The organism is Ruminococcus sp. 1001713B170207_170306_F1 (genome assembly GCF_015668065.1).
Lineage (GTDB): Bacteria > Bacillota > Clostridia > Lachnospirales > Lachnospiraceae > Blautia_A > Blautia_A faecis.
In genome coordinates, this window is the sequence record NZ_JADPEX010000018.1 from 1 (window position 1) to 97,740 (window position 97,740).

Below are 97,740 nucleotides of genomic sequence, written 5' to 3' on the forward strand. Positions count from 1 at the left end.
CACCTTCATAATTATGTGTTCTCCTTCTTATTATATTATTTTATGGTATAAAAATAAGACCGGTTACACGGTCTCGCTCTAACTTCGTTCATATTCAATCCTTTCTGACTATATTAGATTTATCCAATTGCAAACGTTGCTGAAAATGGCAGCCAAACTTTTCCTGTAGCATTCACCCACCCAGATCCGTTAGAATACCGTGAAAATGTCACAGTTCCATCGGTTCTTACAGAGAGCAGCCATTTATTTGTGCCACTGCCTTGCGATAATATATGTAGCGTTGAGCTTGGTCTATATCCTTCCGCAAGTGTGAATATAGTGCTTTCCGCAATCCCACCTTCTATAGTTACATCCGATTTTAACGTGCAAATTCCTTGTATCAGCACTACCTTTCCTACTTTTCTATATCTTACCTGGTTACTATCAGTTGAATATGCTGCAAAAAATCCACTGGATATATCTGGATAAATCCATCCTGAATCCTGATTTTTTTCATTCATTGATTGTATAAAGTCTTTTATTGCAACAACATCATATTTTCCCTGTGCGTCTGCAATGCTTATATACATATTATAGGCTGATATATAGTTAAATACGCCATATCTACCACTGACATAATTGGTAGCCCTTAATTCATCAGCAAATATTTTACTGGTAGAAATGCCTTTTGGTGCATCAATAATACAGTCCGTGTCCATTGAAAAAGCTTTCATTTTCTCAATAAAATTATACGCCGTTATTGCTCCTGGTACAGTATCTGTATCCATGTCAAAGCAAGACTGCTGAATATCTTTGTCTTGAATTGATATCACAGACTTTTGTATACTGAAAGATTCTGCTGCTACATCTCCCGAGAACGAACCTGTGGCACCTTTAAGATTCAATCCTTCAATACAGCCGGTGGCTTTTATATCTTGTGCAAAAATCCGATCTATGTTCATTGTTCCATCAGATATGATGATTTCTTTTCCGTCCGGTGACTTTATGACAAGACTTTTAGTCATCAGCTCCGCAGCCTGATCAGTAAGAGTGAATTCTGTTTTCGACTTCCCTTCAACAATCCAATTGATTTTATCTGCAGTCTGTTCCACTTTTGTAGTTTTTTGATACAGTGTCTGCTTTTCATTATTTAATTCTTCATACTCAGTTTCGCTGATTATTGAGGAAATCTTTCCTTTTTGAACTTCAAATTCAGTGTTAATAGTTTTAAATCGGTTCGTAAACTCTTCTTTCTTGAATATGTTTACTACCTTTTCAACAATCAAAATGTATCATCTCCTTTAAATAAAAAGGAGATGCATTACACATCTCCCAGTTGTTTCAACAATATATCTGTGCTGATTATTTTATAAACCTATGCAACAGATTTACGATGATTTCTCTCCTATTCTGGTGCAATATGTATATAAAGATTATGCTCCAATAAAATATCATACACTTTCACAATGTCAATCTCATCGTCACCTTCTGCCGCACTTCTAAAATTACATTTATAAGTACTTTTATCACCCTTCAGGAAATCTTTAACTCCCTTTAAAGACTTCTTTTTGATATTTAAATGACTCAGCGTTTTCATGATATCTTCTATATCATCATCTTTGCTAAACAGACTTAACTTTTGTAATTCTATGCTATCTTTACTTAAGTCCAACAGCTTTGAAGAATCTTTTCCCATATCATATACGCTCTTCTGAATATAATCCATTGCTTTTACTTGCTGTACAGATATAAATTTCACATCCGAAAGAGCCTTCCTTGTTTCTTCATTAAAAATTTTCGACTCTTCATAAAAAGTTTTCGCTTGTTCTCCGGATTTTTTACTATCTATTATTGAGTATATTGCTAATATTATGGAAACTATTCCAAGCACTATTGACAATATCGTAGAGATATTTAATATCCATTGCCACATACACATATTCACTCTCCTTCCACCGCCATTATACAGCAGAAGGAGAAATCTGCCAAGATTAATCTCCCAGGAGCAGTGCTAGCTTCTTGGCTCTTAATGCATCTCCACCACCGGCAGAGACTTCCATGTAGCAGTCTGCATCATTCTCCACAATCGTTGTTCCGGCATAAGTAGTTAATTCTTGGCAGGCTTGGATTTCGGATGGTGTTAAGTCTCGTTCAATTGGCTTGTTCAGGTTATAATATAATACAACTGGATTTCCCGCATCTTTCTTTGTCTTTAGGAACAATACAAATTTGCATTTAGTTAATTACAAACGATACACGGACACTGTGAACACATTTTTGACTTTCTCCAATTCACTTTCAGAGAAAGCCATATCAACGTGTAACAGCGTTCCTAAATTCTGCGTCCTTTCTCCGTTATAAACCTTGCAGAACTCATTTCCGAATCTTAATATATCGCCATTTTTTAAAATAGTAGTTTCTTTTTGTGCATCAAAGAACTGAATATATGTAGATGTTACATCACCTTGATTTAATTCATATATCTTTTTTGTCACATAATCTTTTGATTCCAAAATCAGTGGATATTCCATATATGGGTTAGTTGGATTATTGGTCTTTGCTTTAAATATTTCAAAAGCGTTTGGTTTTTCTTTGTAACCGATAGCACATGCAATACACAATCCGATAATATTCATGCCGTAATTCCAGTTCTGATTCATGGTTTTTACAGCCTGATTTGAACTTGGGTGTAAAACATCACCCATCAAAAAATTTGTATCCGACGGAACGCTTTTTCTACCGAATATCAGTGTCTGCATATCAAGGCTTCTAACTCTTGTACAGCTCCAAACATTTTTCAATTCGTCATACGCTTCCCACAAAATATCAGTATATTTTTGTGCCGATGTATATGGTTTTATATATTGCTCACTCACATCATCATTTCCTAGACTATTCGGAGTACGCAAAATAACTCGTCCTTTTGTTTTTGATAATATTTCATTAACGATAAAACTAATTCGTTCTTTTAGCGTTTCTTTCGTGCATAAACCTTGCCTAACATCATTGATGCCAAGACACACAACGTAAATGTCCGCATTGTCTTGAATTGCGTTGTATAAAGATCCACTATTGCTTGAATAAGAACCTATATAGGCTTCTGCTGTACTCCCATTACTCCCCCTATCTATGACTTGTACTCCGTCCAACAACTCCCCAGACTTTTGTTGCTGCGATAACGCAGTATATATCCCGATAGCTGGACCAGCTTTTCCATCGGATGTGCTATCCCCGATTAAACAAATTGAATAATTTCTATTTCTATAGTCTTTTACGAAATCAAACAATGGTTCTGGCTCTGTTAGGAACTCCTTTTTTAATGTATCAATATCTTCTTTTGTAGCCATATTTATCGGATAATACTCTTGCTCCAATACGAATGAACAAACTTTTTCACGGTCTGTATTATCATTTTTAATAGCACTAATTATTCTATTGCTATCTTTTACAATAAATAACGATTCAACATCTACACTTCGACTAGAATCACCTTGATTAAAATCAATTCGTACAGAAGAAAGCCCTTCAGCTTGTTGATCTATGCTAAAATGACCATCTAAGAAGTATTCACCGCTACCATCAACTTTAACTAAATCGCTATTGAAATTCGCTTGCTGAACATACAAGTGCACATAAGCGTCCGATGTATGCGTTACTATTTTTATTTTTGCAAAAATATAATATTTACCTACAGGAAGAATTATGCCGTCAATAACGGTAAGGTTATTACCTCCATTTATAAACTTGTCATTAGAATGAATCCCATAAGCATAATTTTTATCAAAACTATAATTAGGCAAGTTGTATAAATCGTTTAATTCATTATCTACATATTCTGTCGTAGCAACATTATCTGGATAATATTTTTTTTCAAGTTTAAAGCTACAAATTGTTTTTCTGTCTCTATCATCAAAATCAATGGATTTAACAACTTCATCACTAAAATTCACGATAATTAATGAATTGATATGCACATGTCTATTGTCGTCTAATTGGTTAATATCAAGTCTTATAATACCTTCTTTTTCTTCTGACACTGTAAAAGTATCAGATAACACATAATCACCACTACCGTTAATATTCTTTTGATTTCCTAAAAACTTAGCTTGTGAAACGTACATTCTAGCATACGCATTTGAAATAGATGTTGTTACAGAAAACTTTGCGTATACATAGTATGTTCCGATTGGTAATGTTAAACCAGGTATTAAAGTAATATTTGCTTGGTTTCCAAAATCATCAGAAACTCGTTTCTCAAATGCGTAATTCTTATAGAATGAATAGTTTGGTAGCTGTTCTAAAGCCTCATTTAGCGAAGCAACCGCTTCATCTGTCTGCTCCTTATTTTCCTGCAGCTGCCCCCTTACAGCCTCTCCTGCAGTCCCGTACACTTTTCCATTCGCGCCTACTCGAATATCTGCCAGCTCCGCATCTCCGGTAGTACTACCTGCTGGAAGCTTCGCAAGGTTGGCAATTTGAGCTCGTGCCACTGGATCGGTAGCATTATCGGCTATTTGCTTACGCATTTTTTCAAATGGGATCGTTCCTCCGGAATTATCCTCAGAATCAATAAACATCATTTTTTTACCGTCTGGAACTGTATCTACTTCTGGGAGAATATTTATATCCACAATTTCTGTTGTTTCATTTGTTGTATCGTTAGATGTACCCATCAGATCACTCCTCCATGTATAATAAATTTTCTTATATTTCTGTGCTTATCCGAAGAGTCTTTCCGCCCATTGCCAAAATTCCCTGTGCCACTGCAGGAATAGCATTTCTGTATGTGGAGAACCGTCCAACAACAACTCCACCGAACTCGTAATCTTCATTATTTACAGTAATGGTATAACCATATCCTATAAATTCTTCGTTACTTTCTGTTTTCTTTCGCCAAGAAAACCAACGTTCCGGGTAATCCTGAGTTACATTTTTGCCATCCTTATAGACAGCTGCTGTAAGAGTGGTTGTACATTCTTCACTGTTTGTATGATATGTAACATTGTATATCAGCCCATTTTCACGGACACCGGCAATTTCTTCCTTTGCTTCTGATATACGTACATTCATTCCTCTAATACCGGTCTTAATTTCAGTAATATTACTGGTCATTTCCCCGATATCTGTATGCAGAGATGAGTAAACCTGATCTAATGTCTGATTTTCAGCATCAAGCCAAATGCGGTTGCTTTTTATTTTTTCTTCACTGCCATTAATTACAGAAAAGAGGCTCTTGATATCCAGCTTTTCTGCATTAATATTAGCGCCTTCATTTACCATATCATTTACAATCAATCCGTCCGGTACTGCGCCTGGCTTTATTCCTGTATGATCAAGCAATATACCATTTCCAGTTTCATCAAATAAACAGAAGGTGAAATCATCCTTTGCATCCCTTCCTATCTGGATTCGTACAACATTGTTTTTATCACGAAATTGCTGTGTAGAACCATCTATACATACGCCACCATCATCAGACACAATGCGAAAACGATTTGTACTAATGTCCCCGGCAAGAAGATCTTCCACAGATACAGACTCCATTACTGAATTCCGAACCACTTCGTTCTCAATAGTCGCATTTTTTGTTGTGATTACAATTGTACTCAAATCTCCGATTCCGGCAGCTCCGGAAAGAAGATTCTTGATATTTCCATAGTCCGCATCCAGATTTTTTACTTTTTCCTGTTCCACTTCCAGCTTTTTTATTGTTGCATATTTTAAATCAGCGTCTTCCGCTTTAATGTAGTTGGTTTCAATTTGTCCAACAGATACTTTTAACTCAGACAGATCTCCATTCAGAGCATTATATAGTCCCTGAAGTTTTCCAACCGCACTACTTCCGGATACACCCTCTTCAAAATGCAAAATATCCGATACATTGATCGTTCCTGTGTACCGTCCATCATCACTGATCACAGTATTTATAATATCCTCTGCCGCCTGTTGCTTTTCCCTTGACTCTTCAAATGAGGGAAATTTATTCGCCAATTCACAAGTATCTTTTGTATGATTCTGTGGATACTGCGTAATCTTGATAATACGCTGTTTTTCACGAATTCCAGTAGCAGCATCAATCAGTGTGATTGTATCGCCCAGGGAAAATGAAAAATCTTTATATCCAGCTTTCTGCTTTGCAAAATCAATGATTTCTGCGCCAAATGATACAATCGGTTTTGACAAATCTTGCAGTTTCGCTTCAGCATCTTCTTTTAAAGCAGTGGCATCTGTATAGGATTCATCTTTCCAGATGTATGTCTTTATTTTTTTCGTGTACTGATAATTTTCCAGATAATTTTTCCCATCGTTTACGCTTTCAATTGTGAGTCCATTCTGTCCGATTGGGATGATTCTGGTATAGTAATCATAAGTACTGCCTCTCCTCTGCAAGCGTCTAAGGTTAAGACCTGTAAGGAAAAAGGTTCCCTTGTCCTGACCTATCTGCTCATAAAAAGAAACTTTCTTATTCTTGGTATCATAACTGACATCGCACATAAATACCGTGCATAGTTTCTGAATAACACCCAGTGTGTTTGTCTGTAATATTCCGGCATTTCTCTTTTTAGTAACTGTACATTCGCCCACCGTCCATCCGGATCCGGCGAGTGCCAACTTTGCCGCGTCTTCAATTGTGGAATCAGTTATGCTAAATGAGCTCCATGGCTTGGCTTCCAGTTCTTCCAAATTCAAAGCTGCCACAAACTGCAAGAATCCATCTGTACTTACGCTTTTTTCTTTTATTACGTATTCATCATCCTGGTCCTCAATATAATACTCTTCACAAATCTCATGATACCTAGCCAGGTATGTAAAAGAGAGTGTCTTCTCGCCGGTGGCGGCGTCACTCTCAATCATCAGATCTTTATATTTAACAATATGCCCTATGGCATTGTGGTTCGTATCGTAGATCTTAAGCATAGGGCCTCCTTCTTTTAATCTTCAGAAATCATAAAAATAAACGGTTCCAGCTCTGCGCTGGTCAGATCCAGCCCTTCAAATAATGATAATGGCACTTTTTTAGGCTCAAAATCGGTTTCCTGGATTGCCAGCTCATTAAGTTTTCTTTGATACTCCTCCATACTTTTACCTGGACGGAGACTTATGCTTATATCCTGCACAGGTCGTTTTTCTGCCTCTGCAGCTTTTTGCTCTTCCTCCCAGGCTTTCCGTTCTGCGGCTGTGTCTCTGTACTCTTCAATGATTGATTTCTTCGTTTCATCATATGGCTGCAATGCCTGAACAATTGCTGCTTTATTTTTATTAATTGAAAAAGCAAGCTGAATTTTTCCGGAAAGAATTTTCTTCCCTGATTCTTCAAATTTCTTTTGTTCCATATTCTGGAACTGCATAATCCCATTGTATGCTAATATCATTTCCTGATTTGTCACTTTCAAAAATCCTCCTTACCACACATATTTCTTTGAAAAATTTATGTTTTTTCAACATTCCTGGTGATTTTCCGCAATTACATAAATCTTGGACGGTATTTAACCGTGATATCCATCCAGGTATTATCCAATGTGATTCTATTCGTTCCCGGCATAAGCACCGGCAGGCTCCAGATGTCTACATCAGCGGATTTATTTACTCCTGCCTCTGTGATTTTTCCGGTTTCACCATCCAGGATAACGGTTTTATCCTTTGTTGTATTCCTGATTGTAACCGGCAGGCTCTCCCCTGTATCCGGATTACAATTAATTCCCTTAACCGTGAATGCTGACGCACCTGCAGCACGCGGAGTAATTTCCACTATGCAGGGCGTCCAGATATTTCCAGGGTTTGTTATTGCTATTTCCAACATTCCGGAAGCAGACTGTGAATATGGAGAACCATCCGGTTTTTCAGCGTATTCATAGCATGAAAAATCAACCGTAATCCTGCTCAGTCTATTGGATATTACCCGCAGTTTTCCAAGTGGGTTTTCAGCAAAATCATGTTTTACCATATATCCGCAAAATTTATGGTCGAACTTATCCAGTTCCAGGATGACCGACTCGGACATCATCTTGGAAAGCAAGGTGCTGCAGTTCTGCAGGATTTCATTCCGATCCGCGCCATATACCAGGAAAGTGATCTGTATTGTTTTGAACCCGATGGAACTGTTGACGAAAAATGGCAGTGGGCTGCCCCTCTGCCATTCGCTTTCATTTTCGATATTTGAAAAAGCCGGAGTCACATTCCACTGCCTGGCCTGTGCCCCGGATATATCCCAGCCATTTATTTTCATCTCAGCCGCCCCCTTGTATGCCTTGTCGCTGCCATTTCATTCTTGATATTTATGTCTTCCCGGATTTCTCCGACCAATTTGTCTTTATCCATGAATACCTTTAAGTTCTTCATGGTGCTTATCATGCTCTCCGTCATGGATTCCATGGTTCTCATCATAGAATCCATTTTGCTCAAAATATCGGCATTATCTGCCTGTGAACTTCCAGCCCGCTTCATCTGCCGTTCAGACTGCTGCCTGATCAGCCTGTTAAGCTTTTCAATTCCGGCATTCCCTACATCCAGAGATCTGTCTGCCAGGAACTGGTCCGGGTTTGTGGCAAAATTATAAAGATTTTCTGCTCCCTGTGGATTGATCACTTTATCACCGGTAAGCATATTCTGCATGATCGCTCCATCCGATTTACGAAGGACATACTCCTGTGCGTTATTTTCAAAGAGCCATGCCAGCTGATCTTCCAGGATATTCTCTGCTCCGGTTCGAAGTCCCCGCTTTTTCATTGCCGCCAGTATAGCTTTCTTCTGCTTAGATGACGGCTTTGCATCCGCTTCCACGCTAAGGGCATCTGCTATCTTCTTTACAGTGGAATCATTCACACTCCTGCCGTATTTTTTTACAATATACTGCCACAGATCTGAATGTTTCTTTTTCTCTGCATCCGACACGGATTTCTTATGTGCCTTGCTTGCATTTATCAGCTTCTGTACTTCTGCAATCTCTGCCGGTTCCTCAGTTGCGCCCACAGTCACTTTGTCCAGTTCTTTCTTTTGCGCCGGCGCAATTTCTGTCTTGGATATATTTCCAGAAGTGCCGAATCCGGAAGAAGCTGAACTGGAAGCAGTTGCTCCACTGGTTCCGAAAGAAGCTGACACATTTTTTCCAGCCGGCGATACATTTACATCAAGCAATGTCCCGCCGGTTCCTGCTTTCTGAATTCCGGCGATCAGACTCCCTACAATGTCCTCACCAATCTGGCCAGCCTGTTCCACCAGAGACTTCAGACCGGTAGATAAGCCCTCATTCAGCTTTGCAACCGCGGAAGCATTTTCAGCCGCCAGATCATCCAGCTGTTTCTTATAATCTTTCCTGGTGTCACTTATCTGCTGGTCAATAGCATCCCGCGTAGCCTGTGTATCTTTTTGGGCCTGCCGGTCTGCTATCTCCTGCTTTTCTTCCCAAAGCTTGTTAAATTCATCCAGCTGCTCTGCAGTCATCTGATTCAGGCTGTAAATATTGGCGGCTGCTTCTGGTCCTGCATCTTTCAATTCCTGCAGCAGCCCCTCTGAAAGTTCCTTTCCGCTCAGTTCCTGTAACTGGTTTTCCCACAGTTTCAGTCCCTCAACCTGGGTATTCATATTGTAAATCAGACGATCTGCAGTATATCCGGAAGCGTCCCAGGCATCATAGTTATTCATGGATGAAAGGATGTCTTTCTTCCGATCAGCTATGGCACTGTCCCTTTTTTCTTCCAGATCCTGTATGGTTTCATTTAGTTCTTTTTCAAGCTTTTCCCGCTTATCATTGTAATCTTCATCAAGCTGCAGCTTTTCTTTTTCGTAATCTTCTTTGGCTTCCAGGTACTTTTTGTCTGCTTCTATGCGCTCATCCGTACCGGCTGTGAACTGTTTTCTGGCAATATCCCAATATTCCATCTCTGCCCTGGCGGACATGGAATAATAGGTCTGGTAGGTCTCCAAAAGGGATTTCTGTACTGAAGCCTGGGTCTTTGCAGCTTCCTCTCTGGCTTTGGCTACCTCTTCCTGCTTCTCCTGCTTTTCCTCGTAAATCTGAGTGTCCAGTTCCTGGATCTTTTGTGTTGCTTCATACCAGGCATCAGTTCCGCTCTTTAAATTCTTTCGAACGGTGGTCCAGTAATTTTTCTCCTGGGCTAAAGAAGCAGCATGTAATGTCTTGTACTTTTCCAGCCGTTTTTCAGCAGCACTGAGAACCTCAGAATTATAAGTTTCTGCATCCTTAGTAGTTTTCTTTTGATTATCTCCGGATCCGGTAACTTTTTCTTTGGATACGCCAAAATTGTTCTTTATACTGCTGCTCAGTGCCTTGCTGATCGTGGAACTGCTGTTAAGCTTATTAAGCTGAGCGGTTGCCTGTTTATAGGCCATGGATCCTTTCACAGCTGTATCACGTATCTGCTGCCAGTACCATTTTTCATTGTCCAGGGAAGCTTCATGGCTCTTATTGTATTGCTTAAGCCAGCTGGTGGCGTTTTTCAACACAGCCTTTGACATTTTTCCAGCGGCTGCAGTTGCTACCTTTGTGTTTTTAGTTATACCAGACGCAGTACCTGCAGGTAACTGATAGCCGACTTCTTTCTCAAATTTCTTTGATGGAGAATGGATCTCTGCTGCTGCCTTGGCTGCGGCAATACCTGCATTGATCATTCTTATTGAAGCGCTGATGACCTGGGACTGGCCTGCTGATATACCTTGCGCTACACCAGCAGCCGCGTTGTATCCCGCAGTGTAAAAGCTATTCTGATAGGTCCGGACTGCGGCCGCTGCCTGGCTTGCCATGGTTCCGGAAGCGCTGATCGCGCCACTTTTTCCGGAATTTATACCAGTCTGATACTGCTGAGCGGCTACCGTTCCGGCTTTCTCATATTCGCCTTTTTTCTCTTCGGCCGCCTTCGCTCCGGCGGACGCCATCTCGCCACCAGCCTGTTCAACACCAGACTGCTGATCTTTAATTGAATTCTGGGTTCCTTCTCCTACAGCAGTACCAACATCTTCACCTGCAGACTGTGCATCTGCTGCCTGCTGCTGGATCAGTGTCAGAAGCTCCTGCATAGCTGATACTGCCTGCGTACCACCGGCATTAATTCCTGCCTGGATTTCTTCCGGAATCTGGATACCCGCTTTATTGGCAATTTCTGCCACGCCCTGGATTGTTCCTTCAATAGTTCCGTTCAGCTGATCTATTGCCTGCTGAGGGGTTATCTCGCCACTTGCAATTCCATCTGCAAGTCCCTCTGGGATCTGTACACCGCATTCCTGCGCCATCTGGACAGTCTGCATGAGAGATTCCTGTGTGGCTGCCGGAAGCTCAGCCCAGCCTTCTACAGCCGAAGCAACGGCATTGTCAATAGACTCGCGCAGATCAGAAAAATCATAATCTGTGGAGCCAAGCTCTCCCACTGCCAACTCATAAGCGGTCTTGTTTGCCGCCATCACCGTTGCTGTATCCTCAGAAATGTCCATGGCATCAGTCCACTTCTTGGAGATACCTTTCAGCTGTTCAACACCGTATTCTCCCTGATTATCCAGAGTCCATACCATGTGCTGGAGCATATTAGCTGCATCAGTTCCTTGCTCCTGGATTGCCTGGATAAACTCTGCGGAAAAGATCGCTTGTCCGCTCTCATCTGTGGCTTCTTTAAGGCGCTGGAGATTCTGCTGATAGTTCTGGATTCCATCAACCCAGGACTGCAGGTTTTCGTTCATCTGTTCTGTGGTTATGTCATCTCCACCATCAAATTTATCTGCAAAACTGATTTTATCCTGCAAATCAGCTTTGATCGAATCCATGGTAGAATTATACTCATCCAGAATCTGGCGCATAGCGTCCTTAGCAGCAGATGCTGCTTCCTGAGATCGCTCCATGGTTTTGTTAAAACCTTCCAGAGCTGTGCCAGCTCCTGCTGCCGCTAATCCGGTTGCCTGGATTGCATCAGCATTATCTTCCTGAGCCTTTGTATTGTCTTCTGTTGCGTTAGTATCGTCCTTTTTAACTCCCGTCAGGTTTTCCGCACTCTTAGCATATTTTTCCTGTTCTTCCGAGCATTTATCAATTGTCTTTTGATTTTCCTCAATTACTTGAGAATACCCTTCCATTTTCTCTGCACAATCTGCTATGCTGGTAGCTGCTATTCCAGTTGCATCACCATATGCTACGGTTCTTCCATCAATACCATCCAAACGTGAATCCAATTCGCTACTACTATCGCTTAGGTGTTTCATGGCATAATCAAATTCATCCTGAGTTATTGTACCTTTTTCTAATGCCTCTGTATAAAGTTTTGTTTTCTCTGTAGGAAAATCAATATCAACTTGATAGCTTGGATCCACACTGGCTTTCTGTCTTTCCTCTTGGAGCTTTACAATTAATTCTCTTTCTTTTTCCAAGAGTTCCATTCTATCTTCAATATTTTTTTTCTGTTCCTGTGCTTTATCCAGTTGTACCTGTGCCTCTAACGACTGATTAATTAAATCCTGTGTAGCTGCAACTACTGCCTGCTGAATTGCTGTCTGCCTATAATTTTCTACCAGTTTCTCCAATTCGTCATTAGTAACACTCAGTTTGTCGTTTTCAGAATCATATGCTCCTACCAATTCCGGAATAGACTGTGACAACTTGTCTACGATAGCTGCCATTTCCTGCTTCTGCACTGCAGTCCGGTCTTCAACATTATTCAGGGCTTCCAGTCTGTCGGCCAGAGCACCTACATTCTCCACCGAGTCAAGTGTTCCGGTAAACTGATCATCAATGGCCTGTACATTATCGGCAACTTTCCGTGAAGACTGTACAACTTCATCGTACATATCTTCCATTGCATCTTTCTGAGGTGTTATCACATCTGTTAATCCTGATATAATATCAGTTAACAATTCCACACCGCCCTGTAACGGTCCAGAAATATATTCATAGGCGGCAATGCCAAGCCCTTCGGTCGCAGAGCTTAACTCTGTTAATTTTCCCTGCAGATTATCCTGCATGGTATCTGCCATATCAGAAGCAGCACCAGAACAATTTCTCAGACTCTCCTCATAGCCAGCTACCTGATCAGCGCCGGTATTAAGAAGCATGTTCAAGCCCTTAATGGAGTCAGACGTAAAGGTTGACATGAGAGCCGCCTGTTTCTGTGCATCTCCCATTCCATCTGTAGCATTTTCTACATCTTTTAGGACGTCCGTCATGTCGCGGAAGTTTCCGTTGGAATCCATGACTTCTACAGAAGTATCACCAATGGCAATCTTTCCGTCCTTCATCTTACTGGTCAGATCTCTCATTATGGCAGCAAGGGAGGTACCAGCTTCACTGCTCCGGAGTCCGTTGTTTGCCAATGCTTCCAGGAAAGAGGTAGTGGTCTCAATGTCCTGACCGGCGGCATTCATATTGGCACCACAGTTCTTATATGCCTCGCCCAGCTCTGCTGCTGTAGTAGAACTGTTTGCTTGTGCATATGCCATCATATCTGCTAAATGAGTTGACTGTGAAGCTTCCAGATTAAAAGTACTGATATTGTCTGTAACAATCTGGGATGCATCTGCCAGATCCATATTGGAAGCGGCTGCCAACTGTAGAACACCATCAATTCCAGAAAGAGTCTGGTTTACAGACCATCCGGCCAGGGACATATTTGTCATCGCGTTGGCTGCTTCCGTTGCAGAGAATTTCGTACTACTTCCAAGGCTCTTTGCCTTATTTTCCAGTGCTTCCAGCTCTGATCCGGTTGCTCCAGAGATAGCCTCCACTTCACTCATTCCAGCTTCAAAGGAACTTCCGACTTCCACCACATACTCTGCTGCTTCCTTTGCCTTATCACCAATTGCCGAAATAGCTTCTCCTGCAAGTTCCAGGCCCTTTGCTGCTAAAGCTTCTCCAAAACCTTCCTTCAAGCTCTCTCCGAACTCTTTCGTAGTAGTGATAACCGTCGTTGTTTCTTTTCCATATTCGTTTATGCTCTTTGCGCATTTATCCGTAGCATTTTGTGCTTCTTGCAGATACTTTTCATTCTGTTTTAAAGCCTGGTTATTTTTTTCTATATCATTCTCGGCGTCACTAACTCTTTTAGACCAGTCCGATACTTTTCCTTCGCACTTTTGGCACTCCAAGCCCTGCTTTTCAACAGCCTTCTGAAGGCTTTCCACTTCCTTTGACTGCTGCTGATACTCTTTTGTACCATCCTTTCCAGATTTCTGCATGTTTTCCTGGGCTTTTTCAGCCTCTTTCAATGCCTTGGAAAGTTCTTCATATCGCTGTGCGGCTTTCTGCGATACCTTCTGTGCATTTTCCAGTCCTTTTTTCGCAGACTCCGCCCTTTTCTGATAACTCTCAGTCTGCTTTGACAGGTTTTCCTGCTTTTTAGTCAGAAATTCAAGAGAATTGGCATTTCCCTTATATTCTGTGCTAAGTTTTTTCAGTTCAGAATTTAGCATTGCACTTTCTTTTTTCGCATTTGATACGCCCTGTGAAAATTGTCTTTCTCCGTCCAGTGCAAGTACAATTCCAATTTTCTTTCCTGCCATAGCTAGTCCTCCCAACAAAAAATCCACATAAAAAGAGCACCTCAGACCGAGATGCTCTTTTTACATGGATTTTTATTTATACTTATTTCTTGGATATTGGGACTTCTTCAATGTGGGTTTTATACACCACCGGTGATGTAACCCATTTGATAAATTTCTTTATCAGAGCCCCTATCAGTATTGCAAATAATAACAATACAAACAATATTACCAATAACATATGCCACCCACCTTTCTGTTTTTCTTAATTATAATCCGCAGCTCTGCCAAATTCAATATCTTTTCGCAAAGCTGCGGAAGAAAATCAGAAAAATGAGTCAAGATTTAATTCTTCATCTTTTTTCTTTAAGCCGTTAAAATCTAAATACTCATTATAAATCAGATAGAATTTCCGAAGTGTCATACCGAACACTTCTTTTTCACTATAATTGAGCACCTTACATCCCACATACAGTAACCGGGCTACGTTTATAGCCCGGTCTTCTGGTTTGGGTTTTCTTCCTCTTCGTCTCCAGAATCTTCATCATCACTGTCAGGATCCGGCATAGAAAAACCGTATGCTTCCAGCAAGGTAATAGCAAGCTTCTGCATTTCAGCTGGCTTTATAAGTCCGTCAATGGCTTCTACTTTTACTTCCTTACCTGTATCCACGGTGAGAAACGCAGCCACAACACTATAAAGTGTTTTTATATCTTCCGAATCGGTTTTATAGTCAGCAACTCTCGCAATTGCCGGCATAATTTTCACTAATGCCTTATTACAGGTTTCCTGGATTGCTTCAATTGCTCCAATGGTGAACAGGATATTGTATTCCTGTCCACCCATAACAACCGGAGCTCCTATTGGTCTTAAGTCGCTCATACAATCTCCTTTAATTCTTACGCAGTAATTGTTGCCTGTTTGTTCAGCCATGCTTTCGCTTTAGCTTCGCTGTCAAATACGAGTTTTTTACCAATAGACATCTTACCATCGACTTCCACTGGGTATGCTTTACCTTCAATGGTGGCAGTCTGGAAGTTTGTAGTGTCACCTTTTGTCTCAGCATTTTCTGTAGGCTCACTGTGCTGTACTTTATACAGCCAGATAACAGTGAAACTAACCACACCATTTTTCTTTCTACGCTTATAGAAACCAACTCCAAAATATGGAGCTTCGTCTTCAGTTCCGATTTCAATACTCTCTGGAGTTTCTTCCTGTCCTGAATCTCCTGCTGCCGCTTTTACATATGTATGGCCAAGCAGTTTCGCCTGATTTTCCAGAGACAGATCATCCACCCCAAGAGATGTACCCCAGTCTCTTACAGTTTTGTCTGTTTCAGCTACTCCATCATCTGCCCGAAGTTCTGCATCATTTTTATTTGGGGTTCCATTGAAGTTGATTGCTTTTGCAACAACAAAACCTTCTGTGTACTTATTTCCGTCTGCCCACTTTGCTGCTACAGGATATTTCATACCAATATGTGCCATGTGCTATTCCTCCATATCATAATCATTTTCAAATTCACATTCGAATACAATGTGTCTTGTTTTATTATCTGGTTCCATCAATACGGTTACATCAGGATACGTTCCCCCTTCTTCCAGAATTACTCTACGAATTTTTCTTTTTGCTTCCAGGTAATCCTTAGTTGATGGCAGGAAATAATGAATCTGCATTAAGGATATATCCTCTACAGGCTGATTGTCCGCAAACAGTTCTGCACCATCCTTCACATAATTAAAAGTAATATATTCGCTATTTCCACCGCCAAAGAAATCTGATGTCACCGGAATGCCAAGAGGCTTCAACGCTTTTATTATCTTTTGATTTATTGTCACAGCTTGTCCACCTCCGCGCCAATTACCTCTTCCATAACCTGCATTACTGCATTTTCGCTTTGTGCTACTGCTGCCGCGCGTACAGGTCTTGGCTCCTGGCCGTGTGACCTTACACCATATTCCAGATAACCCATTTTTTCAGCATTTCTAAGACCATTTTTATCAGTTCCATTGGGTTTTACCACAGCAAACACTCCGAGACTATTATCTCTTGCGTTTGTAGCAGCTATGGAAGCTTCCAGTTCGCCTGTTGAATACGGTTTTCCGTATTTATCCCTTCTGTTAGCTGCGGATCTGATCTGTGTTTTCAGGTTTTTTTCGACAATTGGGGTGGCCTTATTCACTGCTTTTTCAGCCATTTCATAAGGATTTGCCAGCTTATTCAACATCTCTTCAACATCTTCAAAACCTGTTATCGTCATCCTTGCCATTGTCCTACCTGTGCTTTCCCACGTTCACGCATCTGACAAGTCAGCTGCACCTTCATGGATTTATTTTTCTGATATCTGCGCTTTATATCATAAATTTCACCTGTAGACTCATCCACCAGGAATGATTCTCCAGAATAATTACACGCCATGATCTCAACAACCTGGTCTGCTGTATAACCATTCTGTTTAGCAAGAACCTCATCATCCCTGGTACTGTCGCGGAAGTCTGCCGGAATACCACCGATAAATTCATATGTTTCCTCCATCATGATTCCATTATCATTTATCGTTGGATCATTTTTCTTTACCGGCAGCGAAATACTTTTATTCCACATCCAGACCATTCCCTTCCAATGTCATACGAAAAACCTTTTTTCGATACAGATCCAGATACATTCGTGTATCTGAACGATCATTCCCAAGATATGCTTTTACATATAATGTCACGGCAGTAAGAACTCTTGAATCATCCGTATCCTTCCGAAGAATATCAGGAGGTACACCGGAGGTTTTCATGTCCTCCAGTGCATCTGCAATATAGTCGCTGATATCATCGTTATACACATTAATACCTTCTGCGATTCCACATCGTTTTTTTATTTTTTCCAGCATTTACTCACCATCATTTCAACAGCAGATAACCATTTACAAACGCTTTCTCATCTCTTACTTTGACGTCCTCTCTTTCAATAGCACGGTAAATAGTCAGATCTTCCTCGAATGCGTTAAGTGTACCGATAGATGCAATATTGGAAGTCATGATCGTAGTTTTCGCACGATCAAAGTACCAGATACCTTCTTTCAGATCTCCGATTATAATCGGAATCTTGGTTTCACTGATTTCAAAGTAACCTGCAATTTCCGCTTTTTTAGGTTCTTCTACTTCTGTATATACTCCTTCTGCCTCTTTGTAATAAATTTTTCCTGCTTTTACATCAGTATCTGTCGTCTTTGCATATGTCGGTGTGCTTGACAAATCCTCGTTCGGGATAACTTCAACCGGTATATATGTCCCACCAACAGCAAGTCGCATCTGCATGGTATCTTTTGGATCTGGTGCAAGAAGGTATCTTCCATTGGTGTCCTTCAAGGTATCTAAGTACTGTAAGCCATCATCATTTGTAATAATTTTCGAAGACTGCTTAAACGCTGATCCGATGGTTACATTAAGCACCTTTTTAATATCATCCAACCCGCTTAATTTCACTTCTTTTTTGGTCTTAATCGCATCCATGATCAGATTATTCTCAGTTACTCTTGCCTCATCTCCAATCCACTCAATAAGTGTAGAAGCGATATTTGCATCACTGTCAGCCAGAAGCTCATTGGTCACTGGGAAATATCCTGCATATTTACCGATTTCATAATCAATGCGCTCAAACTGTGGAGTATTTTTTGCACCAATCTTACCTCCTTCACCTACTTTGGTGAATCCAGTCTGCTGAGAGCGCTTTTTAAATGTTCTGGAACCCTTTTCAGTTTTGACAGATTCTTTACGGACCAGCTGGCCTAAGGAAAACTTGGACTCTTTGTATTTGTTGATTCTGGTCTGGATATCCTCTGGAACAGTATAGCCTCCATCTGCTTTTGAGCCTTCACTCATGGAATTCTGTACGTGGAACCCTACTCTGGCAGCCTGCGCAAACTCTGCCGTAGAATCTTTTGGTGTTCCTGCAGGAACCTTACTCTCCGGCACGGCTGCTCCATCGTCCAAGTCTTTCAGAATATCAAATTTATCCTGAAGCTCTTTCAGTTCATCTTTAGCTTTTTTTGCTTCTTCCAGTTTTCCTTCATTGGCAAGGTTCTTAACTTCATCTTTTTTCGCGTTAATCTTCTCCAGAAGGTCTAATAATTTTTTGTTCACGTCTTTTTCTCCTTTCAAAAAGGGAAATCAAACACCATACCGGTCAAGATCTCCCAATAATTCAGCCTTTATCTTTTCTTTTTCCAGATTTCTCTGATTATCCTCTTTTGCTTTGATTTTTTCCATAACTGCATCTGCAATAGCGTCAATATCCAGAGTTTTATTTTCCGGTTCTTCATGCTGCTTTAATGCTTTTGGGGTCTTTGAATACTCATCAAAGTAATTACTTGTACAAGCTGCTGCCTGTACACTGTCCTCCACTTCAAAATCAAAATAATCAGTAGTATCACTTCCGACCATCCAGGTCTCTGCGTTGATCAGATTATTGATTTCCTCTTCTGTAACCCCTTCTTTTGTCTTCGACATGTATGTCTGCAGGATTGCTTTCTGGCAAATATCCAGAGTATCTGCATCTTTTCTCAGCTGATCTGCGTTCATACTGGTAAAAAAGTAACCATTTGTAGGCTTATGAATCATAAAGGTTCCATTTGCCGGAATCACAATCCGATCACCGGCACATGCAATCACAGAAGCAATACTGGCCGCAATACCATCAATATAGGTGGTAATCCTGGCATTATTGCGTTTCAACATGTTATAAATGGTAATTCCGGCAAATACAGATCCACCTCCACTGTTTATATGAAGGTTAATCTCCTGTATGTCTTCCAGATTTTTCAAGAAATCTGAAATATCAGAAGGACAGGTATCATCATCACACCATTTTCCCCAGTCATCAGATACGATATCCCCAAAAATATTCAGATCTGCTGAGATTTCTGTCTGATTGCAGATTTCCAATTTTCCTACATTCTTTTTCTGATTTTTCAGCAGTAATACTGGCATTCTACTCACCTCCTCTGGTGTACTGTGTTCCAACTTTTTCAAGCGGAATATAATTTCCATTCACAATGAGCTTATCGCCATCCGGATCATCCGGCATATCCAGATATCTCCTCGCTTCATTTGGCTTGTATATTCCATTGTTTACAGCATCTTTTAACATTTCCATCTGTGTCTTTGTATCAGTCCTCAAAATTGCCTTCTCATTAAACTTATAAAAAAATCCATTTTCTTCCTCTTTCAAGCTCAGAACTTTCGCATTGATCTCTTCTTCATACATCTTTAGTCTGTACAAAGCGGTATCAACTAAAAAAGCCAACTGCTGGGTTTCACTGTTTGAATAACTGGATTTTTCATAATTATTGATCTGATTCGGCTTAATACCGAATGCTCCGGCAATCTGAAGTGCGGAATACTTTTTTAATTCAAAAAACTGTGCGTCAGTCAGATTCATTTTCAGTGGAGTAAGCTGTAGTCCGATTGGGACAGGTATTACCCTTCCTGCATTTTTCGGGCCTGACAGTTTATCTGCAAATTTTTTCTGCAGTGCTTTTATCTTGCTCTCTTCCAAATCACCCACGTACTGTAATGCCATGCTTGCACTTAGTCCCTGACGATAAAGGTTATTCATAAAATTCTGACTTTCCAATGCTCCACCCACGGTATCTTGCAGAATTTCCCGCACAGATTTTCCCATAATTCCATTTAAGGAATACCAAGTTTTAAAGTGCATAACCTCACTGGATCTGAACAAATACTGTTCACCGGTCTTGGGATCATTGTACTGATAATACAGTTTCCCTTTTCCTCCAAACACACCAACATCATCCATATATGCAGTCACACAATTCGCCTGCATTGGCCAAAGATCCAGGACTTTGTAATGTCCTCCATATTTTTCTCTTTCAAAGGTACCATGCATCCAGATATAGCCATTTCCATAATGCTGACAGTTCATCTCTGTAGTAGTCCACAAAGTTGTGGGTGTCATTATCGTGTTCGGTCTCACAGTCAGAAGCCTGGTTATCTTGCTCGGCTCTGCCCTGATCCGACCTTTAGGCGTTTCCTGGTAGTACTTTAACGGCACTTTTCCCATGGTTTCGCTGAGCATTTTTAAGCAGGTGTAATATGTCACCTCTTTCTCAACATCTGGATTAGTACCAGTTATTCCCAGCCATTCTTTCAGATCATCGTCATCCATGTCTACCGTTGGTCGCGTCATTGCATTCCATGCATTTTTTAATCTGTCTAATATGTTCATGTTACCAGTCACTTTCCAAAAATTGATCTATTCCCTCCTGGTAGCTGGATCCGAATTCATGATACATTGCCAGCTTAAATCCACACAAGGTAGAATCCACAGGGTCAATTCTTTTTGTTGTAGCATCTTTATCTATCTTAATCAGTCCCTGGTTGGTTCTGATTACTGCATTGCTCATTGCAAAATTCAATACAGGATTGTATTCATACAGGACATTTCCGCAATATACCTGCTCACGGAATCCCTGAGTAGCTTCATTCAAGTGTTTATGGCTCTGGAAAACTTCCTCCACTGTATAACCTTCGTTTGATAGATCCATCATCAGCTTACTTGCGTTTGCTGGATCAAAGCACAGACATTCAATGTTCCAGTCATTCTCTGCACATGTATCCAATACATATTGCATTACTGCATTCTGGTCTACAATCGGAGTATCTGTCACTGTAATAAATCCCATTCTTTCCCAGGCATCATAATCCACTTTATCTTTTGCCTTTCTTTCAGCCAACTTCTCCCGATTCGGAATGAAAGAGTGGGAATACAGTATGTATTTCACAATTTCTTTTCCAGTCTGGTCAAATTCGCCTGATAGAAAGGGAATTACGAATGTAACAGATGTAAGGTCTATTTTGGCTGACATATCGAACCCCACATAAACACTCATTCCATGAGTATCAATAGGGATTTTATCAACCTGGCAGGCTTTCCACTTTGCCATGTCCATATATCCGTTTTCTTTTGCCTGAACCCAGATATTCAACATTTTTGTGAGAAATGCCGTCATCTTTTCCGGTATTTCTTTGGCTACCCGCCAGGCTGTACGGATCTTATCCGCGCCATTTTTGTAGCTCATCCTAATCGGATTCGCTTTTTTCCAGATGTTTTCGTCTTCCAGGTTACGGATATCATCCTTGTAATCCTCCGGATCCACTTCGCAGATATCCACAAGATACTCTTCATTCTCCACATCCACATCCGGATCCAGTATCTTAGAACAGTATTGATACTCCTGGACATAACATGGATAAGTAAGATCCATCCCTGCAGTTGTAATAATCATCAGCAATGGCTCTTTAGTGTTTGCTCCGAGACCAAGATCATAAAACTCAGTAGTCTTGTGCTGATGGTATTCATCCAAAATCAGTCCGGCCGGATTGGTTCCATCTCCATTCTGTCCATCCTCTTTCGACAATGCCTTTATGAAGCTTCCAGTTTTTCTGTGTATTACAGCATCCCTGGTGATTTTAAAAAGAGGTTTCAGTGGAGATTTATTCAGCATGAGCTTAGCTTCATTCAAAATAATCTTCGACTGATCCCTCTTGGTTCCAGCAGTATAATATTCGTAATTTTCTTCATTTCTCGTAGCCATAACTGATATTTCATATAAGGCTACACCAGCCTCCATCTGAGACTTGGCATTTTTCCTTCCAACCTCAATAAAAGACTGTTTGAACCTTTTATAACCGGTAATATCTTCGCGCCATCCGTAAAGTTGGCACAGATTAAATTTCTGCCATATCGTCAAGCCGATCGGCTGTCCTGCAAGGTCACCTTTAGAATGCCGTAGCATAGAAAACCAGTCTACAATTTTTGATGCTTCCTCTTCATCCCAATGATAAGGCCATACATTAGCCTGTACATTCTTTGCATCCTCTTTCTTGCAATCCCTAAGGAAGCGCATACAAGCCCATTTATGTTTTTTCCCTGATATTTCTTCCCCGGCCAGACAACGGTTGGCGTAATCTATCAGTTCTTCTTTGATGGTCATATATTGCCAAATTTATTTGTGATAGCTTCCCTTGTCTTATCAGACTTCACTGCTGCAGCTTTTAGTCTGGCGTCAATAGTGAGTCCACACAGGGAAGCAAATTTTCTCATTTCCTCTGCGTATGTGCGCTGAATATCAACCATTGGATTTTTCACCACAATAACGCCATTCCTGGTCTCTCGATCAATGTAATAAGTCTGATCTTTCAATATCTCTGTAGCCTTAACATAGTTAGCAAAAGCATTACAGTAACCGCCCAGGTTGTTACGATCCAGGTTCCCGATCAGATTAATCTTTTCCAGTTCCTTGACAATCCTGCGCCACTCTTTTTTTGCCACATTATCAATCAGCCAGGTAGGAGGACGTTTTAATTGATTTTTGTCCGTAGTCACACTGTCTTCTTCTGCTTCCCTTGTCTGCATTGTGATCACAGTAAGATTTCCCCGCTGCTCTGTCAGCGGCTTCCTCGGTCTTCCCATTCATCCTCCCTCCTTCCTTTGCCAACTTTTTATGAGTATTTAGAATTTTGCGCAAGCTATAGGGCAGGCGGGGACGACGGCATTTCCTGAAAACTTTTCAGACCGCCCCTCCCGTCTGTGTATAAAAATCCACAAGCATTTTTGCAAGCTTTTTTTCCATCACTGGTCTCTCTTTTTTATACATCTGCTCAATTTTTGAATGTGTATCGTGATGTAATGGCATCAGATTCTGCTTATCGCATCGTTTATCCCATGCTTCTTTTAACGGAATAATATGATGCACTGTATCTGCTGCCAGAATTACTCCTTCCGTCATGTAGACATACACATCAATCCCGCAAGCACTGAGAATATCAGATCTTGTCAGCTGCCATTCCCTTGAATCATAAAATGTTTTGCTTTTCTGATTTCTGGCATTCTGATCATATATCCGATAGCGTTCTTTATCTCTTTGTTTCATGCAGGGACACCTGCTGCCGGACGGAATTCTTTTTCCGCACCTGCCACATCTCTTATATATCATCTTTTTCTCCAATAAAAAACGCCCGGCCGTGCCTGCCAGACGTTTGTGGAAGTATGTATGAGTCAGTATTGTACCATTTTTATCGGCGGTACTAACCGAGTCGGAACAGATGGAACCGAACCACCGACACGCTGGATATAAGCCAGCTGCTCTACCACTGAGCTATGTTCCGATATACCTGCCAAGCCATAGTGCCTGACAAGTAAGGGTGCAACCGATTGATATTTGATTCATCCATCTGAATCTATTATAGTTATAACACGAATCAAGTATACCATTCTATACCATCTTAAAATTTTTCAATGCTGATGAATGCAGCCTATGTACCTGTGTCCATCCATAGCCCATCTCTGTTGCTACATCATCCCATTTTAAGCCTTTTATATAGCGCAAACGCAAAACTTTCCGTTCATCTTCTGAATGCATTTTGCGGATCTGGCTCTCAATCTTACGATATTGCTGAACCTTGTTCAAACGTTCTTTCTTCAACAATTCAATCTGTTCATCCAGTATCGCAATGTAATCCGACAGATCTGATTGACTGCTGCCTTTTGGCATTCCATCATTCACTACGGAAGGAAACATCTTATCAGCTCTTAATCTTTTGATTTCTTCCAGGATGTCCCGCTCTCTTTTGACTGCTCTCTGATACGATTTCAAATATTCTTTTTTCTTTTCGTTTTCTTCCTGCATGCTCCTGTCCATTGGAGTCACCTCCTAAAATACCTGTTACAAATAGTTTCTGCCGAATATCTGCATAAACTCCTTTCTGCTTCCAAGCTGATCCATAAATGCTTCCTGTCCCTGTCTGTGAAGTTCATCCATTACCGCTTTATCTCTATGTACAGCATGTTTACCTGTCGCATGGCATTCCAGGCACAAATATACTTTTAATCCATATTTCTCTGATAGTGTCCGATTCGGACCACCAAATATGTGATGTTCTTGAGTCTGGCCATACCTGCTGCACAAGTAACATCTTCCTTTTCGGCTTCCGAGAATGCTGGCCGGATGGGACATCCTTTTTTTCTTCGTTTCTTCTTTTGGAAATTTAAGTCCGCTCATATTTTTCCTTCTTTCATCTTGTCCGAGTCGGGCATTAACTAAATGGCAGTTCCTCTTCAATTCCATCCGGGATATTCATGAAACCATCAGGTCCCACATCTGGTGATTGTTGTGGAACATTCTGCTGACTGCTGCCGGAGCCAGAGCCTTTACTTTCTGCAAACTCCTGTTCTTCTACAACAACCTCTGTCGTATAAACTTTCTGTCCTTCACGGTTGGTATAACTTCCAGTCTGAATACGGCCTGCGATTGTAATCTTCAATCCTTTTCGGAAGTATTTCTCCACGAACTCGGCAGATTTTCCAAACACTACACAATTAATAAAATCTGCAGTTGCATCTCCATCTTTTCTGATCTTCCTATCTACTGCCAGTGTGTATCTGGCAATTGCAAATGAATTTTCCCCTGGGGTGTATCTCACCTCTGGATCTCTGGTTAACCGCCCCATTAATATAGCTTTATTCATATGTTATTTTCCTCCTTCACATAATCTGAACAATTAATCGCGTGCTCTTCTTTCTTCACCTCTCCTTATTGCTTATTTTCGCCATTCCTTGATTGCATCTATATCCGCAAGATTCATTACATTCACAGCAACACTGTTTCTTACAAATATCGGATAGCTCTTTATATTGCTCACTTCCCTCAATCATTTCTTGAAGCATCAGCTCTTTTGCGAAATCTCTTGCCTTGCATCCGAACGGAGTCATGTATTCACAACTCCGTTCGGTATTTATCTTCCCTTTCATATCCCTCCTGTAACAACTCTGGATTGTCGAAAATGTTCCCTTTGACTTCAACACATTTTCTTTCATTGACATAGAAACCTAGATTACAATAACAACTTCCAAGTTCCTTGCCAAACAAATAACTATAATCTAATGTCCAATCTCCATTGCTCATATTTACAATTTCTGGATATTTTTCTTTGCGATCGCAGATATCGTTCTCCCAAATTTTGTTTCCGTTTTTGTCGGTCAGACCTGTGAACTGGCAGATGGTTTCTGGATTAATAGGCGGTGCGTATAAAACACCTGATTCAACTGGTTGTATTCGATATTCAAATAAGTTTGGCCGTGAATGATCTATTACCAAACACCCCTCAATCCATTTACCATCTTCAATTCGCTTTGCCTTAAAAAGTATTTCTCTCATTCGTTTTCACCATCCTCCACTTGTCCCGATTCTTCTAACCAATTTTCAACACATGGTAAGCAAATATAGCAACTGCACCAACCTTGTCCTTCTACTATTGCTTTTTGGTTTAACATTTTTTCGCCTTTAGGTATCTGTTTTTCACATACGCAGCATAAATGAGAAGCCCTTATTTTTACGATTTTTTCTGTCAGATTTGATTCCGAACCATCCATATTCCCTGCAAATATCTGGCTATCAATATACATTTCTTCTGGATATTTCAATCAACTCCATCTCCTTCCATTTATTACAAATTCCTTAATCTTCCTTATACGGTTTCGGAAGTGGCATCCAGGCATTGACATACAAATCATGTTCAACAAAACTCTCGTCTTCGTCACCAACTCTGAATGTTCCGCCGTCATCATCGTCAACTGTATATCTTCCAATCATTGGTAGCGAAAAGTTAAAAAACGATACCAGAATGTGTTTGTCCGGGTCTGGTAATCTCTCGTCTATCGGAATCCAGTTAGTAGATTTTAAACGCTTAATAGCTTTTTTCTGTTCCTCTTCTGTCTCGCAGTGTATTACAATATCATATGTATCATCGTATGCACTAAATGAACCGTCTTCATTCTGTACAAGTGTCATTCCGTCGCTCATTCCTTACCCCTCCTTATACGGCTTTGGAAGTGGCATCCAGGCCATAATATCAATCCAATCATAACCGCCGTCGAGATAATATCCATTGGAATCAATGAAGCACGTATCTTGCCATGTTGTTTCTCCGTTAGTAACCAATATTTCTTGTCCGTCATCTGGCATTTTGCAGTCAAGCATATATTGTATGTCTTTTGAAAGGAATTCTTCTGCACGTTCTTTTTCTGATATCTGATGATATTTTACCGGAATCCAACCGTTTTCTTTCTCATCCTCTTCCAGATCATCCAGAAGACTATTTACGATATCTAGCGAACTCCCCGGCAATCCTTCCTTGTACATCGTCTGTTTCTGCAGTTCCCACTTGTACTGCAGTAATCTTTCTTTTATCCTACTTACCATCTTGCTTACCTCACTTGGTTCTGAGAAACCGAATCATAAAACGTTCTTTCCAGTCAGGCTGCCATTTTCTGCAGCTGTAATCACCTTCTACCAGTATACCCTTCCGATCACACAGACCATTATCATTATCCTTGCAAGTCTTACATGTTCTATCTTCCATCTAACCTCCTATTTTTTATTCATCAAAGATATCGCAATCCGTAGCCTCTTCTTTCATCCCTGCTATCGGTTTGCCCTTTACATATTTGTCACAGTCAATTGCGCTGCAGCCCCTTGAATGTCCGGTTTTGCATATATAGTCACAGTTTCCAAGATTAGGATTAAGTTGTCTGTATATACAGCTTGAACATTTTTTTCGACTTGTTTTCTTTTCTCCTCTTATTACCTCTGGCTTTATGCCTCGTTTTCTGAGCCAATATCCGATAGTTGCAGACCAGGTTCCGAATTTTTCCGCAATTTCCTTCTGCGTACATCCAGATTTCACCATCTTTATAATTTCTTTCTTATGTGCGTCTAATTCGTTTATTTTGTTTTTATACTCTTTCACAGTATCACCTCTGCATCTGATGGCATTTTAAAGATTTTGATCTTTTCTGGATGCTGAGCTGCAACCTGTATGGCACAGAGAGCACGAACAGCCTTTGGCTCTGTGCTATATTCTCCCAGGATAGTTCCTTTCTTTTTGTCTTTGGTGTGTGCCAGTATCTGATATGAGCCGGTTGGTGTGAGAACTGTAGTCACTTCTTTTTCAGTCATATCTATCAGCTGATTTCTCAGTGTTCGGATTTTCATTTCTGTACTTTTCTCCTTTCAGCTAATATTCGTGTTGTGTTAACAAGATTCTCTGTATTCCGTTCATATTCTATCATTTCTTTCCGGACAGCTTTAATCAACGCAAGTAGTACTTTTTTAATTTCAGCAGTCCCTACGCGTGTACAATACTCTTTCGCATTCTGATCTATAGCCTTGATCTTTATATATTCAGATTGTCTTATCATTGACTTGATGATTCTCTTCTTCATCTGTTCTGGCGGTTTCTTCCCATACATTTTTTTATATTTCTTTTTCAGTATCCTTAGCTTCATCTTTTTACACCTTTTCTCTGTTAAGCCCCAGTTCTTCATAAATGTTATAATTGGCCAGATCTTCAAACTCCACTTCAATATCCATATCTCTTTTTGCATATTCATAAGCTTTCGCCACTCCTATGCGATTCACATACTCCATTGCTGATTTCCAATTATCCAGGAATTTTTTATTTGCTTTCGTGAATCCCCATGAAAACTTTATCGCGTAAATAGAGATGATTATATTTGTGATCGTTATATAGTCTTCTGCCCGTTCCAGTTTCTCCTGGGCTTCACGGATGCAGGCGTCCGTTTCCTGCTCCGTTATTTCATCCTCTCTCGCTTTCAGGTAATTCTGCAGAATCATTGACTGTTGCCCTGTCAGTCCTGCAACCTGGCCAAGCTGCATCTTAAAGTTCAATGGGAGTCTGCATTTTTCCTGTTCTCTGGCCTTACGTCTCATTTCTGCCCTGTTCATTTGCTTTCCCTCTGTACTTCCTTTAAGAATTCAACCAATTCGCTTTCACTATTTGGGAATTTATTGTATCTTCCATGCTGTGTCCATTTAGGTATTCCTGATTTTCTTTCCGGTTCAGGTCCTCCGATCAAATGCATGTAATATGATTCTGTATTATCTGATACCCACTGGCTATGAACAGTATCCCGATCATATTCTTCTGCAATAAGTCTTGCACCATTTGCGAAATCATATTTGTAGTATCTGGCGCCAATATGTTCATCTGTATACCAAAGTCCCCAGGCTTTATAATTTCTCAGCCATTCCTTACGCTGATCATTATTTTTCATAACAGGAAGCGGTAGTTGCTCCGCTGTTTCTTCTTTGGCTCTCTCATCTGAGTCCAGACATGTGCTTATTAGATTTCTAAGCAATCTCAATCCTGCCACGTTCATCTGGGCTTTCTGTAATACATTAACTGGGAATCCTGATTCTTCTGCTGCCACAAACTTTATTTCTTCCAGGTCTTTTTCTTCTTTCTTTAAATATCTCAAAATATTTTCCAGAGTCGGAACCGGAATATCTTTCAAATCATCCGGCCATGCATCCGGTGCAAGATTACTAATCTCAGGCAATAAATCTTGCTCGCTTTGATCCAGATCCTGCTGCCTTTCATCCGCGTTTTCTGCTGCCGGTTGGCAGCGCTTTGACATGTCCGAATCGGACACATTTTCTGCTGTCTCTTCCACTGTTTTGGATTGGGCTGCTTCTGCTTTCTCCATAGCAATCTCATTCCACATTTTCTGAATGGAAGCCGCAAGATAAAACCAGTCATAGTTTCCAAGGCATTTATCACCCTCATCCCAAATCTGCACATAATCATCAAACAAATTAGCATGTGCGATTCCAAGCCCAGTATCGAACCACCAGGTTCTTCTGCTGCCTATTTTTTCTTTTAACTCATCCGGGCTTGTCACTACATTTAACACCCTTTTGTGGAAGTCCTGTTTTAACCACTCATTAAAATCGCCTATCAGCTTTCTGGTTAGATTATCAAGATATTTTTTCTCTTTCTCAGATGGTTTTTTTATGTCATCAGTATCTACCACTCTTTTTCTATATTCTTCTTTCATACGTTCTGCAGATACATGGCAGACCTTCTCCCCTTTTTCATTGTAAAATGCAAAATCTTTCTCTTTTGTTCTCTGTACTACTGCAAACTCTGTTCCCATTGCACTGAAGCGTCTGGTTGCTCCTACATACATTTTGAGATAAACATCCTCAAGAAATACCTTTATCATCCTTGCTATGTCCGGCAGAAATACTTCGTTTGCAGCATAATATGGACATTCTTTTTGTGGTTCTGGCATAGGCGCAAGCTTCACCGCCTTTTGTTTCTTTCCATACTTCTCTATCAGTGTTTCAGCCAACTGCTGCCATGTAATCAACTTTTCATCCCCACTACCAGGATTAAACAGGATTCCATTTGATTTTCCCTGATAATTCAAATATCCATTTCTGATCCGCACATCATTGTATATAATGCTGAGCATATAAATGGACATGTTCTTATCCCGCTTTTGGATTCGTTCTGTTGTTGATTTCTTTAAGCTTTCAAAGAATCGCTCGATCTGAATGTCAACATCAATTACCGTTCCATCTTCTGGCGGTCTTCTTCGTCCAATTGCTTCATCAAGTGTCAGCTGTCCAGGAACCTGACGTCCTACTTCCTGTTTTTCTTTCAAAGCTTTAACCTCTGGTAGCGTAATTGTTTCATTCTTTTTGTACAACCCCAGAGCCTCATCCTGGTGTTTATCATCCAGATCTGTCAGTTCCCTTGCCACAGATATATTGATGTTTCCATTTTGAAACTCTTGCATAAACTCCTGACTTAATTTTTTCTGGATTGCATGATATCTTTCTAACTGTGTCCCCGATGTTCCGAGAGTTGCCTGTACCATGCTTCTGGTTGTCCCCTGCAGGTCAACCAGATCGCGAAGCTCCTTAATTACCTCTTCTGTGATAAGCGCCTCCTGCATTTTCTCCCAGTCACTTTTTTCACGGAACCGGTTCGCCTGGATGATTCCCAGCTTATTGATCAGCTGTTCCACTTTTCCATCTTTATCTTCTGGGAACTTTTCTGTATTCAGACTCACTTTGGTATATTTACAGTTAATCTTCCGGAACTCTTCATGCCCCTCTTCCACAAGCATCCTGCAGCACATTGTCCTGCAGTGCCCTGATATAATCCTGTCTTTGCCATTCACGTCCTCAATCAGAACGTCCTGCATAACCCCGAATAAAAGAATTGAGTTCTTCAATCCCTGCAGTTTCTCCGGATCTGTGGAATAGAAATTATCTTTCGATGGCTCCAGTTCAAACGCATCCCGATACACTGTATCACTGATATTCTCAGTCTCCGTGGGCTTTTTACGATTATTTACCATGTCGGCCAGATTGAATGCCATCAGGCTTCCCTCCCTTCCGTCCATTTATCCATCATAACTCCTGCTGCCACCAGATACTCTTTCACCAGGCATTCATAATCTTTTGCGGCTAAAGAACGCGCGGAATACAAAGGGATAGGTTTTCTTGCATAAGTACTCTCTGATACTTTTCTGGAATATCTTATCTTCGTCTTAAGCATTGGATACCCTGCTGCCTCTATCATTTCTGTTCCCTGTGCCTGTGCAAGGTTGTTTTTGTCATATTTTGTGATAAATACCCAGTAATTTTTCAATTCTGGGTTCAGTTCCTCTTTTGTATAACCAATCTGATTCACCAGTTCTGGAAGTCCTTCCGTTGTGTTATCATCAATTTCTACCGGAATCAAAACATCATCACAGGCTGTCAGAGCATTGATCGTTGATACGTTGATATCCGGTGCATTGTCAATTATGCAGAAATCATACTGATCAGCCACACATGCCAGTGCATTTTTTATCCTATACTGCTGCGGTCGTGTCTGATCGAACATTACTTCCTGGTTAGCCATCAAAAGACGCATATTTGCCGGCAATACATCCATGTTATGGAATTCCGTATGTTTGATCAGTTTTTTCATCCAGTCTTCCGGGTGTCTTGCAGTCATGATCCGGTCTATTCCTTCTCCATCCTGTGTTCTGCAGTTCAATCCTCTTGATGCATCTCCCTGCTTATCGTTATCTACGATAAGCACTTTATTCCCCTGGCTTGCCAGAATATAGGCAACACTATTGGTAGTAACGGTCTTGGCCACGCCACCCTTTAAATTAATCACTGCAATTGTTCTCATACTCTTCCTCTTTTCTTTTTATTTTTTCTTATGTACTCTATTTCTCAGTTTTCTGTCTGCTCTTTCCATCCAATCAGGCTTCCCACCTTCCGGTTCATTATCAAAATAGATTTCTCCATCATCATCTCTGTAATAGTGAAAATGCATACCTGCTTTTGTTATTGTTCCAAGATATGTCATTGCCCTTGGATCCTGTTCTGTGCGCAGACTCCATCCTTTTCCCCACAATTCTTTAGTTTCCACGTTTTATCATCTCCTCCTGGAGCCATTGCGAATATGAATGTACTCCGGCCAACGAAGAAACTTTCAGTTTCAACCGGTTAATTACTTCATACACCTTTTTCCATTCATCTGCATTTTTGATATCTTTTCCCTTTGTATCTTTAAAGGCATCTGCTGCCAGATCTGAGATTCTCAATACTCTGGAGGTCACGAAGGTATCTCTGGTATATATGCAAATATCACAGGTAGAACGAAATCTCGAAAGGGCTTCTATAAGTGCCTGTAAGTTACACTGATGATATGTACTACTACTATTTCCGAAACCTTCTCTGGTCTCAGTCCTGCCAGCGTACACGGCTTCTATTACATATCCGTATCTGCGCTGAACTCTCGCCTGGCACTGTTTATCTGTTTCCAGATAAATATTGACTTTCACAGCTTGATTCCCCCTTTCTTTAAATTCGTCTGTTCAATCTGATCAATGTGTAATGGCGGTAATTGTGCCCAGTTACCGGATTTTTTCCCTCAAAGAGCTCTGCTATGTAGTAGCCTTTCTTAGGCTTCACTTTCTTAGGCCAACGTTTCAGCTCCTCTGGCTTTGGCTCTGGAAGCGGCATATTCCTGGAATGGCTGTAGTTTGCTTCACTAAGTCTGGGCTTTGCCAGGGTTCCGTCTTTTTTCTTTTCCCTGGTTTTCTCATCCTTGGTGATGTAATCAGCCAGCTTCTGGAAATCCTCTTCCGGGCACTTACTCTTCCTGATCTGAGTTACATATACTCCACCATAGGGCCAAGCCCTTTCAACAAGACTTGCCGTATTTCCAATATCGTTGATAATACAATGTATATGCCAGGCTCCCTTCGTCCCCCGCTCAATGTTCCGGATCCAGAAGAGCACCCTGCCTTTTTTCCTGTAAATCTTTCTTAGCTTGTCCATCATTTTCAAAAACTGCTTCTTGGCAGTGTCCATATCTGGAGGTCTGTTCTCTGGCTTGTATGTAAATGTCACCCACAGATCACCTGGTGAAAAATATTCCATCAGTCTGAGTCTTGCCCTCTTGGATTTATTCCAGGCGTTTACTCTCTGAACATCTTCAGGAGTGAGCTTTCTCTTAGGCAGTCTCTTCTTCCCCTTAGCTCCATACTTGCCATCATAATTCTCTTCCACATACAGGATATCCTTCTTCTGCAGATACCAGGTTTTACGCTTTGTTTTCATACCAAAAGGCTCCTAAGTTTAATATCTTAATCGAGTACTAAACAGGGGAATTTCACCCCTGATTTTTCATGTATTCTTGACTTTTTAGTGGCCCAATGATATTATGTAATTGGTTGATTACATATGGACCTGAGTCGATGCACCCCTTGCATCGGCTCTTTTCTTTAGTTTACATAACTTTCTTTTTTCTGATCTGTTCCAGCTCTTTTTCAACATCTTTTCCGCTGTATTCTGCCAGAAGCTTTCCAGAGATGTTATAAGTCCACTTGGTGGACTTGGTGGACATCTTAATTGCTATTCCAATCGGCAGTTTTCCCTGCTGCATCGCAACACGTACAAACTGAGGGGACGTATTGAGAATTTCAGCAGCTTCAACTGGTAATATTTTCCCTGTGTTCATTTTTCGCATCCTGCTTTCTTATTATTCCATTGATAAATCCGTAATCGGTACATTTGAAATAACCTCTGATTGATCCTGCTGCCCCCATGTGATTTCGATTGTCATATGAGGGCTCTTTCTGGTGTTTTTCACCTGTCTCTCCATTTTTCTAATGAGTTTGCTCAAGAAGCCATCCTGCAGTGCTATCTCATGAGGTATTTTGCATACGATTTTTATATGTTCCATCTTTACACCATCCTTTTCTTCCCATCACTTTTAACCAGCAGCTTTCGCTATAGCCAAAACTAATGCGATTATTGAAATTACTAATGAAATTGTTTGTAGCTTCATTCTCTCACCTCGTTTTCTGTCGATATATCTCTACTTTTTTCCTTTCTATGGTAATTTATTTCATACTGTGTTAAGATTTCCCTACCCTAAATAGAAAGGAGGAATCACTATGGATGATTTAACCAGAGAACAGCAGAAACTTCTTACCTCTATGTACAAAGAAGTTTTAAGCCGCCAGCCCGCTGTATCCTTTGACGAAGCAAATTACTTTGCTAATTCAGATGTAGTTATGGAACATTTCTATCCCGACTCTGATTCTGATCATGTATCTTCTCTTTGCTGGTCACTTGCTTCTGCCGGATACATCACTTGCGAACCTGGCGAAGATCTTGCCAATGAGATCAAGCTCACCGATAAGACAATCATTTACATGGAAAACAAATTTAAAAATGGTCTTAAGAGTGTCCTTGAGTTCCTGGCACAATTCAAATGAGTTTTTGGCCAGCCGCCTTATTCCGGCTGGCCATTCTCATAATATGCTGCATGTACATGCTCCGATGTTTTGTGAAAATTTAAAGCATATGCCACATCTTTTGTATAAGTACATGGTGGACAATCACCCTTTCTCTTTGGATTTTTGTAACATGTATTTTTCTTGCAGGTTGGAACATTTCCATCACAAAGATATAAAACCCTTTTCTGCTCTTCTCCCAACAAGTACTCCATGTTCGTTTTGAACATTCGAGATATCTTTTTCAACTTTTGGCTTGGAATATCTTTCTTTTCATTAATCCAGTTGTAATATGTTTTGTGAGATACTCCTAATTGCGAAGCAAGCTGCTCCTGCGTCAGCCCTTTTCGAACTCTTTCTGTTTCAATATTAGTTAACATTTTATTTTTCCTCGCTTTCTTTTATTGACTTTTCTTATCCGCTCTCCTATTCTTGAGTTACAGGACACTGCCATGTCTGATGGGTAATTTCTATCATGCCAAGTGCTTCCAGACTTTTATAGCTGGCTACAATTTGCATCTGAGCTATTCGCATATTTCCCAAGATCTTATCCATTTCAAATCCATCTACCTCAAATTTCTTTTCAATACTTCCATCTGCTGAATATTTGAATTTAATTTCTGTCAGAGTACTAAGCTGTCCTGCAAGATCTATTATTTTATTTTTCTTTTCTTCAATGTTCTCTAATGTTTTCTCTATTTCTCTGACATCTTTGATTTCTCTTGCATTGATTCTAAATCCAAATAATTTCATTTCTTTCTCACCTTACTTTCTTGTCTTGTTTCTACTGTCCTGAATACTTATGAAGCGCAAACCAAGAGATAAACAGCATGGCAGTTATTCTTATTGCAGTAAGGGTAACTGCCATTTTGGTTATTGCTTCTTTTTCTTCTCTGACAAGCTTTTGCGTCTGCTTCCAGATTCTGTCATCGTGATATCTTACAAATCCTTCAAGTGCAAATCTCCTGTCTCGTTCACTTTCCATCTTTTCACCTCGCTTCTGTTATCCTGCTTTCTGGGTTTCTACTTCCATTGCATCTCTGGCTCTCAGGAGTTCTGAGTTATTCTCCATCAACTTAAGGCTTACAATATCCATCTGTTTCAGATTCTGTACGATTACTGTGATACGTTCTTTCTTTTCTTTGGTCATATTTTTCGCCTACCTTTCTGTCAAACTTGACTTTCTTTTTATTCTCTCCTATCCTTTAGGTACAGGGCACTGGCATGCCCGAGTATATAGAAAGGAGTATAGCTATGTCGCATCATTTTTTATTTGACTCTGAACAAGAACAACAAGAATTTAATGATCTAGTTAAAAAAGAAGCTCATCGTCAATATTTTTATCAAAATCATCTGTCTATTATTTCAATAATCATCAGTATAATTGCCTTGATTGTCGCAATTTTTAAATAGCAGCTTTTGCTATAGCTATTGCAAGCGCGATTATTGAAATTACTAATGAAATTATTTGTAGCTTCATCTTCTCACCTCACTTTATGTTATCTATGTGACTATTATACGTCACGTTGTTTCTGTTGTCAACTTTATTTTGTTATCTTTGTGACGTTTTTTGTATTGACTTTCATTTGATGTGGTGCTATTCTGGTCTTATCAAATTAAAGAGGAGGTGTGAAAATGACGCAGGGCGAAAGAGTCAAGACTGTTCGCAAATCCAAAGAAATGACAATGGAAGAATTTGGTAAAAGATTAGGCGTGACTAGAACTGCTATTTCTAATATTGAAAAAGGTTACCGTGGACTTACTGAGCAAATGCTGAAATCTATTTGCCGTGAATTTAGTGTAGATGAGGAATGGCTGCGAACTGGAGACGGTGATATGCCCCAGAAGCTTTCTGAAGAAGAAGAGGTTGCTGCTCTGGTCAGCGATCTGCTGGAAGACGGGCGAGAAAATCCATTTTTCGGAATTATCCTTGAGATTGTACAGACGTATAATGAACTTTCTCCGGCCAGCCAGAAGGTGCTCCAGGAAGCCAGTAAGAAGTTAGTGGAAAATTTAAGCAAAAAGAAAGAGGGCTAACGCCCCCTCTTCTCTCCGAGATGTTTACGGTCTAAGTGTTTTCGGATAATCACGCTCAATTGTTTTAAAAATATTTCATCTGATTCATCCAGCTTGGCCAGCATTTCATTGATATACTGCTTTGTTTCTTCCACTTTCCTCATATGTATAGCCCCTCCGTTCTCGTTTGTTCGAACGTTTGTTTGTTTTTAATATACACCATTTATATTTGGAGTGCAATATATTTCACAAACATTTGTTCGTTCAACATTATCTTTTATACTTATTATACGATAAACAGAGGGATTAATTTTGCTTGAAAACACAATCGTCCAGTGTACTGGACACTTATTTGTACGGTGAATCAAACAGATCTACCATCCCGACTTTCAGAGCCTTGGCAATCCTTTCTAAGTTGTCCAGAGTCGGCGAATACTTCTCGATCATAATATTGTTGATCGTGGATTTCGGGATCCCGGTCATGTTCGACAGCTGCCGTACAGATACATTTTTCTCATACATGACTTGTGTAAGTAGTATTTTCATAAAACTATTATTTGCAAAAATTCTTTATATATACTCTGCTGATTGCCTTTTTGCAACCCACAGCTGCTAACGGAGGAACATATGCCTATTAATACTACTCTTTCAACTAATCCTTTAAAAAGGACTCGTGAAGAAAAGGGAAAAAGTCTTATAGAGTTTCCAGAAGATTACTGTGTTGTAGACATTGAGACGACTGGTTTTTCCCCTGAATGGGATACAATTATTGAAATCGGAGCATTAAAATTTAGAAACGGGATTCAGGTTGATTCTTTTTCTTCTCTCCTTAAACCTAATGGTTTTCGTGAGAATGTGCCTTATTTAAACGACTACATTGTTAGTCTCACCGGTATTACAGATGATATGTTGGCAATTGCTCCATCTACCTCATCTGTAATATCTGAATTTCGTAACTTTTTAGGCACTGATATAATCATTGGCCATAATGTAAATTTTGATGTCAACTTTTTATATGATAATTCCATTGATTGTGGTCTTCCAACCTTATCTAATGATTTTGTTGATACAATGCGAATTTCCAAAAAGCTTCATCCAGAATTTCCACACCATAGATTAGCCGATCTCGCAAACTATTACTGTATTGATACTTCAGGAGCTCATCGATCATTGGTGGACGTAACCATTACTGCAAAATGTTATTCATGCATTCAGCAGGAAATAAGCACACGTTATCAATCTCTTGATGAATTTAATCGTTCAAGGAAAAGAAATCATTTCAATGTATATGCGCGTGATATATCAGCCAAAGTGGAAGTGTTTGATACCGACAATCCATTTTATAATAAAACCTGTGTTTTCACTGGTGTTCTTGAAAAAATGGTTCGTAAAGATGCGATGCAGATAGTTGCTGATCTTGGTGGAATAAATGCCGATACTGTAACCAAGAAGACAAATTTTTTAATTCTTGGAAATAACGACTATTGTAAATCTATTAAAGGCGGAAAAAGTTCTAAACATAAAAAAGCTGAAAAATATAAAGCTGATGGTTTAGATATCGAAATCATTCCTGAAAATGTATTTTACGATATGATTTCTGATTTCTTAAACAATACATAATTGTTGTCGGAGGTGCAAAATGGACAACGAATACACTTCTTTTAAAAATTCAACTGAAAGAGATGAGTTTTTAAAAAAGTATAAATTATTATCTCAAAACCCACGCAAAGAAAAAATTTTTTATTATAAAGGTAGATACGTATCAGAGCCAACCATGTGCTCAATTTTAGGATACTATCGTGAATATAGTGGTTCAGCTACTCTGGTTATTGATTATGGACAAGGTCCACATTTTATCCTAAGTGATTACTTAAAACAAATGCAATCATCAACCTTTGATGTTAATAGCATTGAGGAGGTATAATGCAACAGTTAAGCCTGTTTGATACTGTTTTTAAATCTTTTTACGAACAATTGCAAGTCGTAATTGACAATATTATAGCAACTCACGACTTGCCTAATAATTCAATTCATCTATACTCTAACATTTCCTCAAAGGGAGTAAATGCTGGAAAAGAAACGTCAAAATCAATATGTATCTTCGAACCGGAATATCCGCCAAAAGCTTCTACTTCAAAAGCTCCTGGCAAAAACTTTATTATTCTAAAGGTTCAAGAAAACAAAGATTCATCTGTCACTTTGTTTATAAGAAATGAGCAAATGGCTCAAATTACAGTTCCTACTACAGCGACTATAAAAATAGTAAAATCCGATAAAGTGTTTCAGCATGTAATATTTAAAAATAATGATAGCTCTATTTACAGCTTTATACGCGAAAATATTCTATATTGTCTTGCCAATTACAAAGCCACAAGCAGTTTTGGCTGTTGTAGTCGCTTTATAGAATGTTCAAATGCAAAAAGATGTGTTCATGAAAATAAAATTTATTCAATGGGCTGTAAGTATAGAATGAATCTCGATTCAGGAAAGATTTTTTACGGTGAAAATAAAAATATATAATAAAAATCGCCCCGGTGTTACCAGCACCAGAGCGATCTGTTGAATAATTTGCAGTATAAAGAAAACTGCTATAATCATTCCATAGCAAGATTATTATAGCACTTTTCTTTACACCTGCAAAGGTGTATTTTTTATACTCTTTTTTTAGAAGAAAGGTGATGTTATGAAACTTCCAAATGGATTCGGCTCTGTATATAAGCTATCTGGCAGACGCCGGCGGCCATGGGTGGCAGCCAAAACCTTCGGATGGGAATTTGATGAGAAAGGACAAAAGGTAAAGCAGAAGCAACAGGCAATCGGATATTATGCTACCAGACAGGAAGCAATGACTGCTCTTGTACAATACAATGAAAATCCTTATGATCTGAATTTTAATAAGACAACTTTTTCGGAAGTGTACGAAAAATGGTCTGAAGAATATTTCCCCACACTCAGCAATGCTTCCAGCATACGTACAATCACTGCTGCCTACAAGTACTGCACTCCTCTTTATGATATGCGAATAAAAGATGTCCGAGTCGAACATCTTGAAGGAACCATTCATAGTGCAAACGTAGGATCCAGCACTAAGGGACGAATGAAGAGTCTGTTTAACCTTATGTATAAATGGGCTATGAAACATGAACTTGTGGATAAAAATTATGCAGCCTTATGTGATGGTGTTAAAAGAGAACGTCCTACTATTGTCCGCATTCCTTTTTCTGAACAGGAAATTACAGCCCTTATGGAACATCCGGAAATACCATTCGCAGATATGGTCCTGATCGGAATTTATTCCGGATGGCGTCCCCAGGAACTGGCAGTTCTGAAAGTTGCAGATGTAGATCTGGATAATATGACATACACCGGTGGACTAAAAACAGATGCCGGCCGTAACCGCCTGGTTCCAATTCATCCACTGGTTGCTGATCTGGTGCGTAAGAATTATGAGCAAGCAGTCGGTATGGGAAGTAATTATCTTTTCAATGATCCGGACGGTCAGCAGGGCACTTACCTTACATATGACAAATACCGTGGACGTTTCAAGAAGGTTATGGCACGACTGGGAATGGATCACAAGCCCCACGACACCAGACACACTTTTATTACGAAAGCCAAAGAAGCAAATATGAATGAATATATTCTGAAAATGATCGTCGGACATGAAATTGCAGATATCACAGAAAAGATATATACTCACCGTACTGTGGAAGATCTGAAAAGAGAAATGGAAAAGATAACAAAATGATTGGCGGCAGGCATTGTCCTGCTGCTTTTTTCGTGGTAGGTTTGTTAATTACTTGTCAGTTACGCCTGTCAGTTACCTGTTAGTTATTTGTTAGTTACCGCCATTTTTTCATGTATTTTCATGCTGTTTTGCAAGAAATCCCGATAGTAACAAAAATGCCGTAAACCCTGGAGTTTACGGCATTTTCAACGCTTTTACAATTTATATAATCAGAACTTGCCAGCCTTAGCAGCTTCCTCTACAGAAACAGCTACAGCAACAGTAGCACCAACCATCGGGTTGTTACCCATTCCGATAAGACCCATCATCTCAACGTGAGCCGGTACGGAAGAGGATCCAGCGAACTGTGCATCAGAGTGCATACGTCCCATAGTATCTGTCATACCGTAGGAAGCAGGACCTGCTGCCATGTTGTCTGGGTGAAGAGTACGTCCTGTACCACCGCCGGAAGCAACGGAGAAATATTTTTTACCCTGCTCGATACATTCTTTCTTGTATGTACCTGCAACCGGATGCTGGAAACGAGTCGGGTTAGTGGAGTTACCAGTGATGGAAACACCAACGTTCTCGTGATGCATGATAGCAACACCTTCCTGAACATCATCTGCACCGTAGCATTTTACAGTAGCACGAAGTCCGTTTGAATATGGTTTCTCATAGATTACGTTTAATTTAGCTTCTTTGTAATCGTATTTTGTCTCAACAAATGTGAATCCGTTGATACGGGAAATGATCTGGGCAGCATCTTTTCCAAGTCCGTTCAGGATAACACGTAATGGTTTCTGACGTACTTTGTTTGCTTTCTCAGCGATACCGATAGCACCCTCAGCAGCTGCGAAAGACTCATGTCCTGCTAAGAAGCAGAAGCACTCTGTCTCTTCCTCAAGGAGCATTTTACCAAGATTTCCATGTCCAAGACCTACTTTTCTGTGGTCAGCAACAGATCCAGGAATACAGAAAGCCTGAAGTCCTTCTCCGATAGCTGCAGCAGCGTCAGCAGCTCTCTTGCAGCCTTTCTTGATCGCGATTGCAGCACCTACTGTGTAAGCCCATGCAGCATTCTCAAAGCAGATCGGCTGAATTTTCTTAACCTGGTCATATACATCAAGACCAGCGTCTTTTGTGATTTTCTCAGCTTCTTCGATAGAGCTGATTCCATAGCTATTTAATACAGAATTGATCTGAGCAATTCTTCTCTCATATCCTTCAAATAATGCCATTTCTGTTCGTCTCCTTTCGCTTGTGGCTTACTCTTTTCTTGGGTCAATAATCTTAACAGCATCAGCTACACGGCCATACTGACCTTTTGCCTTCTCCCATGCAGTGTTAGGATCATCACCTTTTTTGATAAAGTCAGTCATTTTTCCAAGAGAAACGAACTGATATCCGATTACTTCGTTGTCTTCGTCAAGAGCAATACCTGTTACATAGCCCTCTGCCATTTCCAGGTAACGAACTCCTTTTTCCTTGGTAGCGTACATTGTACCAACCTGGGAACGAAGGCCTTTACCAAGGTCCTCAAGACCTGCACCAACAGCAAGACCGTCATCAGAGAAAGCACTCTGAGTACGTCCGTAAACGATCTGAAGGAACAGTTCTCTCATTGCTGTATTGATTGCATCACAGACAAGGTCTGTATTTAATGCTTCAAGAATTGTCTTACCCTGAAGAACCTCTGCTGCCATAGCTGCAGAATGTGTCATACCGGAGCATCCGATTGTCTCAATAAGGGCTTCCTCGATTACACCATTCTTAACATTTAAGGACAGTTTACAGGCACCCTGCTGAGGAGCACACCAGCCTACACCATGTGTAAAACCAGAGATATCTTCAATTTTCTTTGCATGGACCCACTGGCCTTCTTCCGGGATCGGAGCTGGCTCATGTTTTGCACCCTTAGCTACTGGGCACATGTTTTCAACTTCAGTAGTGTAAATCATTTTAAGACTCCTTTCAGTGTTGATTACTTAATCGTTGTTAAAGACCTAACAACCTAGTGTTATTTTCTCACAAAATCCTTCATTCGTCTAGTCATATTTTGCAAAATTTACGAAAAAGTTGTCGGTACCATTTATTGAACTTGTCTTGTAGAAATTTCATTTTCATGATAAACTACATAAGAACATTCCGATCACAGCTGCCACCTGGAATTTTCATAGCAAAAAACATCCGGAAATACTTTATATTCAAAACAGGAGGACTTACATAGATATGTCATCGCAAACCTCAACTTCTTTTATGCCCGAAAAACTGAGAATCCTAAGCGGAAGTACCCTGAAGATGCTGGCTATGGCGATTATGCTGATCGACCATACCGCTTCTTTCCTTCTGCGTCACTACCCGCCAGCCATTGCACCCTGGTTTCAAATAGGCAGCACCACTTATTCCCTATACCGGGTAATGCGTGATGTGGGGCGTTCAGCTTTCCCTATTTTCTGTTTCCTGCTTGTGGAAGGGTTTCTTCACACCCATAACCGCTTTAAATACGGAAGAAATCTTCTGATTTTCGCCTGTATTTCCGAAATTCCATGGAATTTTGCACAAAATGGCACTCTGCTGTATCCAGATAAGCAGAACGTTTTTTTCACCTTATTTCTGGGATATCTTGCATTCTGCCTGGTCGAACGCTTTGAAAAAAATGCTTCCATGCAGCTTTTCTGCATGTTGTTGCTTCTTGCAGTCTCCTATTTTCTCAAAGCAGATTACGGATATAAAGGCTTTGTATTTCTCCTGATCATGTACTGGCTGCATCAGCACAAATCTGCACAGGCAGTTATTGGAAGCTGCTGGCTGATCTATGAATGGAAGGCTTGCTTTGCTTTTATTCCTTTGAATATGTACAATGAAAAACGGGGATTTATTCAGGGGAAATGGGTAAAATACCTCTTCTATGCTTTTTATCCGGTACATATTGCTATACTGACCGTAATCCGCAAGATGTGGTTTGGAATTTAGAACAGCTATGATATAAAAATCATTTATGGACATGTCCAGAAAAAACGGCTTGACAGAATTCATTTTCTGCCAAGCCATTTTATTATACTAGAGCCTGTTTGAAAAATCATTCCCGCAATCTGCACGCCCCACTTTGCGGGAGATTTCACCCGAATTCGGTTGCCGTAGCCCGCTACGGCGCCCTCATCCGGGCGAAATCTCCCACAAATTGTGACGCACATCTTGCAGAAAGCCTTTTTCAAACACGCTCTAGTTTAATTCTTTGTTACAATCTCGTCTTTATTCTTATAAATGCTGTTTGCCGGAATGCATCCACGTACTGGAGAAAGCGGATAAATGTTAGTGTTTCTTCCGATCACAGTTCCAGGATTCAGCACAGAGCCACAGCCAACTTCTACATGATCTGCCAGCATGGCACCAAACTTCTTAAGTCCTGTCTCAATCTTCTCCTCGCCGTCTTTTACAACAACCAGTTTCTTGTCTGACTTTACATTGGAGCAGATGGAACCTGCACCCATATGGGATTTGTAACCCAGTACAGCGTCTCCTACATAATTGTAATGGGGAACCTGCACATTGTTAAAAAGGACTACATTCTTAAGCTCTGTGGAGTTTCCCACTACACAGCCCTCTCCTACAAGAGCTTTGCCGCGGATAAATGCACAGTGGCGCACTTCTGTATTCTTGCCGATGATGGCTGGTCCGTTAATGCAGGCGGTAGGTGCAACCTTGGCAGATTTCGCAATCCAGATATCCCCCTCCAGATAGTCATATTCATCTGGATCCAATGTTTTTCCCAATTTCACAATGAAATCACCAATCTCCGGAAGAACTTCCCACGGATAGGTTTTCCCCTGGAAAAGCTCTCCTGCGATGGTCTGGGTCATATCCAGCATGTTTGCGATGGTAAAATCTTTTAACATAATACATCCTCCTCATATAAATCTAATTTAATGAATGATTTCCTTTATTCCCCAATCTGTATCAGAGCGTGTTCTGCCTTTTTTTCATAGCAGTTTCCCGCTCCGGCTTCTTATAAAACTGCGCAGCTGCATCAAAAAACTGCCTCAGCGCATACTGAAAATGACTGTCCTCCACCTGTTTGGTACGAATCCTTACAAAGTGCTCCAGCTTATCCATATATTCCTGCTCTGTAATAGATCCCTCTGCTACATAGGTAAGTCCCTTCTCCCAGCTGGCAGTCAGTTCCGGGTTCAGAAGCTGACGGATAGAACAGTTTACCACATCATAAATCATTTCCCCCTGAAGGGTAGGTGTGATCACCTGGGTTTTCTTATTCAGAGACAGATATCTGATATTAAACAGCTTCTTCAAAATCTCTGCTCTGGTGGCGCTGGTACCAATTCCGCTTCCCTTGATCTGTGAACGAAGATCCTCATCCTCGATCAGCTGGCCTGCATTCTCCATTGCCAGGATCATAGAACCGGAATTGTATCGTTTCGGTGGAGATGTCTCTCCTTCCTTGATACCAAGACCATTTATGTTTAGTATATCACCCTTTTTCAGTTTCTGCAATGCAGCTAACAAAGCTTCGTCGCAGGAAACCTCACCTTCTCCTTCACTTTCGGGAGTTTTTCCGGAAGCTTCTGCCATACTCTTTTTTGCAAAAGAATTTGCAGCAATCTTCAGATACCCTTCACTAAGCAAAACTTTAAAAGAAGAAAAGAAAGATTCATTCTCCATTTTCGTCACAAGGCTTACCTTCTGATAAACAGCCGGTGGATAAAAAATGCTTAAAAATCGTCTCACAATCGTCTCATACACCCGCTGTGCTGTCAGAGAAAGTCCCTTTAGTGCGCCAAGTCCCTGGCCAGTAGGAATAATAGCATAATGGTCTGTAATCTGTTTGTCATTGGTGTAACGTGTCTTCGCGATATTTTTGTATGCGCCAAGCTCTAACGCACCTTGCGCAGCTTCCCCGGCCTGAGGATAATTCCGAAGCCCGGAAATATTCTTATAAATCTCCTTTGCCACAGCTGTCGATAAAACTCTGGCATCTGTTCTGGGATATGTGACCAGTTTCTTTTCATAAAGATCCTGCACAATGGAAAGAGTCTCATCCGGACTGATCTTGAACAGTTTGGAACAGACATTCTGAAGCTCTGCCAGATTAAACAGAAGAGGCGGATTCTTATTTTCCTTCTTTCGCTCAATCTTCTCCACCGTACATATAAGAGGCTGCTGTGTACTTAATTCACAGATCAGCTTCTGGGCATTTTCTTTTTTCTTAAAACCATTTTCTTTATATAAAACAGGGGACTGGAAATAGCGGCTGCCTTCTACAGCTCTCCACTCTCCTTCAAAGCTTTCTCCTTCAAGAGCAATGCTGCTCACAACTCTGTAAAAAGGTGTTTTCACAAATGCGCGGATTTCCCGCTCGCGGCGAACTACCATCCCAAGGACACAGGTCATAACCCGTCCAACGGAAATTGCCTGGTATTTGCCTCCAAGATAATTGGTTACGCTGTTTCCATAACGCAAAGTCAGTACACGTGAGAAATTAATTCCCATCAGATAATCTTCTTTTGCCCGAAGATAGGCGGCTGCGGCAAGGTTATCATATTCTGAGATATCCTTTGCCTCACGGATTCCCCGAAGAATCTCTTCTTCAGTCTGGGAGTCGATCCACACACGCTTCTGCGTCTTGTCTTTCACTCCCGCCATCTGTGCTACCAGGCGGTAAATATATTCACCTTCACGCCCGGAGTCGGTACACACATAAATGGTATCAATATCAGGTCTGTTTAAAAGCCCTTTCACGATCTGGAACTGTTTTTCCACGCCAGGTATCACTTCGTATTTAAAATCATGCGGCAAAAAAGGCAGGGTATCTAAACTCCACCTTTTGTATTTCATATCATATTTCTCAGGATAGCTCATGGTGACCAGATGTCCCACACACCAGGTCACCACGCAGGTATCAGACTCGATATAGCCATCCCGTCTTTGTCCGCCAGATTTTAAAGCTTTCGCAAATTCCTGAGCCACGCTGGGCTTCTCTGCTATGTATAAAGCTTTTGACATATTATTTATCTGCGCTCATCTTTCTTAATGGCCATGCCAGTAAAAGAGCACCTCCCACCATATTTCCAATGGTTACGATCAGCATACTCTTCAGCATGAGACCAACGGAAAGGCCATCTACCAGACCAAGGCTTACTACAAAAATTCCCATGTTTGCAATGCAGTGCTCAAATCCGCTGAAAACGAATGCAGAGATACACATTACGATCATAAGGAATTTACCGGTTTCACTTTTCAGCTTAATTCCGCAGAGTACACCAAGACATACGAAGAAGTTACACAAAATTGCACGCATGAACATCTGTCCCATAGGGATCGTCAGCTTGTTGTTAATAAAGCCTGCGAAATAATCTGCTGAGCCGGATGCACCTGCTCCTACAAAAAGAAGCGCCATAATTGCACATCCAACGAAATTGCCAAGGTAGCTTACCAGCCATACCTTGCCTGCATCCCCCCAGGATACACTCTTGTCGAAGGCGCCGAATGCCATTACCATGTTATTACCGGTAAACAGCTCGCCGCCAACCAGGCTGATCAGAAGAACAGCAATGGAGAACACTACAGCTCCAAGAAACTTGCCCCAGGCAGGATCTGATCCTGAAAATACACTTCCTATAACATTGCTGTAAATAACTGCCACATCAATAAAGAAACCAGCCATTACAGCCCGAAGAAAGTACTTCAGGAAATTGCCGTTCAGCAGCCCGATTTTGTTTTTGGCTGCGTTTGAAAGTTTTTGCACATCTTCATAGTTCATAAAAAACACCTCCGTATTGTTTTTTACAATTATAACACTTTGATGTATTTTTCACAATAGAAGTTGATAATTTTTTATCAATTAGGAACTATTTCACAAAAACAAGATGTTTCTTTTGTAAATTAATTACCCGTCCAATCACAGCACAGGGAAGCGACAGAGAAGACAGTCGACTAATTGCCCTGTCCGCATCCTGAGAATCTATACTCAGGAGAAGCCCTCCGGAAGTCTGCGGGTCAAATACTATATCCTCACGGGCAGCAAGCTCTGCTTCATTTATGATGGTTTCACTTCTGCCTGTTTCATTTTCCACAGCTTCACACCTGGTCTTTTCCAGCCAGAAATTCTCACTGCTTTCCCCACTGTGATTCTTCCATGAAAACTCGCACTCTCCCCCTGCAAATTCCCGATTGCGGTATGCACCTGCAGGAATAAATCCCATAGAAGCATAGTCAAGTGCTCCTTTCATAATCGGCAGGGAACCAAGAGAAATACAAAGGGTCTTCCCACTTCCCTTCGCCATTTCCAGGGCATGTCCGGCAAGACCAAAACCTGTTACATCCGTGCAGGCATGAATCTGCAGATCTGCCACTTTATCTCTGGCATACCTGTTCAAAGTCGCCATCACAGAAGCTGCATAGGCAGTCTCTTCCTCAGATGCCATCTCTCCTTTCACTGCAGTAGAAAGAATTCCGGTTCCAAGAGGCTTGGTAAGGATCAGAACATCTCCGGTCTCTGCTCCAATATTTTTCCACATTGAGGCAGGATTTACAAATCCGGTAACGCACAAGCCATATTTCGGCTCATCGTCCTGAATCGTGTGTCCTCCCGCAAGAGAAGCACCAGCCTCCATTACCTTGTCTGCACCTCCCCGCAGAATCTCGCCCAGAATCTCCGGATCAAGACAATTAGGAAAGGCTGCAATATTCAATGCCAGCTTAGGCTCTCCACCCATAGCATACACATCACTTAACGCATTTGCCGCTGCGATCTGTCCGAAAGTATAAGGATCGTCCACGATCGGTGTAAAAAAATCCACGGTCTGGATCATGGCCAGATCATCAGATATACGATATACAGCAGCATCGTCGGAAGATTCCGTTCCGACCAGTAAATTCGAATCATAAAACTTCGGCAGCTTACCCAGAACCTGGGCAAGGGTCCCCGGACCTACTTTCGCCGCTCAGCCAGATGTATGAGAATACTGGGTAAGGCGGATTCGCTCTCTGTCGCTCATGGACTCACCTCCTGTCAGTTCTAGAGCGTGTTTGAAAAAGGCTTTCTGCAAGATGTGCGTCACAATTTGTGGGAAATTTTGCCCGGATGAGGGCGCCGTAGCGGGCTACGGCAATCGAATTCGGGTGAAATCTCCCGCAAAGTGGGGCGTGCATATTGCGGGAATGATTTTTCAAACAGGCTCTAACGTGCTATCTATTTTAACATGAATCTCCCCTATCGTAAACGGTCAGTTTTTTATTTTAGTTGTTTATCTGTTACTATTCTTGAAAAAGGTACAAGATGTACGTCACAATTTGCGGGAGATTTCGCCTGGATGAATGCGCCGTAACGGGCTACGGCAGACGAATTCGAGTGAAATCTACCACAAAGTGGGGCGTGCTGATTGCCGACTATCCCCAAAAAGGGAGAATGCCGCCACATCCGGCAGCATTCTCCCTGCATTTATTCACTCTTCAATTTATTTCGCCTGGATATATCCCTGCGCCTTCAATGTCTCTGCGCAAAGAACAGCACCACCTGCAGCACCTCTTACAGTGTTGTGGGAAAGTCCAATGAACTTCCAATCGTAAACAGTATCCTCGCGAAGTCTTCCGATTGATACGCCCATTCCGTTCTCGAAGTTCACATCCTCTGTAACCTGTGGACGATTATCCTCCTCAAGATACTGAATGAACTGCTTCGGTGCGCTTGGAAGATTCAGTTCCTGAGGAACTCCCTTGAACTCTACAAGTGCTTTTACAAGCTGCTCTTTCGTAGGTTTCTTTCTGAATTTTACAAATGCAGCTGCAGTGTGGCCATTCAGGATCGGCACACGAACGCACTGACATGTGATAACAGGCTCTTTCGCCGGAACAATCACGCCGTCCTCAACTTTACCCCAGATACGAAGTGGCTCTTTCTCGCTCTTTTCTTCCTCGCCACCAATATATGGAATGATGTTATGCTCCATTTCCGGCCAGTCCTTAAATGTTTTTCCAGCTCCGGAAATTGCCTGATATGTAGTAGCAACTACTTCATATGGCTCAAATTCTTTCCATGCAGTAAGTGCAGGTGCATAGCTCTGAATAGAACAGTTTGGCTTAACAGCGATGAAACCTCTCTTTGTTCCCAGACGCTCTTTCTGATGTTTGATAACTTCGAAATGCTCTGGATTGATTTCCGGAATTACCATCGGCACATCAGGTGTCCATCTGTGAGCGCTGTTGTTGGAAACAACTGGTGTCTCAGTCTTGGCATATGCTTCCTCGATGGCTTTAATCTCGTCCTTGGACATATCTACAGCAGAGAATACAAAGTCAACAGTTGACGCAACCTTCTCTACCTCATTTACATTCATAACAACAAGCTTTTTCACTGCTTCCGGCATTGGAGTATCCATTTTCCATCTGCCTCCTACAGCGTCCTCGTAAGTCTTTCCAGCACTTCTCGGGCTTGCTGCAACAGTTACAACTTCAAACCATGGATGATTCTCTAACAGGGAAATAAATCTCTGACCCACCATTCCGGTAGCACCTAAAATACCAACTCTAAGCTTTTCACTCATAATATTCTCTCCTCATTCTTTCCTCTGCGTACATGTGTATTTCTATGACATACTATACCATGTTCTGAGAAAATGCAAGTACTTTCTTAAATTTTATCATATTAAAGCAATAAATTTATCTGATTTACCAAAAAAATCCTGTAAAACAAGATTCTTTCGTTACTTTCCACCGAACTGCCCAGAGCATGTTTGAAAAAGGCTTTCTGCAGGATGTGTCCTCTTTTCAGTTCGCTTCCAGATACTTTTTATTTCCTGCAATTACCTGCTCCATCACATCCGGACCGGGAGCTCCAAGAGTCATACGTTTCTCCACACAGGTCTTCATGCTGATAGCCTCATAAATATCCTGTTCAAACACAGGACTGATTTCTTTATACTCTTCAAGGGACAGTTCATCCAGGGAAATTCCCTTTTCAATACATTTTAAAACCAACTGCCCAACGATTCCATGCGCATCACGGAAAGGCACGCCATGATTTACCAGGTAATCTGCCGCATCAGTAGCATTGGTAAAGCCATTCTTTGCGCTTGCTTCCATGTTCGCCTTGTTAAACTGCATGGTGGATATCATGCCGGTAAAAAGAGCCAGACAACCTTTCACAGTATCAATAGCATCAAATGTAAGTTCCTTATCCTCCTGCATATCCTTATTGTATGCCAGCGGAATTCCCTTCATGGTAGTAAGAATTGATGTCAGTGCTCCATAAACACGTCCTGTTTTTCCTCTTACCAGCTCAGCAATATCCGGGTTCTTCTTCTGAGGCATAATACTGCTTCCGGTACTGTATGCATCATCGATTTCCACAAAACGGTACTCATTGGAATTCCAGAGAATAATCTCCTCGGAAAAACGGCTGAGATGCATCATAACCGTAGAAAGTGCGGACAACAGTTCAATCACATAATCTCTGTCAGATACAGAGTCCATGCTGTTTCTGGTTGGCTCATCAAAGTCCAGAAGCTGTGCGGTGTATTCTCTGTCCAGCGGATAGGTAGTTCCTGCAAGAGCTCCCGCGCCAAGAGGACAGGTGTTCATTCTCTTGCGGATATCAAACAGACGTCCTCTGTCACGGCGGAACATTTCAAAATATGCTCCCACATGATGCGCCAGCGTAACTGGCTGGGCTTTCTGGAGATGGGTAAAGCCGGGCATATACGTATGCACATTCTCTTCCATGATCTTCTGAAGAGCCTCAAGCAGTGATTTTACTTCCTGGTCAATCTCATCGATCTCATCACGCACATAAAGCTTCATGTCCAGTGCAACCTGGTCATTACGGCTTCTTCCCGTGTGAAGCTTCTTACCCGGATCACCAATACGGTCGATCAGGTTTGCCTCTACAAAACTGTGGATATCCTCATATTCTGATGTGATTGCAAGTCTGCCTGCTTTCACATCTGCCAGGATTCCCTCCAGTCCTTCTAATATCTGATCTCTCTCTTTCTCTGTCAGAATCCCCTGTTTTGCAAGCATCTTTACATGTGCCTTGCTGCCACGGATGTCCTGTTCATAAAATTTCTGGTCAAATGAAATGGATGCATTAAAATTATAAACCAGTTTATCGGTTTCCTTAGTGAAGCGTCCGCCCCAAAGCTGTGCCATAATATTTTCCCTCATTTCCTGCAAAGTTCCACGAATTTTTCAATATTTTTATTCCAAAAGCAAGATGCTTAAGAATTTTACAGAAATACACTTTGAAGTATTATAGGAACCTTACAAATTCTTTCTAACTTTACTACAATCAAGTGCTAGTTTATCACACTTTCTGCTAATTGCAAAGAGTCTTTCATTATGATTTTCGCTATACATTACTGCATCAAACCGTTTTGCAATGCACAAAATTCATGCAAGTGCATGACTCTGCACTATTGTTTGCAAAATATCAGATGGTTTCACTGACAGTCCATGCAGCTCTGTTGTTTCTGCTTTTCCCGCTCCATGCTCTCCCGCTTAGAAAACACACACCCGCAATAATTCTGCCGATACAGCCCATATTCATGGGAAAGTTCTATAGACCGCTTATATCCGTTCTTTTTCTTGAAATCAGACGGAAGATGCTCCACTTTATAGATTTGTGCAAGTTCCTGGCCTATCTCATTGATCTTTCCTGCATTTTTTAAAGGACTGATGGAAAGTGTGGTGGTAAAATAATCATATCCGCCCTCCTGAGCCAGCTTTGCTGCTGCCTCCATTCGAAGCCGATAACATTTGAAACACCGTTCTCCTCCCTCCGGTACATCCTCCAGCCCTTTTGCCATGGCATAAAAATCCTCTGGTCTATACGCGCCTTCCACCAGATCGACTGGATGAAGAAACTCCATCTCGCTGATCAGCCTGCGGATTTCTGCCACCCGCTTCTCATATTCCTCCTTGGGAGAAATATTGGGATTATAAAAAAATACTGTAACAGAAAAAAACCTGGAAAGATATTCCAGGACATAACTGCTGCAGGGCGCACAGCATGCATGAAGAAAAAGTCTGGGAACCTTTCCTTCTTTCTCATGCTGTTCGATTAATTTTTCAAGCTCTTTTTGGTAATTTACATTTGCCAATTCTCTCACCCATTCTTACAATCGTTTCATATCCATTTTCAGAATTCTCTATCAAATCAGAATCCAGCCTTACCTTTCCATGCTGAAGAAGCAGGACAATGGTAGAACCTCCGAATTCAAAATAACCTTTTTCTTCACCCTTTTTCACTTCACAGGCACCAGGTTTCAGATTGGTAATTTTCCCCACCATCATAGCTCCGACTTCCATCATAGCAATGGTTCCAAACTGCTCTGTTTTTAACAGGCAATACTCTCTGGTATTCTCATGATAAATCTGGCATACGTCATTAGCAGCAGGATTTACCGTATGAAAAACACCGGGGATCTTTACATCCGGAGTTTTCTCTCCATCTGCCACATAGCAGTAATGGTGATAATCATCGACTGTCAGCCTGAGGATCACTGCATAACCGCCAAGATACCGCTTTGCCAGCTTTTTATTCTTCAGCAGGCGTTCCAGAGTATACAGAGTATCTTTTATATAAAATCTGGAATCACTGCCAATACGGCTCACGGTAACCTTTCCGTCACAAGGACTGACCAGTACGCTGTCATCCGCTGCTACAGGCCGCTGCCCCTCTTTAAGCCTGCGGGTAAAAAAGTCGTTATAGGAAGCAAACACCTGTCTGGTGCAGCCGGAAAGATCAATGTGATTGCGCTCCACAAATCCAGAAATCATCCTCGCAGAAAGCCTGGTATTCAAAAACCAGCCGCCCAGTCTGGTAACAAAAGGCTGTATTATGATCTTCAGGCAAAGACGTCCGCCCCAGTCATTATACAGATGGCGCAAAAATTTGTCCTGTCCGTTCTCCTCTATTGTGATGTTGCCTTTTCTGTCTATATATTTCATAATACCTCCCCTGCATTTGCTATAAAAATTCCCGATGGCATCCACAAATGAGCCATGTCTGCATGAGCGAATTCATGGATATCGTCTGGCGACAGCCCGGATTACGAATGCAGCCGGCAGCTGCAGAAGCGCCACAGACGCCAGACAACTGACTTTCATATATGGTGAATGTCCGTTTTATAACAGATGAAACATCATGGAAAGTGCCAGTGCCACAAGGGCAACCAGAAGGATCACCATTGGATTCTGAGGTTTTTTTACCTTAAAATCACTGATAAACAGCACTCCGACTACTACCACTGCCACATGGATCATCAGAAGGAAATTTTTTCCGCATCCTCTTCTCAGCAGGTAAAGGAACGGAAGGATGATCGCCATCGAAGTGATTGGCAGACCCTGGTAATAGTGACGAAGCTCGGAGGTCTCGTTCTGTCTCTTCTCTTCCATTACGTTAAAGTAACCCAGACGGATTACAGAAGCTACACAATACAGGCAGAGAATGATCACTCCTGGGATATGGTTCATTCCCAGACAATAACAGATCATTGCCGGAAACACACCAAAACATACCACATCACACAGGGAATCGATCTGAATTCCAAATTTCTTCTCATCCTCTGTACGGTTCTTCTTTGTACGGGCAATTTTCCCGTCAAACATATCACAAAGTCCGGACAGTGCCAGACACAAAATTGCAACTTTAAAGTCTCCCTCCAGTGCTCTTGTCATTCCAAATACGGAAACAGCGAGACTGATGTATGTAAGCACCACCGTATAATCATAAAATCCAAGCATATCCTGTTTCTCCTTTTTCAAACGTTCTTCCTTCATTGCAGTTAATTACATCCTTTGTATCTCTTCGTTTTTCCTTCCAATGGTAAGATGTGCCACACAGGTCATAAGTGCACTGATCAGCATCTGTCCGTAATAGGAAATCCCACGGCTGAGCAGCATAGATGGCAGCAAAAGCGGTCCAAATACGGGTACAAACATCACCATATATAATGTCTCGCTGATTCCCATGCCTCCCGGAAGAGGAAGCATATCCACAGATACGGAAATCACCGCCTGTAAAATAGTAACGGTCAGGATTCCATACTCATGGAGTCCCAGGGCGCGGTACACCCAGTAAGTGACCGTGAAAAGAATACACCTCTGCACAAATGTAATGATAAATACATTCAGTATGATCCGCTTATGGCTGGCCCAGAAGGCTGCCGTTGCGTGATACTGGTCCATGGAAGCCTCCAGCTTCTCAAGCCTTGCCTTTTTAGGCTTCAGAATCCGGATATGCTCAATGATCTTCAGACCTTTTACCATGATCCATTTCGCAAGGCCGGGAGCAAATACCAGTATCATCATAAAGGTAACGCAGAACACATTCAGACCCACGCCAAGATAAAACACCCACATATAGTCCCCAAGATAGCCTCTCAGGAAATCACCGCCCAGAAAACAGATCAGAACACCGATCACTACCAGAACTGCCTTGTAGGTGATGGTAACGATCATCAGTATCAGAGTGGTTACCGGAATAGGCAGTTTATCTTTTTTCATGTAAAAGATCTGCATGGGCTGTCCGCCTGATGCAGACGGAGTAATACAGCTGAAAAAAAATCCTACAAAGGAGTACAGTGCACAATGAGTCATTTTCACACTGGCTCCAAGTGTTTTCATCATATAAAAAATGATAACCGATTCGCCGAGGATAAAAAGTACCACGCACACAAGGCTCAGAAGCAGATATCTCCCATCAGCTTCCCTGGCAGTACTGATAATATCCCCGATGTCCTTGCCGCGAAAAACCAGGTACATGGTAAGACCGAAAACGATCACCAGAAATAACAGGTTGAAAACCGTTTGCTTTTTACTCATAATATTATTTTCTTTCTAAAAAAAATTGTCGGTACAGGAACCGCGAACTCCTCTTCGCTACACTCTGCACATAGATAAATCACTTCATTATAACACACCCCACCCCAAAAGCATATCATAAATTATACGAAAATGGAGGTTTGATTATGAATCCGCTTCTGGAAGTAAAGGATGTGTGCCTTTCTTACCATAGCTTATCCGGGGAAACGGCTGCCCTTTCTCATATATCTTTTCATCTTATGCCAGAAGAGTTTCTGGCTGTCGTGGGGCCTTCCGGTTGTGGAAAGTCCACTTTGCTGAATCTGATCTGCGGGCTTTTACATGCGGAAAGCGGAACCATTCTTATGAATGGAAAGCCACTGAACAAGGACAGCGCCCGTATTGGCTATATGCTTCAAAAAGACCACCTTCTGGAATGGCGCAGCATCTACCGCAATGTTCTCCTTGGACTGGAAATACAAGGCGAACTCACAAAAGACAATCTTTCCTATGTAGATGAACTATTAAAGCTTTATGAGCTGGACAAATTCCGTGACAGTCGTCCAAGCCAGCTTTCCGGCGGCATGCGGCAGCGGGCGGCACTGATCCGCACCCTTACATTAAAACCGGATCTTCTGCTTCTCGACGAACCATTCTCCGCACTTGATTACCAGACACGGCTGAACGTAAGTGATGACATTGGAAAAATCCTGAAAAAACAACGAAAGCCGGCTATTCTTGTCACTCATGATATTTCCGAAGCCATCAGCATGGCAGACCGGGTACTGATTCTTTCAAAGCGTCCTGCCACTGTAATAAAGATTGTTCCCATTGATCTGGATATGAAAGACCGCACGCCCCTTTCTTCGAGAAATGCCCCGGCTTTCAAATCCTACTTTAATCTGATCTGGAAGGAGTTGAATCAGAATGCATGAACCTTCCCCCACTCAAAAAGCATATCTTGCCCGTCAGAAAAGGGACCGTCGCCTTGTTGTAAGCGCAAGGCTTCTGGTCTTTCTTATTTTTCTGGCACAATGGGAAATCCTGGCAAGGGCTGGCTGGATCGACTCTTTCATCTTCAGCAGCCCCTCCATGATCTTCAAAACCTTTGTGGAGATGGCCCAAAACCACTCGCTGTTCATCCACATTGGCGCCACCCTGAAAGAAACTCTTCTTAGTTTCCTCTTCGTAGTAGTCCTGGGTCTTGGCATTTCCATTCTGCTGTGGGGATGCCCCAGACTTGCAAAAGTACTGGAGCCTTATCTGGTAGTGCTGAACAGCCTTCCTAAGTCTGCCCTGGCCCCCCTTCTCATTGTATGGCTGGGTGCCCGTCAGCGGACCATCATTGTTGCAGGTATGTCTGTGGCAATTTTTGGATCGATTCTGAACCTGTATACAGGCTTCGGGGAGATCAGCCAGGAAAAGCTGAAGCTGATCCGCACACTTGGAGGCGGTAAAAAAGAAGAACTTTTAAAAATTGTTTTGCCCTCCTCCGTGCCCCTTATTCTTGCAAATATGAAAGTAAATATCGGTCTTTGCCTGGTAGGGGTGATCATAGGCGAATTCATCGGTGCAAGACAGGGGCTTGGCTACCTGATCATATATGGAAGTCAGACATTCCAGTGAGTACGCATTCTGACAGTTTCCCCAAAATGCTGTCCTCTTCTCTTTCCAATTTTCTATAACGAAGTGCAATTCCGTATTTCTTCAAAAAAGAAATTTAATTTTATTTTTCAGAGCCACTCTTTCCGACAGTCAAAGGCTATCCTCTCCGCTCCTCTTTCCAGATGGATCACACCGCATTCCCTGAAACCAAATTTCTTCAAAGCGCCCTGCATGGGCTTGTTGTCCTCATGGGTATCAATGCGCACATATCCGCTTCTCTCCAACCCATAAGAAAATGCAGCCCTGGTCACACCCTTTGTCACCCCATTGGAAGCAACTCTGTGAATCACGCCGTAGGGCTCCCTGTCACTGTGCCATTCACCATTTTCGATCACACGGTAAGTAGGATCTTCTCCTGTATAAAATACAAATGTTCCCACAATTTCCCCATTTTCCACGCATACATGGGAAATTCCTGTTTTTATATCATTTTCTACCGTGGAAGCTTCCGGGTAGCGGTCCTCCCACTGGTTTGGATTACCGTTGTTTTTCATAAATTCCCGGGCAATTTTATATAAGTTCAGTATCTGTGGCAGATCCTGAAGTGTAGATTTTCTGATGTTCATAATACTGTTCCTTTCTGCCTGTTCGAACAAAATATACCGCACAGCAAGGCGTGCAGATTGCGGGAATGATTTTCAAACAGGCTCTAAGTAATGTCTGTAACTGCAGACATGACGGGCAGTTACGATTTTTTCAGTATAGCATATCAAAGGTCTCTGCCGCAATAATGCATTTTCCCTGTTTCTTTACCACTTTCAGATGATCCGGATAAATCAGAATTTTATCCACCATTTTTAACTCACATAATACGCAGGCCTTTAGAACCACACGATGTTCTTTTAAAAACTGCTCTGTCTCCCGAAGCCTTTTTTCCACTTCTTCCTGTTCCTCTGCCAGAAAATCCCTGTTCTTCTGCCTGCACGTTCTGCTGCCGGTGTTGTTCTTTAATTTATTTTGCAGTTCCCTTTCCTTGATCTGGTAAAGAGATTCTTCCACCAGGCCTTCCAGATATTTGTCCAGCAAAAGCTGTTGCTGGTATTTAATCTTTTTTTTCAGCTGTTCGTACTTTTCCAAATCCTTCTTTTGGTTTTCTTCCAGACTTTCCTTCAAAAGCTGCATAAAAAAATCCGTAATCTCCCATTCCTGATCTGGCAGGATTTCTTTTCCTCCGGACCTTTCCAGAAGAAGAAACAACTTTTCCTCTTCCAGATGGATATTGGCACAGCCGCCTGGCTTTTCCTCCTTTTTTCTCCCCTGTTCCAGATAAGTTTTACATTTCCATTCATGGATTTTATAGTTTTTTCTCTTTCTTGTTGTCCGGTAAAAAGGGGCCCCGCACAAACCACAGACCAATTTTCCGCTAAACACATGCTTTCCCGGATTTACTCCAAAGCACCTGGCCGTTCTCTTCTGGTTTCCGACAGGTTTCTTTCTTTTGTCGATTTCTTCATTGGCAGCCTTCCACAGTTCTTCTGACACAATTGCCGGAATCCGGTTTTCATAAATATAAAACTGTTCCTGTGGATTTTTTACCACCTGCCTGGTATCAAAATCATAATGTTTCCGGTTCATGACCACAGTACCTTTATTGACAGGATTTCGGATCATGCGGCGGATATCAGAATCGGTAAAAAAGCTTCCATTTCGTTTCTGCACACCATCCTCCCGCAGGATCCGGGCGATACATCTGCTGCCAAGACCTCCTGCACAAAGCTCATACATTTTTCTTTTCACCTGTGCCTCTTCCTCTATGATCGCCAGGCTTTTATCTGGCAGCTTCCGGTAGCCATAAGTATTGGAAGTAAGCATCAGGGCACTTCCAGTCTTTTGCCGGTTCCGGTGGGCGTTATTGATCTTACGGCTTAATTCCCGGCTGTATTCCTCTGCCAGAATTGCCTTGATTCCAGTGATCAGACTGTCATCTGCACTGTAAAAACGGTTTTCCAGATAGAGATACAGCCGTTTGCCACAAGTCACGAGACGGTCCACAAAAACATACCAGTCCTTTGTGTTTCGCATCAGTCTGTCCTGGGATTTTATCACCACAATCTCAAATTTATCTCTAAGAAGGTCAGAAAAAAGCCGCTGGTACTGTTCCCGTCCCCGGGTGCTGGTGCCGGACCTGCTTTCTATATATTCATCCTCTAAGGACCAGTTCAGGCGGCGGACGCATTCTCTTGCCTCCGCCGCCTGTCTTATAAGCGCATCCTTCTGGCACTCCTCTTCTGTACTGCACCGGCAGTAGATCACCGCCCTGGTCATAAAGTGCCACCGTATTTTTCTATTTTTTCCTTCAAAACCAACAATTCAGCTGAGGTAATCCATTTTTCCTCTGCAAGAATATCTGCGATTTTCTTTAATAATTCCTTTTTCTCTGACAATTTTAAATTTTCCTGATTTTTCCGGTTGGTAACAGACCGTGGAAAAACGGATGTGCACTGCTCTTCTTGCTCCCAATTTAAGGATTCCGCCAGACTCATACTATCAACTCCGGTTTTCATGCCTTATGGTATAATATGCAGTTCTTCCTGTCTCTGCCGTAATTTTTTTCTATCTTCCAGGCGGATTGTCCAGCATATGCCACTCCCACTCCGGATCAATAACGGCATCCGCACTTTCCATAACTGCACAATCCTTATCACAGCCATCCACTGCACAGGAACAGGCCATACCCGCTTTCTCAAAATGCCCTGGCACACCTTCATAACGCACGCACCATAATCCACGGTAGTGCATCCGTTTACACAGGCCATATTCATACTCGTATTTCACTATTTTTTCTGACATTTCTCTACCTCTTCCAACTTTTTATTACCGGTTCTTCCGAAAGCAAAGGGACCGAAAGCCACTCTATTTTTCCTTCTGCCATAGTATATTTCTGCCATTCTGATAAGCACATTCCATTGCCAGCCTTACGCCAGGCTTTTCTGTCATGGGATCTTCAATTCCCACAGATAGAGCATATCCCTCCTTCAAAAGTGCCGGAATATCCCGGGTTTCAAATACAGTCCGAGTAATAAGCTGTGTATCTGGTAAAACAGAAGAAAGAAGCATATTGATTTCAGTCTTCTCCACTATATTTCCAGAGGGATCCTCCAGATACAGATATACCGGCCATTTTTTGTAAAGCGGAGCAACGCCGTCATTATTCCAGGTCAGGCACAGGCAATCTTCCTGCCCCTCCCTTTTCCAGGCAGCTTCTGAGATCCACAGGCGGTACCCCATATTCAAAAGCACTTTGTCATAGCCATCTTTATACTGACTGTCTGCATATTTCGGACCTAAAAATGTAGTGTGAGACTTCCGGACCAATTCTACAGTCTGTTCCAGATCTGTCACCAGCATCTGTTCCATGGAAACAGAGCTGGTAAATTCACCGCCCGATGGAGCTGTCTTCCAGAAGTCTGGCATACTGCCAAGCGCATCTTTCTCCTCTGCCTGTCCATAATCTCCACCTTCCTGAATCCAGGTCAGCCATTCTTCTGTGGACTCTTTATGCCCGGTCATATCATTATAAAGCCCCATTCCATAAGCTTCTGCAATATGAAAAGGTCTTCTCATAAGCATGTTTACGCCGGGAAAAGCTTCCAGCCAGGGCATAATATACTGGTTTCTTACAGCTTCCTCAGGGATTCTCGTAATCCCCTCGCTGTAATTTACATGCCACTCTCCCCAATGTCCAAGACTTCCAAGCTCAATATAACTGATCAGCCCGTCTTTTCCAAAATGCTCTCCAAGGGCTTTGATTGCCTTCTCATGCTCTTCTATAAAAACCTTATTGTTGTAATCCGGTGAATATCCTTTTCCATATTCACCGTCATACCAGGTTCCGTCTTCCCCCGTCTTCTCATACAGCCACCGGGGGATATCCATATGTTTCTCATCACCTGGAATGTCACAGACAAAACGAAGGATCAGATGCTTTCCTTCTTTTTTCCACCTGTTTATCTGGTTTTCCTCTTCTATGGAATCCCAGTCATACACCCCTTCTTCCGGCTCTAATTCTGCCCAGGTAATGTCCATATACAAAAGCGAAATATCCTCTGACACATTCTCATACCAGGCACTTGGTGCATATCCCATAAGCGGATTTCCAAAAATCTCCTGGGATTTCTGAAACTGCTTTTTGTTTCCATTTCCGGAAGACCACCATTGATAACCTGCGCCAGCTGCCAGAATGACTATCAGAATCAGCAACATTGCTGCCAGAATCTTTTTCATCCGTGATATTCTCCATTATACTGAATCAGAGTGACATCTTCTACATCTTCAATGCTGCGGATTTTTTCCATAAAATCCATGTCATTTTGTCGGCAGTACAATTCCACTGCCATCTCTGTTTTTTCTTTGCGCATGGTCTTGGATTTGACAAAATACTTTCTTTTTCCAAAGCAGCGGATTACCTCATCCCCTGCCTGGTCTCCTGTATAGTGGATCACTGCAATATAGATTTTTCCTCTCTGCTGTTTGTGATAAAACAATACGATCATCAGGATCATAATCGCAGCCGCCAAAAGCGCCAGGACATACATTCCCGCTCCAGCCGTAATTCCTGTGGTGATTGCCCAAAACAAATACAAAAGATCCATAGGATCCTTAATTGCTGTACGAAAACGGACAATGGACAACGCTCCTACCATACCAAGTGAAATTACCACATTGGTACTGATAGCCAAGGTTACCATACAGGTAAGCACTGTCATTCCCACCAGAGTAACAGCAAATGTTCTTGAAAAAACAACTCCTGCGTAAAACTTCCGGTATACCAGATAGATCAGCGCCCCTAACAGCAGAGCCGCCGCAAGAGCTGTGAGAATCCCCGGAACATCATAATTGGTAAACGCTCCGGATTCCAGAACTGATTTTTTGATCATGTCCTTTACACTCATAAAAAATTCCTCCACTTATCTCTTTGTGCTTTTTTGTAATTATTCAGAAGGCAGTATTTTGCAAAATATTTTTTGTGAACATAGTTCACAGTTATACGTTTTCTTTTTATGTCTCATACCAGTACTCGAATCCATTCATATACCTGGTTTTCTCATAACAGAGTACATATTTGGAAACTGCTGTAAATTCCGCTGCTGGCGGTGGCAGAACATCGCGTAAAAGCTGGGGAAGCATTTCTGTAAACTTCACTTCCAGAATCAGTTTTCCAGGTTCCAGCACAGACAAAGCAGGCAATCCAGGATCAAAAATATCATAACTGCCAATAGCCGCTCTCACATCTGAATCAAAGGTGATCCTTACCGTTCCGGCATCCAGGATCCAGGGAATCCGTTCGTAATCCACAATGGTCCTTGGCCGCATCATATTGCAGGCACATTCTATGTAAAATTCCCGGCATAGAGAGTGGGGACTGTACAAAAGGAACGCATAGTCCCCCTTCAGGATTTTCTCCACCTCTTCTCTTGTAAGCGGTGCACTCTCTTTATAAATATAACTTCCAAACTTCTTTTTCCGCTCCAGTTTGATAAATTTGTCATTATTGTTATAAATCCGGATCCTGTATTTTTTTCGCATCAGTACACCGGCTTCCTTTTCCGCATATGCACTATTCCAGTAATCGTCAAAATACAGACTGCGGATACAATATCCCCCTTCCCCGGCATGGGGATCCGGCTGTAGAAATGGCTTCAGCCTGAGCATAAGCATTTCTTTTTCACTGGTACTGATCAGATACTTCCATTCATTTCGAAATGCTTCCCTGCTTTTATTCCTCATAAATATCTTCCTCGATCTGACCATCTTCCGTTACATAAATGCACCTCATGCCATACTGCTTTCCTTCATCTGTAACATAATAGTCAAAAGCATCCTGTGTTTTTCCCTTTTCATTGGTTGCACGCACACGGATAAAATACTGTCCTGCTTCCGGAAGCTCCAGCTCCGTTTCCGGGATCAGAAGACCATCCTGTGTATAGATCACATCCTGAAAAAGATAATCCTTTGCTATCTCTACAGAATAAGTAATATCCTCCGCGTCAAAGGAATAGGAATTATCCCAGTTTATTTTCATTTTATTTCCCTCTGCAACAGGAACACCAATAAAAAACGGCATAGGCTTACTAAGACTTTCTACATAGAGCTGATAATTTTTTTCTATTTCTTCCGGAAGTGATGCAGCAATCTCATCATATTGTTCACTGGTAAGAGGTGCATAAAACACATCCGGCATCTCATAAAGATACGGCTTCACCACAGTCTTGTATTTTTCAATCATAGTGCCCAGTCTCTCTTCACTGAGATATTCTTTCAGATCCAGAATGGCTTCATCCAGCTTTTCCCGGAAACGCTCTGATTTCAGGCATCTCTGGAACAGTACATTTCCCCAATAGTTACTAACGCCGGATTCCCAGCTTTTCTGATCACTAAAACCGGTTATCTTATATTCAGGTCTCATCAGACTGCCATCATTATCCCAGGGAATAAAATACCAGGTATCAGAATTTAATGGACTATATAAATACACGTTTCGGCTCTGGGTATCCACATTTCCCATCAAAATCTGGAATCCCATCCAATATGTAATATTTTCCTCATCAAAGTATTCTTCCAGAACCGTATCAATTGGAATACTGTAGTCATTTACTGCTTCAAGCATCTGAATCAGTTTCCTATGATCGGTACTTCCCTTTATCTCCAGCAATTTTTCAAAAGCAGCACTGTCGTAGGATGGATCATCCTGGAGTTTTATCACATCTTCATATCTGTAAAATTCAAAAGAATTAATTTTATAAAGCTGTCCATTGGAATCCAGTCCATGATTCTTCAATCCAGTCTTATTCAGCTGCTCTACCTGGGTATACAAGCCATAGTCCTCAAATTTCGCGTCAGCAGAACCATCTGTAGTATCTTTTACATACAGATGGACGAACTGTGTTCTCAGACTGATCAGCTGGGGAATGCCCTTCAGCAGGTCATAGGCAAGCTTGTTTCGAAACCGCATTCCTTCTGTCATATGCTTGTTCAAATTAATGGTTCTCTGCCCGCGCCAGGTTCCTTTATTTTTCTTCAGCTCAATCTTATAGTTTTTCTGGGCATTCCGGCTTGAAGTCTGCCCACGGATCTGTACCGTGGCATTGGGAATATTCTCCCCATATCCTACCATTCCCTCTGTCGGACCATTCTCATTCCCTATCTGTAAAAGTGCAGCCGCCTGATATCTGTCTACTCCCATCTCTTCATAATCATAGACAGAATAACTATTGATTTCTTCCCATGTATGATCTGTATTTTCTGAAGAATTCCCCTTTGAAACAGTGAGGTACATGGTAACCACGCTGGTATCGTCATCGTTTTCATAAAGACTGTCCTTATCTCTTAAATGAACCTGGTCAATATCCCGGGATTCTGCTTTTTTTATCTCCTGTGACGTTTCGGATGCTGTCGGTTCTTCTGTATCTGTGCTCTCATTTTTTTCTTCCGGCACTACATCTCCATTTCCTATACAGCCTGCGAATAAAGACATGGTCATACTTCCGGCAAGAATACATGCAATTTTTTTATATTTTTTCACTGTTCTGACTCCTTTCCAGTTTTTTACTGAGGAAAAAACCAAGTCTGGAAAACTTTCCTCTTTTTTCCCTGGCCACCACAGGCTGTACACTCAAAATATAATAGGGCAGCCTCTTTGTATAATAGTCCAGACGAAAGGCTGCAATCAGAAAAAACACTGCGCTGCCTGTGAGAAATCCGAAACCATAATATACTCTTGGAAAAAACAGGGAAATTACCGTAAACAACACAGTTCCTCCTGCAAAACAGCCGGAAGCCACCAGCGCACCTTTGTAATCTGTAAAATATAAAAGCAGCAGAAGTATGGTATTTGCCACTGCATAAATGCCATATCCCACGCAGAGGGTTCTGAAATACCCTTCCATAAGATCGTTAAATCCAAGCGGCACATACTCCAGGAGCAGTCCGCCAAGAGAAATAGCAAGTGCTGTAGCAAGGAGCTGCTTCAAGGCCGTGTATTTTAATTCCACATTCAATACCTTTAACATTTCCTCACCAGCCTGGGTAATATCTCCTACAGCACCTTTATCATTAAATAAACTGTAGTAGTTTTTATATTTCGGATAAAAATTCACCTCCACAGAAACCACAAAGTTTACTGTTGTTACCAAAATTGTAAGAAATGCCACAAGAGCTGGCACATCATGGTAGGGTGCACCAACAAACAGTCCCTGCACCTGTACCTGAAGCGGTCCGACCCACATGATCACCAAATGGGCAAACAGTCCAATATTGATAAAAAGCCCGGTAAATGCCAGAGGCAGAAACTGATCCACCCATCTTAGGAAAAGGAAGGCACCCTTTTCCCCTTGGGGAAAATACTGATACAAAAGGATCACATCCCACAAAAGCATCACTCCGTATCCCACAGCCACTGCAATCAGAAGAGCTTCCACATGGGGAATTCCCAGCATCAGCAATACCCAGCCGGATATAAATGTGATCACAATAGCAGCTGTAAATGACAGCATGATTCCTCTATAATCTTTGATTGCAGTGAGATAACTCATTGCATTCCAGGTAACGGTCAGCTCTCCAAAAAGCCACAGACACAGCAATCCGTCCAGAAGTCCTGCTCCGGAAAAGATAAGGAAAATTCCATACAGGATCCCGCCGGCCACCAGCATGATCCCTGTAGAGCCCCAGAAAGAAGGCAATACCATATCGTATTTTTCTTCGTACAGCATATCCGCAATAAACCTGGTAACTACCATAGACAAAAAACTGGTAACTGTCAAGGAAAACAAAAGGGTATACGTGATCATACACACCAGAAGTTCCCGGCTGTGTCTGCTGCCTCCTGTTTTATCACAAAGATACATAACGCCAAGAAGCAATACAATTCCAAGAAGCATTGGACCGGTACATACGACTCCCGCATATCCGTAAGCTCTGAAGGAAGCAAAAAGTCCCTGTCTGTTAAACAGTTTTTTTAGTTCAAATCCGATTCCAGCCATTCTTTTGTATCACCTCCTCATAAAGCTCCCGGTACAGACGGATCATGCGTTCCTGTCTGTAATAAGCCTTTACCCGCGCCTGTCCATTTTTCCCCATACGAAGCCGCCTGCTTCTGGATTCACACATCTTCTCCATGGCAAGAGCCAGTCCGTCACGGTACATAGGTGCCACATAATAGCCTGCCTTTCCATACACATCCTCTTCCTTTCCCTCCAGAAGTTCCCGACAGCAGCCTACATCTGTGGTAACACAGGGACGTCTTGCAGCAAAGGATTCCAGCACAGACAGGGGCTGTCCTTCTGAAATGCTGGTAAGGATGGTAAAATCCAGTTTCTCCATATATTTTACAATGTCCACACGCCCTGTAAATATAATGTTTTCCAGCTTCAGCTGTTTCACCAGCTCGTAACATTCCTGTGCATATTCTTCATCATCGACTCCTCCCATAATGTGAAGGCGTACATTTTTTACATGTGCAGACAGTTCAAAAAAAGCGTAGATCATGGTCTTGATATCTTTGATAGGAGCAAGCCTTACTACTGCTCCAATATCTACCCAGCCATCCTCTTCTTTCAAAGGGATTCCGGACAACCTGTCATAGTCGATCCCATTTTCAATAACCCGGCACTTCCCAGGTGCACAGCCCATCTGAATCTGAGTGCGCATTGCATTTGTAAAAAGACAGGTCACACGAAATGCCCTCTGATAGATCATATCTGACAGCATATAAAAGAAAGCGATCCACTGTTTCTTAAAGGATGGAACCACCCACTTGGCACGGATAATCTCCTCCTCTCTTTCCCTTGTATAAATTCCATGTTCTGTAAGAAGAACATCCTTTTTGTACACATAACCGCCCAGACAGGCCAGAAGTCCGCCGTACCCGGTACATATGGCATGATACACATCCGCCTCTGGCACTTCACTTCCCATAAGATACAGAACAGGAAGGAGCATGGAACGCATGGTGTGAAAGGCATCTGCAAAAGCAATATACGGATACTGTTCCTTACAGATTTTTATAAGAAGCTCCAGGAAAGTCTCACTTTTCAAAAAAGCCATAGGGTTTAAATGTTTATCATGATACAGGGAAAACAACGTCTCCCAGTCCGGTCTCCTCATCTGCATCAGCTCGCTCAGACTTTCTAGTTCTTTTTCGGAAAAAATATGGGACATTTTCCCCTTTTCTTTCACCTGGAGAGCATCATCCAGAAAAACCTCATGAACCTCCACAACATTCTCTGGAAGTTCATAGACAAATTTCCCTCTTTTTTCTGCATTTGCCCCAATAACCCAGAGCACAAATTCATGCTCCTGCATCTGATTGATATACTGGTGCATCCATGTGGAAACACCACCAAATACATACGGATAACATCCTTCCAAAACCAGACAGATTCTCACTGTTTTCTCCTTTTATCTGCATTTTCAATACATATGTTTATGTTACCAATAGTAAAAGACCTTTTGACACTGCTGTCATTATATTTATTCGAACTCAATGTACACATCTTCCTGTTCTGCGCTCAGCAGATACAGATTCCCAGCAGCCTGAGTCAAGTCCCCACCAGTCACACGCACCGGAGTTCCTTTATTCATTCTCACCATCAGATACGCCTGATCGTAAAAATTCCCCAGATGAAGATGCACTTCCTTGTCTGTAATGTCTTTCTCCACGGTCAGGGCACCATATCTTTCAATGGCACCGGATAACTGGGAGCCTGTGAGATTTCGAAGTGCCGGTGCTGCTTCATTCAGCCAGGTCATGTACTCAGCCAGACGGTTTTTCAGCTTTTCCCAGCCAAGGGCAGCGCCTCTGTCCTCATCCAGAAGATCATCTGGATGCATAAAATGTGTATTTACAAAATGCATATTCAACTCAGACAAAGCAGCCATCTGCATATAATCGTCAATGATCGCACCGGAAATAATACGCGGCTGTTCTACGATTCCATCTTCAGCCACTTCAAACTCCTGCACATAAGCATAGTCGCCGGAAAAATAATTGCTGGCAATAGTACGGATCTGGGGATACAGAGAGCCCAGCAGTTTCCTTCCCTCTTCTGACAAAACATTAGAAGGAGGAACATAAACAGACATGGTAGTCTCCGGAAACATTTCCTTTCCAAAATCCATCAGCTCTTTCATTGCTTTTTCCATGGCAGAAAAGCTTGTCCAGGTCTTATAGGGAAGTGCATCTCCATAATCCGTGTCTGACAGGCTGAGCGGCTGATGATTATAACCGTGATAACCCAGTTCCCCGCCCTGATGAAGGATCATATTTCCAAAATACTGGAACCGCTGTACATCATCCTGGCGTTCCGTCTCTCCGTCTGTTTCATCCTCATAATTTTCTATTATAACTCCTGTATATTGCACATTGTGAGTCGTAGCAAGGGCGAACATATCCGGCCACCAGATATTGGTATAGAAATCTGCAATACTGGTGCCATAATCCCTTTTTATATAAGTTCCATCTCCATTTGGAACAGGGGAGGGAAAATCATCCAGATAAAAAACGGATCCGTTAATCACCGGATATACCCCCACATCTGTAAGAAGACTGTAGGATGCAGCAAAAAAGCCTCTGAAAGCTTTTTCATAAAACCCAAAATTATCTACTACAAACTTTCCGTTTCCATAATCAGCTTCCCAGATCAAAGGAACACCTGACGTATCATCTGCCCAGGCGTATACCCTTGCACGCTGACTCAGTTCCACGGTCCAAGCAGATTCAAAGCCATCTGTGATCCTGTATGCCTTTCCGCCTCCGACGAGAAACTCACTGTCGAAATAAATGCTGTTTACCATGGCTTCTGTGTAACCCGAAGATACAATTCCAAGCTTCTGCTCAATAAGGGATACATAAGTATCCTTTTGAAGAGTAAGGGCGAACATGGCACTTCCGCCCTTTTTTACCCAGTCGCTGATCTTCAGCACATTTTCTTTCAGCGGACTTAAATCGCTTAAAAGAACAACCACAGTCTCATAATCAGACAGATCATCCGGTACACTTTCATGATTTACATCAACCAGATCAGTACCCACCTTCATGTCCTTAAATATCTGCTCAAACTGGATCCACGCCATGGTGCTGTTCGCCTGACTGCTGTCTGTAAGAACAAGGCAGGTTGGCTTTAGTGTCTTTACCGCAGTCTCTTCCGTAACCACTTTATCTGCATCCAGATAAGTCAGTTTCTTTGCCTTTTCCCGGTAGGGCAGACCAGAGCGTTCTGCAAACAGAATGGCTCCTATAAGCAGAAAACAGCCCAGGATCACCAGAATTCCCTTAAATTGAAAAGCTTTCACTTTTTTGATCCATCCAGCCAAAATCCCAGTGCCTCCTTTCCTCTGGAAGAAAGATAGATATGCTCTTCCTTCAATGCCTGTAAGCTCTGTTTCAGTTCTTTCCCCATTTTTCGTTCTGCCAGATACCGAATTTTCCAGATCCAGTATTCTTCACCTCTGTGCCAGTTCTGATCCATGATTTTCAATATTTTTTCTGCCAGGAAAAAATCTCTTTGCACCATAAGATTTTCCATCAGGCAGACACAGGTATGGAGATTCACCCTTTGCTCCAGCTGTTTTAACAAAAGCTGGGTATACTGGTTTCTGTAAATCTGTTCCATCTGCTTCTCCATAAAGCCCTGACTCAGATATTCTTTCAGGAAATCACAGTACTCCTCCAGAATAACAGGATCATCTGGATCATTCGTATATTTTTTCTCAATTTTTTGTAATCTGTAATCATATTCTTTGGACAGTTCCACCATGGCTGTGATCGCATAATGGACTACCTCCACATCCTCATTCATTCGTGCCTGCTTTAATAATTCCACATATTCCCCTGGGTTATCATTCAGAACGTTCATGATCAGTTCCCGGCGCCTGGAAGGGTCATTCAGAAGAAGGGCCTCCTCCAGAGGAACCACATCCCTGTCATTTTCCTCCATGGCCGGAAACATGTTCTTATAGATTTCCTCGTTAACCCTAAGCTTTTCAACTCCCACTGTTTTCACCTGGTCCGTACCGGAAAAAAGCTGAAAATGTATGAGCAGGACACACACCGGTCCCCAGACTGGTACAAATACGGCAAGAGACAGCATGTACATCTTTACTTTCAGAAAACCTGTGCGTATTCCTAACCAGATCAGTATACAGATGATCAGATGGATCACCAGCGCCGTGATTCCAATTGCTGTTTTTGTCATGATTCCACTCCTGCTGTCTCTTTTCCTGCCGGAACATCAAGCACCTTTCCCTCAAATCCATTTCTTTTCAGACGTTCAAGGATGACTGGCAATGCCTTGTCATCTGCCTGGGTCAGGATCAGATATAACTCCCCTTCCGGAGAAATACCACGGATATCGTTTTCTCTGATACAGCTGTCCAGTGCCTCATCCGCATCCTCAATGGTCATATTCCCATACTTCAGTTTCAGAAGGATATAGGATGCCATCTTCTGCTCACGCATAGAATGCTGAAGCTCCAGACTTTTTTCAAAGTATTCCGGCCTCAGGATCCTCGTATTCTCTACATATTTCTTGTATTCCATGGCTTCCTGATATTCAAGGGCACGTAAAAGAGATGTTTCTACCAGACCACATAAAATCTGAAACAGATTCATATAATATAAAGTCAGCTGCCCGTTTCTTACCTCCTGAATACAGATCAGCATCACCAGACTGCCTTCTTTCCTGATACCAGCCATATACATGGGATAACCTTGTACGAAATCCCGATTTGCCCATACCTGCCCTTTTTCCAGGGTATCCATGGCAAGCGTATACTCGCTTAATCTAACAGAAGCAGAGTACATTCCCTGAGACTTGGGAGATGCAGCTTCCAGCCTGCCATATCCGTTTTTCTGACTGAGAGAATAAAACGCAAAGGTTTCATTCTCCAGAACCTCTTCCATAATGTGCATAGTTTCAATAAATAGTTCCTCTGGCTGTACAATATCCAGCTTTCTGGTAATGTCAAAGATCTTTCCGAAGCTGTCCTTACTGCCCAGGATTTGTTTTTTATATCTTTTTTTGTCCTGAAGGGTCTCCTGGTACAGATCACGCATAAAGAGAAATTTTTCCCGGACCAGCTGATTCTCCTCTGATATAAATTCCAGATTTTCCCTGTTTTTCATTCGCACATAGCCACATACAGCACCTGCAGCAAAATAAAAGATAAATGGTATCCAGTTAGCTGGTTCGTAAAAAAGAGTATACCACTTTGTTCCCTGGCTTTCATATGCCAGAAGCAAGGATACTGCCTGGGCTGCTGCTCCGGCAATCCCATATCCCAGACCGTAAAGACTTCCAAACAAGACAATAAACACAAGACGCAGATCAATCATCTTAAACTGAGCCTGATTTCCCAGAAGACGCTGCAAAAATTCAAACGCCAGAAAGCAGACCACAAACTCACATACCCGCAGCCATCTTTGGTTCTGATTGAAAAGCCTGGTAAACCAGCTTGCTTTTTCTCCATTGTTTTTTTTGTATTCTTTATACATTTCCGAAATATGATCTAATACTGAAATCTTTGGAAACCAGTTATAGTTTGTTCGGATCTGTCTGTCGTCTTCTTTTATTTTTTCTACAACGGCACTACTTTTATAGATAATGGAAACCGGGGATAAAACCTTTTTCAGTTCTTCGGTCACATCCTGAAAACAGATGTCAAATACATCTGGAACATTCAACACCTCTTCCTCATCATTCCAGTTGTCAAAAAGCTTGTACACCAGTTCTGCCAGATCCATAGAATATAAAAAACAGGCTTTCTGCTCCGGAGCTTCCTGAAAAAACAGCTTCTGGCTCTCTTTCGAAGCTTGGAAAATTCTGTAAAAGAAATCTTTTTTATAGGTTCCGGAATATAAATAGGGTACTCGCAGTATTTTCACCGTCAGACCGTACAGTCCCGCATAGCGTCTGCACACATCCTCTGCATTTTGTACCAGCAGAGTCTTGCCTGTTGGTACATCATACATTCCCTCTGGTCCTGTCACGTAAAGGAAGTGGCTTTGAACCCCTTTCCTGCAGTATTGCAGGATCTTGCGCAGATTCTCTGCTTCCCCTTCCAGTTCTCCATGTAAGGTCAGATAATTAGAAAAGTATACCACAGCTTCAAATTCGTATGTCCGAAAAATATCTCCAAATTCCAGTTCCGTTCTGGGAAATGGTCTGGAAATGAGTTCCCTTCTCCGGACTGTCTTTAGCATTTTATTTCCAAGTACCATCACCTGACATTCTGGAAATGCTTCTTCTACAAATTCTTCTGTCACATAACCGGTATTCCCGGCCAGCAAAACCTTCATATCCGTCTCTCTCCTGTTATCCTTTAGAATCTCTTCTGTCTGTTTAGGATATCTTATTTCGTTCAAATATCCTATTGACATTTTTACGAAATTTTTTCTAAATTTTATATAATTTTCTTTCAGATTGCAGACACACTTCTTCAAGCTTACCTGGGTGCTGATGTCCATTGTGGTTTTGTGTCTGATTGCCATGGGGCTATATGGAGTTCTCTCTTTTATTGAAAAACACTATCTGAAAAAGCTTTGATGTGAAATGCACCCAGAAAATCCGGCATATTTTTACAGAAAAAGGAAGGGGGACGCGGCACCTTTCACACGTCTCCCTTCATTATTTACGATAATTCTTCTGCCAGTTTCGTCAGCCATTTCACTGCATTCTCCACATTCTCTGAATTAGCGAGAACTCCGATCTTAACAGGCTCATAGGTCACCTCAAGTTCCTCTGCCAGTTCATCAGAATCAATGGTAATGCTGTATTTATCATCCTGCTTCCCAAATGCCTGGTAAACATCCTCTGGCAAAAGCTTTGTCAGATCCATAAAATACTCATCTTTGAACTCAAAACCGTCCATATAATCTTCAGAACCAATAAGCACATCCACCGCCCTGGCAGATACTTTGGTGGTAAAGGCCATCTGACTGTAGGATTCCAATGCAACTCCGTCTTCACCGGTGCGCAGGCTTTCGTCTACTGTGACGATTTCATATGGATCGTCCTGGATTCCCAGCGCTTCCTGTACCTTTTCTTCGGCTTCCTCCTGCTTCGTTCCGTAGGAGTCAATTACCATAACCGTAAGTGCTGTATGGATCCTGGAATTTTCGTAAAGATCTTTTACAAAAAAGGCTATGGCGATCACCGCCACAATGGCTGCCATCTGTGGCTTATAATAGGCCCAGATATACTGAAGCTTTCCCTTCCAGCCCATACTGGCAAGCTTCATTTTCTCAAGTTCACGCTTCTCTTTCTTCGTCAGATCGGTCTCGTGTTTGTAACGGATGTCGTTCTCATCAATTTTCTGCGGTTCTTCCTGATTTTCGTCTTTTAATTCGATTCTCATACATTCTCCTGTGTTCCATAAGAAAATCCAAGGTCTGACGCCTGCCTCTCTGATCGATCCAGGACTTGCTGTCTTATGTAGTCCTTACCTCTGATTTTCTCTCTGTGATAGTTTTATATTGTAACACGTTTTATATATTTTGAACAGTTTTTCCGAAAGAAAGTCACAGTTCTTTCACACTCTTTATTCCTGTTCACAATCTGCCCCACAGCAGCAAGACGTTGCCAGGAAATTGCAGCTTTCCGATTGCTGTTCCAATATCCTCTTTGAAGGTATTTCATTTTCTCTAACTTCTTCACGCCCTCAGCCAGCTCCCGTCCAGCCTTGCAAGCAGTCTGGCATTGTGATAGGCCATCCGGAGAGTCAGACAGGTTCGTCCCAGATATTTGGTCCCATCCGGAGTTTTCATACAGGCCAGTGCCAGATCCGGAATTCCCGGATTCTGAAGGCAGATTGGGATTAAAAGCTGAATGGAATGGTTATAATACTGAGGAATGGCAGCCTTGTAGTCTGACTCCAGTATCCGTCTGGTCTGCTGTAAGGCTCCATCAAAAAGCTGTACCCGCATGCCGCTCTCCCTCACTGCAGAAGGAAGCCGCTGCACATTTTCCTCATCATCAAAAATATGCTCATACTGAGGCACCACCGGCAGCTTGGTATCAAACACCAGATCGGAAGGATTTTCCACATAAGCAGCCCTGGGCGGCAGATCCGTAATTTTTATTTTTAAAAGCGAGTAGTCTGTATAAAATCCTTCCAGATACCATTTCTGTCTGTCCGGTACTACATTTGGAACAAAATAAGCATAAATTGGCTGATAATATTGATTAAAGAGTCCTGTATGAAAAAGGGCATATTCTTTCTCTTCCCGTACTTTTCCTTCCTCATACAGTCTGCGGAATGTATTTTCCAGATAACCTTTCAGGATCCCGTTATCCCCGGACTGCCCAAAACTCCACTTCTCAGGGGATATCCTGGCCAGGTTCTGGATCTGCCGGTTATAATTACCGCAGTAGGTAAAATCGAATAGGTTCATGTTAACCTCCTGTCCTTTTTTCTTCTCTTCCTTACATTTTATTGTGGAAAAAGACTGACAGAACTGCCAGTTTTAAGATTCATCTCCGGCCCCGCTGGCCTTGCTTAAAGGGTAGCACACAGATAAAAAAAGCACAAGGAAAAGCGTTCGCCTCTTTGCGACAGGATCTGCCAGTAATATTCCGCAAGCTGTTCTTTTGTAAGTGTAATAAACCATAACCTGCCTCAAACTTTCCATTGCACCCCAGATAAATTTTCCCTATAATATAATATAACATTTGGCAATCCAGGAGGTGTTTTTTTGAAAAAAGACGGCTACTACTCTTCCGGTCAGTTTGCCCGGATGGCTGGAGTAACACTGCGGACCATCCGCTATTACGACCAGCACGATATTCTGAAACCTTCTCTTGTATCCGAGTCCGGCGCAAGATTTTATACTGACACGGACTTTGCAAGGCTGCAGCAGATCCTGCTGCTAAAATATCTTGGATTTTCCCTGGAGGATATCCGGGAGATGACTATTGAAGACCCGGACAGCCATTTTATGCTCAATGCCCTGAATGTACAGCTGAAGCTTGTACAGGACCGGATTGAACAGATGCAGCTTGTGGAAAAAACACTGAAAGATACTGCCCAGGCCATTTCTGAGGAGCATACCGTGGACTGGAGCCGTATGCTGGACCTGATCCATCTGACTGTCATGGAAAAAAGCCTGAAAAATCAGTACCAGAATGCTTCCAACATTTCTTCCAGGATCAACCTGCACAGTCTTTATTCTGTAAATCAGGAAGGCTGGTTTCCCTGGATCTGCCAGCAGTGCCAGATTCATGAGGGAATGAATATTCTGGAGCTTGGCTGTGGTGACGGAGCTCTCTGGACCCAGAACTTATCAAAGCTTCCAGGGAACATACACATTACCCTTTCTGATATTTCCGAGGGAATGCTCCGTGACGCCAGGCGTGCCATTGGCGGAGAAGATCCCCGTTTTTCTTTCAAGGCTTTTGACTGTCACACCATTCCCCCAAGAATTGGCACCTTTGATCTGGTCATTGCCAATCATGTACTTTTTTACTGTGACGACATTGGAAAGGTGTGCAAAAATGTAACAAAAATCCTGAAGCCAGGCGGACGTTTTCTTTGCAGTACCTACGGTTCCAGACATATGCGGGAGGTCAGCCTTCTAGTCCAGTCCTTCGATGAAAGGATTGCCCTCTCCGCAGATAAACTGTACGAACGCTTTGGCAGGGAAAATGGAACGGATATCCTTTCCCCTTATTTTCAGCAGATTACCTGGAAATCCTATGAGGACGAACTGATTGTCACCGATGCGGAACCTTTAATTTCCTATATTCTCTCCTGCCACGGCAATCAGAACCAGTATCTGCCAGACCGTTACAAGGATTTTCGCGCCCTTGTTAAGAAAAAGACAGAAAATGGATTCCATATCACCAAGGATGCAGGGGTATTTCTTTGTGAAAAAGTAACAAACTTGAAATAATTGTAAAAAAGGTCTTGAAGGTAACGTAAGGTCACCTTTTATAATGTAGCTACAGACTCAGGTCAGGGCAAACAAATGCTGCCCAAAATCCGGCAGCATTCATGAACGACTACGAAATTATGCACCTGACAGCATAAATCAGATATTGTTCGCAATAGGAACAATATAGCAAATCCAACAAAGGAGAACGAAATTATGAAGGGAATTATTTTAGCCGGTGGATCCGGTACCAGACTTTACCCATTGACTATGGTCACATCCAAGCAGCTGCTTCCAATTTATGATAAACCAATGATCTACTATCCAATGTCCGTTCTTATGAACGCAGGGATCCGTGATATCCTGATCATTTCCACTCCACAGGATACCCCACGTTTCAAGGAGCTTCTTGGTGACGGTCATCAGTTCGGCGTATCTCTTACTTACGCTGTACAGCCAAGCCCGGATGGACTTGCACAGGCATTTATCATCGGCGAAGAGTTCATTGGAAATGACACGGTTGCCATGGTTCTTGGAGACAACATTTTCGCAGGACACGGTCTTAAGAAGCGTCTGAAAGCCGCTGTTGAGAATGCAAGCTCAGGAAAAGGTGCTACTGTATTCGGCTACTATGTAGACGACCCGGAACGATTTGGTATCGTTGAATTCGACCAGGAAGGCAAGGCCATTTCCATCGAAGAAAAGCCGGAGCATCCGAAGAGCAACTATTGTGTAACAGGTCTTTACTTCTATGATAACAAAGTTGTTGAGTATGCAAAGAACCTGAAACCAAGCGCCCGCGGTGAGCTGGAGATCACAGACCTGAACCGTATTTACCTGGAAAAAGGTCAGTTAAATGTAGAGCTTCTTGGTCAGGGCTTCACATGGCTTGACACAGGTACACATGAGAGTCTTGTAGACGCAACTAATTTTGTAAAAACAGTAGAAACCCATCAGCACCGTAAGATTGCATGCCTTGAGGAAATTGCTTACCTAAACGGCTGGATTTCCAGAGAAGAAGTTATGGAAGTTTACAACGTGCTGAAGAAGAATCAGTATGGTCAGTATCTGAAGGACGTACTGGATGGCAAATATATGGACGTACTTCACTAATTATAAAAATCAAAGGAGAATTATATCATGAATATTATCGTTACCGGCGGTGCCGGATTTATCGGAAGCAACTTTATTTTCCACATGTTAAAAAAGTACCCGGACTACCGCATCATCTGTCTGGACTGCCTTACCTATGCAGGTAATCTTTCTACTCTGGCACCGGTTATGGATAACCCGAATTTCCGTTTTGTAAAAGAGAGCATCACAGACCGTGAAGCAGTTTACAAGCTTTTTGAGGAAGAACATCCGGACATGGTTGTAAACTTCGCGGCTGAGAGCCACGTTGACCGTTCCATCGAGAACCCTGAAGTTTTCCTGAACACAAACATCATTGGTACTGCTGTTCTTATGGATGCCTGCCGCAAATACGGAATCAAACGTTACCATCAGGTTTCCACTGACGAGGTTTACGGTGATCTGCCGCTTGACAGACCGGACCTGTTCTTCACCGAGGAGACTCCGATCCACACAAGCAGCCCATACAGCTCTTCCAAGGCTTCTGCTGACCTTCTGGTACTTGCTTACCACAGAACCTATGGACTTCCTGTATCCATCAGCCGCTGCTCTAACAACTACGGCCCATATCATTTCCCGGAAAAACTGATTCCGCTTATGATCGCCAACGCATTAAATGACAAACCGCTTCCTGTTTATGGAAAAGGTGAGAATGTTCGTGACTGGCTGTATGTTGAGGATCACTGCCGCGCCATCGACCTGATCATCCACAAAGGACGTGTTGGTGAGGTTTACAATGTAGGCGGACACAACGAAATGAAAAATATCGACATCGTTAAGATCATCTGCAAAGAGCTTGGAAAACCAGAGAGCCTGATCACATACGTAACAGACCGTAAGGGGCATGACATGCGTTATGCGATCGACCCAACCAAGATCCACAACGAACTGGGCTGGCTGCCAGAAACCAAATTTGCAGACGGTATCAAGAAGACCATCCAGTGGTATCTTGACAACAAGGAATGGTGGGAGACCATTATTTCCGGAGAGTATCAGAATTACTACGAAAAAATGTACGGCAACCGCTAAGGAGGGCTGTTTTTATGAAACTGTTTGTAACAGGTGTGGCCGGTCAGCTTGGTCATGATGTAATGAACGAACTTAATAAACGCGGATACGAAGGGGTAGGCTCTGACCTTGCCCCGGAGTATAGCGGAATTCAGGATGGTACTGCAGTCACCACAATGCCTTATATTTCTGTAGACATTACAGATGCTTCCGCTGTGGAAAAAGCCATTACAGAAGCAGGCGTGGACGGCGTGGTACACTGTGCAGCCTGGACAGCTGTAGATGCAGCTGAAGATGAGGACAAACAGGAAATCGTCCGCAAAGTAAATGTTCTTGGTACTGAAAATATTGCAAAAGTCTGCAAAAAGCTGGGCATCAAAATGATGTATCTTTCCACAGACTATGTATTCGACGGTCAGGGCACCACTCCATGGGAGCCAGACTGTAAAGCCTACAAGCCTCTGAATGTTTACGGTCAGACGAAACTTGACGGAGAGCTTGCAGTTTATAACAATGTTGACAAATTTTTTATTATCCGTATTGCATGGGTATTTGGTAAAAATGGCAAGAACTTTATCAAAACCATGTTAAACGTTGCCAAAACGCATGATACCTTAAAGGTTGTCAACGACCAGATCGGTACTCCAACCTACACCTATGACCTTGCCCGCCTGATGATCGACATGATTCTCACTGACAAATACGGTTACTATCACGCAACCAATGAGGGTGGTTATATCAGCTGGTATGATTTCACTAAGGAAATCTTCCGTCAGGCTGTTGAGCTTGGACATACCGAGTATGCCGAGGATAAAGTAACAGTTCTTCCTGTTACCACCGCTGAATACGGAGTTTCCAAAGCAGCACGCCCATTTAACAGCCGTCTGAACAAAAAGAAGCTGGTAGAAAATGGATTCACCCCTCTTCCAACCTGGCAGGATGCTCTGGCAAGATATTTAAAGGAAATCGAATTCTAATTCACAAAACAAAGCGCAGTCAATTTCAAAATCAATTGACTGCGTTTTCTTTATAAGTCAAAATCCTGAAGCATTATTGACTCCAGGATTTCATAGTTTTTATTTACTTTCTTCTGCCTTTCTCTCTAGAGCGTGTTTGAAAATGGATTTCATCTATCTGTTCTTCTGATAAGGGCTGGCACTGTTTTTCCGCTTGTTCTTACTTTTCCGTCTTTTCTGCGGCTTTCTCTTGTTCTCGCCATAATAATCTTCCAGGTATTCCTCAATCACATCTTCCTCGTCCACGCCATACTCATCCAGAATCTCATCAATTTCCTTGTCATCTGCATCAGACAGATCATCATCTAAATCATCATCTTCATACTCTTCCTGATACTTTCTGTACTGCTCCCTGGAAGGATTCTTTTTATCATCACGTTCCTTTTTCCCTCTGCGCTTTGTCTCGTTTTCAACCTCCTCCCAGTCAGCTTCTTCCCGTTTCTGTCGTCTTTCTGGTACTTTACCCAGATCCTCATCTTCATCGTAATCATCGTCATATTTCGGCTTATTAATGGCAAACTGGATCAACATTCCCACAAGGGCGAACCCAATGGAAAAAATAATTCCAAAAGGAATTTCCTCCATTTTTGCCAGCTTGGCAGCAGAAAAGCCACTTAAGATACCACCCAGAATACTGGTTCCCACAATGATCACTTCTCTTTCATAGCGAAGCGCCAGCATTCCGAGACCTACTCCCGCCAGAAGACAGATGAAAAAGCTGAAAGAAGTAGTCGGATGGATAATATATACAGTAATCGTCAGCCCAATTCCTGCTCCCATAATAAAAATACCGGCCTTAAACACTGCAAAAGAAAGAATGGCAAGTACCAGTCCTACCCCGATCATTCCCACTGCATAATACATCTTTTCCCCGAATCCGATCTGATGAATGGCAAATAATCCGATTCCTGCTCCAATGAGAAATCCAAAGATCATCATCCAGAATCTTAAAAGACGGTATCCGAGTACACAGTTCATAATTCCGAACACAAGCACTACTCCAAATAACGCCATGGACAAAGTACCCGCGATCTGCATATCCCGAACTCTGTATGCAATATTCATAATATTTTTTAAAATATCAACCATATCTGTTTATACCTCTTCCTTTTAAAACATATAATAGATAGTTTTCATGTTTTCCAGAATTCCATAATGATACTCTACCTGACTCATTCCATATATAGTCATATAATATCTTGCAGCCTCCTGAATGGCATCTCCATTGATCCAGTCTGCTCTGGCCTGTTCAAAAGCTTCCTGTGATGAGAATTTAAACCTCACTACTGCAGCCCCGTTATTCAGCCTCATCTGACAGTATGCCAGAATTTCCTGATAGTCATAACTGTCAAAGCAGCCCTGGTTCAGCACATAAAAATTCATATCTGTTGCAGAACACGCCGGAACCGTAAATTCATCAGAGGGTGTATATGTCATCTCATACTCCTCCGGGAATGGACACAAATAATCATATAGGATTGTCTTATGTTCTGCAAGCTGGACTGCATCGCCCTCCAGAAATTCCGGCTGGTCACCGTTGGTCGCATCAAAATAGTAATCATTTCCATTTAAAGTAATAATGTTCCAGGCATGTCCCTCTGTACTTCCGGCAGTACTGCCTTCCACGTAAATACAGGGCACTCCAAGATATTCCAGCAGATACTGGGCAGCCCCTGCATATCCGGCACACACTGCCTGCTTCCTCCAAAAGATTCCTGCCATGCTCTGGTCGTCCTCAGATTCCTGATATTCGGCAGTATCGATCAGATAAGTATAAACTGCTTTCGCCTTTTCATAATCATCAGCCCCCTCTGAGACCAATGCACTTACCTCCTGACAGGCATTATCAGCAGCTGCCTGTATCTCCCGGATTTCCTCATCCGTATAACTGTAGCCGGGAGAAAACATACAATAATTGGCATTTGAGAAGGTTGTTTTATATACCTGCTTCCGGTTATGCACCCAGAACAGCTCAGGATGATCCATAAGCACCGCATGGTAAACTTTATTTACGGTGTCATCATCATAGATCGTAAGATAAAATTCTTTCTCTCTTGACCGGATTCCTTCTATCATTTCCCGATACCCCCGCTGTTCTTCTTCATTCAGCTGACCAAAATAGTATTCTTGGCGCAGTCGCTGTGTGTCGGTGTCTGCCACCTCCTGCGTCCGCAGTTCCCGGACTTCTTTCGGCTCTCCGGAAAAAATCTCCGGAGCGTTATCCAGAATTCCCTCTCCCACCTTCACAAACAAATCGGCTGGCTCATACTGCTGCTGATAAACATAGATTCCCAGGGAAATTGCCACTGCAAACAGAAGAATAAAAATAAATTTCCATGGTTTTCTTTTTCTCATTCAGCCTCCTTATCCAAGCTGCCGGATCCGTTCCAGAATATCTCTGGTGTTTTCCCGGAATAAAAGTTCCTTATTGTAGCGGTAATATCTTTCACAGGAATATTCCTGAAGAAAAGCCACTGCAGGACTGCTGGTATTCAGTTCTGTAATAAACACCACCAGTTCCTGTCCACCCGCAAAAGCACTCTCCATAAAATCAAAAGCATATTCAAGCTGCCTTGATGCCTTGTCAAAATCATTGTCATATCCTTCTTTTTCCGCATTAAACCAGCCTCTGAGAAGGGAAAAAGCAGACTCGCCATCCTGTACATTCTCTTTCTTCAGATCCATCACATATTTTTCCAGGGTATCCAGAACCTGCTGGTCATGATGGAGGTCCTCCCTGGACAAAAGCCCTGCTTTCTTCTTTGCCAATGAGTCTGACTGGAAGCGGTTCTTTACATCCTCCAGATAAACCAAGGGCTGCTCCTTCTGCGCTCCCATAAGAAGCTTTTTCGCCTCTTTTAAAATATCAAAAATGCTGGCAAGCTTCTCTTCTTCTTCCTGCACATTTCCAAAGACTTTGTTCAGTCTGGAAAGAAGAAGTCCGGTGACACTCAGCTTTTCATCAAAGGAAGCATGTGCCGCCTTTTTTACCAGAATATCATCGATATGGCCGCTTAAAACCTCATCAATCTGATAATCCGTACGGTACTTGTAGAAAAGCTCCAGATAGCTGGCGAAATCTCTTGCAATCTGTGGATGCTGGATATACTGGACCACCACGTCCTTATCCACGGTTTTCTCCAATTTTTCATATACCTGTATCAATTTTGACAGGTCTTCCCATCCTCTTGGTGTAGCAAAATTTTTGCCATCCACAGTGCTCTCCATCTTGTAAAAATTAGCCGGTCTTGTATTCAGATAGGAAATCACTGCAGGGTGAACGCCTTTTGCGTAAGCATACTCTCTCCATGCGTCAAAATCCGGCTCCACCTGGATTTTCTTCACACGGTCCATGGTCACCACATCAAATTCACGGACCGATTTATTGTACTCCGGCGGATTCCCGGCAGCTACGATCAGCCAGCCTTCCGGAATCTTGTGGCTTCCAAAGGTTTTACACTGAAGGAACTGCAGCATGGCAGGTGCCAGTGTCTCGGAAACACAGTTGATCTCATCAATAAACAAAATTCCCTCCCGAAGGCCGGATTCCTGGATTTTCTCATAGATGGATGCCACGATCTCGCTCATAGTATATTCTGTAACTGCCATCTCTTTTCCGTCAAAATTCTTTCTGGAAATAAAAGGAAGTCCAATTGCACTCTGTCTGGTATGGTGGGTAATGGTGTAAGAAACCAGTCCCACCTTACATTCCCGGGAAATCTGCTCCATGATCTGTGTCTTGCCGATTCCAGGGGCGCCAATAAGAAAAACAGGGCGCTGGGCCATAACCGGGATCTCATACTCCCCGTATTCATTTTTCAAAAGGTAGGCTTCTATTGTATTGCGTATTTCTTCCTTCGCTCGCTTGATGTTCATAATATTATATTCTCCTCGTCTTTACAGATTGGCTCTAATCTACATATCCTGCTTTACAGGAAATTTGACACAGAAAGACTTTTTAAACAGACTCCAGGTCCTCTTCATCAAGGATCAGCCTGATCGCCCATGGCGGCACATCAATGTCCTGGTAATCCTCTTTCATAAATACAAAAGCGGTCTCATAAGGAGGCATTTTGGCAGGATAAATTCCATAACCATCTGTAAAATAAATCAGTCCCCGAAGTTTTGTAAACTTCTTCGCTCTCATAAGCTGTTCCACATAGGCAAAAGCAGGGCGAAAATCCGTGCCGCCCCCTCCTTTCACTGTGAAATGGGACATATATTCCTTCAACTGCATGGCATTTTCAATCACCACATCAGACTGGATTTTCTCGTCACACTGAAGAATGTGTACGTGGATCCGTCTGAAAAAGCTCTCAGATTCACTGAGCACACTGTAGGTTTCCTCCAGAAACTTCCGAACAAGCTCTCCTTTACAGGACATGGAAGTGTCAATAACGATCACAAAATCTTCCACCTTCCGCTCTTCTTTCGTTTCTAAGGGCTCGATCAGCGGCATATTGCCATACAGATTCATTCCATAATTGTAAAATATATAATCGAAAGTGTCCATATCAACTTTCATTTCTTCTTTCAAAACAGAAAATTTCCGCAGAAATTCTTTATAATCATAGCGATTTTGATTCTGGGCACGCAGTTGGTCTACCAGAGTTTCTCCGCCTTCTCCCGCTTCTTTTGAAAAAGTTTCCATCTCTGTCTGCATGCGGTTGCGGATGTCGTCCCAGTTCTTTTTCCGCTGGGACATCTGAGGACTGTTTGGATGGTTTTCATACCACTTACCATGGTCATCCTGAATAAACTCACGGCGCAGCTCCTGCATTTTATTTTCCGGCAAATGAAGAGTCTGAAGCCTTCGGTAAATTCTCTGAGCCGTCATTACCTTTCCCTCTTCCAGTATCAGCTTCAACGCCTGCCTCTTCACCATAGATGCCGGCTGATGCACACATTTCAGATAAAGCCCGTCAATGATATTTTCCACTGTAATGTCACATGCAAGATTCCAGTACTGGACATCCACAGCAGGATTTCCTTCTTCATCCTTCTCTGGAAAACAGTGGAGAAAAATGCAGTGTAAAAGGCTGTGAAGATAGATTCGATTCACCTTTTCCTGGCTTCTCCTGAACTGTTCCATCAGTTCTTCCGGCTGATAGTACAGGACAGTTCCATCCGTTCCAACAGGATGAACGCCCATATCTCCCTGAAAGAAAAGTGCTGACAATGCGCAGTCCATAAAGCGCATATTCAGGTACAACTGGTTTCTGGCACTGGACAAAATATCCTGGCAGATGCTTTCTGCCGCCAACGCACGATCCCAGGCGTCATGTACCGGATTTACCTTGTACAAAGTATTTTGCCCATATGTCGGACTTATCTGGTAAGCAGCTTTTCCCCCCTGCGCTTTATATAACGAATCTTCCTCATGTAATGAATTCAATTTTTTCTCTTCTGAACCACTCATAGTTCAAAACTTCTCCTTTTCGATGGAAAGTGCAGTCTCTGGTACTCCATAAGCATACTTAAAATCTCCGGAGATTTCACTTTGTCTGCCAGATTTACCAGACCTGTAAACAGTTCTTTCTGCCCAGGTTCCAGGGGATACGTGTGAAGAAGCCATTCCAGCTCTTCTCCTCTTTTCTGACGGATAAAATCAGAAGCAATCTGTTCTATATGCTCCTTCAGGTACTGCTCGTACTGTATTTTCGCCTGTTCTGTCAGCCCTGTCGGCCAGTTCAGTCTGCCATATACCATTTCTCTCAGGAAATCTGATGATTCCTGGGCTCTCGCCATCTCAAAACGCTTGTCATACTCCAGAAAATGAAATACTTTTCCCTGAAAGCAGTTTCTGTAATACAGACCACTTCCATGCACCTCAGTCATCAAAATCCTGGCAGGAGTATTCTCCACACCTTCCTCATAATATTCTGGAAACCAAAGCATGGCTTCCACTTTCCCATATAAATGTACCCGCAGTTCCTCCCCAACTTCTGAAAGGATCTCTTTCAGCCCGGATTGTTCGCCATTCATCAAAACTTCCATTCTGCGGATCCTGTGGCACCCTGTAAAAGCTCCACTTCCAAGATCAGTAAAATCACTGGAAAACCATAGCTCTTCCAAATTCCGACAGTTATAAAAACCGTAACGGCCAATTTTCCTGACTCCCAAGGGAATCCGTATGACCTGACAGCTTTTCCCGGAAAAAAGATATTCAGCCAGTTCTGTGACCGATACTCCGTCGATCTGTTCCGGAATTTCCACAATCTGGGGATTCCCATCAATTTCTATTACTGCAGCATGATCTTCCTTAATATCAAAGGTAAAACCGTTGTCTGTATGCTTTTTCATTTCATACTCTCCTGTATATGTGCCTGTAAAAAAGGCTTGCTATTTTTTCTCATTAATATTAAACTTAATCTATTGCAGTGTTAAAACAGTACTGATGTTCACACTCTATATAATATCGGAGGAATTTCCATGAGCATTAAAATACCGATTGAAACCTCAGCGCGGCATATTCATGTTTCCCAGGAGGATTTCCAACTCCTGTTTGGAGAGGATGCCCAGCTTCATTACATAAAGGAATTAAGCCAGCCTGGACAGTATCTCTGCCAGGAACGTCTTACCGTAAAGGGGCCTAAAGGTGAGTATCAGAATATGGCCATTCTAGGTCCTTTTCGTAAAGAAACCCAGATTGAGCTTTCCCTTACAGATACCCGCAAGATCGGTCTTCCCGGTCTTATCCGCCAGTCTGGTGATACTGTCGGCTCCCCTGGCTGCACTCTCATCGGACCCAAGGGCGAACTTATCCTTGATCACGGTGTCATTGTTGCCAAACGTCACATTCACATGACTCCGGCAGATGCTGTTACTTTGAAGGTCAAAGATAATGACGAAGTTTTTGTCCTGACCAAAAGCTTCGGCCGCGCTCTTATTTATGCAGATGTAGTAGTACGTGTAGACTGGAGTTACCGCCTTGCCATGCACGTAGATACCGATGAGGCCAATGCTTTTTCCAATGAAAAAGAGCCTTATGGGGTAATCGTAAAATTCTTTGATGATAACTATAATACGGATAAATGGATTGAAGACGTATTGTCCGGTATTAACCGCTAAATGTCAGGGCATACTCTGTGACTCCATTTTATTATTGTTCACTGGTGATATTCCGCAAGGTGTTTTTTGTGAACAGAGTGAACAGTAATTCCATTTTCTTGCAGCAGCATATGCCAGTCACAGCTTCCCGGAGCCTGTCTGAAAATCAATTCTGTAATCTGTTCACTCAGTCTATACAAATGAAAAGTGCTTCCTGCCCGAATCCGGGTGTGGAAGCACTTTTGCGTCACTGAATTCCAATTGTCGCCGCCAACAGCTCCTGAAGAGAATTAGTAACCATAATTCTGGAAAAATCTACTGTCTGGGCTTTATTAACTCCCGCAGTACCTGCTGCCTCATTACTGCCAGCTTCCATCTCTGCGGCATCTCCGTATGTCACCTGACTAAATACACTTACGTGCTGTCCTGCATCAAACAATTCCTGAAGGCTGTTTGCAACATAGAGGCTTCCCGGTGAAACAGTTCCGTCTCCGGAAGCATCTATGGTAACCGTATCCATATCTCCTGTTGTAACAAGGTTCGCCTTGATCAGATCCTGAAGGTTATTGGATACGTCAATTCCTGTGATATACTGGGTATTGGCTATAGTTTTACCACTCTGCCTCATTTCTTCTACCTGCTGTGCGTTCGGATAGAAGGATGGCTGACGAATGTAACGAAAGCTTGCACTATAAGCCTCTCCTACTGTAACTCCATTCTTGCTGGAAGAACAATGTACAACGATCCAGTCTCCTGCGTCAGTTTTTCCACAGATAATACCCACATGGTTGGCACTTCCGGCTTCTGGTCCTCTCTGGAAAACCAGGTCACCTGGCTGGGCATCTGCCTCACTTACCACGTTCGCTCTGCCCCACTGGTCTGAGGTACCGCTTCCTACAGCTGCGATCATAGCCTGATTCTCATAGCCATTGATCACTGCCCAGGTAACAAAACCGCTGCAGTCAAGGCCATAAGCACGTAAAGTACCGGTACTCTGACTGCCCTCTGCGCTTACCTGCTGTACCGCGCCCCAGCTTGGGTCCATTCCGATCACAGTAGACTTGCCGCCCCAGAAATACCCCACCTTACCAACCAGTGAATAAGCAGCTGCAATTACATTTACACGCTCTTCTGAAACGTCATCGCCAACACTCTGTCTTACAAAGCCCTTGGCTGCTGTAACAGTTGCACAAAGAAGCTTGCAGTCTGTTTCAAGATATTTCTTCAAAATCCCCCTCTCATCCTTGGGGATCTTATTTTCTTTAATATAATGGTTAATATGGTAATTTCCATATGTAACTCTGTTAGAATTACTTTCGTCCTTCACAACAGGATTCATCCTGGCAAAAATAGCTGCCAGATCATCCTTACAGGAAGAATCCAGCGTAAAAGAAGTGGCACCATCAAGGCTCTTCTCATAGACATATATGGCAAGTATATCCTGCCAGTTGCGTACAAGAAGGGTATCTGCGGATGTGGTAACACCACCTTCGGAATCAGATACATCTGTCAGTTGATTGGCAGCCTTATACTCTGTCTCAATCTGCTCCATAACATCTGCAAAATCATCAGAAAATGACAGCTGATAGTTCTCCTGCAGGCTGTTCAGATAAAATTCCTTGCCTGCGTGAAGATTAGATGCATAGTAGACTGGGGTTCCATTAAGTGCCTGCGTTGTAGTGCTGTCAATCTTATCTGCATCTTTATCGTCTGCTGCCCCGGACAGCTGGCTGATCGTCTTCTCCATATCTGTAAGAAGCTTGTAATTGGTAACAGCAGCCTTCTCCTGGTCTGAAAAGCTGTTATAGGTCTTTCTCAGGGCTTTGACTTTTTTCTTCTTTTTCTTATCTAATTCCTGCTTGAAGGTTTTATCAATGTCTTTGATCAGGGCACTTACCTTCTGCTGGCTCTCTGCTGAAAGTCCAGGAGTCACAGTGGGTGTCACCTCAGGTGCAGCACTAGGCTCTGGTGTCACTGTGGGGGTATCGTCCGGCGTTGCACTAGGTTCTGGTGTCACGCTTGGTTCTGGTGTCGCACTTGGTTCTGGTGTCACCTCAGGTGTATGATCTGGCATCACACTTGGAGCCGGTGTCACTGTAGGTGTATGATCTGGTGTTTCACTTGGAGCCGGTGTCTCTGTAGGTATATGATCTGGTGTAGTAGGCTCTGATGGGATCTGTGTAGGCTCAGCTGGTGTTTCTGTGGGCTCTGATGGCGTCTGTACAGACTCTGCTGGTACCTGTGCCGGCTCTGACGTTGTCTCCGGAGGTGCGGAAGGCGTCTCTGCCGATGCCTGCTCTGATGAAATCGGCTCTGCTGCCGCTTCCCGGGCAGCTGTTTCTGTTTCTGACAAGGCTGTCTCTTCTGAGGCAAAAACACTGGCCGTTCCTGTAAAGGATATCGCAGCTGCCATAGTAATACATAAACATTTTGTCAGATATTTATTTTTCATATTCAAAAGATGCTCCCTTCTATTCATGAACATCCCTTTACTCCCCTATATAAAGGTATGCATTCTTACCTTAAAGACAGTTCGCATTAAGTATTAACATGCATTATTGTAGCATACTAACCCTTCTAAATCAACTATCCTCAAAATATACAGACGTATTTTCGTGATTTTTTATTTTTTCTTCACAATTTCTGTACAGATTTAAGTGAAAGCGTTTCCCACTTGCTAAATACCGCTTTTTTTCGCAGCAGCGAAGAATTCATTTTTTCTGCTGTACAAAAAAATACCAGTCCCGGTACTCACAGACAAGCTGCTGTGATCTCCCGGCACTGGCTCTTCCCATTATCAGCATGCAGCCGGAATCAGAATATCCTCTCTGCCAAACTGCTTCGCAGCCAGCTGCAGGATTCCATGAATAACCTGTGAACAGATTCTGAGAATATACTGAACATCCTCTGCAATATTACGCTCCTTAAGAAGATATCTTTCATGGGCATTTCCAATATACTCCACCAGTTCCCTGAAGCTTCCGAAATTCACTGGAAGAATGACCATACGATCTGCTGCCCCACTCTCTATGTAGCGCTTCAGATGGTTCTTAAGATGCTTCTCGTATTTATTATGCTCGTACAGATTCCCGGTAAAGTTCTTATTATGGGGAAAAGTAAAATAATCTGCCATATAATGCATCACTTCGCCAAACCTGCGCCAGTAAACGCGCTCCTTGCTTTCTTTGGGATCATTGTCAATAAGAGCTTTCATCTTACCCTGGATTTCCTCGAAGGTGCCGAAATATTCATGCTTCTTTGTAAGAAAAGATGGCTTAATATCCGGAAGAATGCTTCCAAGGCAGAACGCCTTTCTGTGGGACTGCAGACTCTTAGTGGCAGGCATCTGGTCTGCCAGATATCTGGCTACCAGTATATGGGATTTTTTACGCAACCGCTTCCTCTTCTTTCCTGTTCTTATCCATTGTAACAGATAAAAAACAATAAACTGTAAAAAGCTTTTGTATCTGCTTTTCAAATCATCGTTATCACAACTTAATATAGCAGAATCTCTGTCAAATTTCAAATAAACATTTTCTGATTTTCTGTAAAATATTTTCCAATATATCGTTAAATTGCACAATTATATCCTGCGTGTAAGCCGGTCTTGTTTTTTTTCGTCATATATTGTATTATTAGGTTACTGTACAGCTGAAAATCATGCAGACCCATGATTTCTGTACATTGCAAAGTGTGTTGCTGGTCACAAAGTGAACCGTAACATGATCCAAAAAATGAAATGCTGCCAGCGAACAGTAATGAAATACACTGGCATCATGAAATCGTTACATAAAGGAGGAATTATATGCCTGGCCATAAACCACGGACGAATAAAGGGCTGGCTATAGCTGCTGTTCTTATGTGTCTTGCATGCGGAGTTTCTTTTACCCAGTCTTCCGCTTCGCACTCACCCATTACAGATACCCAGACCCCAGACATGTTCGTAGCTGGAAATACAGATGATTCCCAGATTCAATCTGATGGTGCGGCAGCTGAAAATACCGATGCAGGAGAGGAGAACACACCGGAGGATGTCATTCCCACCGAAGCGCCTGCTGCAGATACCCCGGCACCTGATACCCTTTCAGGTTCAGACACTTCTTTTGAGGTCTCTCCGGAAGCTTCCCAAGGGGCGTGGACACCAGTTGACAGCAACTGGTATTTTCTGGTAAACGGAGAAGGTTATAAAGGCTGGCTCACAGATACAGACGGACACCGCTATTACTTCAATGACAAAGGCGTTATGCAGACCGGATGGCTTGAGCTTGATGGCAAGCGCTACTACCTCAATGCAGATGGAGTTCTTCAGACTGGTGACGTGACAATAGACGGCGAAATTTATCACTTTGGCGCTGACGGTGCACAACAGGGTGAACCGACGACGCCAGATGATAGTTCCAATCAGGATCTTGTATTCTACATGAATACTACATCAGATTCTTCGAATGCTGACAATCTCACAGCTTCTGCGACAGGTGCTTCCACACCGGCTGCAGAAGCTGATATTTCTTCTGATCGAAATGAAGATTCCAGGAAAGCTTCTTCCGAAGTCGATGAGACTTCTGAAGCCTCTTCTGCAGCATCAGAAGTCTCCCCTGTACCGGAAGCCTCCGTTACTTCGGAACCGACTGTCTCTCCGGAGCCAAAGGGGATGATTGCCCTCACCTTTGATGATGGACCCAGTGATTTTACAGACCGTCTTTTGGATTGTCTGGAAGCAAACAATGTAAAAGCTACTTTTTTCCTGGCAGGTCAGGAAGTGGAATATTTTCAGGAACCTGTAAAGCGTATGGAGGAGCTTGGATGCGAGATTGGAAACCACTCTTATGATCACCCGGATCTCACCACGCTTTCCGCCGATAATGCTGCAAGTCAGCTTTCCCGCACAGATCAGCTGATCCAGGATCTCACAGGGCACATTGCCACTGTTGTGCGCCCCCCTTATGGTTCTTACAATGACACCGTAGCAGAGACTGCAGCAAGGCCTCTGATTTTGTGGTCTGTGGATACTCTGGACTGGGAAACACAGAATGCAGATTCCACAGTACAGAATGTAATGGACAACGCCAGTGATGGACAGATTATTTTAATGCATGATATTTTCAAAGAATCTGTGGATGCTGCTGAAATTTTTATTCCGCAGCTACTGCAAGAGGGCTATCAGCTGGTAACAGTAAGCGAGCTGGCTGCTGCAAAGGGAATTACATTGGAAAACGGAACCGCTTATGGATCGTTTTGATTTGGCGTGTCCCAAGTTCAAACGCCTTATCGTGCAAGCACGAACGGCTTTTTGACCTTTTGACACTGGTATCATAATATAGCACTACATAAAAACCAGAGTATCGTTTTCAGGAAATCAGCAACTATACTCTGGTTTATTCTATATATTTTTTCAAACACGCAAAAAAAGGAACTGCCATCATGACAATTCCTCTTTTATACTTATTCAGTTTTCTCTTCCAGAAGGCTGCTGTGAACATACGCCTCAGAACCTTCATAGTCAATCTGGATCCAGTCTCCGCTCTCACCTTTCTTGACTACTTCTGTCCCAGCGGACAATCCACCAATCACTTCTGCATCACTGCTGGCTGCTGCACGGACATTACAATCCTCTGTCACTACCAGCGTAGTTCCATCGGCTGTCTCTGCAGATCCTGTGACATCCTCACCAAGACCATCAAGGAAAGCAGCAAGTGCAGGATCTGCAGTCTGTGCATCCTCATACTGCTTCTGTACCTTGGCCTTCAGCTCCTTCACGTCGTCATCCTGACGCAGAGAAACTTCATATTTCGTTATCTCGTCGCTGTCATCGTGAGCAGCGCCGTCAATCTTCCAGTTCCCGTCTGTGTCCTTTACCACATAGAACTCAGCAAGCGCAGGTACCTTTGTATCAATCCCCTGACAGATGTAGTAAAAACAGGAATATACTACATAGGAATCGTCATCAAGCCCCTTTTTCGTGTAGATATCACCAGCTTCATACCCTTCAATGTACTTGGCATTGGTAATCTTAGACTCGTCTGCCGGTGCAAGATTATCTACCAAAGTACGCAATGTGGTAATATCTTTATCCCCCAGAGCTGTGTAATAGCTCTTGATCAATGAAGTAATCTCTTCATTAGCTTTTTCCATGGGATTGGCGTCTTTCTTCCCGTCAGTCTCCCCATCATTTGCCGGAGAAGAAGGAACATTTCCCTGGTCGTTGTCTGCTGTTACCTGCTCATCGGTTGTATCCTTGCTGGAATCGCCCTTCCCGCTTCCCATAAATGCACGGATACCGAAAAACAGGACAACCACGATTAACAGAATCGCTCCGCCAAGCATAAAATAGCGAAGGTTATCTGATAACCATTCTCTGAAATTATCCAAGTTCTTGTCCTCCTTAATACAACGCACCGGAACGCCCGATCGTTCCAGGCAATACACCTGAAGGGAATCGAACCCCCGCACATGGTACCGGAAACCACTGCTCTATCCACTGAGCTACAGGTGCATAAATTCGAAAGCTGCATTATCATTCGTTACTGTCTAGCGTTTAAACAGCAACCTTATATACAACCACTTCGACTAAAAAATTATAGCACAATATCGACTGGATGTAAAGTTTTTTCTTTTGACGGAATAGTTATGTCAGTTTTGAAAAAGGGGCTGTCGGGAAATAGACAGCCCCGCCCTCATCCGGGCAAAATCTCCCACAAATTGTGACGCACATCTTGCAGAAAGCCTTTTTCAAACACGCTCTAGTACTCTATTTTTACTCCATTTTCGTAATAAATAGCTTGAAATTATAATAATTTACGTGGAATACACCACTCTCTCAACCCCTGGAAATACTGGAAAAATCAGGTGTTCCGTAGAGGTCGTATGGGGTGCTCTGATATACGTAATAATTACATTTATTTGCACCCCATCTGGTTACAATAAATCCAGTAAAATCAAGGGATTCCAAGGCTCTACGCCATATCATTTTTCTGTACTACCCCATTTTTACCCCACGGTATCACCCACAAAATTTAATAACTTTTTCATTACTAGCTAAATTTATCTCAGCTGCCGGATCCGGGAGATCAATTGAATCTTCAAGAAGTTGCATATCATTCACTTTTTTATGCTCCATAACCGCAGTATATAAATCCATTGTCATCTGAAGAGAAGCATGGCCAAGATAGGCTTGCACTGTTTTTGGTACAATTCCAGCTTCAAAACATCTAGTAGCAAATGTATGTCTGAAGCAGTGTCCTGAAAAAGTTTCCATCAAATCCAACGGATCCCTCATCAGATTCACTTCCTGCACGATTCTTTCAATTGCATCGCAATATAATTGTGCATTTAATGGAGTCCCGAGCTTCGTAGTAAACAGGAAATCAGGAAATTCCAAATTCTTCCTACAAGTTTTCGCCATTACAATTTTATGCTGAATAATCTGTTTTTCTAATGCTTTACGGCAATATGAATTAATTGGAACTGTCCTTATACTTGTTTCTGTCTTTGGTGGTCCCAGATGGAACGTCTTACACTCATCACCCTCCAGTTTCTGATACAACAACGTACGCTTCACATGAATAACATTATTTTTCCAATCAATATCATCTTCCGTAAGCGCATACAATTCTCCTGGACGTAAACCAGTATTTACAGCAACTACAAACATATTATTATAGAATGTACCGGCGGCACATTCAAAAAAGTCTGTCTGATCCTCTTTGCTGAGCGCCTTAATCTCATTCTGTGGCTTATTCTTTGGCAATCTTACACCTTTTGCTGGATTACGGATAAGGAACTGATCTTCCATTGCTCTATTAAGCATATCAATAAGAAGAACCTTTACTTTGTTCAAAGACTCATACTGATATCCTTTTTTTGACATATTATTCACCAAATCTGTAATCATCAATTTGGTGATATTTACTAAACGAGTTTTTCCAAGAACTGGTGAAATCAACCTTTTATACATTGAATTGTATGTAGTTTTTGTGCTGAGACGGACAACAGGTTCTTTATAAACCCGCATCCATTTTTCGTACCACTCATCCAATGTTATTTTTTCATCAACAATATTTGACAGCTTTTGTTCGTTTAGTTCCGCCTCTGCCAGCTTAGCTTTTACTTCTTTCACCGTTGTACCATAGACGGATCTTCTGTCGCCGAAACGGTCTACATACCTTCCATGATACACCCCGTTTTTTCTTTGTGTAATGCCTTTTCCCAATTCCTTTCCTTTTAAATTTTTTCCCATTCTTTCACCTCTTATTAACTAGAGGTGCGTAAATGTTATTTTTTATAGCACTAATCTTATCACACACCTCCGTTTCCTGCAATCATAAATAAACAGTTTCATCTAAATATGATTCCAGTCTGTTTTTTTTGATAAGCGCTTTCTTACCATTGAAAAGCACAAAATTGCAGCAAGGTTCTTTTATCATATCGCGCAGTTTGTTTTTACCAATGTTGAAATATTCAGCAGCCTCATCAATCGTCAACAAATATTTCTCAGACATAATAATCACCTCCCAAATCAAAAAAGCACCCAAAAATCAACGTTTTCGTGATTTTTGGGTGCAATTGCACACACTACCGTTATTTCCATCCATCCCGAACCAAATCGGAATAAGAGTTTATGCAGCGTCTGCTGCCAAATACCATTTTTATAATATCATCCATGAAACTATGTGTCAATTTCATCACAGTTTCAAATATGTAGCATTAAAGTTTTATTATTATCGCTTAATTATCATAAAAAGTTATAAACTCAACATTTACGCTACCTCCAGCGTATTTATTGAAACCTCATATGCAATTCGCTTCTGAGTTTCATTTTCCTCGATCCGTTTTTTGTACTCCCGGCTTTGGATTCTGCCCCAGACCATCACACGGGTTCCCACCTTAAGATCAGCCGCATAGCGGGCGGTACTCCCCCAACAAATGCAGGGTATGTAATCTGATTTTCCAAAAGACCGGTTCACAGCCAGAAGCAGATCCGTAATTTCTTTTTTCAGAGGGGTTTTTCGGTAAACTGTAGGTTTACAGATTGTACCTTCCAGAAGAATTCGATTTGTGTAATCCGTCTTAGAGTCATTTACCTCTACAAATTTCACTTCCCTGGCAAATACATAAAGCTCTAATCGAGTATGGTTTTCTTCACGTAGATTATGTGAATGAAATTCCCCATAAATTTCCGCAAATTCACCAACGCGGCTCTTCGTAATATCTGCAATTTGTTCCGATATCAACACCGGAATTGTATCTACAGAATCGCTGAGGCGCTTAACCTGAAGCTCCGCCTTATAAAAGCATTCTCCACAAATCTTATGACTAAATGTAAAATCCATTGCAATCTTACCAGTGATAACAACCTGGTTGTCGTCAAACATTATATAGGCCATAGTATCTTTATCCTTTCTCTCTTTTGTTTACCATTTTATGCGGCGTTCTCCATCAAATCCTCTTCCAGGATATCCGCAAGCAACTTTCCAGTGAATCCAAATCCATTCACTTTTACTTTCTTTTTCCGCAAATCTTCGATTTCTTTTTTCCGAAGATCCCGGCTCTTTAGCGAAAGAATCTTATCTTCTTTATTGAGCTTACGTGTAAGCTGCTTCTGCCACTTCACCAAAAATTTTTTTGCTTCCTCAATGTCAGGATTTTGACGGTCAAAATAAGTACGCTTCTGGCGTACTGTTCCATCAGGTTCCACTTCCAATGTATAATAGGGTTTCTCTGGAGTATCTGTTTTTCGTAGAAACAAAAGATAGGATTCCTGTTTTGCCATACGGTCAAAATAAGTTTCCTTTCCAGTAATGCAATGCTTTAGTTCATTTCCCTCTGCCAAAATATCTTTTACATTTCGCGGTGCTACAATCTGATACTTTTGATCTTTATATTCATATTTTTTCAGACTTTCGCAAACCGCTTCTATTGTAGGAAACTTTTCCACGACCTCATCTGCTTTCAAATCCATTTCTTTATCTCTCAGCATTTGGATCACTTCATTATGCCGCAGTTCCAGCTTTCGTACCCGATATACAATGGAATCCTTTATATTCAGGTCAAGTTCTTCAGCCATATCAAGATAATCCTTCCATGTACCCAGAAGATCTCTTGGCGTTTTTTCACTTTGGCTCGCCTGCTTTTTCAAATAATTTCTAATCTGCTCCGGATTCATTCGATCCAGTATGAACAATAACTCTGTTGGATCAATCTTGTATTTTGAGAACCAGGCAATCACATCATCTCTGATCATCTTTCCCAATCCCTTTTCAAAAACCAGCCATTGAAGGAATACAATTCCCCCCTTATTATCTCGAAGTCGATTTAACCGAAACTTATCAATACCCAGCGCATGGCTTAAAGAATTGGATTCTTTAAAATAAACAGATTGATCTGTTATTATCATTTCATTTACCAAATGATTCAGGCCTGCCTTAGCCAGCTGTTCCCAATAGGGATATTCTTTTAGTTTTTTAAAATAAGTTACCGGCTCTACTTTTTCACTTTTCTTAGCCAATTCATAAAATCCGCTTCTCTTAAATTGTTCATTATGAATTCCATAAAGAGACTTTTTATAAATACGTCCCCAATAGCGTGGCTCATATTGTCGATAATATAGATTGCCTGTACGTAATTCTCCCTGAATCCATCTTCGCTCTTCCGTCTTGTGACAGTATCCCCAATAAAACTCCTTTTCATTAAGGTCCTCGTCATAAACAAATCTGCGTTGCTCCCACCAGATATATATTGGCTTTGTGTAAGCAATCATATCATACTTCACATATGCTCTGAATTCACGCACAATCAAGCCATCACCACAGGTTTGTAACAGGTATGCGCTTTCCGTTTCCGTCATCACCGTTCTCTGTCTTCCAATTGGTTTGTATTGAATTTTATGACTGCAGTTAGGGCATATGCCCTTCTTATTATATTTCGGATCTTTTATAGGGACATTTCTTTCACACCACGTACAGTAACCAGTATCTGCCTTTTTCTTTTTGGAGTATTGATAAAAAATATAGTTTTCTGTGATCCCTACCTTTTTCATCCATTTATCCCAGTCTTTTGGTGTTTCTTTTACACAGTTCATCACCTTGTCCCATTCCCGCGTAATCTTCCGATTTTTTTGTATTCTTGTTCTTCTCCGCACCTGCTCTTCAAATTCCCAAATACTATCATATATTTCATTTTCCTTACAGTTTTCTTCTACTGTTTTCCGGATTATTTCCAGGCTTTTTAAGTCGCACCATGCATGATGTTTCTTTACCCCATTTGGGTATTCGATTTTATCCAGCATTTTATTTGTCCAGCTCTTTAGCCGATAATCGTACCCTATGAAACAATCTTTTTTCTTATCAATGAACAACGTATACAAAGGGCGTCTTCCACCTGCTGCTAAAATTTCTGTAAAGAAAAATCCAATCTTTACAATGTTTTCTTCCTCTTCCGCGCGTATAAGCATGCCAACCGGGTATGTCATTTTTTCATAGGGCATATTTCCAATAATCGGGACATCGTTTTCTGCCACTTGTACCATTTCATCTGTTGCTTCCAATATTTTCATTTTTTTTAACTTTTGTTTTTCCATTTAATTCGAATTCGTCCTTTCTGAAGTTATTATATAAATTTAGGGTTAGCTGCTCAGCCTCATCCTTATGCGCATTTGCCGTAACCCACTCCTGTTGCAAAGCTTCAATCTGTTCGACAGAAAGTCTCTTCTTCATAAATCTTTGTTCTGTATCATTCAGAGACTCCCAGCCCTTTTTCACAATCTTTCTTTTTGTCTGCTCCAGGCGTTTCTCTTTTCGTTTCTGTTTCCACTTCTTATTCGCTTTCGCAAAGTCTGCTTCATAGCTAACATTTATTCCTGCTTTCTCATCTTGAAGATCCTGTACTTTATCGCGAATCAAGCGTGCTGCGACCCTAACATTCAGAATTTCCACCTTCAAATCTGGATCATACAACGCCTGCATAGAATAGCCATTGAACCATTCTTTTCTAAAAATATCCTCCCGGTTTCTTTTTGCAATTTCCTCACAGATATCGACCGAAACCTTGCTCTGCAGAAATTTCTTTCCCCTTGTGATCGTCACTACAGGTTCACCAGCAAAAAAGGTATCGTCTTTTCGAATGGTAGATACCTTTATATCGTAGTAGATATTCCCGCTTTTTTCAGAAAGAGTTCTGCCTTTCAACGTGCAGTAATCGCCAGGTTCACATCTACACCTCATTGGATCATAGTTTAGGCTCCATTCCTGCTTCTCGTAGTTATAAGACATATGCATCTTACAAATACAGTTTTTATGCTGTTCCTTAAATTT

General features: G+C 42.0%; 103 protein-coding genes, 2 tRNA genes and 2 pseudogenes. 18 read left to right on the top strand and 89 right to left on the bottom strand.

What is annotated here, in order from left to right:
- Nucleotides 1–119 precede the first annotated feature (119 nt).
- From I4V84_RS11530 to I4V84_RS11715, 40 genes are all read right to left on the bottom strand, one after another.
- On the bottom strand, nucleotides 120–1,265 hold the full coding sequence (locus I4V84_RS11530; RefSeq protein WP_195992064.1) for a hypothetical protein: 1,146 nt from the start codon (nucleotides 1,263–1,265) through the stop codon (nucleotides 120–122).
- Between the two features lie 119 nt (nucleotides 1,266–1,384).
- On the bottom strand, nucleotides 1,385–1,912 hold the full coding sequence (locus I4V84_RS11535) for a hypothetical protein (protein WP_195992066.1): 528 nt from the start codon (nucleotides 1,910–1,912) through the stop codon (nucleotides 1,385–1,387).
- Nucleotides 1,913–2,222: 310 nt separating this feature from the next.
- Nucleotides 2,223–4,652, bottom strand: a complete 2,430-nt coding sequence (locus tag I4V84_RS11540; protein WP_195992211.1) for an SGNH/GDSL hydrolase family protein — start codon at nucleotides 4,650–4,652, stop codon at nucleotides 2,223–2,225.
- 31 nt (nucleotides 4,653–4,683) lie between these two features.
- A complete protein-coding gene (locus I4V84_RS11545; protein ID WP_195992068.1) occupies nucleotides 4,684–6,897 on the bottom strand; it encodes a phage tail protein in 2,214 nt (737 codons plus the stop codon).
- Nucleotides 6,898–6,911: 14 nt separating this feature from the next.
- Nucleotides 6,912–7,367: a hypothetical protein gene (locus I4V84_RS11550; RefSeq protein ID WP_195992070.1), complete on the bottom strand. Its 456-nt coding sequence runs from the start codon at nucleotides 7,365–7,367 to the stop codon at nucleotides 6,912–6,914.
- 77 nt (nucleotides 7,368–7,444) lie between these two features.
- On the bottom strand, nucleotides 7,445–8,206 hold the full coding sequence (locus I4V84_RS11555) for a phage tail domain-containing protein (RefSeq protein WP_195992072.1): 762 nt from the start codon (nucleotides 8,204–8,206) through the stop codon (nucleotides 7,445–7,447).
- Entirely contained in the window at nucleotides 8,203–14,472 is a 6,270-nt protein-coding gene (locus I4V84_RS11560; RefSeq protein WP_195992074.1) for a phage tail tape measure protein, read from the bottom strand. Before I4V84_RS11560 ends, I4V84_RS11555 begins: the two co-directional genes overlap by 4 nt.
- A gap of 304 nt (nucleotides 14,473–14,776) precedes the next feature.
- A complete protein-coding gene (locus I4V84_RS19660) occupies nucleotides 14,777–14,920 on the bottom strand; it encodes a hypothetical protein (RefSeq protein WP_207748661.1) in 144 nt (47 codons plus the stop codon).
- Between the two features lie 20 nt (nucleotides 14,921–14,940).
- On the bottom strand, nucleotides 14,941–15,333 hold the full coding sequence (locus I4V84_RS11565; protein ID WP_195992076.1) for a hypothetical protein: 393 nt from the start codon (nucleotides 15,331–15,333) through the stop codon (nucleotides 14,941–14,943).
- A gap of 17 nt (nucleotides 15,334–15,350) precedes the next feature.
- Nucleotides 15,351–15,938, bottom strand: a complete 588-nt coding sequence (locus I4V84_RS11570; RefSeq protein ID WP_173719569.1) for a major tail protein — start codon at nucleotides 15,936–15,938, stop codon at nucleotides 15,351–15,353.
- A 3-nt stretch (nucleotides 15,939–15,941) separates the two neighbouring features.
- Nucleotides 15,942–16,289, bottom strand: coding sequence for a phage tail protein (locus tag I4V84_RS11575; RefSeq protein ID WP_195992078.1), 348 nt, complete (start codon nucleotides 16,287–16,289; stop codon nucleotides 15,942–15,944).
- Complete coding sequence (locus tag I4V84_RS11580) at nucleotides 16,286–16,711, bottom strand: hypothetical protein (RefSeq protein ID WP_195992080.1); 426 nt, start codon at nucleotides 16,709–16,711, stop codon at nucleotides 16,286–16,288. Before I4V84_RS11580 ends, I4V84_RS11575 begins: the two co-directional genes overlap by 4 nt.
- Complete coding sequence (locus tag I4V84_RS11585) at nucleotides 16,708–17,064, bottom strand: hypothetical protein (protein ID WP_243284083.1); 357 nt, start codon at nucleotides 17,062–17,064, stop codon at nucleotides 16,708–16,710. The genes I4V84_RS11580 and I4V84_RS11585 overlap by 4 nt, the downstream gene beginning before the upstream one ends.
- Nucleotides 17,045–17,332 (bottom strand): hypothetical protein, encoded by a 288-nt coding sequence (locus I4V84_RS11590; protein ID WP_195992082.1) that lies wholly within the window; start codon nucleotides 17,330–17,332, stop codon nucleotides 17,045–17,047. Before I4V84_RS11590 ends, I4V84_RS11585 begins: the two co-directional genes overlap by 20 nt.
- 10 nt (nucleotides 17,333–17,342) lie before the next feature.
- Complete coding sequence (locus tag I4V84_RS11595; protein WP_272113311.1) at nucleotides 17,343–18,584, bottom strand: phage major capsid protein; 1,242 nt, start codon at nucleotides 18,582–18,584, stop codon at nucleotides 17,343–17,345.
- A gap of 27 nt (nucleotides 18,585–18,611) precedes the next feature.
- Nucleotides 18,612–19,430 (bottom strand): head maturation protease, ClpP-related, encoded by an 819-nt coding sequence (locus I4V84_RS11600; protein WP_195992084.1) that lies wholly within the window; start codon nucleotides 19,428–19,430, stop codon nucleotides 18,612–18,614.
- 1 nt (nucleotide 19,431) lies between these two features.
- A complete protein-coding gene (locus I4V84_RS11605; RefSeq protein WP_195992086.1) occupies nucleotides 19,432–20,688 on the bottom strand; it encodes a phage portal protein in 1,257 nt (418 codons plus the stop codon).
- 1 nt (nucleotide 20,689) lies between these two features.
- Nucleotides 20,690–22,456: a terminase TerL endonuclease subunit gene (locus I4V84_RS11610; RefSeq protein WP_195992087.1), complete on the bottom strand. Its 1,767-nt coding sequence runs from the start codon at nucleotides 22,454–22,456 to the stop codon at nucleotides 20,690–20,692.
- Nucleotides 22,453–22,935 (bottom strand): phage terminase small subunit P27 family, encoded by a 483-nt coding sequence (locus tag I4V84_RS11615; protein ID WP_173718553.1) that lies wholly within the window; start codon nucleotides 22,933–22,935, stop codon nucleotides 22,453–22,455. Before I4V84_RS11615 ends, I4V84_RS11610 begins: the two co-directional genes overlap by 4 nt.
- Nucleotides 22,936–23,032: 97 nt before the next feature.
- The gene (locus I4V84_RS11620; protein ID WP_233456074.1) at nucleotides 23,033–23,395 is read right to left on the bottom strand and encodes an HNH endonuclease; all 363 of its coding nucleotides are present in this window, start codon (nucleotides 23,393–23,395) and stop codon (nucleotides 23,033–23,035) included.
- Nucleotides 23,396–23,558: 163 nt separating this feature from the next.
- Nucleotides 23,559–23,630, bottom strand: a tRNA-Ile gene (locus I4V84_RS11625).
- A 107-nt stretch (nucleotides 23,631–23,737) separates the two neighbouring features.
- The gene (locus tag I4V84_RS11630; RefSeq protein ID WP_173718555.1) at nucleotides 23,738–24,163 is read right to left on the bottom strand and encodes a DUF1492 domain-containing protein; all 426 of its coding nucleotides are present in this window, start codon (nucleotides 24,161–24,163) and stop codon (nucleotides 23,738–23,740) included.
- Nucleotides 24,164–24,187: 24 nt separating this feature from the next.
- Entirely contained in the window at nucleotides 24,188–24,523 is a 336-nt protein-coding gene (locus tag I4V84_RS11635; protein WP_195992090.1) for a hypothetical protein, read from the bottom strand.
- Between the two features lie 34 nt (nucleotides 24,524–24,557).
- Entirely contained in the window at nucleotides 24,558–24,989 is a 432-nt protein-coding gene (locus I4V84_RS11640; protein WP_195992092.1) for a single-stranded DNA-binding protein, read from the bottom strand.
- Between the two features lie 248 nt (nucleotides 24,990–25,237).
- On the bottom strand, nucleotides 25,238–25,678 hold the full coding sequence (locus I4V84_RS11645) for a YopX family protein (RefSeq protein WP_195992094.1): 441 nt from the start codon (nucleotides 25,676–25,678) through the stop codon (nucleotides 25,238–25,240).
- Nucleotides 25,675–25,944, bottom strand: a complete 270-nt coding sequence (locus I4V84_RS11650) for a hypothetical protein (protein ID WP_195992096.1) — start codon at nucleotides 25,942–25,944, stop codon at nucleotides 25,675–25,677. The genes I4V84_RS11645 and I4V84_RS11650 overlap by 4 nt, the downstream gene beginning before the upstream one ends.
- A gap of 34 nt (nucleotides 25,945–25,978) precedes the next feature.
- Nucleotides 25,979–26,323, bottom strand: a complete 345-nt coding sequence (locus tag I4V84_RS11655) for a DUF551 domain-containing protein (RefSeq protein ID WP_195379788.1) — start codon at nucleotides 26,321–26,323, stop codon at nucleotides 25,979–25,981.
- A gap of 3 nt (nucleotides 26,324–26,326) precedes the next feature.
- Entirely contained in the window at nucleotides 26,327–26,722 is a 396-nt protein-coding gene (locus I4V84_RS11660) for a hypothetical protein (RefSeq protein WP_195992098.1), read from the bottom strand.
- A gap of 10 nt (nucleotides 26,723–26,732) precedes the next feature.
- Nucleotides 26,733–26,882, bottom strand: coding sequence for a hypothetical protein (locus tag I4V84_RS11665; protein WP_195992100.1), 150 nt, complete (start codon nucleotides 26,880–26,882; stop codon nucleotides 26,733–26,735).
- A 15-nt stretch (nucleotides 26,883–26,897) separates the two neighbouring features.
- A complete protein-coding gene (locus I4V84_RS11670; protein ID WP_195992102.1) occupies nucleotides 26,898–27,269 on the bottom strand; it encodes a helix-turn-helix domain-containing protein in 372 nt (123 codons plus the stop codon).
- Complete coding sequence (locus tag I4V84_RS11675) at nucleotides 27,266–27,514, bottom strand: hypothetical protein (RefSeq protein ID WP_195992110.1); 249 nt, start codon at nucleotides 27,512–27,514, stop codon at nucleotides 27,266–27,268. The genes I4V84_RS11670 and I4V84_RS11675 overlap by 4 nt, the downstream gene beginning before the upstream one ends.
- Nucleotides 27,511–27,807: a hypothetical protein gene (locus I4V84_RS19665; RefSeq protein WP_207748662.1), complete on the bottom strand. Its 297-nt coding sequence runs from the start codon at nucleotides 27,805–27,807 to the stop codon at nucleotides 27,511–27,513. The genes I4V84_RS11675 and I4V84_RS19665 overlap by 4 nt, the downstream gene beginning before the upstream one ends.
- A gap of 4 nt (nucleotides 27,808–27,811) precedes the next feature.
- A complete protein-coding gene (locus I4V84_RS11680; protein ID WP_195992112.1) occupies nucleotides 27,812–28,267 on the bottom strand; it encodes a hypothetical protein in 456 nt (151 codons plus the stop codon).
- A complete protein-coding gene (locus tag I4V84_RS11685) occupies nucleotides 28,264–30,738 on the bottom strand; it encodes a ParB/RepB/Spo0J family partition protein (RefSeq protein WP_195992114.1) in 2,475 nt (824 codons plus the stop codon). The genes I4V84_RS11680 and I4V84_RS11685 overlap by 4 nt, the downstream gene beginning before the upstream one ends.
- A complete protein-coding gene (locus I4V84_RS11690; RefSeq protein WP_195992116.1) occupies nucleotides 30,714–31,520 on the bottom strand; it encodes a ParA family protein in 807 nt (268 codons plus the stop codon). Before I4V84_RS11690 ends, I4V84_RS11685 begins: the two co-directional genes overlap by 25 nt.
- An 18-nt stretch (nucleotides 31,521–31,538) precedes the next feature.
- Entirely contained in the window at nucleotides 31,539–31,763 is a 225-nt protein-coding gene (locus I4V84_RS11695) for a hypothetical protein (protein WP_195992118.1), read from the bottom strand.
- Nucleotides 31,753–32,178, bottom strand: coding sequence for an RNase H family protein (locus tag I4V84_RS11700; protein ID WP_195992120.1), 426 nt, complete (start codon nucleotides 32,176–32,178; stop codon nucleotides 31,753–31,755). The genes I4V84_RS11695 and I4V84_RS11700 overlap by 11 nt, the downstream gene beginning before the upstream one ends.
- Nucleotides 32,179–32,197: 19 nt before the next feature.
- A complete protein-coding gene (locus tag I4V84_RS11705; RefSeq protein WP_195992122.1) occupies nucleotides 32,198–32,959 on the bottom strand; it encodes a hypothetical protein in 762 nt (253 codons plus the stop codon).
- A gap of 169 nt (nucleotides 32,960–33,128) precedes the next feature.
- On the bottom strand, nucleotides 33,129–33,359 hold the full coding sequence (locus I4V84_RS11710) for a hypothetical protein (protein WP_195992125.1): 231 nt from the start codon (nucleotides 33,357–33,359) through the stop codon (nucleotides 33,129–33,131).
- A gap of 21 nt (nucleotides 33,360–33,380) precedes the next feature.
- The gene (locus I4V84_RS11715) at nucleotides 33,381–33,584 is read right to left on the bottom strand and encodes a hypothetical protein (protein ID WP_195992127.1); all 204 of its coding nucleotides are present in this window, start codon (nucleotides 33,582–33,584) and stop codon (nucleotides 33,381–33,383) included.
- 214 nt (nucleotides 33,585–33,798) lie between these two features.
- Here I4V84_RS11715 and I4V84_RS11720 point away from each other — a divergent pair, with 214 nt between their 5' ends.
- A complete protein-coding gene (locus I4V84_RS11720; protein WP_173718574.1) occupies nucleotides 33,799–34,122 on the top strand; it encodes a hypothetical protein in 324 nt (107 codons plus the stop codon).
- A gap of 17 nt (nucleotides 34,123–34,139) precedes the next feature.
- Here the strand turns inward: I4V84_RS11720 and I4V84_RS11725 are convergent, their stop codons facing one another.
- The 4 genes from I4V84_RS11725 to I4V84_RS11740 are packed head-to-tail and all read right to left on the bottom strand — an operon-like array spanning nucleotide 34,140 to nucleotide 35,290.
- The gene (locus tag I4V84_RS11725; protein WP_195992129.1) at nucleotides 34,140–34,520 is read right to left on the bottom strand and encodes a helix-turn-helix transcriptional regulator; all 381 of its coding nucleotides are present in this window, start codon (nucleotides 34,518–34,520) and stop codon (nucleotides 34,140–34,142) included.
- Nucleotides 34,521–34,566: 46 nt separating this feature from the next.
- Nucleotides 34,567–34,893, bottom strand: a complete 327-nt coding sequence (locus I4V84_RS11730) for a hypothetical protein (RefSeq protein ID WP_195992131.1) — start codon at nucleotides 34,891–34,893, stop codon at nucleotides 34,567–34,569.
- A gap of 31 nt (nucleotides 34,894–34,924) precedes the next feature.
- Complete coding sequence (locus tag I4V84_RS11735) at nucleotides 34,925–35,125, bottom strand: hypothetical protein (protein ID WP_195992132.1); 201 nt, start codon at nucleotides 35,123–35,125, stop codon at nucleotides 34,925–34,927.
- 18 nt (nucleotides 35,126–35,143) lie between these two features.
- Nucleotides 35,144–35,290 (bottom strand): hypothetical protein, encoded by a 147-nt coding sequence (locus I4V84_RS11740; RefSeq protein WP_173771043.1) that lies wholly within the window; start codon nucleotides 35,288–35,290, stop codon nucleotides 35,144–35,146.
- Between the two features lie 485 nt (nucleotides 35,291–35,775).
- Between I4V84_RS11740 and I4V84_RS11745 the strand changes: the two genes are divergently transcribed.
- Nucleotides 35,776–36,177: a helix-turn-helix transcriptional regulator gene (locus I4V84_RS11745; RefSeq protein WP_195992133.1), complete on the top strand. Its 402-nt coding sequence runs from the start codon at nucleotides 35,776–35,778 to the stop codon at nucleotides 36,175–36,177.
- On the opposite strand, the gene I4V84_RS11750 is transcribed toward I4V84_RS11745, so the two are convergent.
- On the bottom strand, nucleotides 36,174–36,320 hold the full coding sequence (locus tag I4V84_RS11750) for a hypothetical protein (RefSeq protein ID WP_195992134.1): 147 nt from the start codon (nucleotides 36,318–36,320) through the stop codon (nucleotides 36,174–36,176). The two genes, I4V84_RS11745 and I4V84_RS11750, sit on opposite strands and share 4 nt — an antisense overlap.
- Before the next feature lie 184 nt (nucleotides 36,321–36,504).
- Nucleotides 36,505–36,702 (bottom strand): helix-turn-helix transcriptional regulator, encoded by a 198-nt coding sequence (locus I4V84_RS11755; protein WP_195992135.1) that lies wholly within the window; start codon nucleotides 36,700–36,702, stop codon nucleotides 36,505–36,507.
- Nucleotides 36,703–36,783: 81 nt separating this feature from the next.
- On the opposite strand from I4V84_RS11755, the gene I4V84_RS11760 reads away from it, so the two are divergent.
- The 4 genes from I4V84_RS11760 (at nucleotide 36,784) to I4V84_RS11775 (ending at nucleotide 39,904) form a co-directional block, all read left to right on the top strand.
- Nucleotides 36,784–37,776 (top strand): exonuclease domain-containing protein, encoded by a 993-nt coding sequence (locus I4V84_RS11760; RefSeq protein WP_195992137.1) that lies wholly within the window; start codon nucleotides 36,784–36,786, stop codon nucleotides 37,774–37,776.
- A 19-nt stretch (nucleotides 37,777–37,795) separates the two neighbouring features.
- Complete coding sequence (locus tag I4V84_RS11765; RefSeq protein ID WP_195992140.1) at nucleotides 37,796–38,080, top strand: hypothetical protein; 285 nt, start codon at nucleotides 37,796–37,798, stop codon at nucleotides 38,078–38,080.
- The gene (locus I4V84_RS11770; RefSeq protein ID WP_195992142.1) at nucleotides 38,080–38,676 is read left to right on the top strand and encodes a hypothetical protein; all 597 of its coding nucleotides are present in this window, start codon (nucleotides 38,080–38,082) and stop codon (nucleotides 38,674–38,676) included. Before I4V84_RS11765 ends, I4V84_RS11770 begins: the two co-directional genes overlap by 1 nt.
- A 163-nt stretch (nucleotides 38,677–38,839) precedes the next feature.
- Nucleotides 38,840–39,904, top strand: coding sequence for a tyrosine-type recombinase/integrase (locus tag I4V84_RS11775; protein WP_195992144.1), 1,065 nt, complete (start codon nucleotides 38,840–38,842; stop codon nucleotides 39,902–39,904).
- 209 nt (nucleotides 39,905–40,113) lie between these two features.
- Here the strand turns inward: I4V84_RS11775 and I4V84_RS11780 are convergent, their stop codons facing one another.
- Nucleotides 40,114–41,124: a GGGtGRT protein gene (locus I4V84_RS11780; protein WP_118581437.1), complete on the bottom strand. Its 1,011-nt coding sequence runs from the start codon at nucleotides 41,122–41,124 to the stop codon at nucleotides 40,114–40,116.
- A 27-nt stretch (nucleotides 41,125–41,151) separates the two neighbouring features.
- Complete coding sequence (locus I4V84_RS11785; protein ID WP_118581434.1) at nucleotides 41,152–41,844, bottom strand: iron-sulfur cluster assembly scaffold protein; 693 nt, start codon at nucleotides 41,842–41,844, stop codon at nucleotides 41,152–41,154.
- Nucleotides 41,845–42,115: 271 nt separating this feature from the next.
- Between I4V84_RS11785 and I4V84_RS11790 the strand changes: the two genes are divergently transcribed.
- The gene (locus I4V84_RS11790; RefSeq protein WP_195992146.1) at nucleotides 42,116–42,859 is read left to right on the top strand and encodes a TraX family protein; all 744 of its coding nucleotides are present in this window, start codon (nucleotides 42,116–42,118) and stop codon (nucleotides 42,857–42,859) included.
- 59 nt (nucleotides 42,860–42,918) lie between these two features.
- On the opposite strand, the gene I4V84_RS20605 is transcribed toward I4V84_RS11790, so the two are convergent.
- Entirely contained in the window at nucleotides 42,919–43,080 is a 162-nt protein-coding gene (locus I4V84_RS20605) for a DUF6783 domain-containing protein (RefSeq protein ID WP_306797080.1), read from the bottom strand.
- Between I4V84_RS20605 and I4V84_RS20610 the strand changes: the two are divergent.
- Nucleotides 43,018–43,344, top strand: a pseudogene (locus I4V84_RS20610) (DUF6783 domain-containing protein); the annotation flags it as partial. The gene I4V84_RS20605 and the pseudogene I4V84_RS20610 sit on opposite strands and share 63 nt — an antisense overlap.
- A gap of 499 nt (nucleotides 43,345–43,843) precedes the next feature.
- Here the strand turns inward: I4V84_RS20610 and I4V84_RS11800 are convergent.
- The 4 genes from I4V84_RS11800 to I4V84_RS20615 all read right to left on the bottom strand — a co-directional run bounded on the left by I4V84_RS11800 (nucleotide 43,844) and on the right by I4V84_RS20615 (nucleotide 48,013).
- Complete coding sequence (locus I4V84_RS11800) at nucleotides 43,844–45,904, bottom strand: DNA topoisomerase (protein WP_195992150.1); 2,061 nt, start codon at nucleotides 45,902–45,904, stop codon at nucleotides 43,844–43,846.
- Between the two features lies 1 nt (nucleotide 45,905).
- Entirely contained in the window at nucleotides 45,906–46,661 is a 756-nt protein-coding gene (locus I4V84_RS11805) for a formate/nitrite transporter family protein (protein WP_118581426.1), read from the bottom strand.
- 88 nt (nucleotides 46,662–46,749) lie between these two features.
- Nucleotides 46,750–47,898, bottom strand: coding sequence for a selenide, water dikinase SelD (gene selD / locus I4V84_RS11810; protein WP_226855143.1), 1,149 nt, complete (start codon nucleotides 47,896–47,898; stop codon nucleotides 46,750–46,752).
- Between the two features lie 4 nt (nucleotides 47,899–47,902).
- Nucleotides 47,903–48,013, bottom strand: coding sequence for a DUF6783 domain-containing protein (locus I4V84_RS20615; RefSeq protein WP_308768407.1), 111 nt, complete (start codon nucleotides 48,011–48,013; stop codon nucleotides 47,903–47,905).
- On the opposite strand from I4V84_RS20615, the gene I4V84_RS20620 reads away from it, so the two are divergent.
- Together I4V84_RS20620 and I4V84_RS20625 are read left to right on the top strand one after the other, a co-directional pair.
- A complete protein-coding gene (locus I4V84_RS20620) occupies nucleotides 47,963–48,106 on the top strand; it encodes a DUF6783 domain-containing protein (protein ID WP_308768408.1) in 144 nt (47 codons plus the stop codon). The genes I4V84_RS20615 and I4V84_RS20620 overlap by 51 nt on opposite strands.
- A gap of 73 nt (nucleotides 48,107–48,179) precedes the next feature.
- On the top strand, nucleotides 48,180–48,455 hold the full coding sequence (locus I4V84_RS20625) for a DUF6783 domain-containing protein (RefSeq protein ID WP_334286069.1): 276 nt from the start codon (nucleotides 48,180–48,182) through the stop codon (nucleotides 48,453–48,455).
- On the opposite strand, the gene asd is transcribed toward I4V84_RS20625, so the two are convergent.
- The 6 genes from asd to I4V84_RS11840 all read right to left on the bottom strand — a co-directional run bounded on the left by asd (nucleotide 48,358) and on the right by I4V84_RS11840 (nucleotide 54,721).
- Nucleotides 48,358–49,443, bottom strand: coding sequence for an aspartate-semialdehyde dehydrogenase (asd, locus tag I4V84_RS11815; RefSeq protein WP_118581417.1), 1,086 nt, complete (start codon nucleotides 49,441–49,443; stop codon nucleotides 48,358–48,360). The genes I4V84_RS20625 and asd overlap by 98 nt on opposite strands.
- Before the next feature lie 223 nt (nucleotides 49,444–49,666).
- The gene (gene argH, locus I4V84_RS11820) at nucleotides 49,667–51,046 is read right to left on the bottom strand and encodes an argininosuccinate lyase (RefSeq protein ID WP_118581414.1); all 1,380 of its coding nucleotides are present in this window, start codon (nucleotides 51,044–51,046) and stop codon (nucleotides 49,667–49,669) included.
- Nucleotides 51,047–51,336: 290 nt separating this feature from the next.
- Nucleotides 51,337–51,996 carry an epoxyqueuosine reductase QueH gene (locus tag I4V84_RS11825; RefSeq protein ID WP_173716235.1) on the bottom strand — a complete coding sequence of 220 codons (660 nt, stop codon included), beginning with the start codon at nucleotides 51,994–51,996 and terminating at the stop codon, nucleotides 51,337–51,339.
- Nucleotides 51,965–52,846 carry a phosphatidylserine decarboxylase gene (locus I4V84_RS11830; protein WP_195992152.1) on the bottom strand — a complete coding sequence of 294 codons (882 nt, stop codon included), beginning with the start codon at nucleotides 52,844–52,846 and terminating at the stop codon, nucleotides 51,965–51,967. Before I4V84_RS11830 ends, I4V84_RS11825 begins: the two co-directional genes overlap by 32 nt.
- Before the next feature lie 177 nt (nucleotides 52,847–53,023).
- On the bottom strand, nucleotides 53,024–53,677 hold the full coding sequence (locus tag I4V84_RS11835) for a CDP-alcohol phosphatidyltransferase family protein (RefSeq protein ID WP_334286070.1): 654 nt from the start codon (nucleotides 53,675–53,677) through the stop codon (nucleotides 53,024–53,026).
- A 9-nt stretch (nucleotides 53,678–53,686) separates the two neighbouring features.
- Nucleotides 53,687–54,721, bottom strand: a complete 1,035-nt coding sequence (locus tag I4V84_RS11840) for a lysylphosphatidylglycerol synthase transmembrane domain-containing protein (RefSeq protein WP_207748663.1) — start codon at nucleotides 54,719–54,721, stop codon at nucleotides 53,687–53,689.
- Nucleotides 54,722–54,867: 146 nt separating this feature from the next.
- Between I4V84_RS11840 and I4V84_RS11845 the strand changes: the two genes are divergently transcribed.
- Both I4V84_RS11845 and I4V84_RS11850 read left to right on the top strand, forming a co-directional pair.
- Entirely contained in the window at nucleotides 54,868–55,635 is a 768-nt protein-coding gene (locus I4V84_RS11845) for an ABC transporter ATP-binding protein (protein WP_195992162.1), read from the top strand.
- Nucleotides 55,628–56,326 carry an ABC transporter permease gene (locus I4V84_RS11850; protein ID WP_195992164.1) on the top strand — a complete coding sequence of 233 codons (699 nt, stop codon included), beginning with the start codon at nucleotides 55,628–55,630 and terminating at the stop codon, nucleotides 56,324–56,326. The genes I4V84_RS11845 and I4V84_RS11850 overlap by 8 nt, the downstream gene beginning before the upstream one ends.
- A 107-nt stretch (nucleotides 56,327–56,433) precedes the next feature.
- On the opposite strand, the gene I4V84_RS11855 is transcribed toward I4V84_RS11850, so the two are convergent.
- The 15 genes from I4V84_RS11855 to I4V84_RS11920 all read right to left on the bottom strand — a co-directional run bounded on the left by I4V84_RS11855 (nucleotide 56,434) and on the right by I4V84_RS11920 (nucleotide 73,751).
- Nucleotides 56,434–56,931, bottom strand: coding sequence for a GNAT family protein (locus I4V84_RS11855; RefSeq protein ID WP_118581402.1), 498 nt, complete (start codon nucleotides 56,929–56,931; stop codon nucleotides 56,434–56,436).
- A gap of 130 nt (nucleotides 56,932–57,061) precedes the next feature.
- Nucleotides 57,062–58,630 carry a recombinase family protein gene (locus I4V84_RS11860; protein ID WP_195992166.1) on the bottom strand — a complete coding sequence of 523 codons (1,569 nt, stop codon included), beginning with the start codon at nucleotides 58,628–58,630 and terminating at the stop codon, nucleotides 57,062–57,064.
- Complete coding sequence (locus tag I4V84_RS20165; protein WP_255610631.1) at nucleotides 58,627–58,749, bottom strand: hypothetical protein; 123 nt, start codon at nucleotides 58,747–58,749, stop codon at nucleotides 58,627–58,629. Before I4V84_RS20165 ends, I4V84_RS11860 begins: the two co-directional genes overlap by 4 nt.
- A 169-nt stretch (nucleotides 58,750–58,918) precedes the next feature.
- On the bottom strand, nucleotides 58,919–59,155 hold the full coding sequence (locus I4V84_RS11865) for a hypothetical protein (protein ID WP_118581393.1): 237 nt from the start codon (nucleotides 59,153–59,155) through the stop codon (nucleotides 58,919–58,921).
- Between the two features lie 63 nt (nucleotides 59,156–59,218).
- Nucleotides 59,219–60,589: a DUF4832 domain-containing protein gene (locus I4V84_RS11870; RefSeq protein ID WP_195992168.1), complete on the bottom strand. Its 1,371-nt coding sequence runs from the start codon at nucleotides 60,587–60,589 to the stop codon at nucleotides 59,219–59,221.
- On the bottom strand, nucleotides 60,586–61,257 hold the full coding sequence (locus I4V84_RS11875; protein ID WP_118581390.1) for a DUF4956 domain-containing protein: 672 nt from the start codon (nucleotides 61,255–61,257) through the stop codon (nucleotides 60,586–60,588). Before I4V84_RS11875 ends, I4V84_RS11870 begins: the two co-directional genes overlap by 4 nt.
- 106 nt (nucleotides 61,258–61,363) lie before the next feature.
- Complete coding sequence (locus tag I4V84_RS11880) at nucleotides 61,364–62,092, bottom strand: polyphosphate polymerase domain-containing protein (RefSeq protein ID WP_177969031.1); 729 nt, start codon at nucleotides 62,090–62,092, stop codon at nucleotides 61,364–61,366.
- Complete coding sequence (locus I4V84_RS11885) at nucleotides 62,082–63,887, bottom strand: CotH kinase family protein (protein ID WP_272113328.1); 1,806 nt, start codon at nucleotides 63,885–63,887, stop codon at nucleotides 62,082–62,084. The genes I4V84_RS11880 and I4V84_RS11885 overlap by 11 nt, the downstream gene beginning before the upstream one ends.
- Complete coding sequence (pelG, locus tag I4V84_RS11890) at nucleotides 63,874–65,343, bottom strand: exopolysaccharide Pel transporter PelG (RefSeq protein WP_195992170.1); 1,470 nt, start codon at nucleotides 65,341–65,343, stop codon at nucleotides 63,874–63,876. The genes I4V84_RS11885 and pelG overlap by 14 nt, the downstream gene beginning before the upstream one ends.
- A complete protein-coding gene (pelF, locus tag I4V84_RS11895; protein ID WP_195992172.1) occupies nucleotides 65,324–66,748 on the bottom strand; it encodes a GT4 family glycosyltransferase PelF in 1,425 nt (474 codons plus the stop codon). The genes pelG and pelF overlap by 20 nt, the downstream gene beginning before the upstream one ends.
- An 84-nt stretch (nucleotides 66,749–66,832) precedes the next feature.
- Nucleotides 66,833–68,674 (bottom strand): DUF2194 domain-containing protein, encoded by a 1,842-nt coding sequence (locus tag I4V84_RS11900; protein ID WP_207748665.1) that lies wholly within the window; start codon nucleotides 68,672–68,674, stop codon nucleotides 66,833–66,835.
- Nucleotides 68,650–69,555, bottom strand: coding sequence for a hypothetical protein (locus tag I4V84_RS11905; protein WP_195992173.1), 906 nt, complete (start codon nucleotides 69,553–69,555; stop codon nucleotides 68,650–68,652). The genes I4V84_RS11900 and I4V84_RS11905 overlap by 25 nt, the downstream gene beginning before the upstream one ends.
- Entirely contained in the window at nucleotides 69,552–71,657 is a 2,106-nt protein-coding gene (locus tag I4V84_RS11910; protein WP_195992175.1) for an NAD(P)-dependent oxidoreductase, read from the bottom strand. The genes I4V84_RS11905 and I4V84_RS11910 overlap by 4 nt, the downstream gene beginning before the upstream one ends.
- A 332-nt stretch (nucleotides 71,658–71,989) precedes the next feature.
- Nucleotides 71,990–72,715 carry a hypothetical protein gene (locus I4V84_RS11915; RefSeq protein WP_118581375.1) on the bottom strand — a complete coding sequence of 242 codons (726 nt, stop codon included), beginning with the start codon at nucleotides 72,713–72,715 and terminating at the stop codon, nucleotides 71,990–71,992.
- 295 nt (nucleotides 72,716–73,010) lie between these two features.
- Nucleotides 73,011–73,751: a DUF3825 domain-containing protein gene (locus I4V84_RS11920; protein WP_118581369.1), complete on the bottom strand. Its 741-nt coding sequence runs from the start codon at nucleotides 73,749–73,751 to the stop codon at nucleotides 73,011–73,013.
- A 300-nt stretch (nucleotides 73,752–74,051) separates the two neighbouring features.
- On the opposite strand from I4V84_RS11920, the gene I4V84_RS11925 reads away from it, so the two are divergent.
- From I4V84_RS11925 to rfbD, 4 genes are all read left to right on the top strand, one after another.
- A complete protein-coding gene (locus I4V84_RS11925) occupies nucleotides 74,052–75,248 on the top strand; it encodes a methyltransferase domain-containing protein (RefSeq protein ID WP_195478146.1) in 1,197 nt (398 codons plus the stop codon).
- A gap of 195 nt (nucleotides 75,249–75,443) precedes the next feature.
- Nucleotides 75,444–76,340 carry a glucose-1-phosphate thymidylyltransferase RfbA gene (gene rfbA, locus I4V84_RS11930; protein WP_118581363.1) on the top strand — a complete coding sequence of 299 codons (897 nt, stop codon included), beginning with the start codon at nucleotides 75,444–75,446 and terminating at the stop codon, nucleotides 76,338–76,340.
- Nucleotides 76,341–76,367: 27 nt separating this feature from the next.
- Nucleotides 76,368–77,387 (top strand): dTDP-glucose 4,6-dehydratase, encoded by a 1,020-nt coding sequence (gene rfbB / locus I4V84_RS11935; RefSeq protein WP_021926781.1) that lies wholly within the window; start codon nucleotides 76,368–76,370, stop codon nucleotides 77,385–77,387.
- 14 nt (nucleotides 77,388–77,401) lie between these two features.
- The gene (rfbD, locus tag I4V84_RS11940; RefSeq protein WP_195992177.1) at nucleotides 77,402–78,343 is read left to right on the top strand and encodes a dTDP-4-dehydrorhamnose reductase; all 942 of its coding nucleotides are present in this window, start codon (nucleotides 77,402–77,404) and stop codon (nucleotides 78,341–78,343) included.
- Nucleotides 78,344–78,496: 153 nt separating this feature from the next.
- Here the strand turns inward: rfbD and I4V84_RS11945 are convergent, their stop codons facing one another.
- The 5 genes from I4V84_RS11945 to I4V84_RS11965 form a co-directional block, all read right to left on the bottom strand.
- Nucleotides 78,497–79,471: a DUF4203 domain-containing protein gene (locus I4V84_RS11945; protein ID WP_195992179.1), complete on the bottom strand. Its 975-nt coding sequence runs from the start codon at nucleotides 79,469–79,471 to the stop codon at nucleotides 78,497–78,499.
- Between the two features lie 21 nt (nucleotides 79,472–79,492).
- Entirely contained in the window at nucleotides 79,493–80,737 is a 1,245-nt protein-coding gene (locus I4V84_RS11950) for a transglutaminase domain-containing protein (protein ID WP_118581355.1), read from the bottom strand.
- A 9-nt stretch (nucleotides 80,738–80,746) separates the two neighbouring features.
- Nucleotides 80,747–82,258 carry an AAA family ATPase gene (locus tag I4V84_RS11955; RefSeq protein WP_195992181.1) on the bottom strand — a complete coding sequence of 504 codons (1,512 nt, stop codon included), beginning with the start codon at nucleotides 82,256–82,258 and terminating at the stop codon, nucleotides 80,747–80,749.
- Between the two features lie 82 nt (nucleotides 82,259–82,340).
- Nucleotides 82,341–83,801: a VWA-like domain-containing protein gene (locus tag I4V84_RS11960; protein ID WP_195992183.1), complete on the bottom strand. Its 1,461-nt coding sequence runs from the start codon at nucleotides 83,799–83,801 to the stop codon at nucleotides 82,341–82,343.
- Complete coding sequence (locus I4V84_RS11965; protein ID WP_195992185.1) at nucleotides 83,798–84,685, bottom strand: leucine-rich repeat domain-containing protein; 888 nt, start codon at nucleotides 84,683–84,685, stop codon at nucleotides 83,798–83,800. Before I4V84_RS11965 ends, I4V84_RS11960 begins: the two co-directional genes overlap by 4 nt.
- Nucleotides 84,686–84,814: 129 nt before the next feature.
- Here I4V84_RS11965 and pduL point away from each other — a divergent pair, with 129 nt between their 5' ends.
- Nucleotides 84,815–85,453: a phosphate propanoyltransferase gene (gene pduL / locus I4V84_RS11970; RefSeq protein WP_173716254.1), complete on the top strand. Its 639-nt coding sequence runs from the start codon at nucleotides 84,815–84,817 to the stop codon at nucleotides 85,451–85,453.
- A gap of 226 nt (nucleotides 85,454–85,679) precedes the next feature.
- On the opposite strand, the gene I4V84_RS11975 is transcribed toward pduL, so the two are convergent.
- Together I4V84_RS11975 and I4V84_RS11980 are read right to left on the bottom strand one after the other, a co-directional pair.
- Nucleotides 85,680–87,884 (bottom strand): NlpC/P60 family protein, encoded by a 2,205-nt coding sequence (locus I4V84_RS11975; protein WP_243284084.1) that lies wholly within the window; start codon nucleotides 87,882–87,884, stop codon nucleotides 85,680–85,682.
- Between the two features lie 345 nt (nucleotides 87,885–88,229).
- Complete coding sequence (locus tag I4V84_RS11980) at nucleotides 88,230–88,826, bottom strand: zinc dependent phospholipase C family protein (RefSeq protein WP_118581340.1); 597 nt, start codon at nucleotides 88,824–88,826, stop codon at nucleotides 88,230–88,232.
- Nucleotides 88,827–89,237: 411 nt separating this feature from the next.
- Here I4V84_RS11980 and I4V84_RS11985 point away from each other — a divergent pair, with 411 nt between their 5' ends.
- Nucleotides 89,238–90,671, top strand: a complete 1,434-nt coding sequence (locus I4V84_RS11985; RefSeq protein ID WP_195992196.1) for a polysaccharide deacetylase family protein — start codon at nucleotides 89,238–89,240, stop codon at nucleotides 90,669–90,671.
- Between the two features lie 203 nt (nucleotides 90,672–90,874).
- Here I4V84_RS11985 and I4V84_RS11990 read toward each other — a convergent pair whose 3' ends face one another.
- From I4V84_RS11990 to I4V84_RS12025, 8 genes and pseudogenes are all read right to left on the bottom strand, one after another.
- Nucleotides 90,875–91,801 (bottom strand): SH3 domain-containing protein, encoded by a 927-nt coding sequence (locus tag I4V84_RS11990; protein ID WP_243284085.1) that lies wholly within the window; start codon nucleotides 91,799–91,801, stop codon nucleotides 90,875–90,877.
- 52 nt (nucleotides 91,802–91,853) lie between these two features.
- A tRNA-Arg gene (locus I4V84_RS11995) sits at nucleotides 91,854–91,925 on the bottom strand.
- Nucleotides 91,926–92,249: 324 nt separating this feature from the next.
- Nucleotides 92,250–92,399: a hypothetical protein gene (locus I4V84_RS12000; RefSeq protein WP_173718607.1), complete on the bottom strand. Its 150-nt coding sequence runs from the start codon at nucleotides 92,397–92,399 to the stop codon at nucleotides 92,250–92,252.
- A 33-nt stretch (nucleotides 92,400–92,432) separates the two neighbouring features.
- Entirely contained in the window at nucleotides 92,433–93,668 is a 1,236-nt protein-coding gene (locus I4V84_RS12005) for a site-specific integrase (protein ID WP_118581337.1), read from the bottom strand.
- Between the two features lie 82 nt (nucleotides 93,669–93,750).
- A complete protein-coding gene (locus tag I4V84_RS12010) occupies nucleotides 93,751–93,930 on the bottom strand; it encodes an excisionase (RefSeq protein ID WP_118581334.1) in 180 nt (59 codons plus the stop codon).
- Nucleotides 93,931–94,188: 258 nt separating this feature from the next.
- The gene (locus I4V84_RS12015; protein WP_195992199.1) at nucleotides 94,189–94,815 is read right to left on the bottom strand and encodes a single-stranded DNA-binding protein; all 627 of its coding nucleotides are present in this window, start codon (nucleotides 94,813–94,815) and stop codon (nucleotides 94,189–94,191) included.
- A gap of 35 nt (nucleotides 94,816–94,850) precedes the next feature.
- On the bottom strand, nucleotides 94,851–96,983 hold the full coding sequence (locus I4V84_RS12020) for a PcfJ domain-containing protein (RefSeq protein WP_195992201.1): 2,133 nt from the start codon (nucleotides 96,981–96,983) through the stop codon (nucleotides 94,851–94,853).
- A pseudogene (locus I4V84_RS12025) lies at nucleotides 96,958–97,740 on the bottom strand (hypothetical protein); the annotation flags it as partial. The gene I4V84_RS12020 and the pseudogene I4V84_RS12025, both read right to left, overlap by 26 nt.

Coding starts and splice junctions, on each gene's coding strand:
- I4V84_RS11535 (WP_195992066.1), bottom strand. CDS start 1,912: ATGTGGCAATGGATATTAAATATCTCTACGATATTGTCAATAGTGCTT.
- I4V84_RS11540 (WP_195992211.1), bottom strand. CDS start 4,652: ATGGGTACATCTAACGATACAACAAATGAAACAACAGAAATTGTGGAT.
- I4V84_RS11545 (WP_195992068.1), bottom strand. CDS start 6,897: ATGCTTAAGATCTACGATACGAACCACAATGCCATAGGGCATATTGTT.
- I4V84_RS11555 (WP_195992072.1), bottom strand. CDS start 8,206: ATGAAAATAAATGGCTGGGATATATCCGGGGCACAGGCCAGGCAGTGG.
- I4V84_RS11560 (WP_195992074.1), bottom strand. CDS start 14,472: ATGGCAGGAAAGAAAATTGGAATTGTACTTGCACTGGACGGAGAAAGA.
- I4V84_RS11565 (WP_195992076.1), bottom strand. CDS start 15,333: ATGAGCGACTTAAGACCAATAGGAGCTCCGGTTGTTATGGGTGGACAG.
- I4V84_RS11570 (WP_173719569.1), bottom strand. CDS start 15,938: ATGGCACATATTGGTATGAAATATCCTGTAGCAGCAAAGTGGGCAGAC.
- I4V84_RS11580 (WP_195992080.1), bottom strand. CDS start 16,711: ATGACGATAACAGGTTTTGAAGATGTTGAAGAGATGTTGAATAAGCTG.
- I4V84_RS11585 (WP_243284083.1), bottom strand. CDS start 17,064: ATGGTCTGGATGTGGAATAAAAGTATTTCGCTGCCGGTAAAGAAAAAT.
- I4V84_RS11590 (WP_195992082.1), bottom strand. CDS start 17,332: ATGCTGGAAAAAATAAAAAAACGATGTGGAATCGCAGAAGGTATTAAT.
- I4V84_RS11600 (WP_195992084.1), bottom strand. CDS start 19,430: ATGCCAGTATTACTGCTGAAAAATCAGAAAAAGAATGTAGGAAAATTG.
- I4V84_RS11605 (WP_195992086.1), bottom strand. CDS start 20,688: ATGAACATATTAGACAGATTAAAAAATGCATGGAATGCAATGACGCGA.
- I4V84_RS11610 (WP_195992087.1), bottom strand. CDS start 22,456: ATGACCATCAAAGAAGAACTGATAGATTACGCCAACCGTTGTCTGGCC.
- I4V84_RS11615 (WP_173718553.1), bottom strand. CDS start 22,935: ATGGGAAGACCGAGGAAGCCGCTGACAGAGCAGCGGGGAAATCTTACT.
- I4V84_RS11620 (WP_233456074.1), bottom strand. CDS start 23,395: ATGAAACAAAGAGATAAAGAACGCTATCGGATATATGATCAGAATGCC.
- I4V84_RS11630 (WP_173718555.1), bottom strand. CDS start 24,163: ATGGACAGGAGCATGCAGGAAGAAAACGAAAAGAAAAAAGAATATTTG.
- I4V84_RS11635 (WP_195992090.1), bottom strand. CDS start 24,523: ATGAGCGGACTTAAATTTCCAAAAGAAGAAACGAAGAAAAAAAGGATG.
- I4V84_RS11640 (WP_195992092.1), bottom strand. CDS start 24,989: ATGAATAAAGCTATATTAATGGGGCGGTTAACCAGAGATCCAGAGGTG.
- I4V84_RS11645 (WP_195992094.1), bottom strand. CDS start 25,678: ATGAGAGAAATACTTTTTAAGGCAAAGCGAATTGAAGATGGTAAATGG.
- I4V84_RS11655 (WP_195379788.1), bottom strand. CDS start 26,323: ATGAGCGACGGAATGACACTTGTACAGAATGAAGACGGTTCATTTAGT.
- I4V84_RS11660 (WP_195992098.1), bottom strand. CDS start 26,722: ATGGTAAGTAGGATAAAAGAAAGATTACTGCAGTACAAGTGGGAACTG.
- I4V84_RS11665 (WP_195992100.1), bottom strand. CDS start 26,882: ATGGAAGATAGAACATGTAAGACTTGCAAGGATAATGATAATGGTCTG.
- I4V84_RS11675 (WP_195992110.1), bottom strand. CDS start 27,514: ATGAAAATCCGAACACTGAGAAATCAGCTGATAGATATGACTGAAAAA.
- I4V84_RS19665 (WP_207748662.1), bottom strand. CDS start 27,807: ATGAAGCTAAGGATACTGAAAAAGAAATATAAAAAAATGTATGGGAAG.
- I4V84_RS11680 (WP_195992112.1), bottom strand. CDS start 28,267: ATGAACAGGGCAGAAATGAGACGTAAGGCCAGAGAACAGGAAAAATGC.
- I4V84_RS11685 (WP_195992114.1), bottom strand. CDS start 30,738: ATGGACGGAAGGGAGGGAAGCCTGATGGCATTCAATCTGGCCGACATG.
- I4V84_RS11690 (WP_195992116.1), bottom strand. CDS start 31,520: ATGAGAACAATTGCAGTGATTAATTTAAAGGGTGGCGTGGCCAAGACC.
- I4V84_RS11705 (WP_195992122.1), bottom strand. CDS start 32,959: ATGAAAACAAAGCGTAAAACCTGGTATCTGCAGAAGAAGGATATCCTG.
- I4V84_RS11710 (WP_195992125.1), bottom strand. CDS start 33,359: ATGAACACAGGGAAAATATTACCAGTTGAAGCTGCTGAAATTCTCAAT.
- I4V84_RS11715 (WP_195992127.1), bottom strand. CDS start 33,584: ATGGAACATATAAAAATCGTATGCAAAATACCTCATGAGATAGCACTG.
- I4V84_RS11720 (WP_173718574.1), top strand. CDS start 33,799: ATGGATGATTTAACCAGAGAACAGCAGAAACTTCTTACCTCTATGTAC.
- I4V84_RS11725 (WP_195992129.1), bottom strand. CDS start 34,520: ATGTTAACTAATATTGAAACAGAAAGAGTTCGAAAAGGGCTGACGCAG.
- I4V84_RS11730 (WP_195992131.1), bottom strand. CDS start 34,893: ATGAAATTATTTGGATTTAGAATCAATGCAAGAGAAATCAAAGATGTC.
- I4V84_RS11735 (WP_195992132.1), bottom strand. CDS start 35,125: ATGGAAAGTGAACGAGACAGGAGATTTGCACTTGAAGGATTTGTAAGA.
- I4V84_RS11740 (WP_173771043.1), bottom strand. CDS start 35,290: ATGACCAAAGAAAAGAAAGAACGTATCACAGTAATCGTACAGAATCTG.
- I4V84_RS11745 (WP_195992133.1), top strand. CDS start 35,776: ATGACGCAGGGCGAAAGAGTCAAGACTGTTCGCAAATCCAAAGAAATG.
- I4V84_RS11750 (WP_195992134.1), bottom strand. CDS start 36,320: ATGAGGAAAGTGGAAGAAACAAAGCAGTATATCAATGAAATGCTGGCC.
- I4V84_RS11755 (WP_195992135.1), bottom strand. CDS start 36,702: ATGAAAATACTACTTACACAAGTCATGTATGAGAAAAATGTATCTGTA.
- I4V84_RS11760 (WP_195992137.1), top strand. CDS start 36,784: ATGCCTATTAATACTACTCTTTCAACTAATCCTTTAAAAAGGACTCGT.
- I4V84_RS11765 (WP_195992140.1), top strand. CDS start 37,796: ATGGACAACGAATACACTTCTTTTAAAAATTCAACTGAAAGAGATGAG.
- I4V84_RS11770 (WP_195992142.1), top strand. CDS start 38,080: ATGCAACAGTTAAGCCTGTTTGATACTGTTTTTAAATCTTTTTACGAA.
- I4V84_RS11775 (WP_195992144.1), top strand. CDS start 38,840: ATGAAACTTCCAAATGGATTCGGCTCTGTATATAAGCTATCTGGCAGA.
- I4V84_RS11780 (WP_118581437.1), bottom strand. CDS start 41,124: ATGGCATTATTTGAAGGATATGAGAGAAGAATTGCTCAGATCAATTCT.
- I4V84_RS11785 (WP_118581434.1), bottom strand. CDS start 41,844: ATGATTTACACTACTGAAGTTGAAAACATGTGCCCAGTAGCTAAGGGT.
- I4V84_RS11790 (WP_195992146.1), top strand. CDS start 42,116: ATGTCATCGCAAACCTCAACTTCTTTTATGCCCGAAAAACTGAGAATC.
- I4V84_RS20605 (WP_306797080.1), bottom strand. CDS start 43,080: ATGTGCGTCACAATTTGTGGGAGATTTCGCCCGGATGAGGGCGCCGTA.
- I4V84_RS11800 (WP_195992150.1), bottom strand. CDS start 45,904: ATGTCAAAAGCTTTATACATAGCAGAGAAGCCCAGCGTGGCTCAGGAA.
- I4V84_RS11805 (WP_118581426.1), bottom strand. CDS start 46,661: ATGAACTATGAAGATGTGCAAAAACTTTCAAACGCAGCCAAAAACAAA.
- I4V84_RS20625 (WP_334286069.1), top strand. CDS start 48,180: ATGTACGTCACAATTTGCGGGAGATTTCGCCTGGATGAATGCGCCGTA.
- asd (WP_118581417.1), bottom strand. CDS start 49,443: ATGAGTGAAAAGCTTAGAGTTGGTATTTTAGGTGCTACCGGAATGGTG.
- argH (WP_118581414.1), bottom strand. CDS start 51,046: ATGGCACAGCTTTGGGGCGGACGCTTCACTAAGGAAACCGATAAACTG.
- I4V84_RS11830 (WP_195992152.1), bottom strand. CDS start 52,846: ATGAAATATATAGACAGAAAAGGCAACATCACAATAGAGGAGAACGGA.
- I4V84_RS11835 (WP_334286070.1), bottom strand. CDS start 53,677: ATGAAGGAAGAACGTTTGAAAAAGGAGAAACAGGATATGCTTGGATTT.
- I4V84_RS11840 (WP_207748663.1), bottom strand. CDS start 54,721: ATGAGTAAAAAGCAAACGGTTTTCAACCTGTTATTTCTGGTGATCGTT.
- I4V84_RS11845 (WP_195992162.1), top strand. CDS start 54,868: ATGAATCCGCTTCTGGAAGTAAAGGATGTGTGCCTTTCTTACCATAGC.
- I4V84_RS11850 (WP_195992164.1), top strand. CDS start 55,628: ATGCATGAACCTTCCCCCACTCAAAAAGCATATCTTGCCCGTCAGAAA.
- I4V84_RS11855 (WP_118581402.1), bottom strand. CDS start 56,931: ATGAACATCAGAAAATCTACACTTCAGGATCTGCCACAGATACTGAAC.
- I4V84_RS11860 (WP_195992166.1), bottom strand. CDS start 58,630: ATGACCAGGGCGGTGATCTACTGCCGGTGCAGTACAGAAGAGGAGTGC.
- I4V84_RS11865 (WP_118581393.1), bottom strand. CDS start 59,155: ATGTCAGAAAAAATAGTGAAATACGAGTATGAATATGGCCTGTGTAAA.
- I4V84_RS11870 (WP_195992168.1), bottom strand. CDS start 60,589: ATGAAAAAGATTCTGGCAGCAATGTTGCTGATTCTGATAGTCATTCTG.
- I4V84_RS11875 (WP_118581390.1), bottom strand. CDS start 61,257: ATGAGTGTAAAGGACATGATCAAAAAATCAGTTCTGGAATCCGGAGCG.
- I4V84_RS11880 (WP_177969031.1), bottom strand. CDS start 62,092: ATGAGGAATAAAAGCAGGGAAGCATTTCGAAATGAATGGAAGTATCTG.
- pelG (WP_195992170.1), bottom strand. CDS start 65,343: ATGGCTGGAATCGGATTTGAACTAAAAAAACTGTTTAACAGACAGGGA.
- I4V84_RS11905 (WP_195992173.1), bottom strand. CDS start 69,555: ATGACAAAAACAGCAATTGGAATCACGGCGCTGGTGATCCATCTGATC.
- I4V84_RS11910 (WP_195992175.1), bottom strand. CDS start 71,657: ATGAAGGTTTTGCTGGCCGGGAATACCGGTTATGTGACAGAAGAATTT.
- I4V84_RS11915 (WP_118581375.1), bottom strand. CDS start 72,715: ATGAGAATCGAATTAAAAGACGAAAATCAGGAAGAACCGCAGAAAATT.
- I4V84_RS11920 (WP_118581369.1), bottom strand. CDS start 73,751: ATGAACCTATTCGATTTTACCTACTGCGGTAATTATAACCGGCAGATC.
- rfbA (WP_118581363.1), top strand. CDS start 75,444: ATGAAGGGAATTATTTTAGCCGGTGGATCCGGTACCAGACTTTACCCA.
- rfbB (WP_021926781.1), top strand. CDS start 76,368: ATGAATATTATCGTTACCGGCGGTGCCGGATTTATCGGAAGCAACTTT.
- rfbD (WP_195992177.1), top strand. CDS start 77,402: ATGAAACTGTTTGTAACAGGTGTGGCCGGTCAGCTTGGTCATGATGTA.
- I4V84_RS11945 (WP_195992179.1), bottom strand. CDS start 79,471: ATGGTTGATATTTTAAAAAATATTATGAATATTGCATACAGAGTTCGG.
- I4V84_RS11950 (WP_118581355.1), bottom strand. CDS start 80,737: ATGAGAAAAAGAAAACCATGGAAATTTATTTTTATTCTTCTGTTTGCA.
- I4V84_RS11955 (WP_195992181.1), bottom strand. CDS start 82,258: ATGAACATCAAGCGAGCGAAGGAAGAAATACGCAATACAATAGAAGCC.
- I4V84_RS11960 (WP_195992183.1), bottom strand. CDS start 83,801: ATGAGTGGTTCAGAAGAGAAAAAATTGAATTCATTACATGAGGAAGAT.
- I4V84_RS11965 (WP_195992185.1), bottom strand. CDS start 84,685: ATGAAAAAGCATACAGACAACGGTTTTACCTTTGATATTAAGGAAGAT.
- pduL (WP_173716254.1), top strand. CDS start 84,815: ATGAGCATTAAAATACCGATTGAAACCTCAGCGCGGCATATTCATGTT.
- I4V84_RS11975 (WP_243284084.1), bottom strand. CDS start 87,884: ATGAAAAATAAATATCTGACAAAATGTTTATGTATTACTATGGCAGCT.
- I4V84_RS11985 (WP_195992196.1), top strand. CDS start 89,238: ATGCCTGGCCATAAACCACGGACGAATAAAGGGCTGGCTATAGCTGCT.
- I4V84_RS12000 (WP_173718607.1), bottom strand. CDS start 92,399: ATGATATGGCGTAGAGCCTTGGAATCCCTTGATTTTACTGGATTTATT.
- I4V84_RS12005 (WP_118581337.1), bottom strand. CDS start 93,668: ATGGGAAAAAATTTAAAAGGAAAGGAATTGGGAAAAGGCATTACACAA.
- I4V84_RS12010 (WP_118581334.1), bottom strand. CDS start 93,930: ATGTCTGAGAAATATTTGTTGACGATTGATGAGGCTGCTGAATATTTC.
- I4V84_RS12015 (WP_195992199.1), bottom strand. CDS start 94,815: ATGGCCTATATAATGTTTGACGACAACCAGGTTGTTATCACTGGTAAG.
- I4V84_RS12020 (WP_195992201.1), bottom strand. CDS start 96,983: ATGAAAATATTGGAAGCAACAGATGAAATGGTACAAGTGGCAGAAAAC.